Here is a 112064-nt window from a genome sequence, read left to right as displayed (position 1 = left end):
GTCTCCCCCGCCATCGTGGAGCGCTTCAAGCCCCTGCCCGTCGCCAATGTCAGCGACAGCATGTCGCGGATCTTCGCGGGCGGGCCGCGCATCCGGCCGATGCACAAGGGCGGCGTCATGGCCGGGCCGGCCTTCACGGTGAAGACGCGGCCGGGCGACAACCTGATGGTCCACAAGGCCATCGACATCGCGAACCCCGGCGATGTGGTGGTGGTGGACGCCGGCGGCGACCTGACGAATGCCATCATCGGGGAGCTGATGCTGGCGCAGATGGTCAAGCGCGGCCTGGCCGGCATCGTCATCAACGGCGCGATCCGCGATTCGGGCGCCCTCGCCCAGCAGGATTTCCCGGTCTTCGCCGCCGGCGTCACGCATCGCGGGCCCTACAAGGACGGCCCCGGCGAGATCAACGTCGCCATCGCCATCGACGGCATGGTGATCGAGCCCGGCGACATGATCCTGGGCGACGATGACGGCTTCGTCGCCATCGGCTTCGACGATGCGGAAAAGGTGCTGGCCGCGACGGAGGCGAAGCAGGCCGCCGAGCAGAAGCAGATGGCGCAGATCGAGGCCGGCACCGTGGACCGGTCCTGGGTGGATGCCACGCTGAAGCGGCTGGGCTGCGAGGGCGTGTAGCAAGCGCTCCGCGCTTCCCCTAGCCTTCGCGACGATGGCTGGGGGAAGCGCATGCCGGGGATAGAGACACCCGTGATCGGGCCGGCCGCGCCGCGCGGCCTCTGCACGGATTGCGGCATCTCCCGCGGCCCCGACCCCAAGGCCTGCGGCCGCGCCTGCCAGTTCATCAGGCCGGACTACCCCGCGCTGGAAGCCCAGGTGCATGGCCGGGCGCGCGACCCCGCGCGGCCGGATGAGCTGCATTTCGGGCCGCATCGCCGGATGCTGCGCGCGCGGCTCGCGAAGCCCGCGCCCGGCGCGCAATGGACCGGCATCACCACGCGCATCGCCGAACGGCTGCTGGAAACCGGCGCCGTGGACGCCGTGCTGGCCATGGCGCCGGACCCCGCCGATTCCTGGAAGCCCATGCCCGTGCTGGTCACGCGGGCGGAGGACATGGCGCGCTGCCGCGGCATGCGCATGGGCTACGCGCCGCTGCTGGTGCTGCTGGCACCCGCCCGCGCGGCCGGCCACAAGCGCCTGGCGATCATCGGCATCCCCTGCCAGGTCTATGCGCTGCGGGCGCTGGAGCGCGAACTCGGCTTCGAGCGCCTCTTCGTCATCGGCACGCCGTGTTCGGACAACACGACCACCGAGAACTTCCATCGGTTCCTGGCGCTGCTGGACGAGCAGCCGGAGACCATCACCTACCTGGAATTCCGCGCCGATTTCCATGTGGAGCTGCGCTTCGCGGATGGGCGGATCCGGGAAATCCCCTTCCTCCAGCTGCCGATCAGCCAGCTGCCGGGCGACTTCTTTCCCCTCACCTGCCGCACCTGCGTGGACTACACCAATGTGCTGGCCGACATCACCGTGGGCTACATGGGCGGCCAGGGGGAACAGTGGCTGCTGGTGCGCAATGCGCGCGGCGAGGAATTGCTGGCGCTGCTGGGCGATGAGGTCGTGACCAGCACGCCCGGCAGCGCGGGCAAGCGCGATGGCGCGGTGAAGGGGTTTCTCGCGAACACCGAACGCGCGGCCGGCGGCCTGCCGCTGCGCCGCATGCCGGATTGGCTGCGCCCGATCGTCGGCTGGCTGATGCCCCGGATCGGGCCGCGCGGGCTGGAATTCGCCCGCGCCCGGGTCGAGATGAAGGCGGTGGAGACCATCATCCATCTGCGGCGGGAGGAACCGCGCCGCGTGAAATCCATGGTCCCCGCCCATGTCTGGGCGCTGGTCAGCCGCTACGGGCTGACGCCCAGGGACAGCGAGCGGCGCCCATCATCGGACGGATGATGCCCGGCGATTCCGGGGAGATGTCCGGCACCTCCATCGGGCCACCCGGCCCCGGCACCTCCGGCCCCGGGCTGGGATCGGGCACCGGGTCGCCACGGCCAGGCGCGGGGAAGCCCGGCGGGGGCTGGGGCGGCGGCGCCAGGGGCTCCGCGGGCGGCGCGGCCGGTGCGGGGCCGGGCTCCACCTGCGGCAGGCCGGGCAGCTGGGGGATCGGCGGCGGCGTCTCGTCCGGCGGGGGCGTGCCGGGCGCCAGCGGCGGCAGGCCCGGCAGTTCGGGCGGCGAGTCGGGGGCCGGGTCGGACATGGCGGGGGCGATCCTGCTGGGGTTCGTCATGCAACCCCAACGCGGAACCGCCCGCCGCGTTCAGCGCGGCCGCGCCGTGCCGTCCGGGTTCACGGGCGGCGGGATCACCGGCGTCGTCGTGCGGGGCGGCGGGCCGGGCACGCGGATCTCGGGGTCGATATTGCCGGGCGGGCGCAGCACGCCGCGGGGAATGCGCGGCTGGACCGGACCCTCGATGGTGTCGTTGCCGGTCGGACCGCCGCCGCGGGGCGGGGGCTGGGCCGGGCGCTCCACCCGGGGCGGCGCCTGGGCGGCCGCCGCCACCGGCACGGCCAGCAGCAGGGCGAGGAGAAGCGGGCGCATGGTCAGTGCCGCTTCGCCGCCGCGTTCCGGCGCCGCGTCTCCGCGCCCTTGCGGGCGGAGGCGCTGCGCTCCTCCGCCGTGCGCGCCGCCGCCGCGGCACCACCTTTCCTGCCGCCGCGCTTCGCGGAGACGTTGGTATCCGGCACGCCGCGGCCGGAGCCCGAGAGGTTGCCGCCGCCGGTCTGCTTGTTGACCGTCGCCCAGGCGCGGGCCTCGGCTTCCTCCGGCGGCACGCCGCGGGCCTCGTAGCCTTCCTCGATATGCGCGGCCATGCGCTTCTGCTTGCCGGTGTATTTCGACTTGTCGCCGCGGGGCATGGGCAGGTTCCTTCTGGCGCTGGCGCCTCAACCCCGCAGCAGGGCGGCGGTTCCGGCCAGGACCAGCAGCAGCAGCGCCACCCCCGCCAAGGCGGGCGCCGCGCCCGCGCCCATGGCGAGCGCACCCGCCAGGATGCCCGCCAGCAGCGCCAGCCAGGCCGCCGCCTGCGCCCCCGCCCCGCGCCATTCGCCCGCCGCCAGCGCCTGGGCCAGCCCGACCAGCGTGCCGGTGATGAAGGTGCCGCCCAGCTGCGCCGGGCCGGCCGCCTGCCGCGCCAGGTTCTGCATCCCCATCGCCAGCGCCAGCGGCAGCACCGCGGCGCCGGACGCCGCCACCATGGCCGCCGCCATGGCCAGCAGCGCGGCCTCCGCCGCCAGCAGCCCGGCCAGGCCGCCCGCGCGCCTTGCCCAGGCCCCCGCTACCGCGCCCGCCACGAAGGCCAGGACGGGCTGCGCGGCCTGCCAGGCCGCCACCCCATCGCCCCGCACCGCCTCCACCCCCAGCCTGGTCGTGTTGCCGCTCATGAAGGCCACGAAGACTCCCCCGAAGGCGATCCAGCCCACCGCATCCACGAAGCCCGCCACCGCCGACAGCACCAGGCCCAGCCACCACCGCATCCCACGCGCCTCCGCAGCGGGGAGGCAACGTGCCGCGCCAGGGGCCGTTGCCGGCTTGCCGCGCCCCCCCGCCCGCGCAACCCTGCCGGCCCTTCACGGGATGGGACTCCAGGCATGGATCTGCGCATCAGGGACGACCTCGCCCTCGTCGTCGGCGGCAGCGACGGCATCGGCCTCGCCACCGCCAAGGCCCTCGCGGAGGACGGCGCGCGCGTCACCATCGCCTCCCGCGACGCCACCGCCCTCGCCGAGGTCGCGGCCGCCCACGGCCTGGACCACCTGCCCTGCGACGCGACCGACGCCGCCTCCGTCGATACCCTCGTGCGGAGCTGGGAAGAGCGGCACCAGAAGCTCGACATCCTCGTCATGGCCGTCGGCGGCAGCCACCGGTCCGCCTTCGAGGCCCTGACCGACGAGCAATGGCGGCACAACTGGGAATTCAACATCCTGGCCACCGTCCGCGTCGTGCGCGGCCTGCTGCCCGCACTCCGCCGCGCCGGCGGCGCCCGCGTGGTGCTGTTCGGCGCCGCCGGCGCCCGCATGCCCTACGCCGAACAGATCGTCTCCAACGTCCACAAGGCCGGACACATCGCGCTGGTGAAGACGCTGGCCGCCGAACTCATCCCCGAAGGCATCCGCGTCAACGCCGTCTCGCCGGGCCGCACCATCACCCGCCTCTGGCGCAACCGCGCCGCCACCATGGCGAAGGCCGAAGGCACCACGCCCGAGGCCATCCTGACCCGCTTCGCCGCCGACATCCCCCTCGGCCGCTTCGGCGCCGCGGAGGAAATCGCCGACGTCGCCACCTTCCTCGCCTCGCCCCGCAGCGGCTACGTGGTCGGCCAGTCCGTCGCCGTGGACGGGGGGATCGGACGCGGGCTGCTGTGATGGCGTAGGGGCTTCTGGTGGCTCCTGGAGAGGGGCTTCTCGCCCCTCTCCAGACCTCTCCCCCGCCAGGGTCCAACGGGACCCTGGACCGCGAGGTTATTGGTCGGTGAAGGGAGGGGCACCGAACGACCGCCTGTTCGGCGCGCGCGCCATGCCCCTCCCTTCACCGACCAATCTCATGGGTTCAAAGGGCCCGCTGGCCCTTTGCGGGGAAGGGGTACGGGGAAGGGGCGGAGCCCTTTCCCCGGGCCACAAGCGCGCCCCCTACCCCACCACCGCTTCCGCTTCGATCTCCACCGCGTACGGGCCGACGAGGCGGGCGACTTCGAGCAGGGTGTTGGCGGGGCGGGCGGTGGCGAAGACGCGGCCGTGGACGCGGCCGACGCTTTCCCAGTCGTTGGCGTCGCGCAGCCAGACGCGGGTCTGGATGACGTCGTCCATGGTGCCGCCGAGGGTTTCGATGGCGGCGGCGATCTTGTCGAGGATGTAGATGGCCTGGCCGCCGGCGTCGCCGGGGCAGACGATGCTGCCGTCGGTGTGGGTGGCGGTGGTGCCGCTGACGAGGATGCGCTGCCCGACGCGCACGGCGCGGCTGTAGCCGCAGGATTCCTCCCAGATGCTGCCGCTGTCCACGCGGAGCCGCCCGGGGGCGAATTCGGTGGCGGTGTAGATCTTCGGCAGGCTGTCGAGGTGGTGGCTGAGGTCGCCGGAGGCGGTGAGGAAGGGCGGCTTGCGGTATTCGTCACCGCAATCGCCGGGGATGGGCTGGGTTTCGCCGAAGGCGTGGCGGAGGCGCGCCTGGTCGTCCTCGTCGAGGGTGAAGGAGAAGAGGCGGAGGTTGTCGGCGCGGTGTTCGGCTTCCGTCAGGCGCGCGCCGAGGATGACGGCGCCGACGGCGGGGTGTTGCAGGGACCAGCGCGTGGCGACGTTGCTGAGGGAGACGCCGTGCTTCGTCGCGATGGCGTCGGCTTCGCGCAGCAGGCGCTGGAAGGCGGGCCAGCCGCCCATGGCCCCGATGAAGCGGCGGTACTTCATCTTGGACCAGTCGGTGATGTCGGCTTCGGCCGGTTCGTCCTGGCCGAGCCAGCGTTCGGAGAGGAAGCCGCCGCCGAGCGTGCCGTAGGCCAGGATCTTCACGCCGTTGGCCAGGCAGAAGTCGGAGAGCGCGCCGGCGGCGCGGCGGTCGAGCAGCGAGAAGCTGACCTGGTTGGTGGCGATGGGGATGCCGTTCTTCACGGCGACGCGGAGGTGGTCGGTATCGAAGTTCGTGACGCCGATGTGCTTCAGCGTGCCTTCGGCGCGCATCGCCGCCATCTCCCGCAGCGCGTCGAGCCAGGCGGGGTGGCGGAAGGACCACCAGTGGAACTGCATGAGGTCCGGGATGCAGCCGAGGCGCTGGATGCTGCGGCCGACGCCCTCGCGCACCACCTCGCGCGTCATCGGCCCCGGGGTGGGCACCCATTTGGTGAAGACGGCGGCGTTGCCGCCGAGGGCGCGGAACTTGGCGAAGATTTCCTCGGCGCCGCCGTAGTGGTCGGCCATGTCGAAGCTGTCGAAGCCGGCATCGGCGTAGTCCGCCATGGCGGCGGCGGCGGCGGCGTAGTCCAGGCTGCGGCCATCGCGTTCCTGGTCCGCCACCTGCCAGAGGCCGGTGACGATGCGGCTGGCGGGCAGGCCGGGGGCGAGGAGGGTGCGGGGCGGGCGCGGGCGATGGGGCATGGTCCAGTGTCCTTCAGGGTCCGCGCGCGCCGTGGCGCCGGTCAGAGGTCGCCGAGCGCCCCGAACAGGCCGCCGATGGCCTCGATCCCCGCCTTGGCGACATCGACGGTGGCGCCGAGGACGCTGCCGGCGGCATCCACCACGGCGCCGATCGTGCCGTCCGTCGCCAGGTCCGCGGCGTGGGCCGTGGCTTCCAGCGCATCGCCGAGGGGCGCGGCGCCATGGGCCTCGGCCTGGCGCCGCGCTTCCTCCTGCTGTTCGGGGGTCAGGGCGGGGGGCGGGGTTGGGGTCACGGGGCGCTCCGCTGGCTCGGCGTGGTCAGGCTGCGCGGAGAGTGTGGCGGGGGTTGGAAAGAAGCGGTTGACGCCGGCCCCGGGCGGGGCCGGCGCGGGGGCGGTTCAGCGCGGCGGCAGTTGGCGCTGCACGGCCTGCACTTCCTCCACCGTCATCTGGCCGACGGTGGTGATCTCTCCGTTCTGGATGCGCCACTTGCGGAAGGGGCCGGTGATGTCGCCATTGGCGTCGAATTCGACGGGGCCGATGACGCCGATGTAGCGGATGGCCTGGCCGGCGCGGATCAGTTCCAGGCCGCGGGCGAAGCCTTCGGGCCCGGCATGGATTTCCGTGCCGCCGGGGGCCGTCACCTGGCGGATGGCGTCGCGGATGGCCGCGGCCTCGAACCGCCCCGCCTTGGCGATGGCCAGGCCCAGGATGGCCGCGGCATCGAAGGCGCGGTCCGCGGCCGGGGCGCCGGCGCCGAAGCCGCCGGACATGGGCGGATAGGCGCGGGCGAAGTATTCGGTGGAGGGCGTGGCGACGGTGCCGGAGGAGGTGCCGAAGGCGTTGTTCAGGAAGCGCGGGCCGACATCGCGGATGAAATCGGCGCTGTTCATGCCGTCATTCAGCAGGAAGGTGGCGGGGCCGCCCTGCTGGATCCAGGTCCGCGCGATGGTCGTGCCGTCCCCGGGATAGCTGACGAGGTAGAGGGCGGGCGGATCGCCGCGGAGCGCGTTGGTGACTTCCGGCGCGTAGCTCGCCTGGCCCTGGTTGTAGGGGGTGGTGGAGACGATGGTGCCGCCGAGCGCGACATAGGCGCGGCGGAACTCGTTCACCATGTTCACGCCGAAATCGTTGTTGACGTGGATGATGGCGAGGCGCCGCAGGCCCTGGTCGATGGCGTAGCGCGCGGCGGCCGTGCCCTGCAGCGCATCGCTGGTGATGGTGCGGAAGAACCAGCCGCGGGTCTGCCCCTCCACCGCCATGCGGGTCAGGGTGGGCGAGGAGGAGGCGGGTGAGATCTGCACCACGCCGGCCGGGCCCGTCACGGAGGTGACGATGGGAATGGAGACGGAGGAGATGATGCCGCCGATGATGGCGGGGGTGCGGCGAAGGTCCACGAGCTGCCGCGCCTGGTCCACCGCGACGCTGCCCTGGGACTGCGCGTCGCGCAGGTCGAAGCCGAGGCGGCAGCCGGCGATGCCGGTGGCGCCGGCGGCGGCATTCAGCTCATTGAAGGCGAGCTCGACGGACTTGGCCGCGGCCTGGCCGAAGCGGCCGGCGGGGCCGGTGAGCGAGACGACCATGCCGACATTGTGGGTGCAGGACGGCGCCTGCGCCGAAGCGGGCTGGGCGGCCAGCGCGGCAGCGGCGACGGCGGCGGCAAGCGCCGCGCGACGGGCAAAGGACATGATCGGTGAGCCCCCCGGGTGTATGGCTGATTGGTTACCGGAATGCCCGAGTCAGGCCGGACTTGTCCAGGCTTCGCGGCGGGTTTGCGGCACCGCGGATGGCGCCGCCGCGGCGGGCGGGGCATCGCGGTCGCGGAAGGTGCCGCAGAGCCGGTCCCAGATGTTGAAGTACTGCGCGTAGTTGCAGTCGAATCGCGAATGGTGCAGGTCGTGATGCGTCACGGCATTGGTGTAGCGCAGCAGCCAGTGGGTGCGCTGGTGGTCGGGGATGATCTCATGCCCGCAATGCCCGGCGGCATTCACCATGCTGTCGAACAGCAGGTAGGCGCCGAGCACCGCCGGGTGCATCGGCACCAGCATGACCAGCACGACGAAGATGCCGAATTGCGGGATGGTTTCCGCCACGTCGAAGGCCAGGATGGACCAGGGCGTGGGCGTGACGGAGCGGTGGTGCTGCGCATGCATCCAGCCGAAGAGACGCTTCGCGTGCATGGCGCGGTGCACCCAGTAGAACCAGGTGTCGTGCAGGATGATGGCGGCCAGGAAGCCCACCGCCGGCCACCACCAGGGCCAGGCGGACCAGTCCGGGTCCAGCGCCGTCCAGCCGGCGCGATAGGCGGCGAGCAGGCCGAGGCCGTAGAGCGCGAAGATGGCGACCGCCCGCAGCGACATCAGCACTTCCCGCCGCACCTGGCCCGGCCGGGGCGCGCGCTGCTGGATGCGGCTGGCGGGCGGGGCGATCCGCGCGACCAGGTGGAAGACGCTGGCCGGCAGCAGATAGGCGACGACCAGGATCGCGGCGAAGAGAAGGGCGTAGTCGGCGGCGGCACTGACCATGCCAGCACCGTAACCATGCCGCGCCGCCCCGGGTCAATCGCGGCGCCGTGATCGGGCGGTCAGGCCGGCGGCGTGACCCAGGTTTCCTGCACGAAGAGCCATCGCGGCGGGGTGGCGGTGGTGTCGAACAGGGCGCTCGCGCGGCGGGCGGTTTCCTGGGTGCCGAACCACTGGCGCTCCACATAATGCATCAGGGTGAGGCCGGGTGATTCGTGGACGGTCGCGATATCCTCCACCGCGATGCGGAAGCCCGGGCCGCGGACGGCGCGGGCGTTGCGGAGAAAATCCAGGATGCCGGCGCGGTCGAAGCGGGCGCCGGAGGGCAGCACCATCTGGAAGCCGGGGGCGAAGGCGGCCTCGAAGCGCGTGAAGTCGCCGGTGCCGGGGGCGCCGAGCCAGGATTCGAAGACCTGGTGCAGCGCGACGATCTCCGCCGCGCAGGCCTCATTCCTTGTTGAGGTCATACTTCATGATCCTGCCATGGGGGCCGTCGCGGTCCCGTTCCAGCGTGTAGGTATCCCCGCCCGGGCCGGGGTGCTGGGCCAGCAGCGCGTCGATCGCGGCGCGGTCCCCGGCATCCAGCGCGAAGCGGAAGACGGCGAGGTTGTCGGGCAGGTGTTCGGCGTAGCGGGCGCCGACGATGGCGCCGGCGACATGGGGCTGGTCCAGCACCCAGCGCGTGGCGACGGCGGTGATGGAGACGCCGTGCTTCCGCGCGATGCCGTCCAGCAGCCGCAGCAGCGCCTGGAAGGCGTCCCAGCCGCCGAACTCCTCGATGATCAGGCGGTATTTGACCAGGCTGCGGTTGGCCAGCGGTTCGGCCGGCGCGGGCTGGCTCAGCCAGCGGGAGGAGAGAAAGCCGCCGGCGACGGTTCCGTAGCAGAGGAAGCGGAGGCCGCTATCGGCGGCGAGGCCCGCCAGCAGCCCGGCCGGGCGGCGATCCAGCAGCGAATACTGCACCTGCATGGAGACGAGGGGCACGCCGGCCTCGATCATCGCCGCGGTGCTGGGCGTGTCGAAATTGGTGCCGCCGATGTTGTGGATCTTGCCGCGCAGCTGGAGTTCGCGGAGGTGCAGCGCGGTCTCCACCTGGCCGGGCACGGCGTAGTTCCACCAGTGGAACTGCACCAGGTCCAGCCGCTCCGCCTTCAGGCGCAGCAGCGAGCGGTCGATGATGCGCTCGACATAGTCGAAATCCACGCGCGGCAGGTCCGACCAGTCCGGGACGAATTTGGTGTGGACCTGCAGGCGGGCGCGATCCTCGGCGGGCAGGGTGGCGCGGAATTCGCCGATCATCGCCTCCACGCCCGTGTAGATGTCGGCGCAATCGAAGGTGGTGACGCCGGCGTCGAGGAAGGCGCGCATGTCGGCGATGGCGCGGGGCTGTTCGATATCCCCATGGCCGCCGGCCAGCTGCCAGCCGCCGCGCAGCAGGCGGGCGATGGAATAGCCCGGGGAAAGCTCGGTCCGTTCGACGGTCACTGGGGCGACTCCTTCATCGGCACCGCGGTGGTGTCGGCATGGCGGAAGCGGCGCTTCGCGAGGCGGGTGATGCGCAGGCGGGAGGGGCAGTTGGGGTCGGGGCAGGCGACCTCGGCATCCGTGCTCATCCAGTCCGCGGGGTGGGTCATGCGCTGCTTCGCGGCCAGCAGGGGCAGGACGGCGGCGAGGGAGTAGATCGAGAAGCCCTGGCCGGGGGGCAGGTGCAGCATCTCCCCGCGCAGCTCGAAATGGTCGCCGGGGACGGCGCCGCACCAGAGCTTCGCGCCGGGCGGCGCCACCACCTCCACCCGGAGGTCCCAGAGATCGAATCCGTCCTCGTCCATGCCGCCCTTCCCGGTTGGGGCCGATATCGGGCGAGGCGGGCCCCGGGGCAAGCGGGGCCTTGACCCGGCGGCGCCGTGACGGTTGATGCGGGACAAAGGCTGGGGGACTGCCGCGCAATGCTCGTGGCGCAAGGATTGACGAAGGGATTCGGCGGGCCGCCGGTGGTGGAGGATGTCTCCTTCACCCTGGCGCGGGGCGCCATCACGGGGCTGATCGGGCCGAATGGCGCGGGCAAGACGACGCTGTTCAACCTGCTGGCGGGCAGCCTGGCGCCCGACCGGGGCACGCTGACCCTGGACGGCACGCGGATCGAGGGGCGGCGGCCGGATGAGGTCTTCGGCCTCGGCCTGGCGCGGACCTTCCAGATCCCCCGCCCCTTCCCCGCCATGACGGTGCTGGAGAACGTCATGCTGGCGCCGCCGGGCCAGCAGGGGGAGCGGTTCTGGACGAACTGGCTGCGACCGCACGCCGTGGCGGCGGAGGAGCGGCGCGTGCGGGACCGCGCGCTGCACTGGCTGGATTTCGTCGGGCTGACGCGGCTGGCGCAGGAGCCGGCGCGGGTGCTGTCCGGCGGCCAGCGCAAGCTGCTGGAACTGGCGCGCGTGCTGGTGGCGGAGCCGCGGCTGATCCTGCTGGACGAGCCCGGCGCGGGCGTCGCGCCGCCGCTGCTGGCCACGATCATGGAGAAGATCGTGAGCCTGAACGCGCAGGGCACGAGCTTCCTGATCATCGAGCACAACATGGAACTCGTCATGTCGCTCTGCCGGCCGGTGCTGGTGCTGGCGCAGGGGAAGCTGCTGATGGAGGGGGAGCCGGAGGCGGTGCGGGCGGACCGGCGGGTGGTGGAAGCCTATCTCGGCGCGGGGATCGCATGAGCGCCGCGCTGGAATTCTCCTCCGTCGAGGGCGGCTACGAGGCCGGGCTGCCTATCCTGCGCGGGGCGTCGCTCACCGTGCAGCCCGGGGAGATCGTGGCGCTGCTGGGGCCGAACGGCGCGGGGAAATCCACGCTGGTGAAGGCCGCGGCGGGGCTGGTGCCGATCTGGTCGGGCAGCGTGATGCTGAACGGGCGGGACATCACCCGCGTGCCCGCGCACCGCATGGTGCGGGAGGGGCTGGGCTTCGTGCCCCAGACGGAAAACGTCTTCGCCAACCTCTCCGTGCTGGAGAATCTTCAACTGGCGGCGGCGCTGGTGCCGAAGGAGAGGCGCGGATCGCTGGATGCCATGTTCGCGCTGTTCCCGGATCTGGCGCGGCAGCGCGGGCTGCCGGCGGGGCGGCTTTCCGGCGGGCAGCGGCAGATGGTGGCGGTGGCCCGCGCGCTCGTCGCCTCCCCCACCGTGCTGATGCTGGACGAGCCCTCGGCGGGCTTGTCGCCGCTGCTGGTGGGCGTGGTGTTCGAGAGACTGAAGGCGGTGCGGGATACCGGCGTGACCATCCTGCTGGTGGAGCAGAATGTGAAGGCCGCGCTGGCCATCGCGGACTGCGCGGCGGTGCTGGTGGAAGGGCGAGAGAGGCTGGTGGGGCCGGCCTCCGAGCTGGCGGATGACGGGCGCCTGGCGGGGCTCTATCTCGGCGGCGGGGTGCACTGAGGATGCTGCAACTCATCGCCGATGGGCTCGTCGTGGGCTCCGTCATCTCGCTCGGCGCCGTCGGGCTGACGCTGACCTATTCCATCCTGCGCTTCGCCAATTTCGGGCAGGGCGAATTCCTGACCTGGGGCGCCTACCTCGCGGTATCGGCGCTGTCGCTGACGCTGGCCGTGACGGGGGGCGGTGTGATGACGCCGATCGAGCCCTTCTCCTTCGGCTGGCAGCTGCCCGTCGCGATGGTGGCCTCCGCCGCGTTGACGGCGGCGCTGGCGCTGGTGCTGGACTGGGCGCTCTTCGCCAGGCTGCGGCGGCATGGCAGCGCCATCACGCTGGTGATCGCGAGCTTCGGCGCCGCGCTGGCGCTCAGGAACCTGCTGCAGTTCCTCTACGGCACGCTGCCGGAATACTACACGCGGGAGATCCAGATCGCGGTGCGGCTGGTGCCGCGGGATGTGATGGGCGGGCTGCGCATCACGCCGGACCAGATGCTGGTGCTGGGCGTGACGGCGGCGGCGGTGATCGGGCTGCATGTGCTGCTGACAAGGACGACGCTCGGCCGCGCCATGCGCGCCACGGCGCAGAACCCGGCGCTGGCCCGCGTGGCGGGGGTGGATGTGGAAGGCGTGGTGCGCGCGACCTGGGTGATCGGCGCGGGGCTGGCGGCGGTGGCGGGCGTGATGGCGGGGCTGGTCGGGCAGATACGCCCCGGGCTCGGCTTCGAATTGCTGCTGCCGCTGTTTGCCGCGGCCATCCTGGGCGGCATCGGCAGCGTCTGGGGGGCCGTCGCGGGGGGCCTCATCGTGGGGCTGGCGGAGAGCTTCTCGGTCCCGCTCTTCGGCGCGGAATACCGGCTGGCGACGGCCTTCCTGGTGCTGATCGCGATCCTGCTGCTGCGGCCGCGCGGGCTGTTCGGGGAGAAGGCGTGATGGATGCGTGGTCGCTGCTCTCCTACCTCGCCTTCTTCAGCGTCTTCGCGGGCATCTTCGCCGTCATGGCGCTGGGGCTGAACCTGCAATGGGGGTTCACGGGGCTGTTCAATGTGGGCGTCGCGGGCTTCGTCGCGATCGGGGCCTATACCTCCGCCCTGCTGACGGGCGCACCCGATGCCGAGCGCTTCGGCGGCTTCGGGCTGCCGGTGCTGGTGGGGTGGCTGGGCGCGATGGGGCTGGCGGGGATCGCGGCCTTCATCGTCGGCGTCGCCGCGCTGCGGCTGCGGGAGGACTACCTGGCGATCACCACCTTCGGCATCGCGGTGACGATCCAGTTGGTGGCGCTGAACGCGACGGCGCTGACGGGCGGGCCCTTCGGCATCCAGTCCATCCCGAAGCCGCTGGCGGGGTGGCTCGGCACCGGGCTGGCCTGGAACCTGGCCTACCTGGCGATCGTGCTGGCGGTGCTGGGGATCGTCTGGTGGGGGCTGGAGCGGCTGGTGGCGAGCCCCTGGGGACGCGTGCTGCGTTCGATCCGGGAGGATGAGGCGGCGGCGGCCTCGCTCGGCAAGCGCGCGGCGGCCTTCCGGCTGCAGAGCTTCGTCATGGGCTGCATGGTCATGGGCCTCGGCGGCGCGCTCTACGCGCATTTCGTCGGCTACATCGCGCCGGAGGATTTCCTCCCGATCCTCACCTTCCAGATCTGGGCGATGCTGATCGTGGGGGGCTCCGGCAACAATGCCGGCGCGGTGCTGGGCGCCGTGCTGGTCTGGGCGATCTGGACCGTCAGCGGCGGCGCGCTGCGGGAGGTTCTGCCGGCGGCGGAGCAGGCGCGGGGCGCGGCGCTGCAGGTGGTGCTGATCGGCGTGCTGATCGCCGTCATCCTGGTGGTGCGGCCGCGCGGCTTGCTCGGCGAACGCGCGACGGTGTCGCGCCACGCGGGCGTCAGCCCGCCGCCTTCAGCGCCCTGAGCGGCAGGCCGGGCGAGAGCGCGGCCAGGTCGTTCACCAGCATCACGGCGGCGGGGCCTTCCTGCTCCGGCACCGCCGCCGCCATGGCGGCGAGCCAGACGACGCGGCCGGGCACGGTGGCGGCGAAGGGGATGGGCGCGGGCTCGTTCATCAGCGCTTCCTCCCGCGCCAGGATCGCGCGGTCATCGCGGCTGCCGGCGATCTCGGCGCGGGCGATGGCGGCCAGGGCGAGGATTTCCGCGCGCGCCGGGCCTTCGGGCAGCGCTTCCTCCAGCGCATCGAGGCAGGCGTGCAGGAAGGCGCGCAGCGCCGCATCGGGGTCGCGCGCCGCCACCGCCGCCACCGCATCCAGCAGCGCCAGCGGATCGGCGCCGAGGAAGGCCAGGCGCTGCGCGGTGGCGGAAAGCCAGGCGCGCATCAGCCCAGCGTCGGGTCGTTCAGCGTGATGCCGAATTGCCGCGCGAGGATATCGGCGATGACGTCGAAGCAGGACCCCTTCCGGGTGGCCGTGACCGTCCGGATGTCGATCAGGGTCGAGGATTGCCGGTAGAAGTGCCATTTCCGCAGGCCGTAATCGATGACGACATCGGCGATGGCCAGCACCTCCGGCTCGATATCCTCCACCCGGAACTTGGTGCCGGACAGGCTGAGATTGGCGGAGGAGCCGAAGAGCGGCACGCCGTGGCGGAGCGAGAGGCGGCCGATCGCTTCCTCGAAGGCGCCGGCGTTCAGCAGCATCAGCACCGTGCCGTCCTTGGTGCTGCGGGCCAGCATCTCCGGCGACAGCGCCTGCAGCAGCGGATGGTCCATGCGGCCGGGGGCGATGAGGCCGAGCGGCAGGCCGTGATCCTGCACGATGGCATCCACGATGGCGCGGCTCCGCGTGTCCAGCAGATGGATCTCCCGGTGGATCGCCTGGTCGCCGACCATGGCGTTGAGCTTGGAGGGCGCGCGGCGCTTGGTGTCGAAGATGCGCTTCAGCGCGGCCTCCCCGCTGCCGATCAGGGAATAGCCGACATCCATGGGCAGGATGGCGATGCCGCCCCGGCGGATGGCGTCGAAGGCGCGGCGGGCATCGGCCTCGATATCGAGCTGGCGGTCCATGGCGGTCCCTCTTCCGTTGGGGGCAGGCTGCCACGGGCGACGGGACCGGCCAACCTTGCCACCGTTTCCTTATGGACTAACCGGTACATACATGACTAGGATCGGCCAGCAGAACGGAGGAAGCGGCATCATGACGCCAGAGCCCTGCATCATCGCGGTCGCCATCACGGGGTCCGTGCCGCGGAAGAAGGACAACCCGGCCCTGCCGGTGACCACCGCGGAGCAGATCGAGAGCACCCATGCGGCCTATGAGGCCGGGGCGAGCCTGGTGCATGTGCATGTCCGCAACGCGGATGAGACCCCGTCCTCCGACCCCGACAAATTCGCGGCCTTCCAGGAGGGCATCCGCAAGCACTGCCCCGACATCATCGTGCAGTTCTCGACCGGCGGCCGCGGGCGGGCGCTGGAGGCGCGGGGCGCGATGCTGCACCTCAGGCCGGACATGGCGTCGCTCGCCACCGGCAGCGTGAATTTCCCGACCATCGTCTATGAGAACCCGCCGGACTTCGTGCGGAACCTGGCGACCACGATGCGCGACCTCGGCGTGCGGCCGGAGATCGAGGTCTTCGACCTGGCGATGCTGTTCAACACCGCCGACCTGGTGGCGGAGGGGCTGATCCTGCCGCGGCCGCATGTGCAGTTCGTGATGGGCGTGAAGCACGCCCTGCCCGCCCGGCGCGACGTGCTGGAATTCGAGGTCGCGAAGCTGCGCGAACTGCTGCCCGGCGCCACCTGGACCGCCGCCGGCATCGGCCGCCACCAGTTCGAGGTGGCGCGCTGGGCGCTGGAGATGGGCGGCCACACCCGCACGGGGCTGGAGGACAACATCCGCATGGACCGCAACACGCTGGCGCCCTCCAACGCCGCGCTGGTCCGGCATGTCGCGGCGATGGCCGCGGAACACGGAAGGCCCGTCGCCACCGCGAAGCAGGCGCGGGCGATGCTGGGGCTGAAGGAGAGCGTGGCATGAACGAGTTGATTCCCCGGGATCGGGACCAGCATCCGCCGGCGGTGACGCCGATCTACAAGACCAGCGTGCTGCGCGGGCCGCACCGGCCGCTGATCTCGCTGCAGAACTCGCTCAGCGAGGTCACGGGGCCGGTCTTCGGGCACAACGACATCGGGCCGCTGGATAACGACCTGATCCTGAACTACGCGAAGACGGGGCAACCCATTGGCGAACGGATCATCATGCATGGCCGCGTGCTGGATGGCAGCGGGCGACCGGTGCCGGGCGTGCTGGTGGAGTTCTGGCAGGCGAATGCCGGCGGGCGCTACAGGCACCGCAACGACACCTATGTGGCGCCGATCGATCCCAATTTCGGCGGCTGCGGCCGCACCATCACCGATGCCGAGGGGCGCTACGCCTTCCGCACCGTGAAGCCAGGCCCCTACCCCTATCGCAACCGGGGCAATGACTGGCGGCCGGCGCATATCCACTTCTCGGTCTTCGGGACGGGCTTCGCGCAGCGCCTGATCACGCAGAACTACTTCGAGGGTGATCCGCTGATCGCGCGCGACAGCATCCTCGGCACCATCCCCGATCCCGCGGCGCGCGAACGCCTGGTGGCCAGGCTCGACCTGGATGCGGCGGTGCCGCTGGATACGCTGGCCTATCGCTGGGACATCGTGCTGCGCGGCAGCCGCTCCACCCTGTTCGAGAACAAGCTGGAAGGGAATTGAGGCGATGTTCACGCCGAACGCGCTCGGCTACCTGGCCGAGACCCCGTCCCAGACCGCGGGCCCCTATGTGCATATCGGGCTGATTCCGAAGCAGGCCGGCTTCGACATTTTCTCCAATCACCTCGGCGAGTCACCCGTCGGCGCCACGACTCCCGGCGAGCGCATCCGGATCGAGGGGCGCATCCTCGACGGCACCGGCGCGCCGGTGCGCGATGCGCTGGTGGAGAGCTGGCAGGCCGATGCGGCCGGCTTCTACCACGCAAAGCCGACGGCGGACGGCTTTCGCGGCTGGGCGCGCACCGGCACGGATTTCGAAAGCGGCCTCTGGGCGATCGAGACGGTGAAGCCCGGCCGCGTGCCCGGCCGCCACGGCCACAAGCGCATGGCGCCGCACATCTCGCTCTGGATCGTCGCGCGGGGGATCAATATCGGCCTTTCGACGCGGCTCTACTTCGCCGACGAGGAAGCGGCGAATGCGGAGGACCCGGTGCTGCGCATCATCGAACAGCCCGCGCGGCGCCAGACGCTGATCGCGCGGCGGGAAGCGCCGGGGCGGTATGTGCTGGACATCCACCTGCAGGGCGAGAGCGAGACGGTGTTCTTCGATATCTGAACCCGGCGGGGGGGACGCCTTGCCCCCCTCGCCTTGCCTCCCCCCTTTGGCCTCCGCATGATCGCCGCAACCACGGAGCCGGCGATCATGCGCGAGACCATCCTCATCACCTCCCCGCTCGAAGCCGAGCATGTCGCGCGGTTGGCCGCCTTCGCGCCGGATCGCGTGGAGGTGCTCTACGAGCCCGACCTCCTCGCCACCACGCGCTACCGCAACGACCACAAGGGCCATCCGCTGACCCGCACGCCGGAACAGCAGGCGCGGTGGGAGGCGCTGCTGCCGCGCACGACCATCGCCTTCGACCTGCCCTCCGCCGCGGAGCTGGCGGTGATGCCGAAGCTGCGCTGGATCCAGACAACGAGCACCGGCGTCGGCCAGGCGGTGGCGAAGCTCGGGCTGATCGACAGCCCCGTCATCGTCACCACCGCGCGCGGCGTGCATGCGCAGCCGCTGGCCGAATTCGTCTTCATGGCGCTGCTCGCGCATTTCCGGCAGCTCGACTACCTGCGCGCGGAGCAGCGCGCGCATCGCTGGCTGCGCATCTGCGGGCAGGAGATCGCGGGACGGACGCTGGTGATCCTCGGCGCCGGCGACCTGGCGCGGGGCAGCGCGCGCATCGCCAAGGCGCTCGACATGCATGTCGTCGCCATCGCGCGGAACCCCGGCCTGGTGCGGGAACACGGCGCGCTGTTCGATGAGGTGCTGCCGAACGCGGCGCTGCATGAGGCGCTGGGCCGCGCCGACGCCGCGGTGCTGACCGTGCCGCATACGCCGGAGACGGAGCGGATGATCGATGCCGCCGCCATCGCCGCCATGAAGCCCGGCATCGCGCTGGTGAACATCGCCCGCGGCCAGGTGGTGGACGAACAGGCGATGATCGAGGCGCTGCGCCGCGGCCACATCGCCTTCGCCGCGCTGGACGTGACGGAGGTGGAGCCACTGCCGGAGGAAAGCCCGCTCTGGGACATGCCGAATGTCCTGATCAGCCCGCATTCCGCCAGCACGGTGGAGGGCGAGAACGGCCGCATCACCGATATCTTCCTGCACAATCTCGGCCTGTGGCTGGAGGGCAAGCCGGAGGCGATGCGCAACCTGCTGGACAAGCCGCGGCTCTACTGAGCCTCAGGCCAGCAGCGGCACCTCCCCTTCCAGCGTCGTGCGGTGCATGCGGCGCGTGTAGCGGGCGCTGTCGAAGGGGGTGGCGCAGTGCTGCGTCACGCGGTTGTCCCACAGCACGCCATCGCCGGGCCGCCAGGCGTGGCGGTGGATGCGCGCCGGGTCCTGCGCATGCGCCAGCAGCCGCGCGATCAGCGCCTCTCCCTCCGCCTCCGCCATGCCCTCGATCTCCACCGCCCAGCGGCCGATATAGAGCGCGACGCGCCCGCTGGTCGGATGCCGCCGCGCGATCGGGTGCCACACATCGGGGCGGTCGCGACGCTGCTGGTCCGTCAGCGGCGGCAGATGCGGGTAGTGGACGTGATGCAGCGCGGCGCGGCTGAAGCGGGCGCGGCGGCCGCGCAGCAGGGCCCTGGTCGGCTCCTCCAGCGCATCCCAGGCCGCGACCATGTCGGCGAAGAGCGTGTCGCCGCGCTCGGGCGGCACCTGCACGGCGACGAGGAAGGAGCCCGCATTGGGGATGGCCTTGTCCTCCCCATCGCTGTGGAAGCCCATGCCGGCATCGCGCATGCCGACGGGCCTGCCATCCTCCGTCGCATTGCCGACGACGAAGATCTCGGGATGGCCATCCAGGTTGTATTGCGGCGGCTGCATGATGTGCAGCGGGCCGAGCCGCCGGGTGAAGGCGATCTGCTGCGCCGGCGTCGGCGCGATGTCGCGGAAGATCAGGATGGAATGGCGCCCCCAGGCCTGCGCCACCGCTGCGAAATCGGCATCGCCGAGTTCGAGGGATGCGGGCGCACCCCGCACCTCCGCCCCGAAGGGCTGCATCGGCGTGATCGCCAGCATCGCGTTTCCTCCCGTGCCGGCCTTCACTGTATCGAAGGCCTCCACCGCATGCCATGCTCCCCGGGCAGCAGGTAGGAGCGGGACATGCGGAGGATCCTGGGTGGCGCCGTGGCGCTGATGCTGGCGGCATCGCCGGCCCTGGCGCAGCGGCTGACCATCGGCGTCAGCGCGGCGCCGACCTCGGTCGATCCGCATTTCCACAACGGCACCTCGACCCACACCCTCACCTACAACCTCTTCGACACGCTGTTCCTGCTGACGCCCGATGTGTCGCTGGCACCTGGGCTGGCGCTGTCCTGGCGGCCGATCGCGGAGACGGTGTGGGAGGTGAAGCTGCGCCCGAATGTCCGCTGGACGGATGGCCGCCCCTTCACCGCGGACGACGTGGCCTTCACCATCCAGCGCGCGCCCCATGTGCCGAACACGACTGGCGGCTATGGCGGCGCGGTGCGGCCCATCACGCGGGTGGAGGTGGTGGATGCGCTGACGCTGCATTTCCACACCAACGGCCCGGCGCCGAACCTGGCGGTGGACATGTCGGGCCTGGCCATCGTCTCCCGCCACGCCGGGGAGGGGGCGACGACGGAGGACTACAACAGCGGCCGCGCCGCCATCGGCACCGGCGCCTATCGCCTGGTGCGCTACTCCACCAATGAGCAGACGGAGCTGGTCCGGAACGAGGATTGGTGGGGGCCGAAGCCCGACTGGGACAGCGCCATCATCAAGTACCTGCCCAATACCGCGGCGCGCACGGCGGCGCTGCTGTCCGGCACGGTGGACCTGATCGACACGCCATCGCCGAACGACCTGCCGCGCCTGCAATCCGACCCGCGCTTCGCCGTGCATTCGCGGCAGGGCATGCGGCTGATCTACCTGGCGCCGAACCAGGCGGCGGAGTCAGCACCCTTCGTCACGGACCATGAAGGCCGCCCCCTGCCCCGCAACCCGCTGCGCGACCAGCGCGTGCGCCAGGCGCTCTCCATCGCCATCAACCGCGCGGGGCTGACGGACCGCGTGATGCAGAACACGGCGACGCCGAACGGGCAGTGGATGCCCTCCTTCTCCCCGGCCTACAACCCGGATGTGCCGGTGCCGGCCTTCGATCCCGAACGCGCGCGGCGCCTGCTGGCGGAAGCGGGCTACCCGCAGGGCTTCCGCATCACCGTGCATGTCTCCGCCACATCGCGCCCGACGGACAGCATCGCGGCGCAGGCGATCGGGCAGATGTGGACGCGCATCGGCGTGCAGACGCAGGTGGAGGCCGTGCCCTTCGCCGCCTATGCGGCGCGGGCGGCCAACCTGGAATACGCCGTCAGCATGTTCGGCTGGGCCAGCCAGACCCATGCGGGCTATGCGCTGGTGAACCTGTTCAACACCTACAGCCGGGAGAGGCTGACCGGCGCCTTCAACCGGTCCGGCTATTCCAACCCGGCGCTGGATGCGCTGACGGATCGCGCGCTGACCACGCTGGATGACGGGCAGCGGGACGCCATGCTGCGCCAGGCCGTCGCCATGGCGATGGAGGATGTGGGGATCATCCCGCTCTACCAGATGACCAATTTCTGGGCCTCCCGCCGCGGCGTGACCTATGGGGCGACGGGCTACGACTACACGCGGATCACGCAGGCGCGGCTGTCACGCTGACCGCCCGCCCGCCAGGGCGAGCACCGCGCCGAGCACGCCGAAGCCGGCCGCCAGCGGCGCGAAGCCGGCAAAGCCGAAGGTCGCGATGACCAGCCCGCCCAGCGATGCCGCGAAGAGCCAGCCGAAGGAGGCGCTGGTGACGTTGAGGCCGAGCACGGTGCCGCGCACCTCCTCCGGCACATTGGCCAGCGCGGCCATCAGGCTCGGCCGGGACACGGCGGCGCAGAAGACGAAGGCGAAGCCCAGCGCGACGGACCCCGCCATGCCGCCGGTCCAGAGGAAGAGCGGCACGGCGATGGCGGCGGCGGCCAGCATGGCGCCGGCGAAGGTCACGCGCCGGTCCGGCAGCCGGTCCGCCAGCTGCCCGCCCGCGATGGTGCCGAGGATGGTGCCGAGCGCGAAGATCGCCAGCGGCACCGCCAGCGCGGCCAGCGGCACGCGGTAGGTGGCCTGCAGGAAGGTGGCGAAGAAGATGACGGCCAGGCCGTAGCAGCTGCGCTCCGCCACCCCCATCGCCAGCAGCCGCAGCACCGGGCCCGACAGGGCGGCGCGGTAGCCGGTGGCCGGCTTGCGCCCGCCGGCCGGCGCGGCCGCGGGGCGGCGCGTGGTGGCGACAAGCCCTGCCACCGCCAGCAGCGTCACCGCCGCCACGCACCAGTTCACGCCGCGCCAGCCGATATGGGCACCGATCCAGGCCGCCAGCGGCACGCCGACCAGCAGCGCCATGGACTGCCCCGCGATCACCCAGCCCAGCGCCCGGCCCCGCTGCCGGTCCGGGACGCGGGAGGAGACCTCGGCCATCAGCGCGCCGCTGGCGGTGCCGGCGGAGGCGCCGGCGAGCGTCGCGCAGGCCGCCACCCCCGCGAAGCTGCCGGACACTGCCACCCCGATGGTGCCCAGCGCCAGCCCCGTCGGCCCCAGCACCAGGAAGGGGCGGCGGCCGAAGCGGTCCGAGAGCGGGCCCGCGGCGAGGGAGGCGCTGCCCCAGGCGATGGAGGTCAGGGCCATGACATTGGCCGTCAGCGTCAGGCTCGTCCCCAGGTCCCGCGCCATGTCCAGCAGGAAGGGCGCGCGCGTGGTGCCGCTGGCGGATGCCGCGAACATGGCGAGGCATGCCGCGGCGATCAGCGCCCAGGGAAAGCGGGCGGGATCGGTCAGCGATACAGCCCCTGCGCCGCCAGCCAATCCTGGATCAGCGCCGCCACCGCATCCCCGTTGCGGTCCATCATCACCATGTGGCTGTTGCCGCGGATGCCGCGGGACGGCAGGTCCACATCCTCCACCGTGCCCCCGGCCTCCCGCACCGCGGCGGAGAAGCGCCGCGCATTGGTGCGGATGACGGACCAGCGCGGATCGGCGTCCACATAGTCGCCATAGACCAGCAGCTGGGGAATGGCGCGGAGCTTCGCCGCTTCCGCCATCACGCCCGTGCCGGCGGGCTCCACCAGCACCAGCGCGCGGAACAGGTCCGGCCGCCGCTGCGCCACCTGCCAGGCGAAGGCGCCGCCCTGGCTGTGGGCGATGACCACGGAAGGCCCGGTGCGTTCCAGCAGCGCGATGTAGGCGTTGATCACGTCCTCATCGGTGTCGAGGTAGCGGGGCACCACCTGGCGCATGAAGCTGAGGTAGCTGGCCTGGTCGGCCGGGAACTGGTTGCCCGGCAGCACCGTGCCGCGGGCGTGGGAGCCCGCGCCATCGCCGATGCGGAAACGCTCCCACGGATTGGCGGTGGGCAGGTGCAGCGGGGGCGAATAGATCTCCGGCGACATGGCGGCGCCGCTGCGGCCACGCTCCACCGCATCGGTCACATAGGTGGTCCAGCCGCGGCGGAGGAAGAAGTGCTCCCACCCCTCCCGGCCATCGGGCGTCGTCTCATAGGTCACGCCGGTCAGGTAGGCGCCGTGCCAGAGCATGAGGGGCACCGCGCCGCGGGTCGGTGCCGGGACCATGAAGCGGGCATACATCTGGCCGACGACGTGCACGCCATTGGGGTCGATCCGCAGCGGCGCGCCGCCGACGGTCGGCAGGTATTCGCGCACCGGGCGGCCGGACAGTTCCACCAGCCGCCCGCCGACATGGAAGGATCCGAATCGCTCCAGCGTGATCGGGCCGCTGACCTGCGCCTCCGCCGCGCCCGCGCCCAGCATCGCCGCCGCCGCCGCCAGCGCGCGCCATCCCCTGATCCGCATGCCGGTCCCTCCCCATGATGCGGCGGGCAGCATCCTCCCGCCCGGGGCGGCTGGGAAGCCGGGGGGATTGGCGCGGCGGGGGGGATGGCGCGAGACTGCGCGCCGACCCCGAGGAGGAAACCGGCCCCATGAGGCTCCATCGCCGCGCGCTGATCGCGCTTGCCGCCGCCCCTGCCCTGCCGCTGCCGGCGCTGGCGCAGGCGCCGTCCTGGCCGCAGCGGCCCGTGCGCGTCGTCGTCCCCTACCCGCCCGGCGGCAGCAACGATGCCGTGGCGCGGCCGCTGGCGGAGATCATGCAGCGCCGGCTGGGCCAGCCCTTCGTCATCGACAACAGGCCGGGCGCGGGCAGCACCATCGGATCGGCGGAGGTCGCGCGCGCGCCGGCGGACGGGCATGTGCTGATGGTGACGTCCTCCACCTTCGCGACCAGCGCGGCGGTGCAGCGCACGCCCTACGACGCCGCCCAGGATTTCGAGATGGTGGCCCTGCTGGCCACCGCGCCGCTGGTCGTGATCGCGGCGCCGGGCTTCCCCGCGAACAACCTGGCGGAGGCCGTGGCCTATATCCGCGCCAATCCGGGCCGGGTCGATTACGGCTCCTCCGGCCCCGGCAGCATCAACCAGCTGGCGACGGAGCTCTTCGCGCGGGAAGCGGGCGGGCTGCAGATGTCCCACGTGCCCTATCGCGGCATGGGGCCGGCGACGACGGACCTGGTGGCGGGCACCATCCAGCTGATCTTCACGACCATGCCCTCGGCGGCCGGCGTCATCCAGGGCGGGCGGGTGAAGGTGCTGGGCTGGACCTCCGAACAGCGGCCGGCGAGCGGGCCGGCGGCGCCGACGCCGCGTGAATCCGGGCTGCCGAACTACGAGGCCGGCATCTGGTGGGGCCTGCTGGCGCGGCGCGGCCTGCCGGCGGAGGTGCGCGCCCTGGTCAATGCCACGGCGAACGAGGCGCTGGCCGATCCGCGGCTGGCCAACTACCTGGCGACGGAGGGGGCGCGCCCCGGCAGCGGGGATGCCGCCGCCGCGGACCGCTTCCTGCAGGCCGACCTGGCGCGCTGGAAGGCGGTGGCGACGGCGGCCAATATCCGCGTCGAATAGGCCCCGCCGCTACAGCACGAAGTCGCTGGCGGCGAGGTTGAGGAGGCCGCTGAAGCGGATCACCATCTCCGCCTCGCCGCCCGATCCGTCGTCGAAGGCCGCGTAGGTGTCCCCGCCATCCTGCCAGGTGCGGGCCTCCGCCGTGCCGGTGCCGGAGAAGGCGGCGCCGCCGATCCAGGCGAAGGCCTGGTTGCCGGGTGCGGCGCTCGGGTCGATGGCATTGACCTCCACCCGGTCCTCGCCCCGGACGAAGTCCAGGATGAGGTCGGGCGAGGCCGCGAGGCTGCTGTCCAGCGTGACGAAGACGAAGCGGTCCCGCCCCGCGCCGCCGGCCAGCGTATCGCTGCCGAGGCCGCCGGCCAGCGAATCATTGCCGCCGCCGCCCTGCAGCAGGTTGGCGGCGGCATTGCCGGTGATGGCATTCGCCAGCTCGTTGCCGGTGCCGTCGATGGCGGCGCTGCCGGTCAGGGCCAGGCGCTCCACCTCCCCGCCCAGCGCATAGGTGACGGCGGCATTGACCAGGTCGTTCCCGCCGCCGGCCAGTTCCGTCACCACGTCGCCGGCATCGTCCACCGTGTAGACATCGTTGCCGGCGCCGCCCTCCATCGTGTCCTGGCCGAGCCCGCCCACCAGCGTGTCGTTCCCGTCCTCCCCGCGCAGCAGGTTGTTCGCGTCATTGCCGGTGATGCGGTTGGCGAGCGCATTGCCGGTGCCGTCGATCGCGGCGCTGCCGGTCAGGGTCAGGCGCTCCACCTCCCCGCCCAGCGTGTAGGTGACGGCGGCATAGACCAGGTCGATGCCCCCGCCGGCCAGCTCCGTCACCACGTCATCGGCGTCATCGACGAAATAGGCGTCGTCGCCGGTGCCGCCTTCCATCGTATCGCGGCCGAGCCCGCCATTCAGCGTGTCGTTCCCCTCCGCGCCCCGCAGCAGGTTGGCGGCGGCATTGCCGGTGATGAGGTTGGCCAGCGCATTGCCGGTGCCGTCGATCGCGGCGCCGCCGGTCAGGGTCAGGCGCTCCACCTCCGCCGACAGCGCATAGGTGACGGAGGCATTGACCAGGTCGATGCCCCCGCCCGCCAGTTCCGTCACCACGTCGCCGGCATCGTCCACCGTATAGACATCGTTGCCGGCGCCGCCCTCCATCGTGTCCTGGCCGAGCCCGCCCACCAGCGTGTCGTTCCCCTCCTCCCCGCGCAGCAGGTTGTTCGCGTCATTGCCGGTGATGAGGTTGGCGAGCGCATTGCCGGTGCCGCCGATCGCGGCGCCGCCGGTCAGGGTCAGGCGCTCCACCTCCGCCGACAGCGCATAGGTGACGGAGGCGAGGACGATGTCGTCACCGCCGCCGGCCAACTCCACCACGCTGTCATCGGCATCGTCCACGATGTAGCGGTCGCCGCCCGCGCCGCCTTCCATCGTATCGCGGCCGAGCCCGCCATCCATCGTATCGGCGCCGGCACCGGCCTGCAGCAGGTCGTCGCCGCCGCGGCCATCCAGCACATCCGCGCGGATGCTGCCGGCCAGCGTCTCGTCCTCCGCGCCGCCGGTCAGCCGGCGCCCGGCCAGGGTGACGCTGATGGTGGAGGCGCTGACGCCGCCGAGACCGTCATCGAGCGTGATGGTCAGGATGCGCCGCGCCTCCCCCTGGATGACGTCGCTGCGGAAGGTCAGCGCCTCCACCAGCGCCTCCACATCCGCCACGGGCACTTCCGCGGCCAGGGCGATGACCAGGTCCGCGCCGCCGCTGCCGCCGGTGACGCTGCCGATCACGGCGCCGCCGCGGATGAGGTCGGACCCCGCCACGGTGATGCCGCCCGTCTCCCCCACGCCGATCACATCATCGGCCCGCTGGCCGGAGACGGTGATGCGGCCGGCGAAGAAGGCGCCGTCCGGATCGGTCACGGTCACGTTGCGGTCGAGGCGCACCGCCCCCGCCTCCATCGCCGCGGCGGTGAAGGCCACCGCCGGGGAGAGGTCGGTCAGCACGGGAGTCGCGGAATTGGTGAAGGTGATGGTCTGGGTGGGCGGCGCGGCGGTCTCGTTGCCCGCCAGGTCGATGCCCGTCGCCGTCACGGTCCAGTCGCCGCGCGCCGCGCCGGCGATGCTGTAGGACCAGGACCAGATGCCGCCGCCCTCGTCCAGGATGGTCGGATAGACCGTGTCGGCGAAGCCCGCCGGGCCCGCCAGGTCCAGGCGGACGGAGGCCGAGCCTTCCGAGACCGTGCCCCGCAGGTTCAGCGGCGCGCGGTTGTCGAAGGCGGGCAGCGCCTCGAACGTCACGGTGGGGGGCGTGGTGTCGATGGTGAATTCGAGCGCGGCCGAGACGACGGAGACGTTGCCGGCGAGGTCGCTGAGCGTGAAGGTGACGGCGTGCGTGCCCTCGGCCAGCGTGGGCAGGTCCAGCTCCCACACGCCGTAGCTGTCCACCACCGCGGTGCCCACGGCCACGTCGTTGACCAGGATGGTGGCTGTGGCGCCGGCCTCCCCATAGCCCCAGACCAGGGGCGTGGTGTCGTTGGTCAGGCGGTCATTGTCGAAGAGGCGGGTGTCCGAGGTCTCGTCCAGCGCCGGCGCCTCCATCCCGTAGGGGGTGAAGACCGGCGTGAAATGCAGCGGGTTGGAGGGGGCGGTGCCGCGATTGGTGTCGCTGAACAGCTGCGTGCCGCCCAGCGTGCCGTCGGTGATCCACAGCTCCCGCCCGCGCAGCCCGTCATCGGCCCAGAAGACGACGCTGCCATCCGCCATGCGCGTCAGCGCGAAGGGGTCGGAGGAGGCGGCGCCGGCCTTGATGTCCGCCAGCATGTAGGTATCGCCGCTGGCCTGGTCGAAGACCCAGAGTTCCCGCCCCGCATCGGGCGTGATGGCGGTGAAGACGACGCGGCCGCCGATCGTCTCCACCATGCCGGTGGGGGCGCCGGAGGCGGCGCCGGGATCGGTATCCGCCAGCATCACGGTGTTGGCGTCGGTGCCGTCGGTGATCCACAGCTCCGCGCCATGGATGCCGTCATCGGCGGTGAACAGCACGCGGCCATCGGACAGCACGGTGAAGCCGGTGGCGCCGCTGTCGCCGGCGCCGGCCTTGATGTCCCGCAGCAGCGTGGTGCCGCCCGCCGAGCCATCCGTGATCCAGACTTCCCGCCCGGTGCCATCGCCGCCGGCCACGAAGATGGCGCGGCCGCCGCCGATGGCGGTGAAGCCGGCGGGGTCCGAATCGCCCGTGGTCGCCAGGTCCGCCAGCAGCACGGTGCCGGGCGCGGTGCCGTCCGTGATCCAGACCTCGTTGCCCTCCGCGCCGCGCGCGGCGAAGACGGCCCGGCCATCGCCCAGCACCGTGATGCCGGTGGGGGCGGAGGAGGTGCCCGCCCCGTCGATATCGAGGACGAGGCTGGTGCCGGCGGCGGTGCCGTCCGTGACCCACAATTCCAGGCCCGCCACGCCGTCATCGGCCGCGAAGAGCACCTTGTCCGGCGCCAGCACGACCAGCGCGGCGATGTCGCTGCCGGCCGCGCCCGGGCGGATATCCGCCACCAGCGTGGTGCCGGCGGCGGTGCCGTCCGTGACCCACAATTCGCGGCCGCTGGTGCCATCATCCGCCGTGAACATCACGCGCCCGGTGGCGGGGTCGGCCAGCGTCAGGAAGGCGGGATCGGAAGCGCCGGCCGGGTTGATGTCCGCCAGCAGCGCGGTGCCGCCGGCGGTGCCGTCCGTGACCCACAATTCGCGGCCGGTGGCGGCATCCTCCAGCGTGAACAGCACGCGCTGGTCCGGCAGCAGCAGCAGGCCGGAGGGGTTGCCATCCGCCGCGCCGGCCAGGCCATCCGTCAGGCGATAGGCGCTGTTCCGCGTGCCGTCGCTGACCCAGAGTTCCGTGCCCGCGCCCCCGGCATCCGCGTTGAACAGCACGCGGCCATCGGCCAGGGCCACGATCTCCGCGGGGTTGGCGGGGGCCGCGGACAGGCCGGTGCGGTTGATGTCGTCGAAGCGGACGGTGCCGTATTCGGTGCCGTCGGAGATCCAGATTTCCCGGTCGCCGCGATCATCCGTGGCGGTGAACAGGAAGAGGCCGGGATAGACCATGGTGAAGTCGCGCGGCGCGCTGCCCTGCGCGCCGTAGCGGATCTCCTTCACCAGGTAGGTGCCGTCGCTGGTGCCGTCGGTGATCCACAGCTCCGCATTGCCGGCGACATCCTCCGCGCTGAACACCGCGCGGCCATCGCCGATGGAGGTCAGGCCGGTGATGTTGGCGGAATCCGCGCCCGGGGCGATGTCGATCAGCCGCCCGCCGGAGGGGGCGACGCCGTCGAAGGAGAAGAAGCCCAGTTCCCGGCCGTAGCCCGCTTCCTCGAAGGTGAAGACGAAGGCTTCCGGCAGCGTGACGGAGCCGCCCGGCAGGGTGATGGTGCTGGTGATGACGGTGAAGTCCTGGATGGCGCTGCCATCCGGCCCGGGCGTGAGGTCGAACCCGCCCACGACCATGTCGCCGGAGACGAGGAACAGCTCCTCCCCCATCCCCGGCACATCGGCGATGACGATCGCGACATCGCCGAAGATCGGCACGATGTCGCTGATGTAGAGCGGCGCGCCCCCGAAGGCATCCCAGCCCCCCACCGCGCCGATCGTGCTGCCTTCCGCCCGCAGCAGCTGGACGCCGCCGCCGTCCTGCACGACGAAGAGCAGCGACCCGTCATCGAGCGCGGCGAGCGGCCCGGCCTGGCCGCTGGCCGCGCCCGGCGCGGCATCCAGGAACAGAGCCGTGCCGGCGGCGGTGCCGTCCGTCACCCAGACCTCCCGCCCATAGGCGGCGGTCTCCGCCACGAAGAAGACGCGGCCATCGCCGACCGCGGTGAACTGGCCGGGCGGGGCGGTGAACAGGTCCCCGGCCGTCAGCGCATAGGTGCCGAAGGCGCTGCCATCCGTCACCCAGACCGAGGTGCCGTCCATGGAATCGATGGCGGTGAAGACGGCACGGCCATCCCCGGTGGCGGTCAGGTCCCGGATCTCGAAGCTGCCGGCGCGGTCGGTCAGCCGGGCGGTGCCGGCATCGGTGCCGTCCGTGACCCAGAGTTCCCGCCCCGAGACGCCGTCATCCCCCGCGAAGAGGATGCGGTTGCCGCTGCCCAGCACCACCGGTGCGACATCGGGATCGACGCCGCCGGCACCGCCGGGCGCGATATCGGTGGCCGGCAGGAAATTCCCGCCATAGGAGGCGAACCACTGCCGCACGCCCGTGCCGGGATCGGCGGTGACGAAGATGTCGCGCCCCAGATTGGTCGCGGGCGCGACGGTGTCGATGACCAGGGTGAGCGGCAGGGAGACGTCGGAGACGATGCCGCCGCTGACCGTCTGCACGCGCAGCTCATGCCGCCCATCCGCCAGCGCCTGGGTCGGCGTGATGGACCAGTTGCCATCCGCATCGGCGGTGCCGGTGGCGAGCAGCCGGCCGCCGACCAGCAGGCGGATATCGGCGAAGGCTTCCGCCGTGCCGCGGATGGTGGGCGTGTTGTCGTTGGTGACGCCGTCCCCGGCCAGCCCGCCATCCGATCCCGCGTCCAGTTCCGGCGCCAGCGGCGGCGCGCCGGCCACCAGCAGCGACAGGGCGCGGGAGGAGGGGCCGGCATTCCCGGCCTCGTCCACCTCCCGCGCCACCAGCGTGGTGTCGCCGGGCGAGAGCGGGGTGGCGATGGTGAAGCTCCAGCTGCCGTCGGACAGAGCCCCGGCGGTGCCGATGGCGACGCCGTCCCGCAGGATCTCCACCGTGGCGAAGGGGGTCGCGATGCCGCGAAGGTCGGGGGTGGCGACGGTGGTGACCAGATCCCCGACCACGCCGCTGTCGCTGCCGGAATCGAGCCGGATGGTCGGCTGGTTGGCGGGGGCGGTGGTGTCGATCGTGATCTCGAGCGGCGGCGAGAGCTCGGAGGGTTCGAGGCTGTCGGTGCTGGCGGAGACGGTGACCGAATGGGTGCCCTCATCCAGCGGGCCGAGGGCGAAGGTCCAGCTGCCATCGGCCGTGTTCACCTGCCCCGCCAGGTCGCCATCGACGTAGATGGACACCACGGCGTTGGGCACGGTGGTGCCGCTGATGGTCGGCGCGGTGACCGCGGTGATGCCGTCTCCGGCCAGGCCCGAATCGGAACCGGGGTCGAGAACCGCGGCGCCCGGCGTCGGCACCATTCCGTCTGTCGGCATGCTTCGTCACTCCGTGGCCATGACGCGGGTCCTGGTGCGGCCCCGCCGGCACGGCGTTGCCACGGCGGGGCAGGAAGGCACCCCACCGCCTTTCCGGACGATTCCCCCCGGGCCGCCGGCAACCCCGACGCGACCGTATCCATCCGTAAACGACACCTTAACAGGATGGCATGAAACGAAATCGGTTCCAATTCGCAAGTTGTGAGACGGCCGGCACGCGGGCGGCGGGGGCCTGCGTGTGCAGGCTGCGGCCGGGCGGCAATGGAGGGATGCGGGGCGGTGGCGGCCGATGCGCGCGGATCAGGGCGCGCGCGACCCATCGCCGGATGACGAGGGAGGTACCACCGGGAAGACGACGAGGCCGCGAAGGGGCGCGCCTAGGCCCCCGTGCGAGGGCGGGCGCGTGGAGGAGGGGAAGGGATTCGAACCCTCGATAGGGTTTTACCCCTATAACGGTTTAGCAAACCGTCGCCTTCAGCCACTCGGCCACCCCTCCTCAAGGGTGTTGAAGTTGCACGACGTATGCGGGGGTTCTCATAGCGGCAGTGGGGCGGGGGCACAAGCGCGCCCCCGCCGGGCGGGATCAGGAAAGCGCCACCTCGAAGCCCCGGGCGGTCGCGGGCCGGGCCATCATGCGGGCGTACCAGGCGGCGACGTTCGGCAGGTCATCGAAGGGGACCTCATGCCGCTCATGCCGCCAGGCCCAGCCCAGGATGGCGAAATCGGCGATGGAGGGCTCGCCCTCGGTCGCCACGAAGTCCCGCCCGGCCAGGCGCTTCTCCAGCACGCCGTAGAGGCGCTTGGTTTCCGTGTGGTAGCGCTTGTAGCCGTAGTCCCGCGCCGGGCCCTCGGGCTGCATCAGGAAGTGGTGGACCTGGCCGGGCATGGGGCCGAAGCCGCCCATCTGCCACATCAGCCATTCCGTCACGGCGACCTTGCCCCGGGTGCCCTTGGGCAGGAACTTCCCCGTCTTCTCCGCGAGGTAGAGGAGGATCGCGCCCGATTCGAAGACGCTGATCGGCGCGCCGCCGGGGCCATCCGGATCGACGATGGCGGGGATGCGGTTGTTGGGAGAGATGGCCAGGAAGGCGGGCTCGAACTGCTCGTTCTTCGAGATGTTCACGGTGTGGACCTTGTAGGGCAGGCCCATCTCCTCCAGCGCCACCGATATCTTGCGGCCATTCGGCGTGTTCCAGGTGTAGAGGTCGATCATCCGCAGTCCTCTCCTTGTGGCAGGCTTGGTGCCGTGATCCCACGGCGCGGGGCACCGGCAAAGGGGCGTGATGCACGCCGCGCTTGACCGAAGCGCCCGGGGTGCGCGATCCAAGGGGGGTGAAGCCCCTCATCCCCGTCGGCAGCGGCGATGACGATACGCTCTGGGCGGTGATCGCCACCGCGGGGCGGAAAAGCCGCGTCGCCAATGTGTACCGGAACCGCAACGCGGCGCTGGAGGATCGTGCCTGGCGGGCGCAGCAGGTCTCCGCCTATGAGGATTTTCTCCGGCGGTCGCAGCAGCCGGTGCCGCATTACAGCGTGGCGCCGATCCGCCGGGCGGACCTGCCGAAGAAATGGAGCCCCCTGCCCGCGCTGGGGTTCCTGCGCGGGCAGTTCATCTAGCCCCGCTCGGCCGCCAGCGCGCCGGCCGTCGTGACCTCGATATCGTCGCGCGCCGCCAGCCATGCGAGGCTCTCCGCGAGGTAGCGGATGCGGTGCGGCGCCCCCATCACCCAGGGGTGGATGCCGAGGCCGAGCACCCGGCCGCCGCGCGGCTCCGCCACCAGGCGCTCCACCGCATCCCGCACCAGGCCCGGCCAGCGGAGGACGGGCACGCGGCGCAGCACCAGGGTCTGGACGTCGTCCCATTCGCCGGGCGGCGGCATGGCCAGAAGGCCGGAGGCGTGGCGGTAGGGCTCCTCGTCATTCGCCCAGTCCAGCCCATAGGCGAAGCCGGCCTCCGCCAGCAGCCGCGTGGTGTTGGCCGTGGCGCCATGGTCCTGGCCGAGCCAGCCGGTGGCACCGGGCCAGATCGCCGCCAGCCCGTCCCGGGCTTCCAGGATGGCGGCACGCTCCTCGGCCTCGGTCATGCGCGCGGTCGGCATGCGGCTGGCGGAGAGGCCATGCGCCACGGGCTCGAACCCCCGATCGCGGCAGGCGGCGATAAGTTCGGGGTGGCGCTGCGCGGCCAGCAGGTTCACGGCGACGCTCGCCGGCAGCTTCAACCGGTCCAGCACATCGAGGATGCGCCAGGCGCCGATGCGGTTTCCGTAGTCGCGCAGCGTATAGGCGGTCCAGTCCGGGGTGCCGCTGAAGAAGGCGCCGCGGAAGCGCGGGTCGCGATGCGTGCCGGGCGGCGGCGCGATCTCGGTGTGCTCGACATGCAGCAGGAGGTAGACGGCGAGCTTCCGGCCGCTCCGCCACGCCCGCTCCGGCCGCCAGGGCTGGGCGGAGAAGGCGTGGATGTCGTGGTCCATGCCGGGCGGAAGGGTCATCGCATCGCCGCGTCGTAATGGTGCGCCAGGTACCAGTCGGCCATCTCCGCCCCCGTCGCGAACCACACGCCCTCATGCTTCCGCATGTAGGCCAGGATCCTGTCGAGATAGCCGATGCGGTGCGGCCGCCCCATGAGGTAGGGATGCAGCGCCACGCACATCACGCGCGGCTGCGCCTCGCCCTCCGCGTAGAGCGTGTCGAACATGTCGATGGCGGTGCGCAGGAAATCCTCGCCCTCATTGGCGGCGGCGCCGATCATCACGGCGTCGTTGAGGTCCATCTGGTAGGGGATGGAGACGAGCCGGCCGGACCGCACCCGCACCGGCACCGGCTGGTCGTCATGGTAGAAGTCGGTAATGTAGGAGATGCTGGCCTCCGCCACGAGGTCCGGCGTGACCAGCGTGTTGGACGCGGCCGGGGAGAACCAGCCGCGCAGCTGCCGACCCGTCATCCGCCGCCAGGCCTCGACACTTGCGAGAATCTCGGCGCGCTCGGCCTCCTCGCTGAGGTTCCAGTGGTAGCGGGTGTTGTAGAGGCCGTGGCTGAAGACGTCCCAGTCCCGCTTCAGCATGCCGTCCAGCACCTGGGGGAACATCTCCCCCACGCTCATGGAGAAACTCACGCTGCCGCGGATGCCGTGGTGGTCCAGCACCTCCATCATCCGCCAGACGCCGGCGCGATTGCCGTAATCCTTCAGCGAGTAGGACAGCACATCGGGATGCGGCGTGCGCGGCCAGGGGTCGCGCGGGCTGCCCTGCTGCGCGGGCATGAACTCGTAATGCTCGATATTCGGACAGACCCAGACCGCGAGCCGCGCGCCCCCCGGCCAGGTGAGCCTGGGCCGGAAGGGCAGCGGGGCGTGCGGGAAGCGGGCCTCCGGATCGATCATCCCCAGTGGGCCGGTCTGGCCGAAGGCGCCGCGCCCTTGCGCGGCGGTCGAGGTCGGACCGGCCCACGGTTTCTCAGTCATGCGGCGAGTTGGTCCTTGATGAAGCGCCCATCCTGCATGATGGCGGAGAGGTGCCTGCCCTGCCCCGTCAGCAGCGAGAGATCGGCCAGCGGGTCACCCTCCACCACCACCAGGTCGGCGAAGGCGCCGGGCGCGATGGTGCCGATCTTCCCTTCCATGCGCAGCAGCTTCGCGGCGTGGACGGTGGTGGAGCGGATGACCTCCATCGCCGGCAGCACGCGGCCGCGGATGACGAATTCCTCGGACTGGTGGCGATGCATCTCGCCGAGCAGGTCGGTGCCGAAGGCCATGGTCAGGCCGGCGCGCTGCATCTTCTCCAGGCTCTCCAGCCCCGCCAGGCGCACCGTGTCGATCTTGGCGACGCTCTCGGCGCCGAGGCCGAGGGAGGCGCCCTCGATCTTGAGATATTCGTAGGTGACGAGGGTCGGGCAGGCGATGGCGCCGGCCTCGGCCGCCTTCCTCGCCGTCTTCTCCTCGATCAGGTTGCAGTGTTCCAGCGAGAGCACGCCGCATTCCACGGCGCGGTCGATCGCCTGGTCGGTGTAGAGGTGGGCCGCGACATAGGTCTGCGCCATCTCCGCTTCCTCCACCGCCGCGCGGATCTCGTCCTTGGAATAGCCGAGGAAGGCGATGGGGTCGGTGGGGCTGGCGACGCCGCCATTGGCCATGATCTTGATGTAGTCGGCGCCGGCCTTGATCTCCTCCCGGCACGCACGGCGCACCGCATCCACGCCATCCGCGATGCGGCCGAGGCAGCCGAGCCGCGCTTCCAGATAGGCCATGTCGCGGCTGTCATAGCGGCCGCGGCCATCGCTATGGCCGCCCGTCGCGCTGATCGCCTTGCCGCAGAGCACCATGCGCGGCGCCTCGAAATGCCCTTCCTCCCGCGCCTGGCGCAGGCCCTGGGTGGCACCGCCGAGGTCGCGGATGGTGGTGAAGCCGCGCATCAGCATGGCGTGCATGATCTTGGAGGCACGGAAGGCGACGACGGCATCCGGCAGCAGCGCGTGGCGGGCCAGGTTCACCTCGCTGGCAATCACATGCACATGCGCGTCGATCAGCCCCGGCATCAGCGTGCGGCCCTTGAGGTCCACGACGCGCGCCGCGCTGCTCGCGATCGGCTTGTCGGAGACCTCCCGGATCGTGTTGCCCTCCACCAGGACGTGCCCCTCGAACCCGCCATCGACGCGGCCATCAAGGATGCGGGCATTGGTGAAGACGGTGGCGGACATGCTAGACCCTCAGGCGTTGAGGCGCGGAGGCTAGACCGGAACCGGCCGCGCCGGCCATACCCGGGGGAGCCGATCCATGGACCGAACCGCCTTCGAGAGCGCCCTGGCGCGGGACGGCTATGTCGAGACGGTGGAGCGGACCCTGCCGCCCGGGGAGGCGACGCCGGACCACACCCACCCCTTCGATGCGCGGCTGCTGATCCTGTCCGGCACGCTGATCTATGGCAGCGGCGAGGGCCGCCGCGCCTATGCGGCCGGGGAGAGCTTCGAGGTCGCGCGCGGGACCCTGCATGCCGAGATCGCGGGGCCGGAGGGCGCTTCCTACCTGGCGGGGCGGCGGCGCTAGAAGCCCACCCCTTCCGCCTCCAGCCGCGCCTTCACGAGGTTCTTCGGCACCTTGCCGTAGCCGGACTTCGGCAGCGCGTCCCAGACCACGATGCGCAGCGGCTGCTTGTAGCGGGCGATGCGGTCCTTCAGATGGGCCAGCAGCTCGGCCTCCGCCACCGCCATGCCGGGGCGCGGCACCACGCAGGCGATGCCGGCCTCTCCCCATTTCGGATGGGGCATCCCCACCATGGCGCATTCCGCGACGGCGGGATGGGTCAGGATCGCCTCCTCCGCCTCCCGCGGATAGACGTTCGATCCGCCGGAGATGAACATGTCCGACGCCCGGCCCGTGATGAACAGGAACCCCCGCGCATCCATCCGGCCGAGATCGCCGGTGTGGAACCAGCCGCCGGCGAAGGCTTTCGCATTGGCGGCATCATTCTCGAAATACCCGGCGAAGACGGCGGGGCCGCGCACGCAGATCTCCCCGATCGTGTCCGGCGGCAGGCGCGTGCCGTCCTCCGCCAGGATCGCGACCTCCATGCCCGTCCGCGGCGCGCCGCAACTGCCGGCATTCTCCGGCCTGTGCTGATCCGGCCGCAGCACGGTGATGTTGCCCGTGACCTCGCCGAGGCCGAAATACTGCACCAGGCAGTTCCCGAGCTTCGCCAGCGCCTCCTGCTGGTCGGCGTCATACATCGGCGCGCCGGCATAGATGACGTGGCGCAGCGATGAATGGTCGTGCCGGTCCACGGCGGGGTCGCGCACCAGCGCGGTCAGGATGGTGGGCACGGTGAACATGTTGGAGACGCGGTGCTGCTCCACCAGCGCCCAGGCCTCGGCGGGGTCGAATTTCTCGCCGGCCAGCAGCACGGATCGGGCCCCGCGCGCCACCTGGCACAGCGCGTGGATGCCGGCGCCGTGCGAGAGCGGCGCGACGACCAGCGAGGCGTCATGCTCGGTGGTACCCGGCATCAGATCCGCCAGGTGGTTCGTCACCACGAAGGCCATCTGCCCATGCGTCAGCACCGCCGCCTTGGGCCTGCCGGTGGTGCCGGAGGTGTAGAAGAACCAGCAGGGATCGTCGTAGCCGACCGGCTCCTCGTGATCCGGCGCCGGCGGCGTGGCGGCGGCCAGCAGCGCCTCGTAGTCCTGCTCCCCCTCCCGCGCATCGCCCACGGCGATGACGGCGCGGCAATGGGACGAGGCCGCGCGCACCGCCGCCGCATGCCCGGCGAAGCCAGAATCGCGGATCATCACCACGGCGCGGGAGGAGGTGGCGAGATACGTCACCTCCGCCGCCGTCAGCCGGACATTGGTCGGCACCCAGACCGCGCCCGCCTTGAAGCAGGCCCACATGGTCTCGACCATCGCATTGCTGTTGCGGGAATGGACAAGCACGCGGTCGCCCTTCCCCACCCCCAGCCCCCGCAGCGCCGCCGCCAGGCGGTCCACCCGCGCATCCAGCTCGGCCCAGCTCCAGCGCCGCTCGCCCCAGGCCAGCGCCAGGCTGCCCGGCACGCGCCGCGCCGTCTGCGTCAGCAACCGCCCGAGATTGGCCGCATTCGCCTCGCCCACGCTGTCCTCCCCACCCTGCCGGGGAGAGCCTAGCCTAGGCCGGCATCAATGCCAGCCGGCGCGGCGCGAAGCTCTGCGCATCGGCCAGGGCCCAGCCCTCCCGGAAGCGCGGATCGTCGCAGCCGCGCAGCAGCGCCCCTTCCTCCAGCCGCGGGAAGAGCTGCGCGAAGCTCCGCACATCCTGGCCGGCGACGCGGCGCATGAAGTGCTCCGGCCGCAGCTGCGAGGGATGGTCGAGCCCGGCGGCCGCCACCATGTCGCCCAGCGCCTCCAGCGTCGCGGCATGGAACTGGCGCACGCGCGTCGCCTTGTCCGGCACCAGCAGGGCACGGCTGCGCGTCGGGTCCTGCGTCGCGACGCCGGTCGGGCAGCGGTCGGTGTGGCAGGACAGCGACTGGATGCAGCCCAGCGCGAACATGAAGCCGCGCGCCGCGTTGCACCAATCCGCCCCCAGCGCCATGGCGCGCGCCATGTCGAAGCCACTCGCGATCTTGCCGCTGGCGCCGAGGCGGATGCGATCCCGCAGGCCGACGCCGATCAGCGCGTTGTGGACGAAGTCCAGCCCCTCCCGCATCGGCATGCCGATATGGTCCATGAATTCGAGGGGCGCGGCGCCGGTGCCGCCCTCCGCCCCATCCACCACGATGAAGTCGGGGGTGATGCCCGTCTCCAGCATCGCCTTGCAGATCGCCAGGAATTCCCAGCGATGCCCGATGCAGAGCTTGAAGCCCGCGGGCTTGCCGCCGGACAGGCGGCGCATTTCCGCGATGAAGCGCATCATCTCGATGGGGGTGGAGAAAGCGGTGTGGCTGGGCGGGGAGATGCAGTCGGTGCCGATCGGCACGCCGCGGGTCGCGGCGATCTCCGCCGTCACCTTGGCGCCGGGCAGCACGCCGCCATGGCCGGGCTTGGCGCCCTGGCTGAGCTTCAATTCGACCATCTTCACCTGGTCGCTGGCGGCGACGCGCGCGAACAGTTCCGGGGAGAAGCTGCCATCCGCGTTGCGGGCGCTGAAATAGCCCGAGCCCACCTCCCAGATCAGGTCGCCGCCATGCTCCTTGTGGTGCGGGCTGAGCCCGCCCTCCCCCGTATCATGCGCGAAGCCGCCATCGCGCGCCCCCTTGTTCAGCGCCTTGATGGCGTTGGCGGAGAGGCTGCCGAAGGACATGGCGGAGATGTTGAGCAGCGAGGACGCATAGGGCCTGGCGCAATCCGGCCCGCCGATGATCACCCGCGGCGGCTCCTGCGCCGGCGGCTTCGCGGCCATGGAATGCTGCAGCCATTCGAAGCCATCGGCATAGACATCGTACTGGGTGCCGAAGGGGCGCTTGTCCAGCTGCATCTTGGCGCGCTGATAGACCACCGCGCGCTTGTCGCGGCTGAAGGGCGTGCCGTGCTTCTCATCCTCGAAGAAATACTGCCGCATCTCCGGGCGGATACCCTCCAGGATGAAGCGGAGATGCGCGGCGATGGGGTAGTTGCGCAGCACGGCATGGGTCGGGTGGAACAGGTCCCGCAGGCCGAGCGCGGAGAGCCCGCCCGTCACCGCCAGGGCGAGGGCGGGCCAGAAGCCCGGCCAGGCCGCCAGCGCCGCCGCCGAGAGCAGACCGCCCCCCAGCGCCAGGGCCAGGGGGATGAAGCGGGCATGGGGCAGGCGGGGCATGGCGAATCCTCGGATCAGCCCACCCTATTCGCCTTTCGCAACGCGAGTGTTACGCGCCTGTTGCGCGTCGCCTCAGACCGGCCGGTCGCCCTTCTCCACCTTCAGCGTCCGGTTGTCCGCCGCCGGCAGCATCTTGGCCGGGTCGCGCGTGACGACGATGTCCAGCACCGTCGGCGTGTCCGTGTTCTCCAGCCCCGCGCGGATGGCGTCGCCGAGCTTCCCCGGATCCTCCACCCGGATGCCCTGGCAGCCCATGGCGTTGGCGATGTTGGCGTAGTTCATCTCCACCAGGTCGCTGGACTGGTAGTTGCCATGGCCGAAGACCGCGTGCTGCAGCGCCTTCACATAGCCGCTGGCCGCGTTGTTGAAGATGCAGGCGACGATGGGCGCGCCGACCCGCCGCGCCGTCTCCAGATCCCCCATCGACATGTTGAAGCCGCCATCGCCGGTCAGGGAGAAGACGCGCCGCTTCGCCCCCACGCCGATCTGCGCCCCGATGCCGCCGGGAACACCGTAGCCGATCGAGGCGAAGCCGCGATCCGCGACGAAGCCCCTGCCCGCCCGCTTGGTGTCGAACAGCAGCCCGCCCCAATGGCCGGCGAAGCCGCCATCGGCCACCAGCACGGCATCGTCAGGCAGCAGCTTGTTCAGCTCCCCCATCAGGCGGCCGACATTGATGGGGCTTTCCACGCTCTCCAGCCGGTCCCGCGCGCCCTCCATCCAGGCGGCCATGCGCTTCGGCACCTCCGCGCACCATTCGGCGCGGCGGCCGGCGCGGGGGCCGAGTTCGGCCAGCAGATCCTCCAGCCCGCAGCGCGCATCGCCGACCAGCGCCACATCCTGCCGCGTGGTGCGCCCGATCTCCTCCGCGACCACATCGAGGTGGATCAGCGGCACGCCCGCCGGCATCAGCGTGAAGCGCTTGGTCGCGATCTCGCCGAGCTTGCAGCCCACCACCAGAAGGCAGTCGCTGAGCCCGATCAGGTCGTTGGCGATGCGGGAATAGCGGCCGAAGACACCGGCCGACAGCGCATGGTTGCAGCCGATCGCGCCCTTGCCGGACATGGTATGCGCCACCGGGATGCCCTGCGCCTCCGCCAGCGCCAGCAGCGCCCCATGGGCCTCGCTGATGTGGACGCCGCCGCCGGCCAGGATCAGCGGGCGGTCCGCCTTGGCCAGCAGCGCCGCGGCGCGGGCCAGGTCGTCCCGCGCGGGGCGGGACCGGCGCGCCTGGGCGCGCAGGGTGCCGGGGTCGATCCAGAAGTCGCTGGCGTCGAAATCATGCTCGCCATGGGCCACATCCTCCGGCACCGAGAGCAGCACCGGCCCCGGCCGCCCGCTGGTCGCCACCGCATAGGCGCGGCGCAGATGTTCGGGGATGCGGGAGATGACCTCGACGCGGATCGCCTCCTTCACCAAAGGCCGCAGCACGTCGAATTGCCGCGCCTCCTGCGTCATGTTCTTCCAGGCGTGCTGGCGGTTGGCGTCGCCCACGATGGCCACCATCGGCATGCCCGCGTTGAAGGCCTCCGCCAGCCCCGTCGCCAGGTTCGTCGCCCCCGGGCCCAGCGTGCCGTCCACCAGGCCGGGCCGGTTGGTGACGCGGGCATAGGCATCCGCCGCGAAGGCGCCGCAGCGCTCGTCGTTGATCAGGTAGTGCTGGACCTTCAGCACCCGGCATGCCTCGTAGAAGGGCAGCAACTGGAAGCCGCCCATGCCGAACATCGGGCCGCTCTCGTGCAGCTTCAGCATCTCCGCGAGCGCGGCGCCGCCGGTCATGCGGCGGGTGGCATTGGCAGTCATCAATCATGCTCCAGCATGGCGGCGACGAAGTCGCGCGCGGATTGTCCGATGCGGCCGCCGCGCGCGGCGGCCAGAGGATTGACGGCGGAGATGATGCCATCCCGCCAGGTGCTCATCCCGTCCCCGATCAGCGCGCTGTCCGCGCCGACCGTGGCGCCCGCGATGCCGCGGGCCTGCAGCGCCGGCAGGCGGGAGATCCCGGCCTGGTCGATCCCGATGCCGGCATCGTTGTAGAGCGCGGCGCGCACCGCGGCCTTCACCGCCGTCTCCGGCTTGCCGCCCAGCAGCCCGCCATGCGATCCGGTGACGACGATGTGCCCGGCATCGCCCGGGCCCACCAGCCCGTTCGAATCCAGCGCGAAGACGCGCACCGCGCCGCGGCCCGGCAGTTCATGCCGCGCCTCCCCCATCTCCCCGGCCTCGGGCGCCGGCGGCAGGCGCGCTTCCGCCAGCAGCGCCATGGCCCGCGCGCAGGGCATGCCGGGCGCCAGGCCCAGCGCGGAGGCGGGGGCGTTGACGAAGCTGATGACGCCGCGCGCCATCATGTCCGCGCCATCGCCGATGCGCGCGGTGCGGAAGCCAACGGTGGCGCCGGGCACGCCATGCCCCGCCAGCCAGTCCAGCCCGCCGATGCCCGCCCTGTCCCGCCCGATGCCGGCATCATGCAGCACCACCGCGGCGATGCCGGCGCGCGCGGCGTACCAGGCGGCATAGGTGCCGCCATGGCTCGCGCAGCAGGCCACGCGCCCGCGCGCCGCGCCGGATGACAGATGCGTCACGCTGTCCAGGACCAGCGGCGTCACGTCCATGCTTCCCCCCGGCTTGATTCTGTCGCCCGCTCAAGCATCCTCCGCAAGCCCCCCGCCTGGCGGCGGGGCGGTTGAGGAAGCGGAACCGGACAATGACCTCAGGCGGGGACAACCGCGCGCGGCTCATCGCGCTCTACGGCACCATGTGCCGAATCCGCGCCTTCGAGGAAACGGCCCTCGCCGCGCACAAGGCGGGCGAGATCCCCGGGCCCCTGCATGTCTCCATCGGGCAGGAGGGGGTGGCGGCAGGCATCTGCACCAACCTCCGCCGCGATGACCGCATCACCTCCAACCACCGCGGCCACGGCCATGCGCTGGCCAAGGGCGCCGGCGTGTCCGGCATGATGGAGGAGCTGTTCGGCCGCGCCGGCGGGCATTGCCGAGGCAAGGGGGGCTCCATGCACATCGCCGATTTCAGCGTCGGCATGCTGGGTGCCAATGGCGTGGTGGCGGGCGGCATCCCCATCGCGGTGGGCGCCGCGCAGGGGCTGAAGCTGCTGGGCCAGGACAGCATCGTGGCCTGCTTCTTCGGCGACGGCGCCATCAATCGCGGCCCCTTCCTGGAAGGGCTGAACTGGGCGGTGCTCTACCGGCTGCCGGTCCTCTTCGTCTGCGAGGATAACGGCGTCGCCGCCTTCACCGCCACGGCCTCCGTCACCGCGGGGCCCGGCGTGGTGGCGCGGGCGGAGGCGCTGGGCGTGCCCTGCCTCAGCGTGGATGGCAACGATGCCGCGGCGGTGGATGAGGCCGCGGCGCGGCTGGTGGCGGAAATCCGCGCCGGCGCCGGGCCGCGCCTGCTGCACGCCACCACCTACCGCATCACCGGCCACACCAGCACCGACCCCGCCGCCTGGCGGGACCCCGCCGCCGTTGCCGCGGCGAAGGAGGCCGAGCCCATCGGCCGGCTGCGCGCCCGGCTGCTGGCGGAAGGCGTGCCGGCCGCGATGCTCGACGGCATCCAGGGGGAGGCGCGGGCGGAGATGACCCATGCGCGGGAAGCCGCCCTTTCCGCCCCCTGGCCCGACCCCGCCATCGCCTGGGAGGACGTGCAGGACAGCGGCGCGGTGGAGGCGCATTGACCATGGCGAATGTCACGCTCGTGGAGGCCGCGCGCCTCGCCGCGCTGCAGGAGATGCGCCGCGACCCGACCGTCTGGGTGCTGGGGGAGGACGTGGCCCGTGGCGGGCTGTTCGGCCAGTATCGCGGCTTCCTCGACGAATTCGGCGCCAGCCGCATCGTCTCCACGCCCATCAGCGAAAGCATGATCATGGGCGGCGGGCTGGGCGCCGCGCTGGTCGGCACGCGCCCGATCATCGAGATGCGGATCTTCGACTTCGTCATGTGCGCGATGGATGAGCTGGTGAACCAGGTCGCCAAGGTGCGCTACATGTTCGGCGGCCAGGCCAAGCCCGCCGTGGTGGTGCGCATGCCGCACGGCATCTGGCGCAATTCCGCCGCGCAGCACAGCCAGACGCTGGAATCCTGGTTCACCCATATCCCGGGCGTCGTCGTCGCCGTGCCCGCCACGCCCGCGGATACGGCGGGGCTGCTCGTCTCCGCCATCCGCAGCGACGACCCGGTGCTGTTCTTCGACCCGAAGAACCTCTTCCCCGTGACCGGGGAGGTGCCGGCGGTGATCGATCCCATCCCCTTCGGCCGCGCGCGCCACGCGCGCCGGGGCCGCGACCTGACCATCGTCACCTGGTCGGCCCTGGTGCCGCAGGTCGAGGAAGCCGGCGCCATGCTGGCGGAGCGGGGGATCGAGGCCGATATCCTCGACCTCCGCACCCTCTGGCCCTGGGACGAGGAGGCGGTGGCCGCTTCCGTGGAGCGCACCGGCCGCCTGCTGGTGGCGCATGAGGCCGTGACCGTCGGCGGCTTCGGCGGAGAGGTGGTGGCGCGGATGGTGGAACGCCTGGGCCCCGGCGCGCTGCGGGCGGTGGGGCGGCTCGGCCAGCCCCGCGTGCCGGTGCCCTTCGCGCCGCCGCTGGAGGATGCGCTGAAGCCCGACACGGCGAAGATCGTGGCGGCGGCGGAAGCCCTGGCCCGGCGATAGGGGCGATGCCGCGCGCGCATTCGTGTTCGCGCGCGGCTGGCGGGAAGATTGCGGCCGGCGCCGCAACCGGCATCTTGGCGATGTGGAATCGACCCGCATCCCGGATAGTCACGGTGGCGTGAGGAGCGCGGGCGCGGCCGCGCCCCGTCGCACCCTGCTGGCCGCCGCGGTGGCGCTGCCGCTGGCCATCCAGGCGGTCGGGGCCTGGATCTCCTGGACCGCGACCTGGGAGGAAGCGGCGGCGGAGGTCGCGCGCACCGCGGACGCGGCCGCCGAATATGCCCGCGCCAGCCTGGAATCGCACCGCCTGCGCGGCCAGCAGATCGCGCTGCTGCTGCGGGACCTGCCGGACGAGGCGATCCTGGCCGGCCGCGCGGCGCTGCATGCGCGGGCGCGGGAGGTGCTGGAGCTGGACCGCTACGGCATCGACTTCAGCGTCTATGTCATCGATCGCGCCGGCCGCATCCTGCTGACGAGCGACATGGCGGATCCCCCGCCGGTGAACCTGGCGGACCGGCCCTACCACATCGCCATGCGGCCGGCCGGCGCGCCCGATACCCGCATCGGCGAAGTGGCGCGCGGCCGCGCCAACAACCGGGACTTCTTCCCCGTGACGCTGAAGCGCGACGGCACGGCCAACGGCCTGCCGCCGGATGCCTTCGACGGCGTCATCAACATCTCCGTCAGCCCCGCCACCCTGGCCGCCGGGCTGCGCCGCCTGCGCGGCACATCGGATGACGTGCTGTCGCTGGTCCGGCAGGACGGCACGCTGCTGGCGCGCACGCTGGAACTGCCGGACCCGCCCCCCTGGCCCCGCCACACCACGGACAGCACCCTGGCCGCCATGGCCGGCGCGCCGCCGCGGATCGAGGCGCTGGAAACCTCCGCCCTGGATGGCGTGCGGCGGCTGATCATCTACCGCGCGGTGGAAGGCTGGCCGGCCTATGCCGCGGCGGCGCGCGACCAGGCCGTGATCATCGCCCGCTGGCTGCGCCGCGTGGCGGTGCTGCTGGGCATCGGCATGCCGGCCACCCTCGCGCTCGGCCTGCTGGCCTGGCGGGTGCGGCGGGCGGACCTGGCGGCGGTGGCGGCGCGCGAAAGCCTGGAACAGCGCGTGGCGGCGCGCACGGCGGAGCTTGCCCATCGCAGCGAACAGCTGGCCGACAGCGAGGCGCGGCTGCGCGTGGCGCTGGAGGCCGCGGACCTCGGCACCTGGGAGGTCGATCTCCGCACCCGCATCGCGCAGCGTTCGCCCCGCACGCTGGCCATCTTCGGCGCGCCGGCGGAGGAGGTGGTCGGCCCCTATCCCGGCTGGGCCGACCGCATCCATGCGGAGGACCGCCCCGCCGTCACCCACGCCTTCGAACGCCTGGCGGAGGGCACGACGGAGGTCTATGCGGCCGAATACCGCTTCCACCACCCGGATGGCCGCGTGGTCTGGGTGGAAAGCCGCGCCCGCGTGGTGGCGCATGACCGCACCGGCCGGCCCCTGCGCCTGGCGGGCACCGTGCAGGACATCACCGCGCGGCGGGAGGCCGAGGAACGCCGCGCGCTGCTGGCGCGGGAAGTGGACCACCGCGCCAAGAACGCGCTGGCCGTGGTGCAGGCCGCGCTCCGCCTCACGCCGCGATCGACGCTCGATGCCTATGCCGCCGCGGTGGAAGGGCGGGTGGCGGCGCTGGCGCGGGCGCATACGCTGCTGGCGGACCAGCGCTGGGCGGGCGCCTCGCTGCGCGCGCTGCTCGCCGGCGAACTCGCGGCCTTCACGCTGCGGGATGATGGCGAGGCGGCGGTGACGATGCAGGGCCCGGCGCTGCGCGTCGCGCCTTCCGCCGCGCAGAGCCTGTCGCTGGCCTTCCACGAACTGACGACGAATGCGGTGAAGTATGGCGCGCTGGCGCGGGCGCAGGGGCGGCTGGCGATCACCTGGTCGGTCCGCCCCGCGACGGGCGACCTGGTGCTGCACTGGCAGGAACAGGGCGGCCCGCCGGTCGGTGGCGCGCCATCCCGCCGCGGCTTCGGCAGCCGCCTGGTGGCCGCCACCATCCGCGATCAGCTGGGCGGCATCCTGGTGCAGCACTGGCAGCCGGAGGGGCTGACGGTGGAGATCCAGGTCGCGCTCGCCCGCGTTTCCGTCCTGGAACCGGCGGCGGAGGCCGATCCCCTGCCCGTCGCCTGATGCCTCAGCGCCGCAGCAGGCGGTAGGCGGCAAGCCCCGCGCTGCCGGCCAGGCCCAGCAGCACGCCCATCGCCAGCCCGCCGCCGCCGATCGCCCCCATCACCGCGCCGACCAGCGCGCCGAGGCCGAACTGGATCGTCCCCATCAGGGCGGAGGCGCTGCCCGCCACCCGCCCCATGGGCTGCATGGCCAGCGCGCCCGCCAGCGGCAGCGTCGCCCCCAGCAGGCCGAGATAGAGGAACAGCGCCGCCAGCAGCGGCACCAGCAGGCCGGACAGCACCGCCGCCAGCGCCAGCACCCCCGCCACCGCCTGCGCCACCAGCACCCGCGGCAGCAGCCAGGCCGGCGCGTGGCGGCGCACCAGCCGCGCCGTCACCTGGCTGGCCGCGATCAGCGCCAGCGCATTGGCGCCGAAGGCCATGCCGTATTGCGTCGGCGTCAGGCCATGCCCGTCCATCAGCACGATGGGCGACCCCGCGAGATAGGCGAAGAGACCCGCCATGGGGACGGAGGAGGCGAGCGCGGGCGCCAGGAAGCGCCGGTCCCGCAGGATGGAGACGTAGGTGGAGAGCACCGCCATCGGCCCGTCCCGCCGCCGCTGCTCCGGCGCCAGGCTTTCCGGCAGCGTCGCCGCCAGCACCGCCAGCGCCACCAGCCCGTAGAGCGCCAGGAACCAGAAGATGCCGCGCCAGCCGAAGCCCAGCAGCATCCAGCCGCCGAACATCGGCGCCAGGATGGGCGCCGCCCCCATCGCCAGCATCAGCAGCGACATCATGCGCACCGCGCCGCGTTCGTCGCAGAGGTCCCGCACCACGGCGCGCGAGACGACGGTGCCGACGCAACCGCCCAGCGCCTGCAGCAGCCGCAGCCAGGCGAGCGACTCCGCCGAGCGCGCCAGGGCGCAGCCGATGGAGGCCAGGATGAACAGCGCGAGGCCGACCATCATCGGGATGCGCCGCCCCACCCGGTCCGCGAGCGGACCATAGGCGAGCTGCCCCAGCGCCATGCCGAGCAGGAAGGTCGCCAGCGTGCGCTGCACCTCCGCCGGGCCCGCGCCGAGATCGGCCCCCATCGCCGGGAAGGCCGGCAGGTACATGTCCACGCCAAGCGGCCCCAGCGCCGTCAACGCGCCGAGCAGGATCGCCAGGCGCCTGTAGTGTTCCGGCATGCGCGATCGCCTCCATGCTGCGATGCAACATGGCTAGACCCGGCCCAACCCATCGTCCAGCGGGAAGGCCATGCATGGCGCGCAGGTGAACCACGCGGTTACCGCGCGAGGTTGCGCGTATGCGAAAGGCGTGTGTAGCCTGTCCGCGCGCAGCCCCGGCACGAGTGGCGCGCGGGGGGCGACGAATGGCGACTGTATCGGTGCGGCAGGCGAAGAAGGTCTTCGGCAGCACCAAGATTCTTCACGGTGTCGATGTCGAGATCGCGGATGGCGAATTCGTCGTCCTGGTCGGCCCGTCGGGCTGCGGCAAATCGACGCTGCTGCGCATGATCGCGGGGCTGGAGAACATCTCGGGGGGCGAGATCGCGATCGGCGGGCGCGTGGTGAACAACGTGCCGCCGAAGGACCGGGACATCGCCATGGTGTTCCAGAACTACGCGCTCTACCCGCACATGACGGTGCGGGAGAACATGGCCTTCTCCATGAAGCTGGCGAAGGCGCCGGCCGATGTGATGGAGGAGGAGGTGAAGCGCGCCGCGAAGATCCTCGGCCTCGATGCGCTGCTCGACCGGTATCCGAGGCAGCTTTCCGGCGGCCAGCGCCAGCGCGTCGCGATGGGCCGCGCCATCGTGCGCCACCCCCAGGTCTTCCTGTTCGACGAACCGCTTTCCAACCTCGATGCCAAGCTGCGCGTGCAGATGCGGTCCGAGATCAAGGAGCTGCAGCAGCGCCTGGCGACGACGACGATCTATGTGACGCATGACCAGATCGAGGCCATGACCATGGCCGACCAGATCGTGGTGATGAATGGCGGGCGGATCGAGCAGGCGGGCGCGCCGCTGGCGCTGTATGACCGGCCCGCCAACCTCTTCGTCGCGGGCTTCATCGGCAGCCCGGCGATGAACCTGCTGCCCGGCCGCGTCACCGATGGCGGCTTCCGCACCGATGGCGGCGCGCTGCTGCCCCTGCCGCCCCACGCCCCCGCCAACGCCACCACCTACGGCATCCGCCCGGAACACCTGATGCTGGCCGATGACGGGGTCGAGGGCACGATCGTGCTGGTGGAGCCCACGGGGTCCGAGACCCAGGTGACGGTCCGCGTGGGGGAGACGCCGATCATCGGCGCCTTCCGTGAAAGGGTGCAGGGACGGCCGGGCGATCCGCTCCGCATCATGCCGGACCTGTCGCTCGTGCATCTCTTCGGCCCGGACGGCAACCGCCTGTCCTGACCCCGCCTGCCCGACCCCCTTTGGCTGAACAACGACAACACGGAGGAAGCAGAACAAGATGGCCAACCTGATCACCCGCCGGGAAAGCCTGGCCGCCGCCGGCGCCGTCGCCGCCGCCGGCATGGGCGGCGCCGCGCAGGCGCAGATCGCGACCCAGCCCGCGACGCCGCCCAACCTGCCGATCGAGCGCGGCGCCACGCTGCGCATGCTGCGCCCCGTGCGCTTCGTGCAGCCGGACGAGGATGTCTGGCGCGCCAACTGCCAGCGCTTCGCCCAGGCGAACGGCATCGAGGTCCGCGTGGACTTCGTGGGGTGGGAGGACATCACCCAGCAGACCGCCGTCACCGCGAACACCGGCGCGGGCCCCGACATCATCGTGGGCTTCGACGCGGGGCCGCACCTCTTCGCGGAGAAGATTCACGACGTGACGGATGTGGCCACCTATCTCGGCCAGAAATACGGCGGCTGGCGGCCGCTGGCGAATGCCTATGGCCGGCGCGGCGACCGCTGGATCAGCCTGCCCTTCGGTGCCTCCGGCGGCCCCGCCATCTGGCGTACCTCCACGCTGCGGGAAGCCGGCTTCGACAGCGTGCCGGACGACCATGCGGGCTTCCTGCGGCTCTGCCAGGCGCTGCGCCGCATCAACAAGCCCGCGGGCTTTGCGCTGGGCAATGCGGTCGGTGACGGCAACGCCTTCGCGAACTGGCTGGTCTGGTCCTTCGGCGGCTCGCTGACCGATGAACAGGGCGCGGTCAGCATCAACAGCCCGCAGACCATCGCGGCGCTGAACTACCTGCGCGAACTCTACCCGACCTTCGTGCCCGGCACGCTGGCCTGGGGCGACATCAGCAACAACCGCGCCTATTCCGCCGGCGAATGCCACCTGACGCAGAACGGCGTCTCGCTCTACTTCTCCATGCTGAACGACCCGGCGCTGCGGCACATCGCCGAGGACACGCAGATGACGCCGATGCCCAAGGGCACGCTGAACGCGGTGCCGAATGCGGGCCTGACGCTGAACGCCATGGTGTTCCGCCACAGCCGCTTCCCCAACGCGGCCAAGGCGCTGCTGCAGTTCCTGTTCGAGGCGGAGCAGTACGACCCCTGGCTGCAGGCCAATATCGGCTACTGGTCGCAGCCGCTGAACGCCTATGCCGCCAGCGCCACCTGGACGCGGGATCCGAAGATCTCCGTGTTCCGCGACACCATGAACAACCCGTTCTGGAACGGCTACAAGGGCCCGATCACGGAGGGTTCGGTCGCCGCCACGGCGGACTACGTCATGGTGCAGATGTGCGCGGCCGTGGCTTCCGGCCAGGCGACGCCGCAGGCCGCCGCGGCGGAAGCGGAACGCCGCGCGCAGCGCTACTTCCGCCGCCGCTGAAAAACCGGGGCCGGCCCTCGTGGCCGGCCCCTCCCCGCCGGGAGGGACCATGTCCGCCACCACCGCGCCCGTCTGGACCAAGACGCGCCAGCAACCCGGCGCGCTCGCCCGGCTGTTCGACAACAAGGCCTTCCTGATCATCGTCTGCCTGGCCCCCGCGGTCGGGCTGCTGATGACCTTCCTCACCTATCCGCTCGGCCTCGGCGTCTGGCTCGCCTTCACGGACACCACCATCGGGCGGCCGGGCATCTGGGTGGGGCTGGAGAATTTCCAGTACCTGATGGAAGACCCCATCTTCCTGAACTCGGTCTTCTACAGCGTCTTCTACACCGGCGTCGCGACCATCGGGAAATTCGGCCTCGGCCTCTGGCTCGCGCTGCTGCTGAACCAGCACCTGCCGATGAAGTCGCTGCTGCGGGCCATCATCCTGCTGCCCTGGATCGTGCCGACGGTGCTGTCCGCCATCGCCTTCTGGTGGATCTACGACCCGCAGTTCAGCATCATCTCCTACCTCGCGATGAAGATGGGCTTCACGACGCAGCCCATCGACTTCATCAACACCGCCTGGCCCGCGCGCTGGTCGCTGATCTTCGCCAATATCTGGCGCGGCATCCCCTTCGTCGCGATCTCGCTGCTGGCGGGGCTCCAGACCATCTCGCCCTCGCTCTACGAGGCCGCGCTGCTGGACGGCGCCACGCCCTGGCAGCGCTTCCGCCACATCACCTTCCCGATGCTGATGCCCATCCTGGCCATCGTGATGACCTTCAGCATCATCTTCACCTTCACGGATTTCCAGCTGGTCTATGCCATCACGCGCGGCGGGCCGGTGAATTCCACGCACCTCATGGCCACGCTCGCCTTCCAGCGCGGCATCCCGGGCGGGCAGCTCGGCGAGGGTGCGGCCATCGCGGTGGCCATGATCCCCTTCCTCGTCTTCGCGACGCTGTTCAGCTACTTCGGCCTCGCCCGGCGCAAGTGGCAGCAGGGAGAGTCCAATGACTGACGCCGCCGCGGCCGCCGCCTCCTCCAACACCGCCACCGCGGCGCCGGAGATGCTGAGCTGGGACAGCAAGTCCCGGCGGGTGGTGATGCTCTATGTCCCGCTGGCCTGCTTCCTGCTGATCCTGCTCTTCCCCTTCTACTGGATGACGGTGACGGCCTTCAAACCGAATGCGGAGCTGTACGACTACGCCACCCACAACCCCTTCTGGATCAGCTCGCCGACGCTCGACCACATCCGGCACCTGCTGTTCAACACCAGCTATCCGCACTGGCTGTGGACGACGATGCTGGTCTCCATCGCGGCGACCTTCCTGTCGCTGCTCTCCAGCACGCTGGCGGCCTATGCCATCCAGCGGCTGCGCTTCCGCGGCAGCCAGTATGTCGGCCTCGCCATCTACCTGGCCTACCTGGTGCCGCCCTCCATCCTCTTCATCCCGCTGGCGACGATGGTGGTGCGGCTTGGGCTGTTCGACACGCCCTTCGCGCTGATCCTGACCTACCCGACCTTCCTGGTGCCCTTCTGCACCTGGCTGCTGATCGGCTACTTCAAGTCGATCCCCTATGAGCTGGAGGAATGCGCGCTGATCGATGGCGCGTCGCGCCTGCAGATCCTGCGCCAGATCACCCTGCCGCTGGCGATCCCGGGCCTGATCTCGGCGGGCATCTTCAGCTTCACGCTCTCCTGGAACGAATTCATCTACGCCCTCGCCTTCATCCAGAGCAGCGAGAACAAGACCGTGCCCGTCGCGATCCTGACGGAGCTGGTGACGGGCGACGTCTACCAATGGGGCGCGCTGATGGCGGGGTCGCTGCTGGGATCCCTGCCGGTCGCGATCTTCTACAGCTTCTTCGTGGACTACTACGTCAGCAGCCTGACGGGGGCGGTGAAGGAGTGACGGAACCCGGCCTCGGCGATGGCGCTTGTCATCGCCGAAGCCGGAGTGTTCCCCAGTGCCCCTCACCGCCATCGCCCTCAACTGCACGCTGAAGTCCGACGCCAGCGAGACCTCCTCCACCGACACGATGATCGCCGTGCTGGCCAAGGCGCTGGGCGAGCATGACGTCACGGTGACGGAAACGGTCCGCGTCGCGGCCCTCAACATCAAGCCGGGCGTCACATCCGACGAGGGCGAGGGCGATGAATGGCCCGCGCTCCGCGCGAAGATCCTGCGCCATGACATCCTGATCCTCGGCACGCCCATCTGGCTCGGCCAGCCCAGCAGCATCGCCAAGCGCGTGCTGGAACGGATGGACGCCTTCCTGGACGAGACGGACGACCAGGGCCGCATGCCCAGCACCGGCAAGGTCGCGGTCTGCGCCATCGTGGGCAATGAGGATGGCGCCCATGCCTCCTCCGCCCTGATGTTCCAGGCGCTGAACGATGTCGGCTGGACCATCCCGCCCGGCGCCGCCTGCTACTGGGTGGGGGAGGCGATGGGCGACAAGGACTTCAAGGACCTGAAGCAGACGCCCGAGAAGGTGCAGCAGACCGCCGACATGCTGGCCAGCAACGCCGCCCACATGGCGGCGCTGCTGCGGCAGAATCCCTTCCCGGGCGTGGAGGAATAGCCGCTACAGCTTCCGCTCCAGCGTCGCGATCAGGCTGCGGTTGTGCCGCGGCGTGATCCAGACCTCGTTCAGCACCACATGCGGCGGCAGGCAGGCGATGTAGCGGATCAAATCGCCCACATCGGCGCTCTGCACCATCTTCGCGCGCTCCTCGGCGCTGACGGGGTTGGGCCGCTTGTCGAGGATCGGCGTCGCGACCTCCCCCGGCAGCACGACCGAGGATCGGATGCCGTTCACGCATTCCTCGGCATTGATCGAATGGCTCATCGCCACCACCGCATGCTTGGCCGCGGTGTAGCCGGGGCCGGACATGGGGGAGACGAGGCGGCCGGCCATGGAGGCGGTGTGGATCAGCACGCCGTCGCGCTGGTCCCGCATCAGCGGCAGCGCCACCGTGGCGGCGTAGAAGGCGCTGTTGAGGTTGCCGCGGATGAGTTCATCCGCCCCTTCCATGGACAGCACGCCCCAGCGGCGCGGCGTGATGTTCAGCCCGGCATTGTTCACCAGCACGTCCAGCCGGCCGAAGCGCTCCTTCAGGAAGGCGCCGATGGCGGCGACCTGCGCGCCCACCATCATGTCCGCGGCCTGCACATGCGCCTCTCCGCCACGGGCGCGGATGCGCGCTGCCACATCCTCCAGCGGCGCCTGGCGGCGGCCGGTCAGCACCAGCGTGGCGCCCTCCTCCGCCAGCGCCAGCGCCGCGGCCTCCCCGATTCCGCTGCCCGCGCCCGTGACCCAGGCGATCTTCCCCGTCAGGCGTGCCATCGCGCCCTCCCTCCCCCGCATTGCTGATGCGCGAGCCTACCAGCCCGGGCGCGCTTGTCGCCCCCTGCCCCCCATGCAACCGTTCGCCGCATCCGAATTGGGGGAACAAGACGCCATGCCGAAGATCCTGACGCCCGCTGCCGCCGCCGCGGGCGGCTATGCGCTGGAGATGGAGGCGCTGGAACGCCTGGGCGCCGAGATCGTCGAATGCCCGCCGAACGAGGCCGCCTTCATCGCCGCCGCCGGCGATGCGGACGCCATCTACATGAAGGGCATGAAGCTGACCGCCGCGATGATCGCGGCCGCGCCGAAGGCCAAGGTCATCACCTGCGCCACCGTCGGCGTCGATTACGTCGATGTCGTCGCCGCGACGGCGAAGGGCATTCCCGTCACCAACTGCCCCGACACCTTCATCGAGGAGGTGGCCGACCACGCCATGATGCTGCTGCTGGCCACGCATCGCCGCTGCATCGAACAGGACCGCATGGTGCGCGAAGGCCGCTGGGGAGAAGGCCGGCCACAGCTGCTGCAGGTGCCGCGGCTGATGGGCCAGACGCTGGGCTTCGTCGCCTTCGGCCGCGTCGCGCGCCTGGTCGCCATCCGCGCCAAGGCCTTCGGGCTGCGCCTGATGGCCTATGACCCCTTCGTGGATGAGCTGACCATGTCCGCGCTCGGCGTGCTGCCCGCCAGCCTGGACGAGGTGCTGAGCCAGTCCGACTTCATCTCCATGCACGCCCCCGCCACGCCGGATACGGGGAAGATGCTGACGGCGAAGCACTTCGCCCGCATGAAGCGCAGCGCCATCTTCATCAACACCGGCCGCGGCCCGACGGTGGACGAGGCCGCGCTGATCGAGGCGCTGCAGTCGAAGCGGATCGCGGGCGCGGGGCTCGACGTGCTGGAACAGGAACCGCCCAGCCCGGACAACCCGCTGCTGAAGATGCCGCACATCATCCTGAGCCCGCACAATGCCAGCGCCTCCGCCCGCTTCGATGAGGCGCGGAAGCGCCGCGCGGGGCAGGAACTGGCGCTGGTGCTCTCCGGCCGCTGGCCGATGTCCTGCGTCAACCCGACCACGCTGCCGGATTCGGGCCTGCGCCGCTGGCAGCCCTATGCGATGGAGCGTGGCCCCAACAGCTGAAGGCCCCGCCGGGCGTGCCCGAACTCTTCCTCCCCTTCCGCGCGGAGGCCGCCTTCCGGGCCTGGCGCGGCGCCCGGCTGGCCGGCACGGCGGATGCGGTGCGCCGCGCGGTGAGGCGCGACGGCTTCGTCGATCCGCAGACCGATGCCGCGGCGCCGCCCACGGACCAGGCGCTGCAGGGCGCGCCGCAGCGCGCGCTGCAGCTCGCGCTGCGCATCGCGCTGCGGCGGCGGGGCTGGGCGCAGCGGCAGGATTTGCGGATCATCGCGCGGCAGAGCCCCGGCCCCGGGCTGCACCGCCTCGGCCTGCTGTCGCCGCACGGCATGCCGCAGGCGCCGGGCCGGGCGGACCTGCTGGTGGGCGATGGCGGGGGGTGGGAGGCCGGGCTCGGCGCGGTGCGGACGGGCGGCCTGGTGCTGGCACCGCTGCCCGGCGGCATCGGCCCCGCCGCCTGGGCGCAGCTGGACCGGCTGCGGGCGGCGGGCTTCGCGGATGCGGCGGTGGTGCTCATCGCCTCCGCCCGCCACGCCATCGCGGCGGAGGGCGAAGCCGGCGTGGCGGTGCTGGCCGGCACGCAGGGGGCGGAGGGCGAGACCCTGCCGGGCATCGAGGCACCGGACGGCCTGCCCGGCCGCTTCGTCAGCCTCTTCGCCCTGCCGCGATCCGGCACCACGCTGCTGACGGCGATGTTCCAGGTCCATTCGCAGGTCGATGCGGTGTTCGAGCCCTGGAACGGCCAGGTGCTGGAAGGGCCCGGCGATGCCAGCATCCCGGTGCTGCTGGAGAAGGCCGGCATCGCGCCCGACACGCAGCGCTGCCTCTTCGTCAAGGAAACCGCGGCGCAGCTGCCCTATCTGGAGGGCCTGTGCCGGATGATCGACCAGGCGCCGCTGCCGCTGGACTCGGCCGCGCTGATGCTGCTGCGGCGCCCGGCCCATACCTTCCTGTCGGAGATCGAGCGCCGCGGCCAGTGGTGGGGCGATGCGGTGCCGCTGGACGGGCGGCAATTCGCCCTGTGGTGCGACAAGTATCGCCAGGCCCTGGCCCGCATGCTGGCGGTGCTGCGCCGCCACGACGGCACCGTGATCGGCTTCGAGGCCCTGGCCGCCGACCCGGCCGGGCTGCTGCCCCGCATCGCGGCGGCCATCGGCCTGCCGGTGGAGCCGGCGCAGCTGCGCTACGAGGCGCATCTGGACCGCAGCCAGGTGCGCGGCGACCTCAATATCGGCCGCGCGCCCGCGCCGATTTCCGATGAAAGCGTGCGGCGGCGCGCCCGGTCGGAACACCTGGTCGCGCGCCTCGCCGCCGGCGGGCCGCATGCCGCCTGGTTCGCGGATGCCACCGCGCTGCACGCGGCCGTCGCCCGGGCGGGGCTGGTGCGGGTCCGCGCCCTGCCCCAGGCGCTGCTCGATCCGCTGGGCTGAGGGCGCCCCTTGCGGCCGGCCGGCCTGCTGCCGCATTGATGATCCCGGCGCCGTGATGGGCGCGGGCCTGCCAGGGGAACTGCCGATGCGGCGCCATCCATTCCGCGACGCGAGCGATCGATGACGGGTGGCACGCTCGCCCTGCTGCGCGGCGCCGCCGGCCAGCCCGCCACGCCGCGCCAGGCGCCCCCGGCCCGGCCGCATGGCACGGTGGAGGGCTGGACGGAGACCCATGTGCATGGCTGGGCGCTGGACCCCGCGCGCCCGCACGAACCGCTGCAGGTCGAGCTGTGGGACGGGGAGCAGCTGATCCTGCGGACCCGCGCCGATATCTGGCGCCCGGACGTCGCCCCGCCCGGCGGCTCGCCCGGCCTGCTCTGCGGCTTCAACATCGCCATGCCGCAGCACCTGCTGACCGCGCCGCGCCACATCCTGCACATCCGCATCGCCGGACAGGGCGAGGACCTCTCCAATTCCCCCCTGGTGCTGGACAATCCGAAGCCGCCGATGACGGCGGAGGACCTGGCGGCGCTGCTGCCGGGGCTGGAGGCGCGCGGCGCCGCCGCCACCTCCGCCGCCGCGATGCGGGAGCTGATCGGCCCGGTGATGGGCGCGCTCGGCGCGCTGCTGCCGCGCTACATGGCGCTGGTGGAGCAGGCGGGCGAGGATCGCGCCCAGGCGACGATCGACCTTGCCCATTCCTACTCCGATCGGCTCGCCGCCATCCTGCAGGATGTCTGCGCGCGCTACCCCGCGCTGCGCTTCCCGGAGGTGGCGGAGCCCGAGGTCAGCGTCATCATCCCCGTGCATGGCAAGTTCGCCTATACCTACCAGTGCCTCTCCAGCATCCTGAAGGCGCTGCCGCGCACGGGCTTCGAGGTGGTGGTGGTGGACGATGCCTCGCCGGACGAGACGCTGTTCCTGCCCGCCATCACCGCCGGCGCGGTGCTCTATCTCCGCAATCCCCGCAATGGCGGCTTCATCGCGGCCTGCAATGCCGGCGCCGCCGCGGCGCGTGGCCGCTACCTGCTGTTCCTGAACAACGACACGGAGGTGAAGGAAGGCTGGCTGGACACGCTGCGCGACACCTTCGCGGAGGTGCCGGACGCGGGCCTCGTCGGCTCCAAGCTCATCTTCCCCGATGGCAGCGTGCAGGAAGCGGGCGGCATCGTCTGGCGGCTGGGCGATGGGTGGAACTACGGCCGCGGCAGCCAGCCCGACGATCCCCGCATCTCCTACCTGCGGGACGTGGACTACGTCTCCGGCGCCTCCATCATGGTGGCGCGCCCGGTGTTCGAGGCGCTGGGCGGCTTCGATACCCACTACAGCCCCGCCTATTACGAGGACACGGACCTCGCCTTCCGCATCCGCAAGCGCGGGCTGCGCGTGCTCTACCAGCCGCTCTCGGCGCTGGTGCACCATGAGGGCATCACCAGCGGCACCGATGTGAAGGGCACCGGCGCCAAGCGCTACCAGCTGCTGAACGGCCGCAAGTTCTTCGACCGCTGGCGCGACGTGCTCGCGTCCCACCGCCTGAATGGCGAGGCGCCGGAGCTGGAGAAGGAGCGTGGCGTCACGCGCCGCATCCTCTTCATCGATGAGACGACGCCGACGCCGCTGGAGGATGCGGGATCGGTCGCGGCGCTGGCCCATATGCGGGCCATGCAGGCGCTGGGCGCCAAGATCACCTTCGTGCCCGCCGACAACATGGCGCATCTCGGCGACATCACCCGCGCGCTGCAGGGCATCGGCATCGAATGCCTGCACCACCCCTGGTACTGGTCGGTGGAGGAGGTGATCCGCAAGCGCGGCGCGGAGTTCGACGCCGTCTTCCTGCACCGCTTCGTCAACGCCTTCAAATATGCGGGCGTGATCCGAAGCGCGATGCCGAACGCGAGGATCATCTATTCGGTCGCAGACCTGCACCATCTGCGGCTGGAACGCGAAGCCGCCGTCACCGGCGACCCCGCCATCGCGAAGGAGGCTGCCACGGTCAAGGCGCGGGAGGTCACGGCGCTCGCCATGGCCGACCAGGTCATCGTCCATTCCGCGCATGAGGCCGCCTACCTCGCCGGCGCGGTGCCGGAGGAGAGGCTGAACGTCATCCCCTGGACGGTGAAGGCGCGCCCCGGCCCCTCCGCCTTCGCGGCGCGCAGCGGCATCACCTTCCTCGGCGGCTATCGCCACACGCCGAATGTCGATGCCGTGACCTTCTTCGTGGACCAGGTCATGCCGCATCTGCGCAGCCTGGTGCCCGGCATCGTCTTCCGCATCGCGGGGTCCCACATGCCGGACCGTTTCCATGCGCTCGCCGCGCCGGATGTGCTGCTGGAGGGGTTCGTCCCGGACCTCGATGCCTATCTGGACCGCCAGCGCGTCATGGTTGCGCCATTGCGGTATGGCGCGGGGGTGAAGGGCAAGGTCCTGGAAAGCCTGGCCCATGGCCTGCCCTGCGTGGCCACCACCATGGCGGCGGAGGGCATGGGCCTGACCCATGCGGAGGACATCGCCCTGGCGGACGGGCCACGCGCGATCTCGGAGGCGATTGCCTGGCTCTACCAGGACGAGGCGGCCTGGACGCGCCTGCGCGCCCAGGGCCTCGCCTTCGTGGAGCGGTTCTGCGGGGAAGGCGTCATCAACGGCAAGTTCCGGGCGATGTTCGACCGGATGGGCTGACCCCCGCCGCCGCCCGCCCCGGTTCCCCCGGGGCGCCGGCTGTGCCAGTTTCCCTCCCCGCCAGACCACCCGATCCGCGCCCCGCATACGGGGCCGCCGAGGAGACGCGCATGTACGCCGACGTTCAGCTATTCATCGATGGCAAGTGGCGCAACGCCGCGGGCAACCGCTCCATCCCCGTGATCAACCCGGCCACCGAGGAAGTCCTCGCCACCGTCGCGCACGCGTCGAAGGACGACCTCGACGAGGCGCTCGCCGCCGCCGACAAGGGTTTCGCGACCTGGAAGAAGGTCTCGGCCTATGACCGCTCCAAGCTGATGCGGAAGGCGGCCGACATCTTCCGTTCGCGCGCCGATGAGGTCGCCAAGCTCATGACGCTGGAGCAGGGCAAGCCGCTGGCCGAGGCGAAGATGGAGGCCCTGGCGGCGGCCGACATCATAGACTGGTTCGCCGAGGAATCGCGCCGCGCCTATGGCCGCGTCATCCCCGCCCGCGGCGAGGGCATCTACCAGCTGGTCGTGAAGGAGCCCGTCGGCCCCGTCGCCGCCTTCACGCCCTGGAACTTCCCGATCAACCAGGTGGTGCGCAAGCTCTCCGCCGCGCTGGCCACGGGCTGCTCCATCATCGTCAAGGCGCCGGAGGAGACGCCAGCCGCCCCCGCTGCCCTCATCCGCGCCTTCGCCGATGCGGGCCTGCCCGCCGGCGTCGCCAACCTGGTGTTCGGCGTGCCGGCCGAGATCAGCGAATACCTCATCCCGCACCCCGTCATCCGCAAGGTGACCTTCACGGGCTCCACCCCCATCGGCAAGCACCTGGCGGCGCTGGCCGGCGCGCACATGAAGCGCGTGACGATGGAACTCGGCGGCCATGCGCCGGCGATCGTCTTCGACGATGCGGACCTGGATCTCGCCGTGAAGACGCTGGCCGGCGCCAAGTTCCGCAATGCGGGCCAGGTCTGCGTCTCGCCGACGCGGTTCCTGGTGCAGGAGAAGCTCTACGCCCCCTTCGTGGAGAAGTTCACCGCTGCCGCGGCCTCGCTGAAGGTCGGCAACGGCATGGACAGCGACACGCAGATGGGCCCGCTGGCGCATGACCGCCGCGTGCCCTGGGTGGAGGGCCTGGTGGCCGATGCGCGGCAGCGCGGCGCGGAGGTGCATACGGGCGGCGAGCGGATCGGCAACAAGGGCTATTTCTACCAGCCCACCGTCATCACCGGCGTCGGCAAGGATGCGCGGATGATGAACGAGGAGCCCTTCGGCCCGCTCGCCATGATCGCGCCCTTCAGCGACCTGGATGAGGTGGTGGAGGAGGCCAACCGCCTGCCCTTCGGCCTGGCGTCCTACGCCTTCACGCGCAGCGCCAAGACGGCGAATGCCATCGCGGCGCGCGTGGAGAGCGGGATGATGACCATCAACCACCTCGGCCTCGCGCTGCCGGAAGTGCCCTTCGGCGGCATGAAGGATAGCGGCTATGGTAGCGAAGGCGGCTCCGAGGCCATCGAGGCCTATCTGAACACGAAGTTCGTGTCCCAGGCGGGGCTATAATCAAAATCTCCCTCCCCCGCGCCGCGGGGGAGGGTCGGGGTGGGGGCTCCGCCGCCCCTACCCCACCACCGCCAGCGACAGCGGCATCAGTTCCTCCACCGTCGCGCCCGCCGGATCGCGCCACGGCACCAGTGCCGCCAGCCGCGCCTGTTCCCGCGCCACATCGGCGGAGGCCTTGGCGCGGTCGATGGTCAGCACCACCCCATCCGCGACGCGCTGCACGCCATCCACGAAGACGTCCCGCACCGGCCGCTCGCCCGCGACATGCACCAGGTTGCGCAGCGGGTCCCGCGCCGGCTGCATCGCGGGGTGGTCGAGCGTCGCGATGACGATGTCCGCCTTCGCGCCGACCGCCAGCCGCCCGATATCGTCCCGCCCCAGCACATCCGCCGCCGCCACCGTCGCCGCATGGAACACCCGCGCGGTGTCGCAGCGATGCATCGGCCCCGCCGCCGCGCGCGCCTGCAATTCGGCCACGCGCATCTCCTCCCAGAGGTTCTGCGGATGCGTGTCCGTGCCCATCGCGATGGCGATGCCGCGTTCCATATAGGCGCCGAGGTCATGCATCATCGACCCGTCGCGCAGGAACACCGTCGGGCAATGCGCGACGGCCGTGCCGCTTTCCGCCAGCAGCCGCAGATCCTCCCGCCGCGGCCACAGGATCCAGGGATGCGCGTCGGTGAAGACGGCATGGCCCAGGATCGTCGTCGGGCCGAGGAAGCCGAGGCGGTCCAGATACTCGACCGGCGTGCAGTCGTGCCTGCGCGTCATGCCCGCGAATTCGGCGATGCTCTGCGCGGCATGGGTATGCAGCGGCCGCCCCTTCGCCCGCGCCAGCGCCGCGCCCTGCTGCAGCAGATCGGGCGTGCAGGTATCGACCTGCGCGGGCGAGACCATGGCGGAAAGCCGCCCGCCCTCATGCGCCTCGGCGGCGTCCATCACCTCGGCGGCCTCGGCCAGCGCGCCGGCGCCGAGGTCCGGCACCCATTCGTACTGCGTCTCCTGCCCCGTCTCCGTGTACCAGTTGGCGGAGCGGAACATGGGTGCGACCACGCCGCGCAGCCCGCTTGCCGCCAGCTGCTCGATCCAGCCGGGATAGGCATGGCTGAGATCGACGGCGGTGGTCACGCCGGAGGCCAGCAGCTCCGCATAGGTGTAGCGGGCGCTGGCGCGGATCGCCTCCGCATCCGGGATGAAGGCCTGGCGGAAGCGGTGGCGGCCGGAATTGAACAGCCGCGGATTGCCGAATTCCTCGACATAGCCGCGGAACAGCGGCGACTGGCCGGGATGGCAGTGGATGTTGATCAGCCCCGGCAGCACGATGGCGGCGCTGCCATCGATCTCCCGCGCCGCCACCCCATCCCAATGCCCGCCGAGATGCACCACGCGGTCGCCCGCGAAGGCGATATCGGCATCCCGCCGGTACACATGCCGCCCGCCCTCCCAGGCCACCACCCAGGCGGCCCGGCGGATGACGGTGACGGGCATGGTCACCGGATGGCCATGCCGCGCGCGCGGCCGACCGTGTCGTTCCACACCTGCGCGCAGCCGGGATAGGCGCGGTTGCAGCGCGCGGCCCATTCGGAGAGGATCACCTCCTCCGAGATCCGGCGCAGCCGCGTCTTGTCGGCCTCGCTCACCGTCGCCAGCGTCATGTTGAAGGGCTGGTGCGCCTGGCGCAGGCATTCCGGCCGGCCAAGGCTGCAATTCGTCGCATCCTCATTCGTCGTGCGCGCCAGCTCCCACAGATCATTCTCCATGCGGGAGAACTGCGCCATGTAGGCTTCCCGCTGCGCCGGCGTCTGGCGGTTCCACCAGGCCAGGTTCACGAGGTGCGCCTGCACCGCGCCGGAGACCGAGAGCGGCAGCAGATGCGTCGTCACCTCCGGCCACTTGCCCGTATTGGCGGAGGTCGGGGAGGTGATGCCGCAGGAGGCGACGCCGCGCTGCAGCGCCGGATAGACCTCGGGGAAGGAGAGCGTCACCGGCGTGGCGCCGAGCCGCTCCAGCAGCTGCGACATGGATGCGGTGAAGGACCGCACGCGCTGGCCGCGGAGGTCGTCCAGCGTGCGGATCGGCTGGCTGCAGAAGAAGACCTGGGAGCCGAAGGGCCAGATCGCCACCACCTTGGCGCCGAAACGCTGCTGGATGCGCGCGTCGAACACCTCCCGGAACGCATTCACCGCGCCGCGCAGCTCCTCGAGGTCCGTGGAGACGCCGATCAGGTCGATGCCCTCCAGGAAGGGATCGTCGCGGGACGCGAGCCCGATCTGCGCGGAGACGACATCGAAGGTACCCGCGCGCACCAGGCGCAGCGCATCGGCCATGTTGATGCCGAGGCCCTGGAACTCGCTGCGCTCGATCCGGACATTGAGGCCGGAGGTGATGCGCTCCATCGCCGCATTCTCCACCGGGAACTGGGTGGAGACCGCCTGCGACTGGCTGAGCCAGCGCACCGGCGCCTGCGCCAGCGCGGTGCCGGCGGAAAGCGCCACGGCCAGCGTGGCGGCGAATAGGCTGCGGATCGGGTTCATGGGTCCCCCCGGGGATGGATGGCGGCCCCATTACGCGGTGGAGAGGCCAGCCACGCAAGCCGGTGACGGCGCCGCATCCCGGCGTTGCGGCCGCGACATCGCCCAGGATTTGACCATGCCGCCGCTTTGCGCGCCATCTTCGCGGCCCGCGCATGCAGGCTGCATACTAGGCCACCCGCCCCTTCCCGGAGTCGCGCCATGCGCCTGCTGGTCGCCAACCCCAACACGACACCGCAGGTGACGGAGCTCTGCGCCAACGCCGCGCGGGCCGTCGCCTCCCCGGGCACGGAGATCCTGCCGCTGACGGGCCGCTTCGGCGCGCAGATCATCAATTCCCGCGCGGAGAACGCGATCGCCGGCCATGCGATGCTGGAGATGCTGGCGGAGAATGTCGCGGGCGCCGATGGCGTGCTGCTCGCCGTCTCCTACGACACGGGCCTGCTGGCGGCGCGGGAAGTGCTGCCCGTGCCGGTCGTCGGCATGACGGAGGCCGGCATCGCCGCCGCCTGCCTGCTCGGCACGCGCTTCGGCCTGGTCACCTTCGGCACGCCCTTCATCTACCAGGAACTGGTGGCGCAGCAGGGGCTGACGGGGCGGCTGGCCGGCATCCGCGCCATCACCGCCTCGCCGAAGGATGCCTATGCCGATCCGGCGACGGTGGATGCGAAGGTGGCGGAGGCCGCGAGCGCCCTGGTGGCGGAGACGGGGGCGGAGGTGGTGGTGCTCTGCGGCGCCGCCATGGCGGGCATGCCGGCGCGCATCCGGGATGCCGTGCCGGTGCCGGTGCTGGACGGCATCGCCGCCGGCGTGGGGCTGCTGGAGATGCTGGTGCGCATGAAACCCGCCAAGGCACGGGCGGGCAGCCTGGCGCATCCCGGCCAGCGGCCGACCCAGGGCCTTTCCCCGGCGCTGGCGGCGCTGCTGGCGGCGGGGGCGTGACGATGGCATGGGAAATGCGTGGGGCCCGGCCATGAATGACGGCAATCCGCTGACGCGTGTCCTCGCCCCTCCTGCCCGCATCCTGGCGCTCGCCGGCGGCTGGTGGCTGCTGCTGCTTTCCTTCGTCACCTGCGTGGAGATCATCGGCCGCAAGGTCTTCGGCTTCTCGCTGCAGGGCATCGACGAGGTCGGCGGCTATACCACCGCGGTCGTCTCCTCCCTCGCCTTCGCCTGGGCGCTGGTGACGAAGTCGCACACCCGCGTGGATTTCCTGCTGGCCCATATGCCGGAATGGCTGCGCGCCGTGCTGAACGCGCTGGCCTATGCGCTGCTGGCGGGCTTCGGCGTCTTCGCCTCCATCCGGGGGTGGGCGGTGCTGGAGGAGACGATCGAGTTCGACGCCCACGCCATCACGCCGCTCGGCACGCCGCTCTGGATTCCGCAATCGCTGTGGCTGGCGGGCATCGTCGTCTTCGCCGCGGTCGCGGTGCTGCTGGCGCTGCACGCGGCCTGGCTGCTGCTGACGGATCGCCCCCGCGTCAACCAGCTCTACGGCCCCATGACGCTGGATGAGGAAGTCGCCATCGAGGCCAGCGCCATCGCCAAGCGGCAGGAGGGCACGCCATGATCGGCGTCACCGAGACCGCGATCGGCTTCTGCCTGCTGGTCGGGCTGCTCTTCCTCGGCCTGCATGTCGCCACCGCGATGTTCGCCGTCGCCGCGCTGGGTGCCGTGGTCTATCTCAGCCCCGCGCTCGTCGCCGCGGCGGGGATGCAGTTCTGGGGCGCGATGGAGGATTACGTCCTTCTCTCCATCCCGCTCTACATCCTGCTGGGGGAGATCCTGGTCCGCAGCGGCAGCACGGACCGGCTGTACCAGTCCCTGTCGGACTGGCTGAACCCCCTGCCCGGCGGGCTGCTGCACACCAATGTCGGCGCCAGCGCCATCTTCTCCGCCGTCTCCGGCTCCTCCGTCGCCACCGCCGCCACCATCGCGACGGTGGCGCTGCCGAGCTTCCGCAAGCGGAAATACGATGACCGCCTGGTGCTCGGCTCCATCGCGGCGGGCGCCTCGCTCGGCAACCTCATCCCACCGGGCATCGCGCTGATCGTCTATGGCGCGCTGACCAACACCTCCGTCGGCCAGCTCTATGCCGCCGCCGTCATCCCCGGCATCGTGATGACGCTGCTGTTCATGGCGACGATCATCGTGCTGGCCTGGGCTCGGCCCGACTGGGTGCGGCAGAAGGAGGTGCTGGACCCCCTGATGGTGCGCCTCAAGCGCCTGGTGGATCTGCTGCCACCGCTGCTGATCTTCGCCATCATCATGGGCTCCATCTACACGGGCTGGGCCACGGTGACGGAAAGTGCGGCGCTGGCCGTGGTGGCGGCGCTGCCCATCGCGGCGCTCTACGGGCGGCTGAATGTCGCGATGCTGCATGAATGCTTCATCGCCACCGCGCAGCTCACCGCCATGTCCATGCTGGTGCTGGCGGCCGCCTTCTACCTGAACTTCGTGCTGGGGCTGTTGGGCGTGACGCCGGCGCTCGGCAAGTTCGTGGTGGATCTCGGCGCGTCGCGGATCGAGCTGCTGATCGCGCTGGCCGTCTTCTACCTGCTGCTCGGCGTCTTCTTCGAAAGCCTGCCGATGATGGTCGGCACCGTGCCCATCGTCTTCCCCGTGGTGGTGGCGGCGGGCATCGATCCGATCTGGTTCGGCGTCTTCATGGTGCTGATGTGCGAGGTCTCGCTGCTCTCGCCCCCCGTCGGCATGACGCTCTACGTCATCCAGGCCGTGCGGCGGGAAGGCACCATCGCCCAGGTCTTCGCCGGCACCATCCCCTTCTTCGCGGCGATGGTGCTGATGACCTTCCTGCTGATCGCGATACCCGAGATGGCGCTGTGGCTGCCGCGATTGATGTATTCGCCCTAGGGACTACACCGCCCGCGACGGATCCTGATGCACGAAGGCCGCGATATCGGCCCCGCGCGTGATCCAGATATCCCCCGCGCGCCCAGCGATATGCGCCAGCGCGCGGTCCAGCTGCCGCCGGCGGAAGGGCTGGCCCATGATGTTGGCATGCAGCGCGAGGCCGAAGACCAGCGGCACCTCCGCCGCATCCGCGATCATCTGGTCCACCTGGTCGATGATCATGTCGGCGAATTCGGCGGCACTCGCCTGGCGCCCGATGATGGCGACGCTGTCGTTGATCTCCTGCGAATAGGGCATGGCCAGCAGCGGCCCCGCATCGGTCAGCAGCCAGATCGGCTGGTCGTCGCAGCCCCAATCCATGATGTAGCGATAGCCCGCCTGGCGGATCAGCTCCGGCGTCCGCGCCGTCTCCGACAGCCAGGGGCCGAGCCAGCCCTCCGGCGCGACGCCTTCCTCCCGCGCGATGCGCGCCGTCGCCTCCGCGATCAACGCACGCTCCGCCTCTTCCGACAGCCCCGCCTGGCTTTCCGAATTGGTGCGGCCGTGGCAGGCGATCTCGTGGCCCAGCGCGCGGCAGGCCGCGGGGAAATCCGGCGCCTGGTCATAGACCGCGCTGTTCAGCAGCACCGTCAACGGAATGCCGTGCCGTTCGAACTGCCGCAGCAGCCGCCAGGCGCCGACGCGCGTGCCGTATTCCCGCCAGGCGTTGTTCAGCACGTCCGGCTGCGTGCCGCCGGGCACGAGGTCCTCCACCAGCCCCTCGCCGAAGGCGTAGTGCTCGACATTGAGGGCGACATAGAGCGCCAGCCCCTTCCCGCCCGGCCAGCGGAAGCGGGGCCGGTCCTCGATGGATCGATGCGCGTAGCGCCCGTGTGTCCTCAACATCACGTCACCGCCGCCAACCGGGGGAAGAGTGGCTTCAGCCGCTCATAGCTCTCGCGCCACAGCGGGTAGATCGCGTCGTATCGCGCCGCCGCCGCCGCATCGGGCTCCACGCGCCCGGCCGGCGTCACGAAGCGCCCGATGGCGTTCCAATCCTCGAAGGCGCCCACGCCAACCCCCGCGACATAGGCCGCGCCGAGGCAGGACCCCGGATGCCCGTGCAGCAGGTGGACCGGCAGCCCCAGCACATCCGCCGCGATCTGCATCCAGACGCGGCTCGCCGCGCCGCCATCGCTCGCGATCACGTGGGAGGCCTCATGCCCGAGTTCGCGCAGCACCTCGACATGATGGCGGAAGCCGAAGCACACGGCTTCCAGCGCCGCGCGCCAGACATGCGCCAGGCCGTGATGCAGGCCGAGGCCCACCAGCGTGCCGCGGGCATGCGGATCATGCAGCGGCGTCTTCTCGCCGAGGAAATAGGGCAGCAGCAGCAGCCCCGCCGCGCCGGGCGCCACCTCCGCCGCCATCGCATCCAACTCGGCATGCGTGCGCCCGCCGCCCCATTCCCGCACCACCCAGTTCAGCACGGCGCCGGAGGACGCCATGCAGCCATTCGGCAGGAACAGGCCGGGCACGAGATGGAAGTCGAGGAACAGCCGCGGATCGGGGCGCGGCGCGGCCGTCGCCAGCAGGATGTCGCCGGCGCCCCCGAATTTCACCAGCAGGTCACCCGGCCGCGTCACCCCCGCGACGAAGGCGGAGGCGACATGATCGGCGCAGCCCGCCACCACCGGCGTGCCCTTCGCCAGCCCCGGGATATCGGCGGTGACGCCGCCGATCACCGCATGCCCCGCCCGCAGCGGCGGCAGCATCGCGGGCGTGACGCCGCCGAGCGCCACCAGATCCTCCGCGACCGCATCCGTGCCGAGATCGAGAAAGCCCGCCTCCAGCGCCCAGTTGCGTTCCAGCGATGCCACGCCGGTCAGGCGCCAAGCGATGTCGTCATAGGAACCGCGCATGGTCGCGATGCGGGCGAAGGCCTCGGGCTCATGCCGGCGCAGCCAGCGCAGCTTGGGCGCGATGAGCTGCTGGTTCACGCCATTGCCGGTGCGGGCGATGAAGGCGGCCTCGTCGACCTCGGCGCGGATCGCCTCGACCTCCGCGCTGGTGCGCCCGTCGCTCTGCTGGATGCTCGGTCGGATCAGCGCGCCCGCCGCATCCCGCAGCACCAGCGCGGGCACCATGCCCGTCACGCCGATGGCATCCACGGGCCCGGGCGAGGCCGCCAGCATCTCCGCCAGCACGGCGACGGTATTGTCCCACCACTGGTCAGGATCCTCCTCCGCCCATCCCGGCGCGGGGCTGCGCAGATCGACCGGGCGCGACGCCGTGGCCAGCACCTGGCCCCCGCTCTCCACCAGGATGCCGATGGTGGAGGTGGTGCCGATATCGATGCCGATCAGCCGCGCCACGCGCCTACCGCAGCCCCCGCACCCGGTCCATGAACCGCGCCACGCGATCCCGGTCCACCTTGTTCCAGGTATTGCCCTGGTGCTTGAAATGCGTGCCGATCACGCAGCCATCGGCGACGCGCATGATCGTCTCGACATTGTCGATGTTCACGCCGGTATTGGCGAAGACCGGCGTTGCCCCTGCCCCGCGCCGCGCCGATTCCAGATCCGATCCCTCCACCGCCTGCCCTGTGATGCCGCCGGAGACGCAGATGACATCGGCGAGGGAGGAGAAGATCGCGCTCCTTGCCCGCTGCTCGATGCTGCGCGTATCCGGCGTGCTGGCGAATTCCGCGTTGATGTTGAACAGCAGCTTCAGGTCCTGCCGCCCGAGCTGTGCCCGCAGCCGCAGCGCGCCGGCGCAATCCGGCTCCCACATCCCCATGTCGCTGGCATAGACGCCGGTGAAGACCTCCCGCGCGAAGCGCGCGCCGGTGGCGGCGGCGACGGCCACGGTGCCGACGGGGTCCCAGAGGTAGTTGACGCCGAAGGGCACCGTCAGGGCGGGCTTCGCCGCCGTCACCAGCGCCGTCATCGCCGCCAGGCTCTCGGGCGTCGCCTTCAGCAGATAGGGGCGGTCGCCCTCATTGCCGAACATGATGGCGTCCACGCCACCCTTCTGCAGCGCGGCGATATCCTCCAGCACATCATCCAGCAGCCCCTGCATGCCGCGCTTCTGGTCATAGAGCGGCGAGCCCGGCAGCGGCCCCAGATGGGCCATGGCAATGACGGTCTTCTTCGTCTCGAACAGGCCGGGAATCATGGATGCTCCATCAGCTCATGAACACGCCGCCATTCACGTCCACGGCCAGGCCGGTCATGAATCGCGCGGAATCGGACAGCAGGAAGACGACGACATCGGCCACATCCTCCGGCTGCTGCAAGCGGCCGAGCGGCGTCAGCGACACATATTCCGCCCGCACCGCCTCCTCGCTCATGCCGCGGAGCTGCGCTTCCCACACCACCTCCCGCTCCTGCATGGAGGTCGCGACGAAGCCCGGGCAGACGCAGTTCACGCGGATGCCATTCCCCGCCACTTCCTTCGCGATGGCCTGGGTGAAGCCGGCGACGGCGAATTTGCTCGCGGAGTAATGCGCCAGCAGCGGCGCGCCGACCTTGGCGGCCAGCGAAGCGGTGTTGACGATCGCGCCCTTGGTGCCCGCCGCCAGCATGGCGCGCACCACCGCCTGGTTGGTCAGGAAGACGCCCTTGGCGTTGACGTCCATGTTGAAGTCCCACTCGGCCTCCGTCAGGTCGACGACGCGCCGCATGGTGGAGACGCCGGCATTCGCCACCGCCGCATCGATCCCGCCGAGCTTCGCCGCGGCCTGCTCGACCGCCGCCGCCGTCGCCGCGGCATCGCGCACATCCAGCGCCAGCCCGAAGGCGCCGCCCCCGGCCTCCGCCGCCACGCGCGCCGCCGCCGCGCCATCGAGGTCCGTGACGCAGACCGCCGCCCCCGCTTGCGCCAGCGCCAGCACAATGGCGCGCCCGATCCCCGCGCCGCCGCCCGTGACGAAGGCGCGGCGCCCTTCCAGCACGCGACTCATGCGGGGTAGCCTGTTCGTGACGAAGGGGTCGCCATGTCCATCCTGATCCGCAACGCCCGAATCCTGACCTTCGACGAGGCCGGCCGTGATTGGCCGGAGGGCGATATCCTCATCGAGGGCAACGCCATCGTGGCCGTCGGCCCCGGCCTTTGTCCAGACCGCGCGCCGGGCCGCGTGATCGAAGCCCGCGGCATGCTCGCCATGCCCGGCCTCATCAACGCGCATTTCCACAGCCCCGGCAATTTCCTGCGCGGCATGGTGGATGGCCTGCCGCTGGAAGTCTTCATGCTCTATGAGGTGCCGCCGCTGCTGGATGGCGCGCCGGTGAAGCGCCTCAACTACGTCCGCACCATGCTGGGTGCCATGGAGATGCTGCGCAACGGCGTCACCACCGTGATGGACGATGCCTTCCATGTCCCCGTCGCGAACCGGGACGGCATCGACGGCATCGTGGAGGCCTATCGCGACAGCGGCATGCGCGCCCGCGTCGCCATCGACCAGCCGCAGTTGGTCGAGTACGAGAAGTATCCCTTCCTGAAGGAGCTTCTGCCGCCTGACGCCATCGCCGCGATGGAGGCCGCGCCGCGGCAATCCACGGAGGAGCTTCTCGCCCTCTACGACCATCTCATCACGACGTGGGACCGCACATCGAACGGCCGTATCGCGGCCGCCATTTCCTGCTCCGCTCCGCAGCGCTGCGAAGTCCCATACCTCCAGGCGCTCTCGGCGTTGGCGCGCAAATACGACCTTCCCTTCAACTGCCACATCCTGGAAACCAAGCTCCAGCGCGTGCTGGGGGAGCAAAAATTCGGGCGCAGCCTGGTGAGGCTGGCGCATGACTACGGCATCCTCGACGAATTCCTCGTCATCATCCACGCCATCTGGATTGATGACGACGACATCGCCCTCATCGCCCGGTCCGGCGCCACGGTCGCGCATAACCCGCTCTGCAACCTCCGCCTCGGCAGCGGGGTGATGCCGTTCCGCGCTCTCCGCGATGCCGGCGTGCCGATCTGCATCGGCACGGATGAGGCGGTGGCGGACGACGCCATCAACCCCTGGGCGGCCATCAAGATGGCCGGGCTGGTGCACACGCTCTCCGACGTGGATTACCGCCGCTGGCCGGGCGCGAAGGAGATCCTGCGCTGCGCGATGCAGGGCGGCGCGCGGGCGCTGCGCTGGCCGGATATCGGCCATCTCAGCCCCGGCGCCAGGGCCGACGTGATCCTGCTGGACCTCGACACCCTTCCCTTCACGCCCCTGAACGATCTGCATCGCCAGCTCGTCTTCTGCGAGCCCGCCGGCAGCGTGCGCACCACCATCGTCGATGGCGCCGTGGTCTTCGAGGATGGCCGCATCACCACCATGGACGAGGCCGCGCTGCGGCAGGAAGCCCGCGACCTGACCGCCGGCTACCGCGAAGCCTTCGCCCCCGCCATCGAGGCCGCGCGCAAGCTGGAGCCCGCCTATCGGGAGATGGTGCTGCGCGCGCATGCCCGCGATGCCGGGATGCAAAGGCGCCTGACGCGCTGATCATTCCACGGGCATCCGCCCACGCTCCTGCCGCGGGATGCGCCACTTCCCGTCCAGCACGGCGATTTTTCCAACCGCACCGCCGCCACCGGCCCCTTGAAGCGGGTCTAGGCTTCCCCGCGTGGAAGCACGAACCCGCCTCTCGCCGGCCCTCCTGGGCTGGCTCCTCGCCGGCCCCGCCGTGCTCTTCCTGCTCGCCTGCTTCGTCTTTCCCGCCGCGCAGACCCTCTACCTCGGCATCGGCGCGCGGACCGAGGCCGGCGTCATGCAATACGGCCTGACCATCGAGAACTACCGCCGCGCCTTCGCCACCGACCTCTATTGGCGCGTCCTGCTGCGCACCATCCGCATGGCGACCGCGGCCGCCATCGTCGCCGCCATCGTCGGCTACCCGCTGGCCTGGGTGCTGGCGCGCGGGCGGCCCTGGCTGTCGCGCACCGTCACGCTGGTGCTGGTCACGCCGCTGCTGGTGAATGTCGTCGTCCGCTCCTATGGCTGGTCCGCCATCCTGAGCCGCAACGGGCTGATTTCATGGGTGTTGCAGGGGCTGGGGTGGGAGGATCCGCCGGCGATCCTCTACACGGAATGGGCGGTGCTCATTGCCTCCGTCCATGTCTTCCTGCCATTCATGGTGCTGCCGCTGGCCGGCGCCATCGGGCGCATCCCGCCCGCCGCCGAGCAGGCCGCGACGGTGGCAGGCGCGGGCCCGGCGCAGCGCTTCCTCCGCATCATCCTGCCGCTCAGCCTGCCGGGCCTGGCGGTGGGGCTGCCGCTCGTCTTCTCGCTGACGGCGGCGGCCTTCGTGACTCCGCAGATCCTGGGCGGCAATTTCTCGCCGCTGCTCGGCACGCTGATCGAACAGCAGGTGCTGACCCTGCATGACTGGCCCTTCGGCGCGGCGCTGGCCAGCCTGCTGGTCGCCATGGTGCTGCTGGTGAATCTGGTCTTCATCGGCATCATCGGGCGGCGCATCAACCGCTGGGCGCAGGCATGAGCGACCGCATCCCCTGGCCGCTCGGGATCGTCACGGCGCTGCTGCTGGCCATCATCGTCGCGCCGCTGCTCGTGCCCATCGCCATGTCGATCAGCGACACGCCCTACATCGTCTTCCCGCCGGAGGGCTTCACCCTCGAATGGTATGTCGCCGTGCTGACGGAGCCGGAGGCGCAATCGGCCCTGCTGGTGTCGTTGAAGCTCGCGCTGGTCTCGACCATCGGCGCCATGCTGCTCGGCATCCCCTGCGCCATGGCCCTGGTGCGGCTGCGCTTTCCCGGGCGAGGCCTGGTGCAGGCGCTGGTGCTGGGCCCGCTGGTGGTGCCGCTGATCGTCACGGGCGTCGGGCTGCTGCAGACCTTCTCCCTGCTCGGCCTGCGCGGCGCCTTCCTGCAGATGTGGATCGGCCACATGGTCGTCTGCATCCCCTATGTCGTACGCTCCGTCTCGGGGGCCCTCGCCACGGCCGATCCGACGCAGGAGGATGCGGCACGGGTTCTCGGCGCCGGCCCCGTCGCGGTGTTCCTTCGCGTCATCTGGCCGCAGATCAGGCCCGGCGTCGCCGCCGGCGCCATCTTCGCCTTCATCATCTCCTTCGATGATTTCGCCATCTCCATGTGGCTCGCGGATGCGCGGAGCTTCCCGCTGCCGCTCTACCTCTACGCCGCCATCCAGCGGTTCTTCGATCCCTCCATCGCCGCGCTCTCCGCGCTGATGGTCTTCTTCGCGCTCGGCCTGGTGCTGCTGATCGAGAAGGGCCTCGGCATCGGCGTGCGCCGCATCGCGTCCTGACAGAGGAGACCCAAGGCATGAACACCACCCGCCGCGCCCTGCTGGGCACCGCCCTCGCCACCCCCTTCGTGAAGCCGCTCTCCGCGCAGCAGCGGGAGATCAGCGTCGGCATCTGGGGCGGCGCGCAGGGCGACTACGTCAAGCGCCAGATCATCCCGGCCTTCGAGCGTGACTTCGGCTGCAAGGTGCTGCCGGAGGAGGGCTTCACCCTCGCCAACGTCTCCAAGATGCGCGCGACCAAGGACAATCCGCGCTTCTCCGTCATGTTCATCGACGACCTCGCCATCCCCATCGCGAAGGCCGAGGGCCTGATCGCGGAGTTACCGCGGGACCGCATGCCCGCCATGGCGAATCTCTATCCGCGCTTCCTCTATGAGGAAGGCTTCGGCACCGCGCTCGGCATCTCGCTGGGCGGCATCTTCCACAACACGCGCGTGCGGCCGCCGGAGAGCTATGCGGAGCTGTGGGAGCCGCGCTACCGCGGCAAGCTGAAGCTGGTCAGCCCGAACAACACGCCCTCCATGTTCTTCCTGATCGTCGCCGCCGCGATCGAGACGGGCAAGCCCTTCGCGGAGGCGCAGTACGAGATCGACAAGGCCTTCGACCGCGTCGCCGCGCTGCGGCCCAACATCCTCAACATCTTCGGCGACGGCATCCAGGCGGCGAATGAGGTCGCGCAGGGCCAGGCGGATATCGGCCTGGTCGAGTACTCCAAGTACATCTACCCCTACACCAACCGCCGCGCGCCCGTGACCATGGCCTTCCCGAAGGAAGGCAGCTTCGCCGGGACCAACTGCCAGGTGCTGGTGAAGAACGGCCCGCACCAGGACCTCGCCGTCGCCTTCATGAACCGCATGATCGAGCCCGCGGTGCAGAAGGGCCTCTCCGAATTCGCCCTCACCTCGCCCCCCGTCTCCGGCATCACCTTCGCGCCGGAGACGGCGCGCTGGATCGCCTACCCCGTCGAGGAGATGGACAAGCGCGGCCTCTTCACCCCGGACTGGACCTACATCAACGCGCGCCGCGCCGGCTGGACGGAGCGCCTCAACCGGATCTTCTCCCTCTGAGCACGCCCGATCTCGGCCAGGGCGTCACGCTCCGGGCGCTCACGAAAAGCTTCGGCGCCACGCCGGTGGTGCGTGGCGTCGATCTCGATGTCGAGCCCGGGGAGATGCTGGCGCTCCTCGGCCCCTCCGGCTGCGGCAAGACGACCACGCTCCGCATGGTGGCGGGGCTGATCGAGCCCAGCGGCGGCGACGTGCTGATCGGCGGCGCCTCCGTGCTCGGCCTGCCCGCGCATCGCCGCAACCTCGGCATGCTGTTCCAGTCCTACGGGCTCTTCCCGCACCTCACCGTGGCGCGCAACGTCGCCTTCGGGCTGGAGATGCGGCGCATCGCGAAGGCGGAAGCCGCGACGCGCGTCGCGGAGGCGCTGAAGCTCGTGCGCCTCGACGCCTTCGCGGACCGCATGCCCGCGCAGCTCAGCGGCGGGCAGCAGCAGCGCGTGGCCCTCGCCCGGGCACTGGTCTATCGCCCCCGCGTGCTGCTGCTGGACGAGCCCTTCGGCGCGCTGGACCGCAAGCTGCGGGAGGAGATGCAGGTGGAACTGCGTCTTCTCGTCCGCCGCCTCGGCCTGACCACGCTGATGGTAACGCATGACCAGGAGGAGGCGCTGACGCTGGCGGATCGGCTCGCCGTGATGGAGCGCGGCGTCCTGATGCAGGTGGGCACGGGGACGGAGGTCTATGACCGCCCCGCCAGCCGCTTCGTGGCGGACTTCATGGGCGTGGCGAATCTGCTGGAAGGCACGGTCGCCGCCTGCGCCGATGGCCTGGCGCTGCTCGACCTGCCCGGCGGGCTGCGCCTGGCCGCCGCGCATCCGCCGATCGCCACCGGCAGCCCCGCCGCGCTCGCCATCCGGCCGGAGGCGCTGTCCCTGCTGCCGCCCACGGAGGCGTCGGAGCACACCATCCCCGGCACGGTGGAGCAGGCCATCTTCAAGGGCCAGGGCCTGGATGTCTGGGTCGGCACCCCGGCCGGCCGCCTCCTCGCGCGGCTCGACCGCGCGGCGCTGGAGGCACCGCCCGCCCCCGGCACGCCCTGCGCCCTTCGCTACAACCCAAGCCGGGCGATCCTGCTGCCCGGGGAGTCCCCCTGAATGCTGCCCGCCATCGGTTCCATCACGCCCTCCTCCAACCGCACGGTGGAGCGCACGCTCGCCGGCGTGATGCGCCACTTCCCTGGCGTGGACAGCTGCATCGCCCGCATCACCTATTACGGTCCCGGCATCGGCCAGCCCAAGGATGGCTACGACACGGAGCCCTATCGCCACGCCGCCTGGCAGTTGGGCCATGCGAATGTCGGCGTCGTCTGCTGGAACGGCACGCGCGGCGCGGGGCTCGGGCTCGATGCTGACCGCAGGCTCTGCGCCATCATGAGCGAGGCCGCCAACTGCCCCGCCACCACCGCGACGCTGGACACGGCGACGCTGCTGGACCGGCTGGGCGCGAAGCGCATCGGCTTCGTGACGCCGGGCGACACCGCCTATGCCGCGGAAGCCGCCGCGGGCTTCGGGCGCGACCTCGGCCCGGTGCGGAGCCTCGGGCTGAAGGACAACCTCGCTTCCGCCGAACTCACCCCCGACCGCATCGGCGCCCTGGTGCGGGAGGTGGCGCGGGAAGGCGGCGTGGACGCGATCCTGCTCTGGTCCACCAACCTGCCGGGGTGGGAGGTGATGGCGCCGCTCGAGGCCGAGACCGGCATCCCGGTGCTGGACAGCGCCGCCGTCGGCGTCTGGGGCACGCTGGTCGCGGCCGGCATCGACCCGACCAGGGCGGCGAGCCTGGGCCGGATCTTCACCATCCCTAAGTAGCCGCTACTCCGCCGCTTCGGCCGGCACCTTCGCCTGGTGCTCCGCGATCATCCGCGCGAGCATCCGGCGCATCAGCACGCCCGGCCGGTCGCTCGGCATGTTCATCTCGATGCCCGTCTGGTCCAGCGGCACGTCGAATTCCGTGCTCTCCAGGATGTCGCGGTCCTCATCCGTCACGACGCGGTCGAAGGCGATCACGTCCTCGGCCTTCGCCTGCTCCTCCGTGTCGTTGCGATAGACGAACTGCACCACCATGGAGGAGGCATCGTCGATCGGCGTCGCGCAGGTGACGATGCTGTGGCTGAGCCCGTTGGGATAGCGGATGCGCAGCTTGCGCAGGAAGGGCGCGTACCAGCGGCCGTTCATGTGGCGCACCGTCGTGTCGCTCTCCATGTTCAGCACCTTCTTCTGGATCTCGGGGTTCCGCACGGGGACTTCCGTGATCATCAGGAAGCCGTCGGCGAATTCCTCGATCTCCAGCTTCGCGGGCTCCGGGTGGCCCTGGTCGCCGAAGCTGGCGCGGTGGACGAAGGCGAAATGGGCGTTGTCGAAGCTGTTCTCCATCAGACGCAGCCCCGCGCAGTTCCACACCTCGTAGAACTCGTCGATGCGGCGGAAGCCGAGGCCCTCCTCCTCGAATTCCGGCAGCGGGTACACGGGATCCTCCAGCGCCACCCACACATAGCCGTAGCGGATGTCGGCGCGGTAGGACGGCACGCGCATGTTGGTCTGCCCCTGCCGGTCAACGGGCCGCTGCGGCACGCGCATCACGCGGCCTTCCGCCGAGAATTCCCAGCCATGGTAGCCGCAGGCGAGCCAGCCATTGCTGTAGAAGCCCTTGGAGAGCCTGGCCGTGCGGTGGCAGCAGCGGTCATCCATCGCGGCCGCCTTGCCCTCCCCGTCCAGCCACAGCACCAGATCCTTGCCCAGCAGCCGGAAGGGCCTGGGGCCGTCCTTCAAATGGCTGACGGGGATGACGGGGTACCAGAAGCGCTTCAGCAGCGGCGTGGCGGTGGCGAGCATCCGGGGAGGCCCTTTCGCGGCGATGTCCTTCCCAGGGTGCAAATCCGGGCCGCCCCGCGCAAGCACCAATCCGGGCCCGCCAGCCCGGAACCGCCCAATTCCTGGCCAATCCGCCCATGCCATGGGCAAACCGACCGCCGGAAGCCGCCCGCCCGGGCAAAACGACCCCTCCACCGCCCGCCCGGCGCTTGCTAACAGCGCCGCAACCACAACCTGCCGGGAACCGCCATGCTCCGCCGACGCCACACCCTTGCCCTGCTGGGCACCGCCCTCGCCGCCCCCGCGGTGCATGCGCAATCGCTGCTGGATGTCCGCTTCACCCTGGACTGGGCCCTGCAGGGGCCGCAGGGCGCCTTCCTGCTGGCGCTGGACCGCGGCTATTTCCGCGAAGCCGGGCTGAACGTGACGATGGATCGCGGCTTCGGCTCCGGCGACGTGCCGGTGAAGATTTCCGCGGGTGCCTATGATGTCGGCGTCGCCGACCTCAACCCCACCATCCGCATGCGGCTGGAACGCGCCGACAGCGACCTCTTCACCCCCTTCATCATCCATGACGCCACGGCGATGGCGATCATGACGCTGCGGCGGGAGAATATCCGCACCCCCGCCGATTTGGTCGGCAAGACCTTGGCCTCCCCGGAATCCGATGCCGGCCGCCAGCTCTTCCCCGCCTTCGCCAAGGCCGCGGGCATCGATGCCAACAGCGTGCGCTGGACCACGGTGACGCCGCAGCTCCGCGAACCCATGCTGGTGCAGGGCCGGGCGAATGCCATCACGGGCTTCATCACCTCCGGCATCTTCTCGCTCCGCGGCCTCGGCATCCCGGAGCAGGACATCGTGACCATGCTCTACAGCGATGTCGGCGCGGATTTCTTCGCGACCTCCCTCATCACCACGCGCCGCTGGGCCACGGCTAATCCCCGCGCCGTCACGGGCCTGATCCGCGGCCTGGTCCGCGCGCAGTATGAGAGCCTGCGCGACCCCGCCGCCACCATCGCCAACCTCCGCCGCCGCGAGCCCCTGACCGATGTGGCGCTGGAGACGGAGCGCCTGCGCATGGCGCTGGACCGGCTGACCTTCACCGACCATGTCCGCCGCAACGGCTTCGGCCAGGTGGATATCCCCCGCCTGCAGCGCAGCATCGATGCGGTGCGGGAGGCGTTCGGCATCTCGCGCCCGATGCCCGCCTCGGATATCTACGACCCGTCCTACCTCCCTCCGGCCACCGACCTCCGGCTGGCCTGAGCGCATCCACGAAAGGTCCTGCCATGGCCCCCCTCCCCACCCGCTACTGGCAGGACCTGCCCTGGCCGGCCTTCAAGGACCTGCCCTCCAACACCGTCGCCGTGCTGCCCGTGGCGTCCATCGAGCAGCATGGCCCGCACCTCCCCGTCTCCGTGGACACCACCATCAACCAGGGCGTCGTCGCCCGCACGCTGAAGGTCATCCCGGACGACCTGCCCGTGCTGGTGCTGCCGACGCAGAGCGTGGGCTGCTCGGTCGAGCATCTCCGCTTCCCCGGCACCATCACCACCACGCCGGAGACGCTGCTTTCCATCGTGGCGGATATGGGCGCCTCCGTCGCGCGGGCGGGCGTGAAGCGCCTGGTGATCGTCAACAGCCATGGCGGCAATGTCTCCGTCCTCGACATCGCCTGCCGCCGCATCCGGATCGAGCACAACATCCTGGCCGTGAACGCCATGTGGGCGCGGATGGGGAAGCCGGATGCGCTGAAGGATGAGATCGAGGGCCGCTACGGCATCCATGCCGGCCGCGACGAAACGAGCGTGATGCTCGCCCTGACCCCGCACCTCGTTCACATGGACAAGGCCATCAACTTCGTCAGCCGCTGGCAGGGCGTCTCCAACGTCGCGCCGCGCATGGCCCCCGATGGCGGCGCGCCGCTGGCCTGGCAGGCGCAGGATTTGCACCCCGCCGGCGCGGTCGGCGATGCGTCGCTGGCGACCGCCGAGATCGGGGAGCAGCTGCTGGACTATGCGGCCGAACGCATGGCCGCGCTCTGGACCCAGGTGGCCGCCTTCGATGCGGAAGCCTTCCTGGCCAACGAGCCCTCCGCGCATGGCTGACATCGCGGCCCTGGCGGCGGCGCTGGATGGCATCGAGCTGTCCAGCGACCGCGCGCTGCTGCGCCAGAAGTCGCGCGACTTCTACTGGTACAGCCCCATCCTGAAGAAGCAGCTGGATGGCAAGTCCGGCGACCTCTATGCCCGCCCGAAGGATGAGGCCGAGGTGCTGCGCATCCTGGCGGCCTGCCGCGCGGCGCGCGTGCCGGTCACGACGCGGGGCGGCGGCACCGGCAATTACGGGCAATGCGTGCCGCTGGAAGGCGGCGTCATCCTGGACATGACGGCGATGGCGAAGCCCGTCGCGCTGGCCGATGGCGTCGTCGATGTCGAGTGCGGCATGAAGATGATCGACCTCGACCTCTGGGCGCGGGAGCAGGGGTGGGAGCTGAAGCTCTGGCCCTCCACCAAGCGCACCGCGACCATCGGCGGCTTCGTGGCCGGCGGCGGCGCGGGGGTCGGCGGCATCGCGCATGGCACCATGCGCGAACGCGGCAACCTCATCGGCGCGCGCGTCGCCACCATGCAGGACCCACCGGTGGTGCTGGACCTGGAAGGCGACGATGCCTCCCCGGTCAACCGCACCTATGGCACCACGGGCATCATGACGCGCATCCGCCTGCCGCTGACGCCGGCGCAGGATTGGCGCGACATCGCCATCGGGTTCGAGAAATTCACCGATGCCGCCGCCTTCGCCCTCGCGCTGTCCTTCGCGGATGGCATCCCGAAGAAGATGTGCGGCGTCTTCGACAGCCAGCTGCCGCCCTTCTTCAAGGGCATTTCCGATGTCGTGCCGGAAGGCCGGTCGCTGGTGCTGACCATGGTCGCCCCCTCCGGCCTCCGCGCGCTGCGCGACCTGGCGCGCGACCACAACGGCACCTTCCTCGCGGAGCAATCGACCGTCGAGGCCGAGCGCGATCCGGACAAGACGCCCTTCTACGAATACTGCTGGAACCACACGACCTTGCAGGTCCTGAAGAAGGATCGCGGCGTCAGCTACCTGCAATGCCGCTTCCCCTTCGAGGATACGCTGGCCGCGATCGAGGCCGTGCGCATCCCCTTCCGGGACGAGGTCTGGATGCACACGGAATGCGTCCGCTTCGGCGGCCGCATCACCATGTCGGCGCTGCCCGTCATCCGCTGGACCAGCGCCGAGCGGATGTATGAGATCATCGCGGCCTTCGAGGCCGCGGGCCTCGGCATCGCCAACCCGCATGTCCTGACCATCGAGGAAGGCAGCAACTACCGCCGCGTGCCCGGGGACCAGCTCGGCTTCAAGCAGCGCACCGACCCGCTCGGCCTGCTCAACCCCGGCAAGATGCGCGATTTTTCGCCCGTGGAGACCGCCGCATGACCGTCGCCGCCGTCATCGAAGCCCTGCCGCAGATCCAGTGGATCACGGACCCGGCGCTGGTCCGGCTGAAATCGCGCGACTTCTTCTGGTACTCGCCGGTCCTCAAGCGCCAGCTCAACGGCGTCACCGCCGAAGCGGTCGCCTGCCCGAAGGACGAGGCCGAGGTCATCGCCATCCTGGCGGCCTGCGTGAAGCACCAGGTGCCGCTGACGCCGCGCGGCGCCGGCACGGGCAATTACGGCCAGGCCATGCCGCTGAAGGGCGGCATCGTGCTGGACCTGATGGGCCTCGACCGCATCGTCTGGACCAGGCCCGGCGTGGTGCGCGCCCAGGCCGGCGTGAAGCTCATCGACCTCGATGCGCATACGCGGCGGGAAGTGCGGGGCGAGCTGCGCTTCCACCCCAGCACCAAGCGCACGGCGAGCATCGGCGGCTTCATCGCCGGCGGCTCCTCCGGCATCGGGTCCTGCACCTATGGCAAGCTGCGGGAATTCGGGAACATCCTCGGCCTTCGCGTCATCACCATGGAAGCCGAGCCGCGGGTGCTGGAACTGCGCGGCACGGACATCGACAAGGCCAATCACGCCTACGGCACCAACGGCATCATCACGGAAGTGGAGATGCCCCTCGCCCCCGCCTGGGACTGGGTGGATGTGCTGGCGGGCTTCCCGGATACGCTGAGCGCGGCGCGCTTCGCCGAAGCGCTCATCGCCTCCGACGGCATCGCCAAGAAGATGGCGGGCGTGGTCGCGCCGGGCGTGGCGCAGACCTACTTCAAGATGCTCCAGCCCTACGTCCCGGCCGGCGCCGCCTGCGCCCTGGTGATGGTGGCGGAGCCCTTTCTCGAACTCCTCAAGCCCCTGCTGGCGCGCTTCGGCGGCACCGAACTCTACCGCTGCGAGACGGAGAAGGCCGAAACGCCGCTCTACGAATTCACCTGGAACCACACCACGCTCCAGGCCCTCAAGGTCGATCGCAGCCTCACCTATCTCCAGACCCTCTATCCGCCGCCCAACCACTTCGCGCTGATCGAGAAGATGGAGAAGACCTTTGGCGACGAGGTGCCGCTGCATCTGGAATTCGTCCGCCTCAACGGCGTCGTCACCTGCTTCGGCCTCCAGCTCGTCCGCTACACGACGGAGGAGCGGCTGGCCGAGATCATCGACATCCATGAGGATGCCGGCTGCCCCGTCTTCAACCCGCATGCCTTCACCTTGGAGGAAGGCGGCATGAAGCGGATCGACAGCGAACAGCTGGACTTCAAGCGCGTGGCGGACCCGCATGGGCTGCTGAACCCCGGCAAGATGCTGGCCTGGGACGACCCGGACTGGACGCCGGAGCGCAAGCGGACCTTCTACCTCTACGGCCAGGCGGACGCGCCGGAAGTCGAGGAAGTGCTGGAGTAGCCTCTGCCATCCCCTCCCCCGCAAAGACGGGGGAGGGACCGCGGCACTTTCACGCCGAATAGACCCAGGGCTTGCACGCGCTCAGCGCCGGCATCGCGCCTTCCACCACCAGGGTCAGCGTTACCGGCGTCACCTTCGGCACGCTGGCGCCGCCGGCCTGGTCGCGCAGCACGTCGAAGCAGTACTTGCTGTCCTCCAGCTTGCCATTCGCATTGAAGAAGCCCACCGCGACGCAGCCCTGGACGTGAGAGGGCTGGCTGCCCGGGTGCATCAGGATGTTGCCCTTCGTCTCCTCCTGCTCCTCCAGCCCCGGATTGATGACGAAGGATTTGTAGCGCTCGTGCCAGTAGATGCTGGAAGCCGGGTAGGTTCGGCCGCCCTTCATGTGCATGTAGCCATCCATGCGCTCGATCGTCTCGAACTGAAGGCCATGGACGATGAGTTCACCGACCAGCCCATGGGCGACGGCGGTGACGGGCTTGCCGTCCTTCACCACCGGATTCCCGTTGCTGTCCTTCTTCGTGTAGGTGTTCTTCACGAAGCGGTCGGTGCGCCGGTAGGTGAAGATGGCGGTGCTCATCGGGATGGCTCCTCGGGATGGATTGTCCTGGGGGCCATCATGCGGGACGGGCGCGCGCGCGGCTGTTCCGCCGGGAACAGGCCGGAAGTGCTGGACAGGGCGGCCGCCGCGGCGCTATCTTGGGAATATCATCCCAACACCACCACCCCGGACCGGGCGCCGGGACCCCCCCTCGAAAAACGGTGCTAAAGGCGTCTAATCGGCATAATCGGCTAAAGGCGCAGTAGCCTTTAGTGGCCTCAAAGCCACATCAGCCGAGCCAATCCGGCCGCGGCAGCGCCTGGTAGGCCTCCCGCAGGCTCTCCGACCAGCGCTGCCGCAGGAAGGCGAAATAGGGGTCGTCCTCCCCGATCCGCCGCCGCAGCCCCACCTGCAAGGCGTCCCGCCGGATCACCGTCAGGTCCACCGGCAGCCCCACGGTCAGGTTGGACCGCAAGGTGCTGTCCATGCTGATCAGCGCCAGAGTCACGCCATCGGCCAGCGGCGTGGCCGGCGTCAGCACGCGGTCCAGGATCGGCTTGCCGTATTTGTGCTCGCCGATCTGCAGGAAGGGCGTATCCGCCGTCGCCTCGATGAAGTTGCCGGCGGCATAGATGAGGAACAGGCGCGGCGCGGCGCCCGCGATCTGCCCGCCCAGCATGATGGAGACGTCGAAGCCGATGCCCTGCGCGCGCAGCGCCGGGCCATCGGCGTCATAGACCTGGCGAACCGCCTCCCCCACCAGCTGGGCCGCGCGGAACATGGTCGGCACGGACTGCAAGGTCTGCACCTGGCCGCCCAGCGTCACGCCTTCCTGCAGGCGGTTCCACACGGCCTGCGTCACGGCCAGGTTGCCCGCCGTCAGCATCGCCAGCACGCGCTCGCCCGGCACCTGCTCCACGAAGGTCTTGCCGAAGACGGAGATGTTGTCCACGCCCGCATTGGTGCGGGTGTCCGACAGCATCACGAGCCCCGCATCGAGGAGCAGGCCGACGCAGTAGGTCATGGTGCCCGCCCCCCGGAGGCCGGGCGCCCGCTTCGCGGGCCTGGCTTCGCGGCGGCCATCCGGCCGCTCTCCGCGCTCGACGGGGCGCGATGCGTGCCGCCTTCCGTCACGCGCGGTCCACCCGGACGCTATGCGCGAAATGGCCCGCCCCCGGCCCGCGCCGGATGCCGCGCACCGCGCCGGCCTCGCTCTCGTCGAGCCCGATGGCCAGCCGGATATGCGCGGCCGGCGCGGCTTCCCGCAGCACCTCCACCGATTGCCAGGCCTGGCCATCCCAGCATTCCGCCCAGAGATGCGGCGCCGCCGCATCCTGCCCATTGGCGCCGTCCCAGAGATAGCCGGAGACCATGCGCGCCGGCGTGCCGCCCGCGCGCATCGCGGCCAGGAACAGGTGCAGCAGCCCCGCCGCGCTGCCGCGGCGCGCGGCCAGCACCTCCGCCGCCGTCTCCGCCGCGCGGGGATCGATCTCGATCATCCCGCGCAGCGTCGCGGCCAGCGCGGCCGGCGCGGGCGCGCCGGCGGCCAGCGCGCGGATCGCGTCATCCAGCGTGGTCAGCGCCGTCTCCCGCCGGAAGACCTCGGGCGGCAGCGTCTCCTCCAGGCCGGAGGGCCCGCTCTCCGGCCGCAGCTCCACCTCTCCGTCCACGGTCACGGACAGGCCGCGATGCGGCAGGTTGCGCGTGAGCAGCAGCGTGGTGTTGCCGTAGCCATCCTCGAAGCCCGGCATGGCGCCGCCGCGATCGCCCGCGATGCGCCAATGGCACAGCGTCAGCCCGGCCTCGTCCCGCGGCGTCAGCCGCAGGGCCTGGATGGTCATGGAATGGGGTTCGTCGAACTCCCAGTGCAGGCGGTGGCGCACACGCAGGCGCATCGCGCGCTCCTCTCAGCCGTGCAGGTAGAAGGCGGTGATCTCCCGCCCCAGGTCGATGTTGCGGTTGATGCACTGGGTCAGGAAGGCGTGCAGCCCGCCCGCCATGATGTCCTCGATCCGCCCGTAGCGCAGCCGCGCATGGATCTCGCCCGCCAGGCGATGCGCCTCTCCCCGGCGGCCGCCATTGGATTCGGCGATGCGGTCCAGCACCTGCTCCACCCGGCTGTGGCAGGCCAGCAGGGATCGCGGCAGCTCCGGCCGCAGGATCAGCAGGTCCGCCACCAGCTTCGGCTGCAGGCGCGTGTGGTAGATCCACTGGTAGGACCGCAGCGCGGAGACGGAGCGCAGCAGCGCCTGCCACTGCGCATAGGCCACGGCACCTTCCGCGCCCTCCCCCGTGATCGTCTCGTGCTTCGCGTCCAGCAGGCGGGCGGTGTTGTCGGCGCGTTCCAGCATCACGCCGAGATGGGTGAAGCGCCAGCCATCGTTGCGCAGCATCGTGTCCGCCGCCGCGCCGTTGAACAGCAGCGTGCGCGCGCGCACCCATTCCAGGAATTGCGGCAGGCGGTCGGGCTCCGCCGCCGTCGCGGCCTGCACGCGCATCTCCCGCCAGGTGTCGTTCAGCGCCTCCCACATATCCACGGTCAGCGCGGTGCGCACGGCGCGGCCATTGCCGCGCGCGGCCTCGATGCAATTGGCGATGGAGGAAGGGTTGTCCTGGTCCAGCGCCAGCCAGCGGATCACCGCTTCCGGCGTCACCTCCCCATGCTTGGCCAGGAAGCCGGGTTCCGCCCCGGCCGCGACCAGCAGGCCGCGCCATTCATCGACGCCGCCGCCAAGGCTGCTGGCCAGCCCCGCCATGCGCAGCGAGACCTGCATGCCGCGGGCGAGGTTGCCGGCACGCTCCACATAGCGGCCCATCCAGTAGAGGCTGTCGGCGGTGCGGGAGAGCATGGCGGTCAGCCCCCCATCCGCTGGGACTGGGATTGGGTCTGTGTCTGTGCCTGGCCCGGCGCGGGCCCGTCATCCAGCACCCAGGTATCCTTGGTGCCGCCACCCTGGGAGGAATTGACCACCAGCGATCCCTCCCGCAGCGCCACGCGCGTCAGCCCGCCCGGCACGATGCGGACATCCTTGCCCGTCAGGATATAGGGGCGCAGGTCGACATGCCGCGGCGCGATGGCGCTGCCCGCCAGCGTCGGCACGGTGGAGAGGGCGAGCGTCGGCTGCGCGATGTAGTCGGCCGGGCGCGCCTTGATGCGGCGGGCGAATTCGTCGCGCTGTTCCGCCGTGCTGTGCGGCCCGATCAGCATGCCATAGCCGCCGGAGCCCCGTGCCAGCTTCACCACCAGTTCCTGCATGTGCTCCAGCACATAGGCGCGATCCTCGTCGCGCTCGCAGAGGTAGGTCGGCACGTTCTGCAGCAGCGGCGCCTCGTCCAGGTAGAAGCGGATCATGTCCGGCACGAAGGGATAGATGGCCTTGTCATCCGCGATCCCGGCACCCGGCGCATTGGCCAGGGTGATGTTGCCGGCGCGATAGGCCGCGAAGATGCCGGGCACGCCGAGCATGCTGTCCGGCCGGAAGACCAGCGGATCCAGGTAGTCGTCATCGAGGCGCCGGTACAGCACATCGACGCGCTTCGGCCCCGCCGTGGTGCGCATGTAGACGACGGCATCCTCGACGAAGAGGTCGAAGCCCTCCACCACCTCCACGCCCATCTCGTCGGCCAGGAAGCAATGCTCGTAATAGGCGCTGTTGTAGTGGCCCGGCGTCAGGATGGCGACGCAGGGCTCCCCCTGGCAGTTCGGCGGCGCGGCTTCCTTCAGCGTCTCCAGCAGCTCCTCCGGGTAGTGGCCGACGGGCATCAGGCGATGGCCGGCGCAGAGCTGCGGGAAGAGGCGCAGCATCGCCTCCCGGTTCTCCAGCATGTAGGAAACGCCGGAGGGCGTGCGGCAATTGTCTTCCAGCACGTAGAAATCATCCGGCCCGGTGCGCACCAGGTCGATGCCGCTGATATGGGTATAGACGCCGCCCGGCGGCACGAAGCCCTGCATCTCGGGCCGGAAGGCCTCGTTCTGCAGCACCAGGCTTTCGGGGATCAGGCCGGCGCGCAGGATCTCCCGCTTCGAATAGACATCGGCCATGAACATGTTCAGCGCCTTCACGCGCTGCGTCAGGCCGCGCGCCAGGCGGTCCCATTCCTGGCGGGCCAGGATGCGGGGGATGACATCGAAGGGGATCAGGCGTTCGGGGTCGCCGCCCTCCCCATACACCGCGAAGGTGATGCCGACGCGGCGGAACAGGGCCTCGGCCTCCGCCCGCTTGGCGGCCAGGGCTTCCAGCCCATGGGCCTTCAGCCAGGCTTCTATCCCGGCATAGGCCGGTCGCACGCCGCCCCCGGCATGCATCTCGTCGAAGGCGCGGCGCTGTTCGTTCACGTCGTTGATCCGGAAGCCACTTTCCCTTTCCCCGACCATCGCGGAATACGATCGCGCTGGGAAGGGGCGCGCATCACGCGGACCGGCCCGCGCAAACCCGGCCTGCCCGCCTGTTGGGCAAGGCTGCCGCCGGCGCGGTCAGGCGGGAAGCGGCCCGGGGGCCAGCGCGACCTCCCGGATCAGCTTGGCGCGCAGCGCGCGGGCGAAGTCGCGCCGGTCCTCCGCCCGCATCACGAAGGCGCCCGTGCCGCCGATCACGTCCCGCTCATAGGCCGCCGCCAGCACGCCGCCGGACCAGCTCGACGCCACCTCGATGGCCAGCGCGTTCACCGTGATGCCCTGCGCCACCACCCGGTCCCGCGCCACCGGCGCCGGCACGCGGGACCGCATGTCGGGCCCGTCGCCGGAGACGTCGATGGTGCGTTCCGTCGCCGCCCAGGGCGCGGCCGCGATCAGCGCGGCGCTGTGCAGGATGGCATCGCCGATGGCGTTGTAGGATTGGCGGGACCGCGGCGCATCCCGCATCGCGGTCGCCGCCATGGCCGCGCTGGCGGCGTCGGAGACGCGGTGCCAGTCCACCACCGTCGCCGCCCCGCCCGGCGATCCCCATTCCACCATGGCGATGCCGATCGCGCCGCGCGGCTGGGACCGGATGGCGGCCAGCACGGCGGGATGGGCGATGGCCTCCGCGATGCCTTCCCGCTGCAGGGCGAATTCATCGGCATCGATGGAGCCGGAGGCATCGACCGCCAGCACCAGCAGCGAATCGACCGGGCTGCCCTGGGCCGCCGCCGGCAGCGCCGCCAGGGCGGGGGCGGCAAGCAGGGCGCGGCGGCGCATCGCGCTCAGTTCGCGATGGCATAGGCCGGGCGGCGGGGATCCGCGCCGGCATGGATCAGGCCTGTCGAGGGCTCGCTCATCACCACCTCCACGCTGCCGGCCAGCCAGGTCGTGGCCGGCCAGTCCTTCACCTCATGGCCGAGTTCAGACAGCGCCGCGCGCGTCTCCGCCGGGATGCGCGTCTCCACCGCCAGGCGGCCGGGGAAATACTCGTACGGCGCGAAGGAGGAAGGGAAGGAATAGGTGGCGATTCGCGGCGCCTCGATCGCGTCCTGCACCGGCATGCCGAAATGCAGGATGTTGAGCATCACCTGCAGCATGGCCTGGATCTGCACATCGCCGCCCGGCGTGCCGAAGGGCATCACGCCGCCTTCCTTCGTCAGCACCATGGCGGGGTTGGGCGTGAGGCGCGGCCGCTTGCCGGGCGCGACGCCCGCGGGGTGGCGCGGATCGGGCCGGTTCTGCGACCCGCGGCCGGAGATGACGAGCCCCGTCCCCGGCACCACCGGCACGTTCCAGGACCCGTCGCTGGGCGTGGCGCTGAAGGCATTGCCCCAGCGGTCCACCACCGCGACGTAGGAGGTATCGGCCTCGACCTTGGGCAGCGCCTCCTCCGTCGCGGGCGGCAGTTCCGTGCCATTGCCGAGGATCGGCTCCGGCATGCCCGGATGGGCGCGGGTGAGGTCGATGGCCGCGGCGCGCCTGGCGATGTGGGAAGGCGAGAGCAGCGTATCGATCGGCACGTCGGTGAAGGCGGGGTCGCCGAAATGGTATTCGCGGTCCGCCAGCGCGCCCTTCAGCGCCTCCGTCAGGATGTGGAGATAGGGCGCCGAGTTATGCGCCAGGCCATCGAGGCCGAGCTTCTCCGCGATCAGCAGCGCCTCCAGCAGCGCCGGGCCCTGGCACCAGGGGCCGCAGGTCAGCACCTCATGCCCCCGCCAGGGGCGGCGGACCACGGGTTCGATCCTCGAGGCGAAGGTCGCCATGTCCTCGGCGCTGAGGAAGCCGCCCTCGGACTGGATGAAGCGCACCACCTCCCGCGCCAGGTCGCCCTTGTAGAAGGCGTCATGCGCGGCCTGCAGCCCGGCGTCCCGCCCGCGCCCCGAAGCGGCGCGTTCCTGGTCCACCATGTAGGTCAGGCTCCGCGCCAGGTCGGTCTGGCGGAACAGCTCGCCCACACGCGGGGCTCGGCCATTCGGCAGGAAGATGGCGGCGTTCTGCGGCCAGCGCTGGTAGCCCGCCAGGTTCTTGCCGATGCTCTCCGCCAGCAGCGCGTAGGTGGCGTAGCCGTCGCGGGCATAGCGGATGGCGCCGGCGGCGATGTCGCCGAAGCTCATCGTCCCGTGCCGGCGCAGCGCGGTGATCCAGGCGTCCGGCGCCGCCGGCACCACCATCCGCCGCACGCCGACCGGCATGGTGCCGCCATGTTCGCGCATGAAGACATCGGGCGGCGTCGCGGCGGGCCAATGGCCGAGGCCCGCGATGCTCTCCACCGTGCCATCCGCGCGGCGGATCAGGATGGGCGCCACGCCGGCGACGCTGACGAGATCGGGCTGCAGCACGCCGAGCGCGAGGCCCGCCGCGCAGCCCGCATCCACGGCGTTGCCGCCCGCTTCCAGGATGGCGAAGCCCGCCGCGGCGGCGAGGTAATGCCCCGCGCTGATGGCGTGGCGCGTGCCGCTGATGGTCGGGCGCCCAGGGGTGGCCGTGGCGGTCATGGCGCAAACCTTGTCACATCGTGGGACGGGAAGGCTCGGCGCGGCGGGGCGGGCCTGTCAATGGCGGGCGGGGAACCATCGGGCGTGCCGGGCGTCGCCACCCCCGGACCGATGCACGACACACAGACCCCCACCCACCCCGCCACCACCCATGGCGCGGCCCTGCTGCGCGGCCTGCGCGTGGAAGCCTGCGGCCATGCCCTGCCCAGCCTTCCCGCCGGCGCCGAGCGGGATTTCGACGCGATCCTCGCGGCCTGGCGGCTGCGCCACCGCCGCGGCGGCGGGCGCGACCCCTTCGGCGACATCGTGCCGGAAGCGGTGGAGGCGGAGGCGCTGGAGAATGCGCTGGCGGGCGGCACGCCGGTGGCGGGCGGCCTGGTGCAGGGCGCCATCGAGGATGCGGCCCACAACCTCGTGAAGATCATCCGCGCCTGCCTGGTCCGGCCGGAATGGCAGGGGACGCAGCGCGTCATCGTCGGCGGCGGCTTCCGCGTGGCCCGCATCGCGGAACTCGCCTTGGCCCGCGCCGGCGTGCTGCTGCGGGCGGAGCAGTTGGGCAGCGCCGTCGCCGCCATCCGGCATGATCCGGCGGAGACCGGGCTGCTCGGCGCCGCGCGGCTGCTGCCGATGCGGCTGCTGGAGGGATCGGACGCGGTGCTGGCCGCCGATCTCGGCCGGCGGAGCTTCCGCGCGGGGCTGGTGCTGCCGCGCCTCGGCGTCGCGCCGGAACTGGCGGCGGCCACGGTCTGGCGGATGGAGCGCTGGGTGCATGCGCCGGAGGCGCCGGACCGGCCCCGCGCGCTGCTCGGGCTTGGCGCCATGCTGCGCCGCCTGGCGGAGCGGGCCCGGCAGGCCGGCCTGTCCATCGCCCCCGTCATCGCCATCGGCATCCCCGCCATGGTGGAGGCGGATGGCGCGCTCGGCACCGGGGCGGAGGCGCTGCCCGGCGACTGGTCGGCGCCCGGCTTCCGCGCCGCCCCGGCGATCGAGGCGCTGCTGCCCGACCGCGCCGCCGACATCGTGCTGCACAACGCCGCCGTCACCTACGGCCTGTCGGAAGCGCCGTTCCACCGCGACATCGCGCGGTGGGGCGTGCTCCGGATCGGCAGCGATCCGGGGCATGCGCGCTTCACGAACCTGCCGCTGCGGCGGTAGGAGCCGCGGTCAGGCGATCACCTGGATCTCCGCCCCCGTGAAGCCCGCGACCGAGGGCAGCGCGGCGATCAGCACCCGGCCATCCGGCGCCGTGCCATTCGCATCCCAGTAGAGCAGCCCGTCATCGAGGTCGAAGACGAACTGCGCATTGGTGGCGGAGGTGGCGGCGCCGGCATTGTTGGCGGCGTAGAAGCCGCTGGCCGTGACATCCATGCCCGCGAACAAGCCGCCGCCGAAGCCCGACGCGCTGACGCGGATGGTATCGTCCGCCACGCGGTAATCGGTGATGCGATCGCCGCCTTCGGCCGCCGAGCCGAACTGGAAGATGTCGTTGCCGGAGCCGCCGCTCAGCGTATCCGCGCCCTCCCCGCCATTCAGCGTGTCGGCGCCCCCGGCGCTGACCAGCACGTCGTCGCCCTGCAGGCCGCGCAGCTCGTTGTCGCCGCCATTGCCGGTGATGGCATTGGCCAGGGCGTTGCCGGTGCCGTTGATGCTGGTGCCGCCCGCCAGGGTCAGGTTCTCCACCCCGGCGGTGAGCGTGTAGGACACGCCGGCCTGCACCAGGTCCGTGCCCTCCCCCGCCAGCTCCGTCACCTGGTCGAGCGCGGCATCGACGACATAGGTGTCGTTGCCGGCGCCACCCGCCATGCTGTCGGCGCCCGTGCCGCCATCCAGCCGGTCATGGCCCGCGCCGCCGGCCAGCAAATCGCCATCGGCGCCGCCGACCAGCGAATCATTGCCGTCGCCGCCATCGATGGTGTCGATGCCCGCCGCCCCGTTGATGGTGTCGTGCCCCTGCGCGCCCGCCAGGACGTTGTTGCCCGCATTGCCGGTCAGGGTGTTGTCCAGATCGTTGCCCGTGCCGTCCACGGCCGCGGTGCCGGTCAGCAGCAGGTTCTCCACGAAGTCGCTGAGCGTGACGGTGACGGTGGAGCGCACCAAGTCCACGCCCTCGCCCTCCTCCTCGATCACGGAATCGCCGGCATGGTCGATGGTGAAGACGTCGTTGCCCTGGCCGCCGACCAGGACATCCGCCCCCGCGCCGCCATCCAGGCTGTCATGGCCCTCCGCCCCTTCCAGGCGGTTGTTGCCCGCATTGCCGGTGAGGGTGTTGTTCTCGGCATTCCCCGTGCCGTCGATGCTGGTGGTGCCCATCAGGGTGAGCGATTCGACGAAGGCGCTCAGCGTGTAGCTCGCGCTGGCATAGACGATGTCCGTCCCCTCGCCGGCGCGTTCCAGCACCTCGTCCAGCGCGTTGTCGGCGAAGTAGGAGTCGTTGCCGGTGCCGCCGACCAGGCTGTCGGCGCCGCCGCCGCCATCGAGGCGATCATTGCCCTCATCGCCCTGCAGCGTGTCGTTGCCCAGGCCGCCCGTCAGCTGGTCGTTGCCGCCGCCGCCCACCATGCTGTCGGCACCGGCGCCGCCATTCAGGCTGTCGTTGAAGGTGCCGGCGCCGCCGATCATCGTATCGTCGCCGCCGCTGCCATTGAGCGAATCATTGCCGAGGCCGCCATCCATCGTATCCGCGGAGCCCGTGCCGTTGACCGTATCGCCCGCGCCCGTGCCCTCGATGACGTTGCCGATGGTGATGGCGACGGCGCGGCTTGCCGTGAACTCGCCATCGGTGGCGGAGACGACGATGTCATAGACGTTGTTCGCGCCGGCATCGAGCGGCGTCTCGAAATCCGGCGCCGCGACGAAGGAGACGACGCCCGTGCTGGCGTTGATGGTGAAGCGCGCCGCATCGATGCCGGACAGCCCGTAGGCCAGCGACGGGTTCGCATCGATGTCGAGGGCGGTGACGACATAGGCGGGGGTGTTCAGGTTCTCCGTGAAGGCGACGGTGCCGCCCGAGGTGATGCTCAGCCCCTCATTCACGTTCGTGACCGTGATGACGACGTCGAGGTCCTGGGCGGAATCGATCAGTTCAGGCACGCCCGCCACATCGATGATGTCGGCGACCGAGACCGTGATCCGGTAGGCGTTGCTGCGCGGCGCCTCGAAATTCGGCGAGTCGATGAAGCGGATCTCGCCGGTGGCGGAATCCAGCGTGAAGAGCGCGGCGTCATCGCCCGACAGGCTGAAGGCATGCCGCCCGCCGGCCAGGTCGTCACCATCCGTGTAGGTGATGGTGTAGGCGACGCCGGTGCCGTTCTCCGCGAAGCTGGCCGAGGCCGGGGAGGAGACGACCGGCGCGACATTGACGTCGGTCACGGCGAGGGAGCGGTTGATGCTGGTGCTCAGCTCGCCATCGGAGGCGGTGAGCGTGACCTCATAGACATTGTCGCCATCGGCATCGAGCGGATTCTCGAAATCCGGGGCGGTGATGAAGGTGGCGACGCCGGTTGCCGCGTTCATGCTGAACAGCGCGGCATCCGCGCCGCCGATGGAATAGGTGATCGTCACCGCACCGGCCGAGGAGGGCCCGCCATTGTCGGTGGCGGAGATCGCGAAGGCGGCGCCCGTGCCATTCTCCTCGAAGGTCGCGGGGCTGAGGTCGGTGACCACGGGCGCCGTATTCTCATACACATCGGTGACGGTGACGAAGACGTCCTTGGTCACCGTGAAGTCCGGCCCGTCCGTGACCTGCAGGACGACGTGATAGACGTTGTCGCCATTGCCATCGGCCGGATTCTCGAAATCCGGCGGCGTGACGAAGGTCAGCGCCCCCGTCGCGGGATCGAGCGTGAAGAAGGCGTTGTCGTTGGTGCCGCCCGTGGCGAGGGACAGCGTGAGGTAGGCGAGGCTGCCCGTGACGGGGCCGGCGGCATCGCCGTTGTCGGTGGCGACCGCGGTATAGACGGTGCCCGTGCCGTTCTCCGCGAAGCTCGCCCCGTCACCGGAGGTGAAGGCGGGCGCGGTATTCTCATAGACATCGGTGACGGTGATGGAGACCACCTGCCGCGCCGTGCGCGACCCGTCGGAGGCGGTGACCGTCACCTCATAGACATTGGTGCCGCCGGCGGAATCCGGTGCCTCGAAATCCTTGGGTCCGGTGAAGGACAGCGCGCCCGTCGCGCTGTCGATGGTGAAGCGGGGCGCGTCGTGGCCGGTGATGCCATAGACCAGCGTCACCGGCCGCAGGCCCGCCGCATCGCCATCATCGATCGCGGTGGCGGTATAGACGATGCCGGTCGCATTCTCCGCGATGGTGCCCGTGGTGCCGGAGGTGAAGACCGGCGGCGCATTCTCATAGATCAGGTTGGTCACCCGGATGACCAGGTTCTGGCTGATGGGCTGGATGCCGTCGCTGACGGTGATGGTGACGTTGTAGGTATTGTCGGCCCCGGCATCGGCCGGTGCCTCGAAATCCGGGGGCAGGTTGAAGCTCAGGTCGCCCGTGGTCGTGTCTAGGGTGAAGAGGCTGGCATCCGGCCCGCTGAGCCGCAGGGTCAGCGGATCGCCATCCGGGTCCACCGCATCGACGCCATAGACCGGCGTCTCGGTATTCTCCGGCACGCTCACGCGCACCGTCAGCGCCGGGATGTCGTTCGTGCCCTGGATGGTGAGCGTCACCGTGCCCGTGCGGATCGCGCCTTCGGCATCGCGCATCGTGTAGTCGAAGGCGGTGGTGGTGGTCTGCCCGGCCTTGAGGGACTGGAAGTTGACGCCGGGGTCATAGACCACCTTGCCATCGACCATGCTGGCCGTGCCGGTGAGCCTGCTGACATCGAGGCCGATCAGCGTCTTGGCGGAGCCGGCCGTCGCCGTCAGGTCGTTCGCCAGCACATCGATGGTGACGGCGGCGCCGTCCTCCACCGCGGTCGCCGTATCATCCACGGCGACGGTGGCCGGGGCCACGGTGATGGCGAAAAGGTCGTAATTCGCGAAGTCGGGATCCTCGGCGAAGCCCTGGCTCTTGTCCGACATCGCGACGACCGTGGTCCCGTCGCCGGACAGCACCGCGCCCTGCAGGTCGGTGATGACGTGGCTGATCGTCCCCGTGGCGCGGTCCAGGACATAGGCCTGAGGCACGAGCGGCTCGTAGTTCGGCAGGTTGGTGCTGCCAAAGGTCCAGAACAGGATCTTGGAGAAGTCGTCGGAAACGCCCTGCCGTTCGAGGAAGTCGTAGTAGCCATTGGGAATCACGGCGCCCGCCGCCGCGAAGACATCGATCAACTCACCGGTGACGAGGTTCTTCTCCATGAGGTGATAGGTGCCCAGGCGGTCGCTCAGGCTGCTGTGCTGCCGCATTTCGAACAGCACCCTCGTGCCATCCGCGGAGAAGATGGGATGCTCGGCATTCGCCAGCTGCAGCTGGGTGCCATCGCTGGCCGTACTGATCCGCGTCACCTCACCCGTGGCGAGATTCTTGAGGAAGACGTCCCGGCCGAAAGCGTAGGTGATGGTGGGGGTAGCGGCATAGGTCGCGGCATTCGTGTCGCCGGCCACCAGGTTCGTCGCCGTGCTGGAGAAGGCCACGAACTGGCCATCGCGGGAGAAGACGCCGTCATCGGATGGCGCATTGCCGCCCTCGCCGGCCGCGTTGGACGACACCAGTTGATAGGTGCCGCCCGACACATCCTTCACGAAGACCTGCTGCGTATCCCAGGGCAGGCCCGTCGCGATGTTCTGGGCCGAGGTCGAGACCACGATGCGCTGGCCATTGGCGGAGAGGGCGAATTCCGTGATCTCGCGGTCCGGCCGCGTGCCATCGGCCGCGTCCTCCGCCCGGACGTAGGATCCGGTCCGCAGGTCCACGACGAGAAGCTTCTCCGTCGCGTCATAGCCCGCGAAGAGATTCGACGACCGCGTGAAACCCGCCATCGTCGTGCCATCCGGGGAGAAGGCGACCGCGAACAGGGGCTCGTTCGGCAGCGTGCCGGTGGAGGTGAGGAAGGCGGGTTTCACCGCGCCGGTGTAGAGGTCCTTCAGCCACAGGCTCGCCCCGGCGGGCAGCGGATCGGCATCGTTCGGCGCGATGATCCGGTTCGGCGCCGCAAGCGCCACCTGCGTTCCATCCGGCGTGAAGGTATAGATGCCGCTGGTGTAGTTGATGTTGAGCCGCGCGCCCGTCGCGGTGGTCGTCACGATGCCGATCCCGCCGATGGTGGGCGATACGACAGCAGCCATGGGTGCCTCCCCGTTCTCGTTGCAACGAGGGCACGCCCGGTGGATGCCCGCGCAATGGACGAAACGGTTCCACGGATTCCGCTGGTTTTCAATTATTCGTGCGATGGGATGGCACGTCGTTTCTTGCCGGACGGGCGCGGGCCATGAAGCGGGTTGCGTGAATATTTACGAACTACAAGCATTGCTTGCATCGACCTCAGGGCTTGCACGCGGGCCGATGGGGACGGGCGCCCGCCTGCGGATCGCGCCTCGGAGATCGCCCGGCAATGCCGGCGCGGCCAGCCCGCTGCTTGGCGTCGTCCTGCCCAAGGCACGCCCGCGGCGGGCCGCATCCGCGGCCTCGGCCGACCGTGTCGGCCGCCGGTCACGCCAGGGGCGCGGCGGTATCAGGCCCGGCGGGTGGCGAGTGCCTTCAGGCACGCCTCGAAGGCCGCCAGATCCGTCCAGCGATCGGCCTCGGGCACCTGGCGGCGGACCAGCAGGCCATCGGCGGCGCGGATGCTGCCATCGATCATCAGGTTGTCCGTCAGGCCGAAGGATTCGAGGCTCAGCCCCTCCCCATCCACCCACTCGCCCTTCGCATCGCGCCGCGCGGCATCGCCCAGGAAGGCGCGCGTGCGCGTGCTGAAGTCGGCGGCATCGTTGCTGTAGCCCAGCACCGGCCGCCCGAGGGCCCGCATGAAGCCGAGTTCGTAGACGGTGCCGGCATCGGCGGAGGGGCCGCGAAAGGGGGTCAGGTTCGCGACCAGCGCGTCGCAGGCGCGGATATGCGCTTCGTTCCGCAGGTAGATGGCGTACCAGAGGTCGGAGGCCGCATCGGCGGCGGGGTCCGGGCGGGGATCGGTCGGGAAGACGCCCTCCAGCCCATGCCGCGCGCAGAGGCGCTTCTTCTCCGCCGCCATGGCGGCGGCATCGGGCAGGAAGACATCGGGGCCGGCGAGATAGACTTTCATCGCCCCCTCATGCCCCAAACAGGGGCGGTTGTGGAACGGGGGGCTTGCCGCCCGTGGCGCCCCCGCGTGTCATGCGGCCATGGACCTCGAAGCCGAATACAACAACCGCGCCCGCGTCCCCGAACACCCCGCCGTGATGCAGGGCTGGCAGCGCGACGCCGCCGCCTGGCGGGAGGCCTGCCCCCGGGCCGAACTCGGCCTGGCCTATGGGGCCGGGGAGCGGGAGAGGCTCGACCTGTTCTGGCCGGCGGGAGAGGCGGTGGCCATGGCCGTCTTCATCCATGGCGGCTACTGGATGGCGCTGGGGCGCGAATGGGTCAGCCATTGCGCGCGGGGGTTGAACGGCCGCGGCATCGCGGTGGCCATCCCGTCCTATGACCTGGCGCCCGGCGTCAGCGTGGGCACGATCGTCGCGCAGATGCGGGCCGCCTGCGCCTTCCTGCATCGCCGGCATGGGCGGCGCCTGATGGTCAGCGGCCATTCCGCCGGCGGGCAGCTGGCGGCGATGATGCTGGCAACCGATTGGCGCGCGCTGGACCCGGCGCTGCCCGCGGACCTGGTCCCCGCCGCGCTGCCGATCTCCGGCGTGTTCGAGCTGGAGCCCCTGCTGCCGACCAGCATCGGCGCGGCGCTGCGCATCGGCGCGGCGGAGGCGCGCGCCGTCTCCCCCCGCTTCCTGCCGAAGCCGGGCGGGACCATCCACTGCGTGGTTGGCGGTGACGAAAGCCCGGAATACCTGCGCCAGACCCGCGACATGGCCGCGGCCTGGGGCGGCACGGCGGAGGCGCTGCCGGGCCTCAACCACTTCACGGTCATCGCGCCGCTGGCCGATCCGGGCAGCGCGCTGGTGGAGCATGCGGGACGACTTGCATGCGGGGGCCGCTAAACCGCTCGCGTGCGGCGCACGCTAAACCACTTGCATGCGGGCAATAGTTGAAGCTTAAACTATCTCCGGGAGACGGAAGGGATGACGATGCGGATCGAACTGGGCCGGCGCGCGGCGCTGGGTCTCGGCGCCTCGGCGCTGGCCATGCCGCTGGTGGCGCGCGCGCAGGCAGCGCCGGTGAAGGTGGGGCTGGTGGCGGTGCTGACGGGGCCGCAGGCCTCGCTGGGCACGCATCTGCGGGATGGCTTCATGCTCGGCATGCGCCACCTGGAGAACCGCCTGGGCGGGCGGGGTGCCGAGGTGCTGGTCATCGATGACGAGCTGCGCCCCGACGTGGCGGTGACGAAGGTGCGCGCGGCGATCGAGCGCGACCGCTGCGACGTGATCGTCGGTGTCGTCTTCTCCAACATCCTGGGCGCCATCCTGCGCCCGGTGACGGATACGCAGACCTTCCTGATCTCCACCAATGCCGGCCCCTCCCCCTTCGCGGGGCGCGGCTGCAACCCCTTCTTCTTCGCCACCTCCTACGTCAACGACCAGAACCATGCGGTGATGGGCCAGGCGGCGCAGGATGCGGGGTATCGCCGCGTCATGATCATGACGCCGAACTACCAGGCGGGGCGCGATGCCGCGGCGGGCTTCAAGTCCCGCTTCCGGGGCGAGGTGGTGGACGAGATCTACACGCCGCTGACGCAGCTCGACTTCTCCGCGGAGCTGGCGCGGATCGCGGCGGCGCGGCCGGATGCGCTGTTCACCTTCATGCCGGGCGGGCTCGGCGTGAATCTGGTGCGGCAGTATCGCCAGGCCGGGCTCGCCAGCATCCCCTTCCTCTCCGCCTTCACGGTGGATGAGGCGGTGCTGCCCGCGCAGGGGGAGGCCGCGGTCGGCTTCTTCACCGGCACCACCTGGACGCCGACGCTGCCCAACGAGCAGAACGCCCGCTTCGTGCGGGATTTCGAGGGCCAGTTCAACTACGTGCCCGCCAGCTACGCGGCGCATGCCTATGACAGCGCCTTCCTGCTGGACAGCGCCATCCGCCGCACCGGCGGCAACCTGGCCGACAAGGGCGCGCTGCGCAGCGCGATCCGCGCCGCCGATTTCCGCAGCGTGCGCGGGCCCTTCGCCTTCGGCGCCAACCACTTCCCCGTGCAGGATTTCTGGCTGGCCAAGGTGGCGCGGCGGGCGGACGGCAAGTTCCAGACCGAGCATGAGCGCAAGGTCTTCGACAACGTCACCGATCCCTTCGCGGCGGAATGCCGCATGCCCGCCGGCTGAGGAGCGGGCTAAGGATGTCGACCACGCTTCTGCTGGTGCAGGGCCTGAACGGCCTGCAGCTCGGCATCCTTCTCTTCCTGATCGCGGCGGGGCTGACGCTGGTCTTCGGGGTGATGGATTTCATCAACCTGGCGCATGGCGTGCAGTACATGGTCGGCGCCTATTTCGCCGCCTTCTTCGCGGCCCAGACCGGCAGCTTCTGGCTGGCGCTGCTGCTGGCCCTGCCGGCGGCGCTGCTGTTCGGGCTGCTGCTGGAATTCCTGGTCTTCCGGCACCTCTATGACCGCGACCACATGGCGCAGGTGCTGGCGACCTTCGGCGTCATCCTGGTGCTGAACCAGGGCGTGAAGATGGTGTTCGGCGCGGCGCCGCTGCAGGTGCCGCTGCCGGATGCGCTGACCGGCGGCATCCGCGTGATGGAGGGGCTGCTCTACCCCACCTATCGCCTCGCCATCATCGCCGGGGGCCTCGCCACGGCGGGGCTGCTCTGGTGGCTGGTGGAGCGCACCAGGGTCGGCATGCTGGTGCGGGCGGGCGCCACCAACGCGCCGATGGTGGCGGCACTCGGTGTCGATATCCGGCGGCTCTTCATGGTGGTCTTCGGCTTCGGGGCGATGCTCGCGGGCTTCGCGGGTGTGCTGGCGGCGCCGATCCTCTCCGTGGAGCCCGGGATGGGCGACAACCTGCTGATCCTGGCCTTCGTCGTCATCGTCATCGGCGGCATCGGCAGCATCCGCGGCGCCTTCCTGGCGGCGCTGCTGGTCGGGCTGGTGGAGACGCTGGGGCGGTCCCTGATGCCGGACCTCATGCGGCTGTTCCTCTCGCCGTCGGAGGCACGCCAGGTCGGCGCGGCGCTCTCCTCCATGCTGATCTACATCGCCATGGCGGCGATCCTGGCCTTCCGGCCGGCGGGGCTGTTCCCGGTGCGGGCTTCCTGATGCGGGCGCTGAAGGCCGAACTGCCGGCGCTGCTGCTGCTCGGCGCGCTGGCGGCGGCCCCTTTCGCAGGATTCGGCGAGGGCTATGTGCTGACGCTGATGGCGCGGGCGATGATCCTGGCCATGGCGGCCGTCTCGCTCTCCCTGCTCGTGGGCGGGGCGGGCCTCGTCTCCATGGGCCATGCGGCGATGATGGGCTTCGGCGCCTATGCCGTCGTCATCCTGGACGATGCGCGGATCGTGGAGGCGCATGTGGTGCTGCCCGTCGCGATCCTCGCCGCGGCGGGCTTCGCGCTGGTCACGGGTGCGGTCGCGGTGCGCACCAGCGGCGTCCACTTCATCATGATCACGCTGGCCTTCGGGCAGATGGCCTTCTTCACCGCGACCTCGCTGGCCGGCTATGGCGGCGACGATGGCTACACGCTCTACGCCCGCAACACCGTGGCGGGCGGGCGGCTGCTGGAGAACAAGCTGGCCTTCCACTATGTCTGCCTCGGCGCGCTGGCGCTGGCCTGGCTGCTCTGCCGCGTCCTGCTGGCCTCCCGCTTCGGCCGCGTGCTGCGCGCCGTGAAGGGCAATCCCATGCGGGCGCAGGCGCTGGGCTTCGACCCCTATCCCTATCGCCTCACGGCCTACGTCATCGCCGGTGCGATCGGCGGCGCGGCCGGGTTCCTTTTCGCCAATGCGACGGAGTTCGTGGCTCCCGCCTACATCTCCTGGCAGCGCTCCGGCGAGTTGCTGTTCATGGTCATCCTCGGCGGGCTGTCCGGGCTGCATGGCGCGCTGCTCGGCGCGCTGGGCTTCGTGCTGCTGGAGGAGTGGCTGTCCCACCAATGGGAGCATTGGCGCATCCTGTTCGGCGTGCTGCTGATCCTGGCCGTGCTGTTCCTGCCAAACGGCCTGTCGGGCATCCCTGGCCAGGTCGCGAAGGGGTTCCGCCGTGGCTGAGGCACTCCTTTCGCTGCGGAACCTGAGAAAACGCTTCGGCGGGCTGGCGGTGACGGATGACGTCTCGCTCGATGTCACGCCGGGGGAGATCCACGCCATCATCGGCCCCAACGGCGCCGGCAAGACCACGCTGATCAACGAGATCAGCGGCGTGCTGCCCGTCGATGCCGGGCAGATCCACTTCGATGGCCGCGATATCACCGCCCTGCCCCTGCATCGCCGCGCGCGGCTCGGCCTCGCGCGCAGCTTCCAGATCACCTCCGTCATCCCGGCCTTCACGGCGCTGGAGAATACGGCGCTGGCCGTGCAGGCCGGCGCGGGGTCCAGCTTCCGCTTCTTCCGCCCGGCCTCGACGGAGGCGCGGCTGAACCAGGCGGCGATGACGGCGCTGGAGGCGGTGGGCCTCGGCGCCCGCGCGCAGGTGCCGGCGGGCGCCATGAGCCATGGGGAGAAGCGGCAGCTCGAACTCGCCATCGCGCTGGCGACCGAGCCCCGCCTGCTGCTGCTGGACGAACCGCTGGCCGGCGCGGGGCCGGAGGAGACGGAGCGGCTGATCGGCATCCTGCGCAGCCTCCGCGGCCGCTACACCATCGTGCTGGTGGAGCACGACATGCAGGCGGTCTTCGCGCTGGCCGACCGCATCTCCGTCCTCGTCTATGGCCGCGTCATCGCGACCGGCGCCACCGAGGAGATCCGCGCGAACCCCGAGGTGAAGGCCGCCTATCTCGGCGAGGACGAGATGACCCTGGACGAGGTGCCATGATCCGCCTGGCGGGCCTCACCGCGGGCTATGGCGGCAGCCAGGTCCTGTTCGGGATCGACCTCTCGATCGGCGCGGGGGAGGTGGTGACGCTGCTCGGCCGCAACGGCATGGGCAAGACCACCACCGTGCGCGCCATCATGGGCCTGCTGCCCTCCGTCGGCGGGCGCATCTGGGGCGGGGAGATCACGCTCGATGGCGCCTCCGTCGCGGGCCTGCCGGCGCACAAGGTGGCGCGCCAGGGGCTGGGGCTGGTGCCGGAGGGGCGGCAGGTCTTCCCGACCCTGACGGTGGAGGAGAACCTGCTGGCCACCGCCGCCCATCGCGGCCCCGGCGCGCCGCGCTGGACGCTGCCGGCGGTGTACGACTTCTTCCCCCGCCTGCGCGAACGCCGCAGCAATCCCGGCGCCAAGCTCTCGGGCGGCGAACAGCAGATGGTCGCGATCGGCCGCGCGCTGATGACCAATCCGCGGCTGCTCATCCTGGATGAGGCGACGGAGGGCCTGGCGCCGCTGATCCGCGCGGAGATCTGGTACGTGCTGGCGCAGCTGAAGGCGGAGGGCCAGGCGATCCTGCTGATCGACAAGAACCTGGCGGCGGTGACGCGCCTCGCGGACCGGCATGTGGTCATCGAGAAGGGCCGCACGGTCTGGACCGGGACCAGCACGGAGCTGGCCGCGGCGCCGCAGGTCCGGGACAGCTACCTGCACCTGTAAAGCCTTTACCGCTTTACAGCCCGGCGAGTCGGCGGCTTCACAGCATTCACCGCCGCCGCGCAATCATCCTATTCAACCAAAGCCGGTGACGATGCATTTGATCGCCAGACGAGTTCTGGAGGTTCGATCATGTCGCAGCTTGGCCGTCGCAGCATCCTCGGTGCCTTCCTCGCGGCTCCCCTGGCCGCGCCCGCCTTCGCCCAGCCCTGGCGGCCCGACCGGCCGGTCGAACTCGTCGTCGGCTTCGCCCCGGGTGGCGGCACGGACATCGTCGCGCGGCTCTTCGCGCGGCACCTGGAAACGCGGCTCGGCCAGCCCATCACGGTGGTGAACAAGCCCGGCGCGTCCAGCGAGGTCGCGCTGACCTATGTCGCGCGGTCGCGGCCGGATGGGCAGGTGCTGGGCCTGACCAACATGCCCTCCTTCGTCACGGTGCCGGTGGAGCGGCGGGCGCAGTACAATCTCGACAGCTTCGGCTTCATCGGCAACATCATGACGGACCCGACGGGCCTGATCATCCGCGCCGACAGCCCGATCCGCGACCTGCCCGACCTGGTGCGCCGCGCGCTGGCGGATCCCGAGGGGATCGTCGTCTCCACCTCCGGCATCGGCACCGACGACCACCTGATGATGGCGCAGATCTCCCGCCTGACGGGGGCGCGCTTCACGCTGATCCACTACACCGGCGCGCCGATCCAGCGCACCGCCCTCATCGCCGGCCAGGTGCAGGTGAACTGCGTCTCGGTGGGGGAGGTGATGCCCAACCCCGATGGCGTGCGCTTCATCGCGCATGGCGGCGCGGCGCGCAGCCGCTTCGCGCCGGAAACGCCGACCTTCAAGAGCCTGGGCCTGGATTTCGAGATGTATTCGGAACGCGGCCTTGTGGTGCCGGTCGCGACGCCGTCCCGCATCCTGGAGCGCCTGCGCGACGCCGTGCAGGAAGCCGCCGCCGACCCCGCCACGCGCCGCAGCTTCGAGGCGCAGTTCATCGAGCCGACGCTGGAGCCCGGCGCGCAGTGGGAAGCGCGCATGCGCGCCACCCAGACGCAGTATGCCGACCTGTGGCGCCGCGCGCCCTGGATCAACAGCTGATCGCCTGATCCGCCCGGCCGCCGGCACGCGCCGGCGGCCCGGCCCGGGGATGGGGGGTGGCCCGCGTCAACGCGCCGGCGCCAGGCCAGCGGTCGAAGAACCGCGGCGGGTGCCGGTGGCCGTGACCAGGGAGCCGCGGCCGGACAGGCGCGGGCCACCGAGGCTCAGTCCTTGAACTCCCCGGGCAGCACCTTCGCCAGGTGGTCGAAGACGGCGCGGTAGCGCCGCCCCTGCCGCACATCCGCATGCGCCACCAGCCAGACGCCGGAGCGCGGCGCGAATTCCTCCGTCAGCAGCCGCCGCAATCCCGGCACGCGGCTCGCCGCGCGGGCTTCCAGCACGCCCATCCCAAGCCCCTGCGCGATGGCCTGGCGCTGGGCGAGCATGCTGTCCGCCTTGAAGGCGAAGCGGGTGTTGGTCACATCGAGCTTCAGCCGTTCGGCCGCGCGGGCGCCGAAGGAATCGCGGTCGAACCCCACCCAGACATGGCCTTCGAGCCGGTCCAGCGCCGGCGGTTCGCCATGGCGCGCCACGTAATCCTCCGACGCGAAAAAGCCGAGTTCCACGGTCCCGATCTGCCGCGCGATCAGCTCCGGCTGCTCGGGGCGGGAGAAGCGGATGGCGATGTCGGCGTCCCGGCGCAGCAGGTTCTCCACCTGCATGCCGATCGAGACCTCGATCGTGATGCCGGGATGGGTGCGCAGGAAGGGGCTGAGCAGCGCGGGCAGCCGCTCCACGCCGAAGACCTCCGTCGTCGTGATCCGCACCGTGCCGGTCGGGCTCTCCGGCTTGCCGGTGATGGAGACGGACAGCGCCTGCGCCGCCTGCTCCAGATGCTCGGCATGTTCCATCAGCGCCATGGCGCGGTCGGTGGGCCGCAGGCCCTGGGGCGTGCGGTCGAACAGCGCCTCCCCCACCTGCTCCTCCAGCGTGCGGATCTGGCGGCCGACGGTCGGCTGCGTCAGGCGCAGGGTCTGCGCGGCGGCGGAAAGGCTGCCGGCGCGCATCACCGCGACGAAGGCCTGGAGCAGGCTCCAGTCCAGGCTGTGTGTCATGCTGTTACGGCATGACACAATTTGAGGGCATGCATTCCTGCATACCGGTCGAAGAACATTCGGCAATCCCGCAACGACCGCCGGGGACGCATCTTCTGGCCACGGACGGCGACATCGGGTCGCCACCCTGATCGAGAAGAAAGCCAACGACCATGACCACCATCTCCTCCAAGCTGACCCTGGCCGCCGCGCTGTTCGGCACGGCCCTGGCCTTCGGCGCCGCCACCGCCCAGGCCGCCGACGCCCCCTCCTACCCCCGTTCCGTCGGCACGGGCGAGAACAGCGAGATCGTCTATGCGCCGGGCTACCAGGGCAACGTCGTGGGCGGCGGCCGCGTGGTGACGCAGCAGATGCCGGGCCATGAGGTGGCGGTGACCTACCTCGATGACAACTACGCCCAGCACCAGGCCCCGGGCGTGGTGTCGCAGTCGGTCTCCAACGGCGAGAACACCGACTTCGTGCTGGCGCCGCTCTCCGCGCCGCGTGGCTGAGGACGCCCTGGCGGGCGGCGGGGGTTACTCCGCCGCCCGCGGGAGTGTCTGCGCTTCCGGCTTGTGGCTCCGCGGGCGGGCCTTCAGCTTCAGCTCCCGCAGTTCCGCCTGATCCTTCGCCGCGTTGCGCAGCAGCGCATCCTTGCCCCAGAGGTATTGCGGCGGGCAGGCGATATCCTTCACGCCATACTGCGCCGCGGCGTGCAGGGTGAAGGACGGGTTCGTCAGATGCGGCCGCGCCAGCGCCACCAGGTCCGCGCGATTGGCGGCGATGATGGTGTTCACCTGGTCCGCGCTGGTGATGTTGCCGACGCACATCGTGGCAATGCCGGCCTCGTTCCGGATCATGTCGGACCAGGGCAGCTGGAACATGCGGCCATAGGTCGGGCTGGCATCGGCCACGGTCTGGCCGGTGGAGACATCGATCAGGTCCGCGCCCGCCTGCGCGAAGGCACGCGCGATGGCCAGGCAATCATCATCCGTCAGGCCGCCTTCCGCCCAGTCGGTCGCGGAGATGCGGACCGACATGGGCTTCTCCGCGGGCCACACGGCGCGCATCGCTTCGAAGATTTCGAGCGGATAGCGCTGCCGGTTCCCGACGCTGCCGCCATACTCATCGTCGCGGCGGTTGGTCAGGGGCGAGAGGAAGCTGGCCAGCAGGTAGCCATGGGCGCAGTGCAGCTCCAGCATGTCGAAGCCGCAGGCGATGGCGCGGCGGGTGGCCGCGACGAAATCGTCCTTCACCTCGTCCATGTCCGCCCGTGTCATCGCGCGCGGCACCTGGCTTTCGGGGTAGTAGGGGATCGCGCTGGCGGAAAGGATGGGCCAGGCGCCGTCCGCGAGCGGCCGGTCCATCCCCTCCCACATCAGCTTCGTCGCCCCCTTCCGCCCGGCATGGCCGAGCTGGAGGCAGAACTTCGCCTGTGACGTGGCGTGGGCGAGCGCGACGATGCGCGTCCAGGCGGCCTGCTGTTCATCGTTCCAGAGGCCGGCGCAGCCCGGCGTGATGCGGGCGGTGGGGCTGACGCAGGTCATCTCCGTGAACAGCAGCCCGGCCCCGCCCATGGCGCGGGCGCCGTAATGCGCGACATGGAAGTCGCCCGGGACCCCTTCGGGCGCCGAATACATGCACATGGGCGAGACGACGACACGGTTGGCGAGCTTCATGTCGCGCAGCGCGAAGGGCTGGAACATAGGCGGCTTGCGCGGATCGGCCGGCAGGCCGGCGGCCTGCGCCTCCTCCGCCACCGCGCGCTGTGTCTCCGCCACGAAGCCGGGCGCGCGGAGGGCGAGGTTGTCCCAGGTGATGGCCTTGGACCGCGTCATCACCCCGAAGGCGAAGCGAGTCGGGGAGAAGCCCCAGAAGCGCTTCACATGCTCGAACCAGACGAGCGAGACGCCGGCGGCGTGCTGGGTCTTCTCCACATCCTCGCGCCGGTCGGTCTCGTAGCGATGGAGGCAGGTGGCGACGTCGCCGCCCTTCAGGAACGCCTGGTGCAGGCCGATCGCGTCCTCCATGGCGAGCTTGGTGCCCGAGCCGATGGAGAAATGCGCGCTGGCCTTGGCATCGCCGAGCAGGACCATGTTGTCCTTCACCCAGCGGCCGCAGGTGATGGTCGGGAATTGGCGCCACATCGACCGGTTGGTGATGAGGCGATGGCCCTGCAGTTCCTCCGCGAAGACGCCTTCGAGATAGGCCGCCGACTCCGCCTCGTTCATCCGGTCCAGGCCGGCCTTCGCGAAGGTGTCGGGATCGGTCTCCAGCACCCAGGTGCTGGCGCCGGCCTCGTACTGGTAGCAATGGGCGATGAAGATGCCCTCCGGCCTCTCCGTGAAGAAGAAGGTGAAGGCGTCGAAGGGCCGCGTGCTGCCCATCCAGGCGAAGCGGTTGGGGCGGAGGTCCACTTCCGGCCTGAAATGGTCGCGGAAGCGTTCGCGGATGGGGGAGTTGATGCCGTCCGCGGCGACGATGAGGTCGGCATCGGGGAAATCCTCGGGCGAGGCCTCCCGCCGGTATTCCAGCTCGACGCCCAGCGCGCGGGCGCGGTCGGAGAGCAGCATCAGCAGGGTGCGGCGGGAACAGCCGCAGAAGCCGTTGCCGCTGATGCGGTGTTCCTGGCCCTTGGCGACGATGGCGATGTCGTCCCAGTAGGCGAAGCTTTCCGTGATGGCGCGGTAGCTCGGCTCATCCGCCGCCTGGAAGGTATCCAGCGTCGCGTCGCTGAAGACGACGCCGAAGCCGAAGGTGTCGTCCGGGCGGTTGCGCTCCACCACCGTGATGCGCGCCTGCGGAAAGTCCCGCTTCATCAGGATGGAGAAATAGAGGCCCGCCGGGCCGCCGCCGATCACCGCGATGCGCATCGCTGCACCCCTGTCCCTGCCGCGAGATAGTTTAGGCTTCAAAGATTGGCGCAGCAACCGGATTGCAAGGTTGCGCCGCCGGCGGATGATGTTTTAGGCTTCAAGCATCGGAGGTCGGATGGAAGCGTCGCCACTCCTCGGCAAGGCTGCGCTCGTCACGGGCGGCGGCACCGGCATCGGGCTCGCCTGCGCGCAAGCGCTGACGCGCGCGGGAGCGGTGGTGACGGTGCTCGGGCGGCGTGAGGCGCCGCTGCGCGCGGCGGTGGAGGCGGCCGATGCGGCGGGGCTGCTGGTGGCGGATGTGACCGCCCTGCCCGCTTTGCCCCGCTTCGACATCCTGGTGAATGCCGCGGGCGCCGCGGAAAGCGCGCCCTTCCTGAAGTCCGACGCCGGGCTGTTCGATCGGATGTGGCGGGTGAATGTGCTGGGCGCGGTCGCCGCGGCGCAGGCGGTGCTGCCCGGGATGCTGGAAGCGCGGGACGGGCGGATCGTGATGGTCGCCAGCACGGCGGCGCTGAAGGGCTACCCCTATGTCACCGCCTATACCGCCGCGAAGCATGGGCTGCTCGGCCTGGTGCGGGCCCTGGCGCAGGAGGTCGCGGCCAAGGGCGTGACCGTGAATGCGGTCTGCCCGGGCTTCACGGATACCGCCATCGTGGCGGAGAGCGCGGCGCGCATCGTCGCCAAGACAGGGCGCGGCGAGGACGAGGCGCGGGCGGAACTCGCCAGGCACAACCCGCAGAAGCGGCTGGTGCAGCCGGCGGAGGTCGCCGCGGCGGTGCTCGCCCTCTGCCTGCCCGGCAGCGCCGCCATCAACGGCCAGGCCATCGCGGTGGATGGGGGGGAGACATGACCCCGGACGACATGATGCCCGTGGCGGTGGATGCGGAGACGGCCCTGGCCGGCGCGCCGCCCGGCCACAAGGACGACCTTCGCCTCTGGCTGCGGCTGCTGACCTGCGCGACCTTGATCGAGGGCGAGATCCGCACCCGCCTCCGGCGGGACTTCGACACCACCCTGCCCCGCTTCGACCTGCTGGCGGCGCTGGACCGCGCGCCGGCGGGGCTCACGCTGGGCGACGTCTCCCGCCGCATGATGGTCAGCAACGGCAACGTCACCGGCCTGGCCACGCGGCTGGAGGCCGAGGGGCTGGTGGAACGCCGCGCGCGGCCCGGCGACCGCCGCGCGCAGATGCTGCGGCTGACGGCCAAGGGCAAGCGCGAATTCGCACGTCAGTCGGCGGCGCATGAGGGCTGGGTGGCGGAACTGCTGGGCGGCCTCGAACCCGCCGACCGCGCCGCGCTGTTCCGCCTGCTCGGCCAGGCCAAGGGCTCCGTCAGGGCCGCGCTTTCACCCGAGGAAACACCATGATCACGGCCATCAGCGGCCCGCTTGCCGACTACACGGCGCAGCATCTGCGGCTGGATATCGAGGGCGGCGTCGCGACGCTGACGCTGAACCGGCCGGAGTGGAAGAACCCGCTGACCTTCGACAGCTACGCGGAGATGGCGGCGATCCTGCGCGCCGCCGTCCACGACGATGCGGTGAAGGCCTTCGTCATCACCGGCGCCGGCGGCAATTTCTGCTCGGGCGGCGATGTGCATGAGATCATCGGCCCGCTGCTCGATCGCGACACCAAGGGGCTGATGCAGTTCACGGCCATGACGGGCGAGTTGGTGAAGGCCATGCGCGCCTGCCCGCAGCCCATCATCGCGGCCATCGACGGCATTGCCGCCGGCGCGGGCGCCATCATCGCCATGGCCTCCGACATCCGCCTCGGCACCGCGCGGGCCAAGACCGCCTTCCTGTTCAACCGCGTCGGCCTCGCGGGCTGCGACATGGGCGCCTGCGCCATCCTGCCCCGCATCATCGGCCAGGGACGGGCGAGCGAGCTGCTGTATCTCGGCCGGTCACTGGGCGGCGAGGAGGCCCTGGCCTGGGGCTTCTTCAACGCGCTGCATGAGCCCGATGCGCTCCAGGCCGCCGCGGCGAAGCTGGCGCGGGAGATCGCGGAGGGTCCGAACTTCGCCCATGCCATGACCAAGCGCATGCTGCAGATGGAATGGGCCATGTCCATGGACCAGGCGATCGAAGCCGAGGCCGTGGCGCAGGCGCTCTGCATGACGACGCAGGATTTCCGCCGCGCCTATGACGCCTTCGTGGCGAAGCAGCGCCCCGTCTTCAAGGGCGACTGATGGCAGACCGTACCTTCCTCCAGTGGCCCTTCTTCGAGGATCGCCACCGCGACTGGGCGGCGGAGGTCGAGGCCTGGGCTGCGCAGCATGCGGAGGCGCTGTCCGACGAGCATGATGCGGATGGCAGCGTGCAGCGCTTGGCGCGCGCGATGGGCGATGCGGGGCTGCTGCGCGTGCCCTGCCCCGCCGATGGCAGGCTCGACGTGCGCAGCCTCTGCATCGCGCGCGACATCCTAGCGCGGCATAGCGGCCTCGCGGATTTCGCCTTCGCCATGCAGGGGCTCGGCACCGGGCCGGTGACGCTGTTCGGCACGGCGGCGCAGCGCGAAAGGCTGCTGCCGGGCGCGAGGGCGGGCACCAACCTCGCCGCCTTCGCGCTGAGCGAGCCGGAGGCGGGCAGCGATGTGGCGGCACTCGCCACCACCGCGACGCCGGATGGCAATGGCCATTGGCGGCTGAACGGGCGCAAGACCTGGATCAGCAATGGCGGGATCGCGGCCTCCTACATCGTCTTTGCCCGCACCGGCGAGGCACCGGGCGCGCGGGGCCTCTCCGCCTTCCTCGTCGCCGCCGATGCGCCGGGGCTGACGATTGCGGAGCGGATCGACGTAACGGCGCCGCATCCGCTGGCGACGCTGGCCTTCGAGGATGTCCGCGTCTCCGTCGATGACCTCATCGGTAAGCCCGGCGAGGGCTTCAAGGTGGCGATGGGCACGCTCGACGTGTTCCGCGCCACCGTCGGCGCCGCCGCGCTCGGCTTCGCGCGCCGCGCCTTCGACATGACGGTGGAACGCGCCAGTTCGAGAAAGCTGTTCGGCGGCGCGCTGTTCGACCAGCAGATGAGCCAGGCCGCCATCGCCGACAGCGCGGTGGATGTCGAGGCTTCCGCCCTTCTCGTCTATCGCGCGGCCTGGCTGAAAGATTCCGGCCAGCCGCGCGTCACGCGGGAGGCCTCCATGGCCAAGCTGCACGCGACGGAGGCGGCGCAGCGCTGCGCCGACCGCAACGTGCAGATCCATGGCGGCCTCGGCGTCACCAAGGGCCACAAGGCCGAAGAACTCTACAGGGAAGTCCGGGCGCTGCGGGTCTATGAAGGCGCCTCGGAGGTGCAGCGCATCGTGATCGCGCGCGCCGAACGCGACAGTCGCACATCCACATCATGAACCGGGAGACGGGGATGGACGGGATGATGACGCAGGCCATGGGCGCATCCGCCCACCAGGACAGCTTCTGCCGGGACAACCTGCCCCCGCGCGACCAGTGGCCGGACTTCCTGCTGGACCGGCCGGAGTTCCAGTATCCCGCGCGCCTCAACTGCGCGGTGGAACTGCTGGACCGCAACCTGGAGCGCGGCCGCGGCGACCACCCCGCGCTGGTGACGCCGGCGGAGACGCTGAGCTATCGCCAGCTGGCGGAGCGTGTGGACCGGATCGCGCATGTGCTGGTCTCGCGCCTCGGCCTGGTGCCAGGCAACCGCGTGCTGCTGCGCAGCGCCAACAATGCCTGGATGGTCGCGGCCTATTTCGCCGTGCTGAAGGCGGGCGGCGTCGTCGTCGCCACCATGCCGCTGCTGCGCGCCAAGGAATTGTCGCAGGTGCTGCGCAAGGGGCGCATCACGCATGCGCTTTGCGATGCGCGGCTGGTCGAGGAACTGCGCAAGGCGGAGGGGCCAGACCTCCGGCACCTCGTCACCTGGGGCAACGGGATGCTGGAGGCGATGGTGGCGGAGGCGCCCGGCAGCTTCGCGGCCTGCGACACCGCCGCCGATGATGTCTGCCTGATCGGCTTCACCAGCGGCAGCACGGGCGAACCCAAGGGCACGCTGCATTTCCATCGCGACATGCTGGCGATCTGCGACGGCTATGCCATGCAGGTGCTGAAGCCGGAGCCCAGCGACATCTTCATCGGCTCGCCCCCGCTCGCCTTCACCTTCGGCCTCGGCGGGCTGGTGCTCTTCCCCTTCCGCGTCGGCGCCACCGCCGTGCTGCTGGAGAAGGCGCCGCCGGAGGAACTGCCCGCCGCCATCGCGCATCACCGCGCGACGGTCTGCTTCACCGCGCCCACCGCCTATCGCGTCATGGCGGCCAGGGCCGGGGAGCACGACCTCTCCAGCCTGCGCAAATGCGTCTCCGCCGGCGAAACCCTGCCGGTGCCGATCTTCGAGGCCTGGCAGAAGGCCACGGGCCTCAAGTTGATGGACGGCATCGGCGCGACGGAGATGCTGCACATCTTCATCGCGGCGCGGGAGGACCAGATCCGCCCCGGCGCCACCGGCATCCCCGTGCCGGGCTACCGCGCCAGGGTGGTGGACGAGGCCGGCGCCGAGGTGCCGCGCGGCACGCCGGGCAGGCTCGCCGTGCAGGGGCCGACGGGGTGCCGCTATCTCGATGACCCGCGCCAGGCGCAATATGTCGAGCGCGGCTGGAACATCACCGGCGACACCTACATCCAGGATGCCGATGGCTATTTCTGGTACCAGGCCCGCAACGACGACATGATCGTCTCCGCCGGCTACAACATCGCGGGGCCGGAGGTGGAATCCGCCCTGCTGACCCATCCCGCCGTGAAGGAATGCGGCGTGGTCGGCGCGCCGGATGCGGAACGGGGGATGGTGGTGCGCGCCTATGTCGTGCTGAAGGACGGCATCACCGGGGACGCGGCCCTGGTCAAGGCGCTCCAGGACCATGTGAAGGCCGAGGTCGCGCCCTACAAATATCCGCGAAGCGTTGTCTTCGTGTCCGCCCTCCCGCGGACCGAGACCGGCAAGCTGCAGCGCTTCGCGCTGCGGAAGCAGGCCCAGTCCGGCGCATGAGCCGACCGGCGCCCATCGCCGCCGCCGCCCTGCCCGCCCGCGCCTTCCGCGGGCGGCAGCGCATCCGCTTCGGCGATTGCGACCCCGCCGGCATCGTCTTCTTCCCGTCCTTCTTCGCCATGGCCAATGGCATGGTGGAGGACTGGTTCACCGAGGATCTCGGCATCGACTTCCACGCCCTGCACGGCCAGCGCCGCATCGGCACCGGCTTCGTGCATGCGGAGGCCGATTTCTTCCGCCCCGGCCTGATGGGCGACCGCATCGCGCTGACGCCGATCCTGACGCGCATCGGCGGCGGTTCCTATGCGCTGACCGTCCACATCCATCGCGGGGAGGAGGAGCTGGCCCGGCTCGCCCTCGTCACCGCCACCACCGACCTCGATGCCCGCCGCGCCGTGCCGATCCCGGCCGACCTTCGCGCGGCGCTGGTCGCCTACCAGGAGCGTTGCGCCCATGGCTGACAGCCCCCTCACCGCCCTGCAGCCGGCCGGCTGGCCGGCGCCGCGCGGCTATTCCAACGGGATGATGGGCCAGGGCCGCGTCGTGCTGGTGGGCGGGCAGATCGGCTGGGATGCCGGAGGCCGCTTCCCCGCGGGCTTCGTGCCGCAGGTCCGCCAGGCGCTGGAGAATATCCTGGCGGTGGTGAAGGAAGCCGGGGGCGGCCCGGAACATATCGGCCGCCTGACCTGGTACGTCACCGACATGGCGGAATACCGCGCCAGCCTGGCGGAACTCGGCCCCGCCTATCGCGCCGTGATGGGCCGCAACTTCCCCGCCATGGCGCTGGTGCAGGTGGTGGCGCTGGTCGAGCCCCAGGCGAAGGTCGAGATCGAGGCCACCGCCATCATCCCGGCCTAGGGCAATACGCGTTCGGATGGAATCATCTGAACGCATTTCTTGCCCTAGATTCAATGACTTCTAGAGCACGAGCTGCGTTCATTTGAACGCAGCGTGCTCTAGGCTCAGGACTCATTGGCCGAGCCAGAAGATGACGATGGCGGCGAGTGTGACGGCGCCGAAGAAGATGGTGGGGCATCGGTCGTAGCGGGTGGCGATGCGGCGCCAGTCCTTGAGGCG

The 112064-nt window shown here is 70.8% G+C and carries 101 protein-coding genes, 1 tRNA gene and 1 pseudogene (1 of these 103 running past the window's edge); 56 read left to right on the top strand and 47 right to left on the bottom strand.

Annotated elements, in window-relative coordinates; translation table 11 throughout:
* Positions 1-636 carry the 3' portion of an RraA family protein gene (locus JJI54_RS25640; protein WP_203076258.1) on the top strand. It extends 39 nt beyond the left edge of the window, so only the last 636 of its 675 coding nucleotides appear in the window; its start codon lies beyond the left edge, outside the window; it ends in the stop codon at positions 634-636.
* Positions 637-708: 72 nt separating this feature from the next.
* Complete coding sequence (locus JJI54_RS25635) at positions 709-1911, top strand: Coenzyme F420 hydrogenase/dehydrogenase, beta subunit C-terminal domain (protein WP_318987584.1); 1203 nt, start codon at positions 709-711, stop codon at positions 1909-1911.
* Here the strand turns inward: JJI54_RS25635 and JJI54_RS25630 are convergent.
* The 4 genes from JJI54_RS25630 to JJI54_RS25615 are packed head-to-tail and all read right to left on the bottom strand — an operon-like array spanning position 1853 to position 3492.
* The gene (locus JJI54_RS25630; RefSeq protein ID WP_203076256.1) at positions 1853-2215 is read right to left on the bottom strand and encodes a hypothetical protein; all 363 of its coding nucleotides are present in this window, start codon (positions 2213-2215) and stop codon (positions 1853-1855) included. The genes JJI54_RS25635 and JJI54_RS25630 overlap by 59 nt on opposite strands.
* A 60-nt stretch (positions 2216-2275) precedes the next feature.
* On the bottom strand, positions 2276-2557 hold the full coding sequence (locus JJI54_RS25625) for a hypothetical protein (RefSeq protein ID WP_203076255.1): 282 nt from the start codon (positions 2555-2557) through the stop codon (positions 2276-2278).
* A gap of 2 nt (positions 2558-2559) precedes the next feature.
* Positions 2560-2874: a plasmid stabilization protein gene (locus JJI54_RS25620; protein WP_203076254.1), complete on the bottom strand. Its 315-nt coding sequence runs from the start codon at positions 2872-2874 to the stop codon at positions 2560-2562.
* 27 nt (positions 2875-2901) lie between these two features.
* Complete coding sequence (locus JJI54_RS25615; RefSeq protein WP_203076253.1) at positions 2902-3492, bottom strand: DUF1275 family protein; 591 nt, start codon at positions 3490-3492, stop codon at positions 2902-2904.
* 114 nt (positions 3493-3606) lie between these two features.
* Here JJI54_RS25615 and JJI54_RS25610 point away from each other — a divergent pair, with 114 nt between their 5' ends.
* A complete protein-coding gene (locus tag JJI54_RS25610) occupies positions 3607-4380 on the top strand; it encodes an SDR family oxidoreductase (RefSeq protein ID WP_203076252.1) in 774 nt (257 codons plus the stop codon).
* 264 nt (positions 4381-4644) lie between these two features.
* Here JJI54_RS25610 and JJI54_RS25605 read toward each other — a convergent pair whose 3' ends face one another.
* The 7 genes from JJI54_RS25605 to JJI54_RS25575 form a co-directional block, all read right to left on the bottom strand.
* Complete coding sequence (locus tag JJI54_RS25605; RefSeq protein WP_203076251.1) at positions 4645-6099, bottom strand: aldo/keto reductase; 1455 nt, start codon at positions 6097-6099, stop codon at positions 4645-4647.
* A gap of 41 nt (positions 6100-6140) precedes the next feature.
* The gene (locus JJI54_RS25600) at positions 6141-6392 is read right to left on the bottom strand and encodes a hypothetical protein (protein WP_203076250.1); all 252 of its coding nucleotides are present in this window, start codon (positions 6390-6392) and stop codon (positions 6141-6143) included.
* A gap of 105 nt (positions 6393-6497) precedes the next feature.
* Entirely contained in the window at positions 6498-7787 is a 1290-nt protein-coding gene (locus JJI54_RS25595) for an ABC transporter substrate-binding protein (protein ID WP_203076249.1), read from the bottom strand.
* A 51-nt stretch (positions 7788-7838) separates the two neighbouring features.
* A complete protein-coding gene (locus JJI54_RS25590; RefSeq protein ID WP_203076248.1) occupies positions 7839-8624 on the bottom strand; it encodes a sterol desaturase family protein in 786 nt (261 codons plus the stop codon).
* Positions 8625-8683: 59 nt separating this feature from the next.
* Positions 8684-9088 (bottom strand): DUF4440 domain-containing protein, encoded by a 405-nt coding sequence (locus JJI54_RS25585; protein ID WP_203076247.1) that lies wholly within the window; start codon positions 9086-9088, stop codon positions 8684-8686.
* Complete coding sequence (locus JJI54_RS25580; RefSeq protein WP_203076246.1) at positions 9069-10106, bottom strand: aldo/keto reductase; 1038 nt, start codon at positions 10104-10106, stop codon at positions 9069-9071. The genes JJI54_RS25585 and JJI54_RS25580 overlap by 20 nt, the downstream gene beginning before the upstream one ends.
* Complete coding sequence (locus JJI54_RS25575) at positions 10103-10450, bottom strand: TIGR04076 family protein (protein WP_203076245.1); 348 nt, start codon at positions 10448-10450, stop codon at positions 10103-10105. The genes JJI54_RS25580 and JJI54_RS25575 overlap by 4 nt, the downstream gene beginning before the upstream one ends.
* Before the next feature lie 135 nt (positions 10451-10585).
* Between JJI54_RS25575 and JJI54_RS25570 the strand changes: the two genes are divergently transcribed.
* The 4 genes from JJI54_RS25570 to JJI54_RS25555 are packed head-to-tail and all read left to right on the top strand — an operon-like array spanning position 10586 to position 13942.
* A complete protein-coding gene (locus JJI54_RS25570) occupies positions 10586-11326 on the top strand; it encodes an ABC transporter ATP-binding protein (RefSeq protein WP_226382111.1) in 741 nt (246 codons plus the stop codon).
* Positions 11323-12042 carry an ABC transporter ATP-binding protein gene (locus JJI54_RS25565; protein WP_203076243.1) on the top strand — a complete coding sequence of 240 codons (720 nt, stop codon included), beginning with the start codon at positions 11323-11325 and terminating at the stop codon, positions 12040-12042. Before JJI54_RS25570 ends, JJI54_RS25565 begins: the two co-directional genes overlap by 4 nt.
* A gap of 2 nt (positions 12043-12044) precedes the next feature.
* On the top strand, positions 12045-12968 hold the full coding sequence (locus JJI54_RS25560) for a branched-chain amino acid ABC transporter permease (protein ID WP_203076242.1): 924 nt from the start codon (positions 12045-12047) through the stop codon (positions 12966-12968).
* The gene (locus JJI54_RS25555) at positions 12968-13942 is read left to right on the top strand and encodes a branched-chain amino acid ABC transporter permease (RefSeq protein ID WP_203076241.1); all 975 of its coding nucleotides are present in this window, start codon (positions 12968-12970) and stop codon (positions 13940-13942) included. The genes JJI54_RS25560 and JJI54_RS25555 overlap by 1 nt, the downstream gene beginning before the upstream one ends.
* Here JJI54_RS25555 and JJI54_RS25550 read toward each other — a convergent pair.
* Together JJI54_RS25550 and JJI54_RS25545 are read right to left on the bottom strand one after the other, a co-directional pair.
* A complete protein-coding gene (locus tag JJI54_RS25550; protein WP_203076240.1) occupies positions 13917-14360 on the bottom strand; it encodes a hypothetical protein in 444 nt (147 codons plus the stop codon). The two genes, JJI54_RS25555 and JJI54_RS25550, sit on opposite strands and share 26 nt — an antisense overlap.
* Positions 14360-15046: a Sua5/YciO/YrdC/YwlC family protein gene (locus tag JJI54_RS25545; RefSeq protein WP_203076239.1), complete on the bottom strand. Its 687-nt coding sequence runs from the start codon at positions 15044-15046 to the stop codon at positions 14360-14362. The genes JJI54_RS25550 and JJI54_RS25545 overlap by 1 nt, the downstream gene beginning before the upstream one ends.
* 130 nt (positions 15047-15176) lie before the next feature.
* On the opposite strand from JJI54_RS25545, the gene JJI54_RS25540 reads away from it, so the two are divergent.
* From JJI54_RS25540 to JJI54_RS25525, 4 genes are all read left to right on the top strand, one after another.
* Positions 15177-16016: a BKACE family enzyme gene (locus JJI54_RS25540; protein WP_203076238.1), complete on the top strand. Its 840-nt coding sequence runs from the start codon at positions 15177-15179 to the stop codon at positions 16014-16016.
* Positions 16013-16729: a protocatechuate 3,4-dioxygenase subunit beta gene (gene pcaH, locus JJI54_RS25535; RefSeq protein WP_203076237.1), complete on the top strand. Its 717-nt coding sequence runs from the start codon at positions 16013-16015 to the stop codon at positions 16727-16729. Before JJI54_RS25540 ends, pcaH begins: the two co-directional genes overlap by 4 nt.
* A gap of 4 nt (positions 16730-16733) precedes the next feature.
* Positions 16734-17342, top strand: a complete 609-nt coding sequence (gene pcaG / locus JJI54_RS25530; RefSeq protein ID WP_203076236.1) for a protocatechuate 3,4-dioxygenase subunit alpha — start codon at positions 16734-16736, stop codon at positions 17340-17342.
* Between the two features lie 87 nt (positions 17343-17429).
* Entirely contained in the window at positions 17430-18461 is a 1032-nt protein-coding gene (locus JJI54_RS25525; protein WP_203076235.1) for a D-2-hydroxyacid dehydrogenase, read from the top strand.
* A gap of 3 nt (positions 18462-18464) precedes the next feature.
* Here the strand turns inward: JJI54_RS25525 and JJI54_RS25520 are convergent, their stop codons facing one another.
* Positions 18465-19307 (bottom strand): TauD/TfdA dioxygenase family protein, encoded by an 843-nt coding sequence (locus JJI54_RS25520; protein ID WP_203076234.1) that lies wholly within the window; start codon positions 19305-19307, stop codon positions 18465-18467.
* 84 nt (positions 19308-19391) lie between these two features.
* On the opposite strand from JJI54_RS25520, the gene JJI54_RS25515 reads away from it, so the two are divergent.
* Positions 19392-20951, top strand: coding sequence for an ABC transporter substrate-binding protein (locus JJI54_RS25515; RefSeq protein ID WP_203076233.1), 1560 nt, complete (start codon positions 19392-19394; stop codon positions 20949-20951).
* Here the strand turns inward: JJI54_RS25515 and JJI54_RS25510 are convergent.
* A complete protein-coding gene (locus JJI54_RS25510; RefSeq protein ID WP_203076232.1) occupies positions 20943-22055 on the bottom strand; it encodes an MFS transporter in 1113 nt (370 codons plus the stop codon). The two genes, JJI54_RS25515 and JJI54_RS25510, sit on opposite strands and share 9 nt — an antisense overlap.
* Before the next feature lie 50 nt (positions 22056-22105).
* Complete coding sequence (locus JJI54_RS25505; RefSeq protein ID WP_226382110.1) at positions 22106-23140, bottom strand: alpha/beta fold hydrolase; 1035 nt, start codon at positions 23138-23140, stop codon at positions 22106-22108.
* A gap of 128 nt (positions 23141-23268) precedes the next feature.
* Between JJI54_RS25505 and JJI54_RS25500 the strand changes: the two genes are divergently transcribed.
* Complete coding sequence (locus tag JJI54_RS25500) at positions 23269-24243, top strand: tripartite tricarboxylate transporter substrate-binding protein (RefSeq protein WP_203076231.1); 975 nt, start codon at positions 23269-23271, stop codon at positions 24241-24243.
* A gap of 9 nt (positions 24244-24252) precedes the next feature.
* On the opposite strand, the gene JJI54_RS25495 is transcribed toward JJI54_RS25500, so the two are convergent.
* From JJI54_RS25495 to JJI54_RS25485, 3 genes are all read right to left on the bottom strand, one after another.
* Complete coding sequence (locus tag JJI54_RS25495; protein WP_203076230.1) at positions 24253-30429, bottom strand: ELWxxDGT repeat protein; 6177 nt, start codon at positions 30427-30429, stop codon at positions 24253-24255.
* A gap of 404 nt (positions 30430-30833) precedes the next feature.
* Positions 30834-30925 (bottom strand) — tRNA-Ser (locus JJI54_RS25490).
* An 87-nt stretch (positions 30926-31012) separates the two neighbouring features.
* Positions 31013-31642, bottom strand: a complete 630-nt coding sequence (locus JJI54_RS25485) for a glutathione S-transferase family protein (RefSeq protein WP_203076229.1) — start codon at positions 31640-31642, stop codon at positions 31013-31015.
* A 119-nt stretch (positions 31643-31761) separates the two neighbouring features.
* On the opposite strand from JJI54_RS25485, the gene JJI54_RS25480 reads away from it, so the two are divergent.
* Complete coding sequence (locus JJI54_RS25480; RefSeq protein WP_203076228.1) at positions 31762-32046, top strand: hypothetical protein; 285 nt, start codon at positions 31762-31764, stop codon at positions 32044-32046.
* On the opposite strand, the gene JJI54_RS25475 is transcribed toward JJI54_RS25480, so the two are convergent.
* The 3 genes from JJI54_RS25475 to JJI54_RS25465 are packed head-to-tail and all read right to left on the bottom strand — an operon-like array spanning position 32043 to position 35121.
* A complete protein-coding gene (locus JJI54_RS25475) occupies positions 32043-32918 on the bottom strand; it encodes a polysaccharide deacetylase family protein (protein WP_203076227.1) in 876 nt (291 codons plus the stop codon). The two genes, JJI54_RS25480 and JJI54_RS25475, sit on opposite strands and share 4 nt — an antisense overlap.
* Entirely contained in the window at positions 32915-33889 is a 975-nt protein-coding gene (locus JJI54_RS25470) for a polysaccharide deacetylase family protein (RefSeq protein ID WP_203076226.1), read from the bottom strand. Before JJI54_RS25470 ends, JJI54_RS25475 begins: the two co-directional genes overlap by 4 nt.
* On the bottom strand, positions 33886-35121 hold the full coding sequence (locus JJI54_RS25465) for a metal-dependent hydrolase family protein (protein WP_203076225.1): 1236 nt from the start codon (positions 35119-35121) through the stop codon (positions 33886-33888). The genes JJI54_RS25470 and JJI54_RS25465 overlap by 4 nt, the downstream gene beginning before the upstream one ends.
* 76 nt (positions 35122-35197) lie before the next feature.
* On the opposite strand from JJI54_RS25465, the gene JJI54_RS25460 reads away from it, so the two are divergent.
* Entirely contained in the window at positions 35198-35467 is a 270-nt protein-coding gene (locus tag JJI54_RS25460; protein ID WP_203076224.1) for a cupin domain-containing protein, read from the top strand.
* On the opposite strand, the gene JJI54_RS25455 is transcribed toward JJI54_RS25460, so the two are convergent.
* The 4 genes from JJI54_RS25455 to JJI54_RS25440 all read right to left on the bottom strand — a co-directional run bounded on the left by JJI54_RS25455 (position 35464) and on the right by JJI54_RS25440 (position 41295).
* Positions 35464-37026: an acyl-CoA synthetase gene (locus JJI54_RS25455; RefSeq protein WP_203076223.1), complete on the bottom strand. Its 1563-nt coding sequence runs from the start codon at positions 37024-37026 to the stop codon at positions 35464-35466. The two genes, JJI54_RS25460 and JJI54_RS25455, sit on opposite strands and share 4 nt — an antisense overlap.
* A gap of 34 nt (positions 37027-37060) precedes the next feature.
* A complete protein-coding gene (locus tag JJI54_RS25450; protein ID WP_203076222.1) occupies positions 37061-38689 on the bottom strand; it encodes an FMN-binding glutamate synthase family protein in 1629 nt (542 codons plus the stop codon).
* A 72-nt stretch (positions 38690-38761) separates the two neighbouring features.
* Positions 38762-40492 (bottom strand): thiamine pyrophosphate-binding protein, encoded by a 1731-nt coding sequence (locus JJI54_RS25445; protein ID WP_203076221.1) that lies wholly within the window; start codon positions 40490-40492, stop codon positions 38762-38764.
* Positions 40492-41295 carry a hypothetical protein gene (locus JJI54_RS25440; RefSeq protein WP_404817632.1) on the bottom strand — a complete coding sequence of 268 codons (804 nt, stop codon included), beginning with the start codon at positions 41293-41295 and terminating at the stop codon, positions 40492-40494. The genes JJI54_RS25445 and JJI54_RS25440 overlap by 1 nt, the downstream gene beginning before the upstream one ends.
* Before the next feature lie 98 nt (positions 41296-41393).
* Here JJI54_RS25440 and JJI54_RS25435 point away from each other — a divergent pair, with 98 nt between their 5' ends.
* The 3 genes from JJI54_RS25435 (at position 41394) to JJI54_RS33035 (ending at position 45536) form a co-directional block, all read left to right on the top strand.
* The gene (locus JJI54_RS25435; protein ID WP_203076219.1) at positions 41394-42380 is read left to right on the top strand and encodes a thiamine pyrophosphate-dependent dehydrogenase E1 component subunit alpha; all 987 of its coding nucleotides are present in this window, start codon (positions 41394-41396) and stop codon (positions 42378-42380) included.
* Positions 42381-42382: 2 nt separating this feature from the next.
* Entirely contained in the window at positions 42383-43357 is a 975-nt protein-coding gene (locus JJI54_RS25430; protein WP_203076218.1) for an alpha-ketoacid dehydrogenase subunit beta, read from the top strand.
* Between the two features lie 118 nt (positions 43358-43475).
* On the top strand, positions 43476-45536 hold the full coding sequence (locus JJI54_RS33035; protein WP_203076217.1) for a PAS domain-containing protein: 2061 nt from the start codon (positions 43476-43478) through the stop codon (positions 45534-45536).
* Positions 45537-45540: 4 nt separating this feature from the next.
* On the opposite strand, the gene JJI54_RS25420 is transcribed toward JJI54_RS33035, so the two are convergent.
* The gene (locus tag JJI54_RS25420; protein ID WP_203076216.1) at positions 45541-46704 is read right to left on the bottom strand and encodes a multidrug effflux MFS transporter; all 1164 of its coding nucleotides are present in this window, start codon (positions 46702-46704) and stop codon (positions 45541-45543) included.
* 185 nt (positions 46705-46889) lie between these two features.
* Between JJI54_RS25420 and JJI54_RS25415 the strand changes: the two genes are divergently transcribed.
* Genes JJI54_RS25415 through JJI54_RS25395 form a run of 5 tightly spaced genes read left to right on the top strand, consistent with a single transcriptional unit; the run spans position 46890 to position 51888 of the window.
* Positions 46890-47933: an ABC transporter ATP-binding protein gene (locus JJI54_RS25415; RefSeq protein WP_203076215.1), complete on the top strand. Its 1044-nt coding sequence runs from the start codon at positions 46890-46892 to the stop codon at positions 47931-47933.
* A 58-nt stretch (positions 47934-47991) separates the two neighbouring features.
* Entirely contained in the window at positions 47992-49317 is a 1326-nt protein-coding gene (locus tag JJI54_RS25410) for an ABC transporter substrate-binding protein (protein ID WP_203076214.1), read from the top strand.
* 49 nt (positions 49318-49366) lie between these two features.
* A complete protein-coding gene (locus JJI54_RS25405; protein WP_203076213.1) occupies positions 49367-50320 on the top strand; it encodes a carbohydrate ABC transporter permease in 954 nt (317 codons plus the stop codon).
* Positions 50313-51215, top strand: coding sequence for a carbohydrate ABC transporter permease (locus JJI54_RS25400; RefSeq protein WP_203076212.1), 903 nt, complete (start codon positions 50313-50315; stop codon positions 51213-51215). The genes JJI54_RS25405 and JJI54_RS25400 overlap by 8 nt, the downstream gene beginning before the upstream one ends.
* Positions 51216-51270: 55 nt before the next feature.
* Positions 51271-51888: a flavodoxin family protein gene (locus JJI54_RS25395; protein ID WP_203076211.1), complete on the top strand. Its 618-nt coding sequence runs from the start codon at positions 51271-51273 to the stop codon at positions 51886-51888.
* A 3-nt stretch (positions 51889-51891) separates the two neighbouring features.
* On the opposite strand, the gene JJI54_RS25390 is transcribed toward JJI54_RS25395, so the two are convergent.
* On the bottom strand, positions 51892-52653 hold the full coding sequence (locus tag JJI54_RS25390; RefSeq protein ID WP_203076210.1) for an SDR family oxidoreductase: 762 nt from the start codon (positions 52651-52653) through the stop codon (positions 51892-51894).
* A 115-nt stretch (positions 52654-52768) separates the two neighbouring features.
* Between JJI54_RS25390 and JJI54_RS25385 the strand changes: the two genes are divergently transcribed.
* The 4 genes from JJI54_RS25385 (at position 52769) to JJI54_RS25370 (ending at position 59438) form a co-directional block, all read left to right on the top strand.
* Complete coding sequence (locus tag JJI54_RS25385) at positions 52769-53794, top strand: C-terminal binding protein (protein WP_203076209.1); 1026 nt, start codon at positions 52769-52771, stop codon at positions 53792-53794.
* A gap of 14 nt (positions 53795-53808) precedes the next feature.
* The gene (locus JJI54_RS25380; RefSeq protein ID WP_203076208.1) at positions 53809-55218 is read left to right on the top strand and encodes a sulfotransferase family protein; all 1410 of its coding nucleotides are present in this window, start codon (positions 53809-53811) and stop codon (positions 55216-55218) included.
* A 120-nt stretch (positions 55219-55338) separates the two neighbouring features.
* Positions 55339-57894, top strand: a complete 2556-nt coding sequence (locus JJI54_RS25375; RefSeq protein ID WP_203076207.1) for a glycosyltransferase — start codon at positions 55339-55341, stop codon at positions 57892-57894.
* 110 nt (positions 57895-58004) lie between these two features.
* On the top strand, positions 58005-59438 hold the full coding sequence (locus tag JJI54_RS25370) for an NAD-dependent succinate-semialdehyde dehydrogenase (RefSeq protein ID WP_203076206.1): 1434 nt from the start codon (positions 58005-58007) through the stop codon (positions 59436-59438).
* A gap of 57 nt (positions 59439-59495) precedes the next feature.
* Here JJI54_RS25370 and JJI54_RS25365 read toward each other — a convergent pair whose 3' ends face one another.
* Positions 59496-60926 (bottom strand): amidohydrolase family protein, encoded by a 1431-nt coding sequence (locus JJI54_RS25365; protein ID WP_203076368.1) that lies wholly within the window; start codon positions 60924-60926, stop codon positions 59496-59498.
* Between the two features lie 2 nt (positions 60927-60928).
* Positions 60929-61972, bottom strand: a complete 1044-nt coding sequence (locus JJI54_RS25360) for a TRAP transporter substrate-binding protein (protein WP_203076205.1) — start codon at positions 61970-61972, stop codon at positions 60929-60931.
* A gap of 198 nt (positions 61973-62170) precedes the next feature.
* Here JJI54_RS25360 and JJI54_RS25355 point away from each other — a divergent pair, with 198 nt between their 5' ends.
* The 3 genes from JJI54_RS25355 to JJI54_RS25345 are packed head-to-tail and all read left to right on the top strand — an operon-like array spanning position 62171 to position 64843.
* Positions 62171-62911: an aspartate/glutamate racemase family protein gene (locus JJI54_RS25355; protein ID WP_203076204.1), complete on the top strand. Its 741-nt coding sequence runs from the start codon at positions 62171-62173 to the stop codon at positions 62909-62911.
* 31 nt (positions 62912-62942) lie between these two features.
* Positions 62943-63539, top strand: a complete 597-nt coding sequence (locus JJI54_RS25350) for a TRAP transporter small permease subunit (protein WP_203076203.1) — start codon at positions 62943-62945, stop codon at positions 63537-63539.
* Positions 63536-64843, top strand: a complete 1308-nt coding sequence (locus JJI54_RS25345; RefSeq protein ID WP_203076202.1) for a TRAP transporter large permease — start codon at positions 63536-63538, stop codon at positions 64841-64843. The genes JJI54_RS25350 and JJI54_RS25345 overlap by 4 nt, the downstream gene beginning before the upstream one ends.
* A gap of 3 nt (positions 64844-64846) precedes the next feature.
* Here JJI54_RS25345 and JJI54_RS25340 read toward each other — a convergent pair whose 3' ends face one another.
* From JJI54_RS25340 to JJI54_RS25325, 4 genes are read right to left on the bottom strand one after another with little or no spacing between them, the layout of a single operon-like run.
* The gene (locus JJI54_RS25340) at positions 64847-65728 is read right to left on the bottom strand and encodes a polysaccharide deacetylase family protein (RefSeq protein WP_203076201.1); all 882 of its coding nucleotides are present in this window, start codon (positions 65726-65728) and stop codon (positions 64847-64849) included.
* Entirely contained in the window at positions 65728-67197 is a 1470-nt protein-coding gene (locus tag JJI54_RS25335; RefSeq protein ID WP_318987583.1) for an FGGY-family carbohydrate kinase, read from the bottom strand. The genes JJI54_RS25340 and JJI54_RS25335 overlap by 1 nt, the downstream gene beginning before the upstream one ends.
* A 4-nt stretch (positions 67198-67201) precedes the next feature.
* Positions 67202-67999, bottom strand: a complete 798-nt coding sequence (locus JJI54_RS25330) for a BtpA/SgcQ family protein (protein ID WP_203076200.1) — start codon at positions 67997-67999, stop codon at positions 67202-67204.
* 10 nt (positions 68000-68009) lie between these two features.
* Positions 68010-68786 (bottom strand): SDR family NAD(P)-dependent oxidoreductase, encoded by a 777-nt coding sequence (locus tag JJI54_RS25325; protein WP_203076199.1) that lies wholly within the window; start codon positions 68784-68786, stop codon positions 68010-68012.
* 33 nt (positions 68787-68819) lie between these two features.
* Between JJI54_RS25325 and JJI54_RS25320 the strand changes: the two genes are divergently transcribed.
* The 6 genes from JJI54_RS25320 (at position 68820) to JJI54_RS25295 (ending at position 74976) form a co-directional block, all read left to right on the top strand.
* Positions 68820-70319: an amidohydrolase family protein gene (locus tag JJI54_RS25320; protein ID WP_203076198.1), complete on the top strand. Its 1500-nt coding sequence runs from the start codon at positions 68820-68822 to the stop codon at positions 70317-70319.
* 121 nt (positions 70320-70440) lie between these two features.
* Positions 70441-71313 (top strand): ABC transporter permease, encoded by an 873-nt coding sequence (locus JJI54_RS25315; protein ID WP_203076197.1) that lies wholly within the window; start codon positions 70441-70443, stop codon positions 71311-71313.
* A complete protein-coding gene (locus tag JJI54_RS25310) occupies positions 71310-72104 on the top strand; it encodes an ABC transporter permease (RefSeq protein WP_203076196.1) in 795 nt (264 codons plus the stop codon). The genes JJI54_RS25315 and JJI54_RS25310 overlap by 4 nt, the downstream gene beginning before the upstream one ends.
* A 17-nt stretch (positions 72105-72121) precedes the next feature.
* Positions 72122-73171: an ABC transporter substrate-binding protein gene (locus JJI54_RS25305; protein WP_203076195.1), complete on the top strand. Its 1050-nt coding sequence runs from the start codon at positions 72122-72124 to the stop codon at positions 73169-73171.
* A gap of 68 nt (positions 73172-73239) precedes the next feature.
* Positions 73240-74262 carry an ABC transporter ATP-binding protein gene (locus tag JJI54_RS25300; protein ID WP_318987582.1) on the top strand — a complete coding sequence of 341 codons (1023 nt, stop codon included), beginning with the start codon at positions 73240-73242 and terminating at the stop codon, positions 74260-74262.
* Positions 74263-74976 carry an aspartate racemase/maleate isomerase family protein gene (locus tag JJI54_RS25295; RefSeq protein ID WP_203076194.1) on the top strand — a complete coding sequence of 238 codons (714 nt, stop codon included), beginning with the start codon at positions 74263-74265 and terminating at the stop codon, positions 74974-74976.
* A gap of 3 nt (positions 74977-74979) precedes the next feature.
* On the opposite strand, the gene JJI54_RS25290 is transcribed toward JJI54_RS25295, so the two are convergent.
* Positions 74980-75999, bottom strand: coding sequence for an aromatic ring-hydroxylating oxygenase subunit alpha (locus JJI54_RS25290; RefSeq protein ID WP_203076193.1), 1020 nt, complete (start codon positions 75997-75999; stop codon positions 74980-74982).
* Positions 76000-76227: 228 nt separating this feature from the next.
* Here JJI54_RS25290 and JJI54_RS25285 point away from each other — a divergent pair, with 228 nt between their 5' ends.
* From JJI54_RS25285 to JJI54_RS25270, 4 genes are read left to right on the top strand one after another with little or no spacing between them, the layout of a single operon-like run.
* Positions 76228-77244 (top strand): ABC transporter substrate-binding protein, encoded by a 1017-nt coding sequence (locus JJI54_RS25285; protein WP_203076192.1) that lies wholly within the window; start codon positions 76228-76230, stop codon positions 77242-77244.
* A 23-nt stretch (positions 77245-77267) separates the two neighbouring features.
* On the top strand, positions 77268-78086 hold the full coding sequence (locus JJI54_RS25280) for a creatininase family protein (RefSeq protein ID WP_203076191.1): 819 nt from the start codon (positions 77268-77270) through the stop codon (positions 78084-78086).
* Complete coding sequence (locus JJI54_RS25275; protein ID WP_203076190.1) at positions 78079-79437, top strand: FAD-binding oxidoreductase; 1359 nt, start codon at positions 78079-78081, stop codon at positions 79435-79437. The genes JJI54_RS25280 and JJI54_RS25275 overlap by 8 nt, the downstream gene beginning before the upstream one ends.
* A complete protein-coding gene (locus JJI54_RS25270; RefSeq protein ID WP_203076189.1) occupies positions 79434-80843 on the top strand; it encodes an FAD-binding oxidoreductase in 1410 nt (469 codons plus the stop codon). The genes JJI54_RS25275 and JJI54_RS25270 overlap by 4 nt, the downstream gene beginning before the upstream one ends.
* 49 nt (positions 80844-80892) lie before the next feature.
* Here JJI54_RS25270 and JJI54_RS25265 read toward each other — a convergent pair whose 3' ends face one another.
* From JJI54_RS25265 to JJI54_RS25235, 7 genes are all read right to left on the bottom strand, one after another.
* Positions 80893-81423 (bottom strand): hypothetical protein, encoded by a 531-nt coding sequence (locus JJI54_RS25265; protein WP_203076188.1) that lies wholly within the window; start codon positions 81421-81423, stop codon positions 80893-80895.
* Between the two features lie 250 nt (positions 81424-81673).
* On the bottom strand, positions 81674-82408 hold the full coding sequence (locus JJI54_RS25260; RefSeq protein WP_203076187.1) for a proteasome-type protease: 735 nt from the start codon (positions 82406-82408) through the stop codon (positions 81674-81676).
* Positions 82409-82514: 106 nt separating this feature from the next.
* Positions 82515-83279: a transglutaminase family protein gene (locus JJI54_RS25255; protein ID WP_203076186.1), complete on the bottom strand. Its 765-nt coding sequence runs from the start codon at positions 83277-83279 to the stop codon at positions 82515-82517.
* Between the two features lie 12 nt (positions 83280-83291).
* Positions 83292-84233 carry an alpha-E domain-containing protein gene (locus tag JJI54_RS25250; RefSeq protein WP_203076185.1) on the bottom strand — a complete coding sequence of 314 codons (942 nt, stop codon included), beginning with the start codon at positions 84231-84233 and terminating at the stop codon, positions 83292-83294.
* A 5-nt stretch (positions 84234-84238) separates the two neighbouring features.
* The gene (locus JJI54_RS25245; RefSeq protein WP_456305615.1) at positions 84239-85720 is read right to left on the bottom strand and encodes a circularly permuted type 2 ATP-grasp protein; all 1482 of its coding nucleotides are present in this window, start codon (positions 85718-85720) and stop codon (positions 84239-84241) included.
* A gap of 138 nt (positions 85721-85858) precedes the next feature.
* Positions 85859-86560, bottom strand: a complete 702-nt coding sequence (locus tag JJI54_RS25240) for a DUF1194 domain-containing protein (RefSeq protein WP_203076184.1) — start codon at positions 86558-86560, stop codon at positions 85859-85861.
* A gap of 5 nt (positions 86561-86565) precedes the next feature.
* On the bottom strand, positions 86566-88278 hold the full coding sequence (locus JJI54_RS25235; protein WP_203076183.1) for a gamma-glutamyltransferase family protein: 1713 nt from the start codon (positions 88276-88278) through the stop codon (positions 86566-86568).
* 84 nt (positions 88279-88362) lie between these two features.
* On the opposite strand from JJI54_RS25235, the gene JJI54_RS25230 reads away from it, so the two are divergent.
* Positions 88363-89433, top strand: coding sequence for a hypothetical protein (locus tag JJI54_RS25230; protein ID WP_203076182.1), 1071 nt, complete (start codon positions 88363-88365; stop codon positions 89431-89433).
* Positions 89434-89442: 9 nt separating this feature from the next.
* On the opposite strand, the gene JJI54_RS25225 is transcribed toward JJI54_RS25230, so the two are convergent.
* Positions 89443-94506: a beta strand repeat-containing protein gene (locus JJI54_RS25225; protein WP_203076181.1), complete on the bottom strand. Its 5064-nt coding sequence runs from the start codon at positions 94504-94506 to the stop codon at positions 89443-89445.
* Positions 94507-94892: 386 nt separating this feature from the next.
* Complete coding sequence (locus JJI54_RS25220; RefSeq protein WP_203076180.1) at positions 94893-95459, bottom strand: nucleoside 2-deoxyribosyltransferase; 567 nt, start codon at positions 95457-95459, stop codon at positions 94893-94895.
* A 79-nt stretch (positions 95460-95538) separates the two neighbouring features.
* Between JJI54_RS25220 and JJI54_RS25215 the strand changes: the two genes are divergently transcribed.
* The 7 genes from JJI54_RS25215 (at position 95539) to JJI54_RS25185 (ending at position 102073) form a co-directional block, all read left to right on the top strand.
* Complete coding sequence (locus JJI54_RS25215; RefSeq protein WP_203076179.1) at positions 95539-96345, top strand: alpha/beta hydrolase; 807 nt, start codon at positions 95539-95541, stop codon at positions 96343-96345.
* Between the two features lie 81 nt (positions 96346-96426).
* Complete coding sequence (locus JJI54_RS25210) at positions 96427-97620, top strand: ABC transporter substrate-binding protein (protein WP_203076178.1); 1194 nt, start codon at positions 96427-96429, stop codon at positions 97618-97620.
* Between the two features lie 14 nt (positions 97621-97634).
* Positions 97635-98558, top strand: coding sequence for a branched-chain amino acid ABC transporter permease (locus tag JJI54_RS25205; protein ID WP_203076177.1), 924 nt, complete (start codon positions 97635-97637; stop codon positions 98556-98558).
* A complete protein-coding gene (locus tag JJI54_RS25200) occupies positions 98558-99505 on the top strand; it encodes a branched-chain amino acid ABC transporter permease (protein WP_203076176.1) in 948 nt (315 codons plus the stop codon). Before JJI54_RS25205 ends, JJI54_RS25200 begins: the two co-directional genes overlap by 1 nt.
* Entirely contained in the window at positions 99498-100268 is a 771-nt protein-coding gene (locus tag JJI54_RS25195) for an ABC transporter ATP-binding protein (RefSeq protein WP_203076175.1), read from the top strand. Before JJI54_RS25200 ends, JJI54_RS25195 begins: the two co-directional genes overlap by 8 nt.
* A complete protein-coding gene (locus tag JJI54_RS25190) occupies positions 100265-100981 on the top strand; it encodes an ABC transporter ATP-binding protein (protein WP_203076174.1) in 717 nt (238 codons plus the stop codon). The genes JJI54_RS25195 and JJI54_RS25190 overlap by 4 nt, the downstream gene beginning before the upstream one ends.
* Positions 100982-101110: 129 nt before the next feature.
* Positions 101111-102073, top strand: a complete 963-nt coding sequence (locus JJI54_RS25185; RefSeq protein WP_203076173.1) for a tripartite tricarboxylate transporter substrate binding protein — start codon at positions 101111-101113, stop codon at positions 102071-102073.
* A 164-nt stretch (positions 102074-102237) separates the two neighbouring features.
* Here JJI54_RS25185 and JJI54_RS25180 read toward each other — a convergent pair whose 3' ends face one another.
* The gene (locus tag JJI54_RS25180; protein ID WP_203076172.1) at positions 102238-103128 is read right to left on the bottom strand and encodes a LysR family transcriptional regulator; all 891 of its coding nucleotides are present in this window, start codon (positions 103126-103128) and stop codon (positions 102238-102240) included.
* A 152-nt stretch (positions 103129-103280) separates the two neighbouring features.
* Between JJI54_RS25180 and JJI54_RS25175 the strand changes: the two genes are divergently transcribed.
* Positions 103281-103619 carry a hypothetical protein gene (locus tag JJI54_RS25175; RefSeq protein WP_203076171.1) on the top strand — a complete coding sequence of 113 codons (339 nt, stop codon included), beginning with the start codon at positions 103281-103283 and terminating at the stop codon, positions 103617-103619.
* Positions 103620-103643: 24 nt separating this feature from the next.
* On the opposite strand, the gene JJI54_RS25170 is transcribed toward JJI54_RS25175, so the two are convergent.
* Positions 103644-105980, bottom strand: coding sequence for a bifunctional salicylyl-CoA 5-hydroxylase/oxidoreductase (locus JJI54_RS25170; protein ID WP_203076170.1), 2337 nt, complete (start codon positions 105978-105980; stop codon positions 103644-103646).
* A gap of 118 nt (positions 105981-106098) precedes the next feature.
* Between JJI54_RS25170 and JJI54_RS25165 the strand changes: the two genes are divergently transcribed.
* From JJI54_RS25165 to JJI54_RS25135, 7 genes are read left to right on the top strand one after another with little or no spacing between them, the layout of a single operon-like run.
* The gene (locus JJI54_RS25165; protein WP_203076169.1) at positions 106099-106833 is read left to right on the top strand and encodes an SDR family NAD(P)-dependent oxidoreductase; all 735 of its coding nucleotides are present in this window, start codon (positions 106099-106101) and stop codon (positions 106831-106833) included.
* The gene (locus JJI54_RS25160) at positions 106830-107351 is read left to right on the top strand and encodes a MarR family winged helix-turn-helix transcriptional regulator (RefSeq protein ID WP_226382109.1); all 522 of its coding nucleotides are present in this window, start codon (positions 106830-106832) and stop codon (positions 107349-107351) included. Before JJI54_RS25165 ends, JJI54_RS25160 begins: the two co-directional genes overlap by 4 nt.
* Positions 107348-108175, top strand: coding sequence for an enoyl-CoA hydratase family protein (locus JJI54_RS25155; RefSeq protein ID WP_203076168.1), 828 nt, complete (start codon positions 107348-107350; stop codon positions 108173-108175). Before JJI54_RS25160 ends, JJI54_RS25155 begins: the two co-directional genes overlap by 4 nt.
* Entirely contained in the window at positions 108175-109338 is a 1164-nt protein-coding gene (locus tag JJI54_RS25150) for an acyl-CoA dehydrogenase family protein (RefSeq protein WP_203076167.1), read from the top strand. The genes JJI54_RS25155 and JJI54_RS25150 overlap by 1 nt, the downstream gene beginning before the upstream one ends.
* A gap of 14 nt (positions 109339-109352) precedes the next feature.
* Positions 109353-110987 (top strand): benzoate-CoA ligase family protein, encoded by a 1635-nt coding sequence (locus JJI54_RS25145; protein ID WP_203076166.1) that lies wholly within the window; start codon positions 109353-109355, stop codon positions 110985-110987.
* On the top strand, positions 110984-111448 hold the full coding sequence (locus JJI54_RS25140; protein WP_164692650.1) for an acyl-CoA thioesterase: 465 nt from the start codon (positions 110984-110986) through the stop codon (positions 111446-111448). The genes JJI54_RS25145 and JJI54_RS25140 overlap by 4 nt, the downstream gene beginning before the upstream one ends.
* Positions 111441-111845 (top strand): RidA family protein, encoded by a 405-nt coding sequence (locus tag JJI54_RS25135; protein ID WP_203076165.1) that lies wholly within the window; start codon positions 111441-111443, stop codon positions 111843-111845. The genes JJI54_RS25140 and JJI54_RS25135 overlap by 8 nt, the downstream gene beginning before the upstream one ends.
* Positions 111846-111956: 111 nt before the next feature.
* On the opposite strand, the pseudogene JJI54_RS25130 reads toward JJI54_RS25135, so the two are convergent.
* Positions 111957-112064: pseudogene (locus tag JJI54_RS25130) on the bottom strand (IS5/IS1182 family transposase); the annotation flags it as partial.

It is taken from the genome of Falsiroseomonas ponticola, from assembly GCF_016805305.1.
GTDB lineage: Bacteria > Pseudomonadota > Alphaproteobacteria > Acetobacterales > Acetobacteraceae > Falsiroseomonas > Falsiroseomonas ponticola.
The sequence above is the reverse complement of the archived record's forward strand: the minus strand, read 5'-3'. Positions and strand labels throughout refer to the sequence as shown.

Bases quoted from the DNA above. Each gene is read 5' to 3' on its own strand.
- JJI54_RS25390 (WP_203076210.1), bottom strand. From the start codon at position 52,653: ATGGCACGCCTGACGGGGAAGATCGCCTGGGTCACGGGCGCGGGCAGC.
- JJI54_RS25330 (WP_203076200.1), bottom strand. From the start codon at position 67,999: ATGATTCCCGGCCTGTTCGAGACGAAGAAGACCGTCATTGCCATGGCC.
- JJI54_RS25365 (WP_203076368.1), bottom strand. From the start codon at position 60,926: ATGCCCGTCACCGTCATCCGCCGGGCCGCCTGGGTGGTGGCCTGGGAG.
- JJI54_RS25215 (WP_203076179.1), top strand. From the start codon at position 95,539: ATGGACCTCGAAGCCGAATACAACAACCGCGCCCGCGTCCCCGAACAC.
- JJI54_RS25325 (WP_203076199.1), bottom strand. From the start codon at position 68,786: ATGAGTCGCGTGCTGGAAGGGCGCCGCGCCTTCGTCACGGGCGGCGGC.
- JJI54_RS25190 (WP_203076174.1), top strand. From the start codon at position 100,265: ATGATCCGCCTGGCGGGCCTCACCGCGGGCTATGGCGGCAGCCAGGTC.
- JJI54_RS25605 (WP_203076251.1), bottom strand. From the start codon at position 6,099: ATGCCCCATCGCCCGCGCCCGCCCCGCACCCTCCTCGCCCCCGGCCTG.
- JJI54_RS25400 (WP_203076212.1), top strand. From the start codon at position 50,313: ATGACTGACGCCGCCGCGGCCGCCGCCTCCTCCAACACCGCCACCGCG.
- JJI54_RS25500 (WP_203076231.1), top strand. From the start codon at position 23,269: ATGAGGCTCCATCGCCGCGCGCTGATCGCGCTTGCCGCCGCCCCTGCC.
- JJI54_RS25355 (WP_203076204.1), top strand. From the start codon at position 62,171: ATGCGCCTGCTGGTCGCCAACCCCAACACGACACCGCAGGTGACGGAG.
- JJI54_RS25225 (WP_203076181.1), bottom strand. From the start codon at position 94,506: ATGGCTGCTGTCGTATCGCCCACCATCGGCGGGATCGGCATCGTGACG.
- JJI54_RS25235 (WP_203076183.1), bottom strand. From the start codon at position 88,278: ATGACCGCCACGGCCACCCCTGGGCGCCCGACCATCAGCGGCACGCGC.
- JJI54_RS25515 (WP_203076233.1), top strand. From the start codon at position 19,392: ATGCGGAGGATCCTGGGTGGCGCCGTGGCGCTGATGCTGGCGGCATCG.
- pcaG (WP_203076236.1), top strand. From the start codon at position 16,734: ATGTTCACGCCGAACGCGCTCGGCTACCTGGCCGAGACCCCGTCCCAG.
- JJI54_RS25165 (WP_203076169.1), top strand. From the start codon at position 106,099: ATGGAAGCGTCGCCACTCCTCGGCAAGGCTGCGCTCGTCACGGGCGGC.
- JJI54_RS25415 (WP_203076215.1), top strand. From the start codon at position 46,890: ATGGCGACTGTATCGGTGCGGCAGGCGAAGAAGGTCTTCGGCAGCACC.
- JJI54_RS25340 (WP_203076201.1), bottom strand. From the start codon at position 65,728: ATGTTGAGGACACACGGGCGCTACGCGCATCGATCCATCGAGGACCGG.
- JJI54_RS25185 (WP_203076173.1), top strand. From the start codon at position 101,111: ATGTCGCAGCTTGGCCGTCGCAGCATCCTCGGTGCCTTCCTCGCGGCT.
- JJI54_RS25250 (WP_203076185.1), bottom strand. From the start codon at position 84,233: ATGCTCTCCCGCACCGCCGACAGCCTCTACTGGATGGGCCGCTATGTG.
- JJI54_RS25620 (WP_203076254.1), bottom strand. From the start codon at position 2,874: ATGCCCCGCGGCGACAAGTCGAAATACACCGGCAAGCAGAAGCGCATG.
- JJI54_RS25565 (WP_203076243.1), top strand. From the start codon at position 11,323: ATGAGCGCCGCGCTGGAATTCTCCTCCGTCGAGGGCGGCTACGAGGCC.
- JJI54_RS25170 (WP_203076170.1), bottom strand. From the start codon at position 105,980: ATGCGCATCGCGGTGATCGGCGGCGGCCCGGCGGGCCTCTATTTCTCC.
- JJI54_RS25270 (WP_203076189.1), top strand. From the start codon at position 79,434: ATGACCGTCGCCGCCGTCATCGAAGCCCTGCCGCAGATCCAGTGGATC.
- JJI54_RS25445 (WP_203076221.1), bottom strand. From the start codon at position 40,492: ATGACTGCCAATGCCACCCGCCGCATGACCGGCGGCGCCGCGCTCGCG.
- JJI54_RS25595 (WP_203076249.1), bottom strand. From the start codon at position 7,787: ATGTCCTTTGCCCGTCGCGCGGCGCTTGCCGCCGCCGTCGCCGCTGCC.
- JJI54_RS25560 (WP_203076242.1), top strand. From the start codon at position 12,045: ATGCTGCAACTCATCGCCGATGGGCTCGTCGTGGGCTCCGTCATCTCG.
- JJI54_RS25280 (WP_203076191.1), top strand. From the start codon at position 77,268: ATGGCCCCCCTCCCCACCCGCTACTGGCAGGACCTGCCCTGGCCGGCC.
- JJI54_RS25295 (WP_203076194.1), top strand. From the start codon at position 74,263: ATGCTGCCCGCCATCGGTTCCATCACGCCCTCCTCCAACCGCACGGTG.
- JJI54_RS25405 (WP_203076213.1), top strand. From the start codon at position 49,367: ATGTCCGCCACCACCGCGCCCGTCTGGACCAAGACGCGCCAGCAACCC.
- JJI54_RS25435 (WP_203076219.1), top strand. From the start codon at position 41,394: ATGACCTCAGGCGGGGACAACCGCGCGCGGCTCATCGCGCTCTACGGC.
- JJI54_RS25205 (WP_203076177.1), top strand. From the start codon at position 97,635: ATGTCGACCACGCTTCTGCTGGTGCAGGGCCTGAACGGCCTGCAGCTC.
- JJI54_RS25275 (WP_203076190.1), top strand. From the start codon at position 78,079: ATGGCTGACATCGCGGCCCTGGCGGCGGCGCTGGATGGCATCGAGCTG.
- JJI54_RS25155 (WP_203076168.1), top strand. From the start codon at position 107,348: ATGATCACGGCCATCAGCGGCCCGCTTGCCGACTACACGGCGCAGCAT.
- JJI54_RS25160 (WP_226382109.1), top strand. From the start codon at position 106,830: ATGACCCCGGACGACATGATGCCCGTGGCGGTGGATGCGGAGACGGCC.
- JJI54_RS25460 (WP_203076224.1), top strand. From the start codon at position 35,198: ATGGACCGAACCGCCTTCGAGAGCGCCCTGGCGCGGGACGGCTATGTC.
- JJI54_RS25345 (WP_203076202.1), top strand. From the start codon at position 63,536: ATGATCGGCGTCACCGAGACCGCGATCGGCTTCTGCCTGCTGGTCGGG.
- JJI54_RS25350 (WP_203076203.1), top strand. From the start codon at position 62,943: ATGAATGACGGCAATCCGCTGACGCGTGTCCTCGCCCCTCCTGCCCGC.
- JJI54_RS25175 (WP_203076171.1), top strand. From the start codon at position 103,281: ATGACCACCATCTCCTCCAAGCTGACCCTGGCCGCCGCGCTGTTCGGC.
- JJI54_RS25385 (WP_203076209.1), top strand. From the start codon at position 52,769: ATGCCGAAGATCCTGACGCCCGCTGCCGCCGCCGCGGGCGGCTATGCG.
- JJI54_RS25625 (WP_203076255.1), bottom strand. From the start codon at position 2,557: ATGCGCCCGCTTCTCCTCGCCCTGCTGCTGGCCGTGCCGGTGGCGGCG.
- JJI54_RS25610 (WP_203076252.1), top strand. From the start codon at position 3,607: ATGGATCTGCGCATCAGGGACGACCTCGCCCTCGTCGTCGGCGGCAGC.
- JJI54_RS25310 (WP_203076196.1), top strand. From the start codon at position 71,310: ATGAGCGACCGCATCCCCTGGCCGCTCGGGATCGTCACGGCGCTGCTG.
- JJI54_RS25525 (WP_203076235.1), top strand. From the start codon at position 17,430: ATGCGCGAGACCATCCTCATCACCTCCCCGCTCGAAGCCGAGCATGTC.
- JJI54_RS25465 (WP_203076225.1), bottom strand. From the start codon at position 35,121: ATGTCCGCCACCGTCTTCACCAATGCCCGCATCCTTGATGGCCGCGTC.
- JJI54_RS25575 (WP_203076245.1), bottom strand. From the start codon at position 10,450: ATGGACGAGGACGGATTCGATCTCTGGGACCTCCGGGTGGAGGTGGTG.
- JJI54_RS25320 (WP_203076198.1), top strand. From the start codon at position 68,820: ATGTCCATCCTGATCCGCAACGCCCGAATCCTGACCTTCGACGAGGCC.
- JJI54_RS25220 (WP_203076180.1), bottom strand. From the start codon at position 95,459: ATGAAAGTCTATCTCGCCGGCCCCGATGTCTTCCTGCCCGATGCCGCC.
- JJI54_RS25200 (WP_203076176.1), top strand. From the start codon at position 98,558: ATGCGGGCGCTGAAGGCCGAACTGCCGGCGCTGCTGCTGCTCGGCGCG.
- JJI54_RS25370 (WP_203076206.1), top strand. From the start codon at position 58,005: ATGTACGCCGACGTTCAGCTATTCATCGATGGCAAGTGGCGCAACGCC.
- JJI54_RS25145 (WP_203076166.1), top strand. From the start codon at position 109,353: ATGGACGGGATGATGACGCAGGCCATGGGCGCATCCGCCCACCAGGAC.
- JJI54_RS25590 (WP_203076248.1), bottom strand. From the start codon at position 8,624: ATGGTCAGTGCCGCCGCCGACTACGCCCTTCTCTTCGCCGCGATCCTG.
- JJI54_RS25135 (WP_203076165.1), top strand. From the start codon at position 111,441: ATGGCTGACAGCCCCCTCACCGCCCTGCAGCCGGCCGGCTGGCCGGCG.
- JJI54_RS25290 (WP_203076193.1), bottom strand. From the start codon at position 75,999: ATGCTCGCCACCGCCACGCCGCTGCTGAAGCGCTTCTGGTACCCCGTC.
- JJI54_RS25615 (WP_203076253.1), bottom strand. From the start codon at position 3,492: ATGCGGTGGTGGCTGGGCCTGGTGCTGTCGGCGGTGGCGGGCTTCGTG.
- JJI54_RS25375 (WP_203076207.1), top strand. From the start codon at position 55,339: ATGACGGGTGGCACGCTCGCCCTGCTGCGCGGCGCCGCCGGCCAGCCC.
- JJI54_RS25360 (WP_203076205.1), bottom strand. From the start codon at position 61,972: ATGAACCCGATCCGCAGCCTATTCGCCGCCACGCTGGCCGTGGCGCTT.
- JJI54_RS25265 (WP_203076188.1), bottom strand. From the start codon at position 81,423: ATGAGCACCGCCATCTTCACCTACCGGCGCACCGACCGCTTCGTGAAG.
- JJI54_RS25540 (WP_203076238.1), top strand. From the start codon at position 15,177: ATGACGCCAGAGCCCTGCATCATCGCGGTCGCCATCACGGGGTCCGTG.
- JJI54_RS25505 (WP_226382110.1), bottom strand. From the start codon at position 23,140: ATGCGGATCAGGGGATGGCGCGCGCTGGCGGCGGCGGCGGCGATGCTG.
- JJI54_RS25140 (WP_164692650.1), top strand. From the start codon at position 110,984: ATGAGCCGACCGGCGCCCATCGCCGCCGCCGCCCTGCCCGCCCGCGCC.
- pcaH (WP_203076237.1), top strand. From the start codon at position 16,013: ATGAACGAGTTGATTCCCCGGGATCGGGACCAGCATCCGCCGGCGGTG.
- JJI54_RS25495 (WP_203076230.1), bottom strand. From the start codon at position 30,429: ATGCCGACAGACGGAATGGTGCCGACGCCGGGCGCCGCGGTTCTCGAC.
- JJI54_RS25630 (WP_203076256.1), bottom strand. From the start codon at position 2,215: ATGTCCGACCCGGCCCCCGACTCGCCGCCCGAACTGCCGGGCCTGCCG.
- JJI54_RS25510 (WP_203076232.1), bottom strand. From the start codon at position 22,055: ATGTTCGCGGCATCCGCCAGCGGCACCACGCGCGCGCCCTTCCTGCTG.
- JJI54_RS25180 (WP_203076172.1), bottom strand. From the start codon at position 103,128: ATGACACACAGCCTGGACTGGAGCCTGCTCCAGGCCTTCGTCGCGGTG.
- JJI54_RS25550 (WP_203076240.1), bottom strand. From the start codon at position 14,360: ATGCGCGCCTGGCTTTCCGCCACCGCGCAGCGCCTGGCCTTCCTCGGC.
- JJI54_RS25555 (WP_203076241.1), top strand. From the start codon at position 12,968: ATGGATGCGTGGTCGCTGCTCTCCTACCTCGCCTTCTTCAGCGTCTTC.
- JJI54_RS25260 (WP_203076187.1), bottom strand. From the start codon at position 82,408: ATGACCTACTGCGTCGGCCTGCTCCTCGATGCGGGGCTCGTGATGCTG.
- JJI54_RS25545 (WP_203076239.1), bottom strand. From the start codon at position 15,046: ATGGACCGCCAGCTCGATATCGAGGCCGATGCCCGCCGCGCCTTCGAC.
- JJI54_RS25255 (WP_203076186.1), bottom strand. From the start codon at position 83,279: ATGCGCCTGCGTGTGCGCCACCGCCTGCACTGGGAGTTCGACGAACCC.
- JJI54_RS25150 (WP_203076167.1), top strand. From the start codon at position 108,175: ATGGCAGACCGTACCTTCCTCCAGTGGCCCTTCTTCGAGGATCGCCAC.
- JJI54_RS25430 (WP_203076218.1), top strand. From the start codon at position 42,383: ATGGCGAATGTCACGCTCGTGGAGGCCGCGCGCCTCGCCGCGCTGCAG.
- JJI54_RS25520 (WP_203076234.1), bottom strand. From the start codon at position 19,307: ATGCTGGCGATCACGCCGATGCAGCCCTTCGGGGCGGAGGTGCGGGGT.
- JJI54_RS25305 (WP_203076195.1), top strand. From the start codon at position 72,122: ATGAACACCACCCGCCGCGCCCTGCTGGGCACCGCCCTCGCCACCCCC.
- JJI54_RS25410 (WP_203076214.1), top strand. From the start codon at position 47,992: ATGGCCAACCTGATCACCCGCCGGGAAAGCCTGGCCGCCGCCGGCGCC.
- JJI54_RS25285 (WP_203076192.1), top strand. From the start codon at position 76,228: ATGCTCCGCCGACGCCACACCCTTGCCCTGCTGGGCACCGCCCTCGCC.
- JJI54_RS25485 (WP_203076229.1), bottom strand. From the start codon at position 31,642: ATGATCGACCTCTACACCTGGAACACGCCGAATGGCCGCAAGATATCG.
- JJI54_RS25470 (WP_203076226.1), bottom strand. From the start codon at position 33,889: ATGACTGAGAAACCGTGGGCCGGTCCGACCTCGACCGCCGCGCAAGGG.
- JJI54_RS25585 (WP_203076247.1), bottom strand. From the start codon at position 9,088: ATGACCTCAACAAGGAATGAGGCCTGCGCGGCGGAGATCGTCGCGCTG.
- JJI54_RS25420 (WP_203076216.1), bottom strand. From the start codon at position 46,704: ATGCCGGAACACTACAGGCGCCTGGCGATCCTGCTCGGCGCGTTGACG.
- JJI54_RS25210 (WP_203076178.1), top strand. From the start codon at position 96,427: ATGACGATGCGGATCGAACTGGGCCGGCGCGCGGCGCTGGGTCTCGGC.
- JJI54_RS25475 (WP_203076227.1), bottom strand. From the start codon at position 32,918: ATGACCCTTCCGCCCGGCATGGACCACGACATCCACGCCTTCTCCGCC.
- JJI54_RS25450 (WP_203076222.1), bottom strand. From the start codon at position 38,689: ATGCCCCGCCTGCCCCATGCCCGCTTCATCCCCCTGGCCCTGGCGCTG.
- JJI54_RS25240 (WP_203076184.1), bottom strand. From the start codon at position 86,560: ATGCGCCGCCGCGCCCTGCTTGCCGCCCCCGCCCTGGCGGCGCTGCCG.